Source organism: Streptomyces lasiicapitis (assembly GCF_014646335.1).
Lineage (GTDB): Bacteria > Actinomycetota > Actinomycetes > Streptomycetales > Streptomycetaceae > Streptomyces > Streptomyces lasiicapitis.
Genome location: NZ_BMNG01000016.1, coordinates 1 through 115,343 on the forward strand (window position 1 = coordinate 1; position 115,343 = coordinate 115,343).

The window sequence follows — 115,343 nt, forward strand, 5'->3', positions numbered from 1 at the left end:
GTCCGTCGCGATCGTCATCGACTCGCAGTCGGTCAAGGCCGCCGCCATCGTCGGCAAGACCACCCGCAGCTTCGACCCCGGCAAAAAAGATATAACGGGAGGAGGAGGCACATGGTGGTCTTGAACGCCCTCCGCCTGGTCCGAGACTACGAGCACCTTCCGCAGCACAGCGAGGTACTGATCACATGGGCCGCGATCATTCTTCTCTGCACCATCGTTCGACGGTGCAGAGACTCACCCTCATGGTCCGCTGCCTCACCCGCCCACCCCGGCCTCCGCGCAGCGAGCCCCACCCCACCGAACGGGATGCCGTCGTCAAGCCCAGACCGATCCGCATTCGGGCCCAGCAGCAGCCGCACACCATCCGCCTCGCCCCCACCGCCCTCACCTGACCAGCGCGGCATCGCAACACGGACTACCCCGCACCCACTGAGGAACCGAGCCCCGTGCCTGAACAGCGCTGCGATCGCTGCTGCGGCAGAAGGGGTCCGTTCGGCTGATTTCTCACTGACGTGATGATCACGCACCCGCCACGGGAAGGAAGGGCTTCGATTGTAAACACAGTCGAAAGGAGTTCGCCGTGGCACCGAACCAGCCCCAGGGCCTTCCTGAAGAGCTTGTAAATCTTTGGGAAACTGCACGAGAGCTGCCGAAGGATGCAGTCCAGAAGCTGAAGGACGAGAAATCCACAGCCAAGCTCGGAAGGGCAGTGCATGCTGCTCAGGGAGCGCCAGTAGCCCCCGATGTAATTCGTGAGAATGTGGAGGCTAGGGCGCAATACCGCATGCGGTAAATTCCTGGCAGGCTGGGATGAGGTGGCTGAAACAGCACCTTGCCCGGCCGAGGCCGCGCGAAGGACCTGATGGTCCGGCCACGTCAGACAGAGGGTCATCCGCGTGATTCTCTGCACCGTCGAACGACGGTGCAGAGAAGGGTGATGAAGGCCCTATCACCGTTGACGCAAGGTGGGTAGGCCGAGATTGACGCGGCGGGTGAAACGCTGGGTGTTGGAACGTTTCTCTCGTAGGAAGGACAGGGTGAGGTCGATTCCTTCTATCTCACCTCGCCACCCTTCTGCGTCAAGGCCGCCAATGGCAGCCACTGGCGCAGCACCTACAAGTCCAACGCCTGGCGCGGCTGGTACGCCGTCTAGAAACCCGACCAACGAAGACCCCCGCCGAGCGCGGCCGGGCCTCGCGCCGTGAGGCGGCGCATTTGCTCTCGAAGGCATCTGCGCCGCCTCTGGCCTACTGCCGGAGGTCTCGCACAGACACTCAGCCTGGTCAGCGCCCCCGTGCTTGTGGCGGCTGCGAAGCCGGGGCGACCGTCGTCGCCTGTACCGGCGCGCCGGGGCGCGATGCCGTGCTCTTGGCCTGTGCCGCACGCGCATCTGCGATGGGTGTCGGCCGTGCGCTGAGGCGTTCGATGCGCCAGGTCAGGACCCGTGCCGGGCGCAAGGCGTCGTCCAGGGCACGCTGGTCGGCAGCCTGCTGGAGGAGCCGCTGTGGATCGCGACCTGCGGCTTCGGCGTCGGTCAGGACGACGAGGAGGGCGTCGAAGGCCGGGTCATCCAGGATCTGCTGTGCGTGGTCGGGGACGCTCCGGCGTATGCGGTGAATGTGCCGGTCGATCGTCTGCTGGGGCGGTCGGCGCTGAGCGAGCGCGGCCAGGGGCGCGGCGGCGGCCTGGTCGTAGGCGGTCTGGAGATGGAGCAGGGCCTGGTGGGCTGCCGTGGCCTGTTGCTCGTGGTGGCGGAGCTGGTGCCAGCGGGCGGCGGCGATGACGACGAGGATCGCAGCATCGAGGAACATCGCCAGGACCGCGCCGTTTCCATCGGAAACGGGCTCGCGGAGCATGGCCCGCACGGCGCCGCGCAGGGTGCGCGCGTGGTGGTGCTCGGCCTGGATACGGGAGCGGGTGGCACGCTCGAACGCGTGTGCTGCCTGCCGGAGTCGGGACCGCAGCATCCGGGGTGCGAGGAGAGGGAGAGCGTCGAGGGCCTCGCCGAAGGCAGCCAGGTGCGCTTGGGCAGCCCCGTCGTCCGCCTGGTCGAAGTGGTGGGGGATGCGCTCGGCGGCGGCCGTGGCCTGGTGCCACGGGTTGGTCGTCTCGCGCCGGAGTTGAGGATCGGCGGCTTGGAGGCACTGTCGGATCTTGGGGAAGGACAGGTCGGGGGCGAGTTCGGAGCCGGAGTACCAGATGGGCTCCGTCTTGCCGTTGGTGTCGCCCTGCAGGGCGACCGTGTAGCCGCGCACGTCCCCGGAGGGAAAGTGCTTGACGTCGACGAGGACCCCGTCGGTGTGTTCCAGGAGGCGGATGAATTCCTCGGTGCTGGTGGCGGCGGCAACAGCCGTGCGGACCGTGGTGCGCAGGAGTTCGCGGGCGGTGCGGTCGTGGCCGGCGCGCTTGGCCTTTTCCTGTTCGGCGCGGGTGGGTCGCTTGGCAGCGGTGCGGTCCCCGCGTACGACTTGGTGGAGGTCGTATTCCTTCTCGATGGCGGCGAGTTCGCGGTCGGCGATGAGGTAGTCATTCCAGTGGCGCGCGGTGCGCAGGTCCGCCCGGACCTTGGTGGCGGCGATGTGAATGTGGTCCGGGGCGTGGCGCACGGCGACCCAGCGGCAGCCGTCGGGGTCGTCCGCGGTTGCGATGCCGGTGGCGGCGATGACGCGGCGGGCGATGTCGGCCCACTCCTCGTCGCTGAGGCGGCGATCGCTCTCGGCGGCGCGAATCGAGCAGTGCCATACGTGCTTCTCGGGTGCGCGGCCGAGCCGCTTGGCCTGTTTGACGTGCAGATCGAGGTCGGCGACGAGGAGTTTCTTGACGGCGGTGAAGTCGTCGGTGCGGCCAGGGTCGGGGGCAAAGCCATCCCAGGAGGCGACCAGGTGAGGGTCGGTGTGGTCCTTGGCCTTCTTGGTGTCGTACAGGTAGCGGATCAGCCCGGCGGTGCTTTTGCCGCTGCTGATCTTCGCGATCATCGGGCCGCCTTGTGGCTGACGGCCTGGTTGGCGGCTGCCGCGATGTGGCTCACGGCGGTGCCGATGGCATCCAGGGTGCGGTCGGTCTGGGCCAGCAGGGCGCTGTACCCAGGGTGGGGATAGCCGCCGGAGTTGAGCTTCTTGGCGATCTGGTTGACGTTGCGGCCGATGGCGGCGACCTGCTGGCGCAGGGCGTTGAGTTCGTCGATGTAGTCGTCCAGCGGGGTGCGCTGGCCGGGCAGGGTGAGGTAGCCGTGGACGTGGGCCAGGGTGACGACGGCGATGTAGTGGGCGCCGCTGACGTTCAGCGACTTGGCCTTGGCGAGGATGGCGGCCTTCTCCTCGCTGCTGTAACGGGCGTCGACGCGCTGCTTGCGCTGGCCGTTGGGGTCGGGCTTGCGACGGCGGGCGACGCGATGCAGGGCGGCTTCGTCGGCGGCACGCGGCAGCGGCACAGCAGCGGTGGGGGCGGCGTCGGCGGGCTGTTCCTCCTCGGGCGCCCCCTGGCGCCCGCCTGCCTCCACCACCCCCGGGGCGGAGGCTTCCCCGTGGGGCCGGCCTGTGGACGGTCCAGCGGGATACCTTGCTGCGCGTGTGACGGAGGTGGTGGTCGTCTTCTGCTGAGCTGCGAGGGGTTCGTGGTGCGGGTCGTGCATGAGGTGGATCTCCGTGGGGTGCTGGTGTTGAGGGCCCCGCGCTGCCTCCCGAGGGACGCGGGGGCGGGCTGCGAGGGGGAGGTGAACGTGGGGAATCAAGCGGCGTCGGCAGGCACGTTCGGTTCGCCCTGCTGCGGGGAGGCGGCCTCGTCGAGTCCGTCGACAGGCTCGGCCTCGAAGCTGTCGTACGTGGCGGGTTCGGCCTGGCCGGTGCGCTCGGTCTTCCGCTGGTCGCGTACGACGCGGGCGCGTTTCTGGCTGATCCGTAGTTCGTCGCGCAGGCGGTCGGCGGTCAGCCGTTTGTCGCTCCAGTTGGCGGTCAGGAGTCGGGCCTCGTCGAGGACTTCGGTGTCGGTCCGGGTACGGGGGCGGGTGCGGTCGGCGGTCGACTTGGCGGCGGGGGCCCGACTGGTCGCCCGACGCGGGTCGGCTCCGGTCGACTCCGCCACGGCGGCCGACCGGGGCGGACGGGCAGCGGGAGCGGGGGCCGACTCTTCGCCCGCGGTCGGCCCCAGCACGGGCACCTCAGCCACCACAGGGGTCGACTCGGTCAGCTGGTCGGGGGCCGATTCAGCCCCGTCAGACGTCGACCGTGCGGCCCGCTCGCCAGCCGACTCGTCAGGTTGCCGACTGACCGACTGGGCAGCGGCCGCTTCGGCGGAGTCGGCCGACTCGGGGTTGTGGTGCAGCACCTTCGCCACAAGGTCCGACCCGAAGTAGATCGATCCGACCGGGAGCGAGGTCGACAGCAGCACGAGGGCCCAGTTCGCCGGGGCCCGGTCGGTCAGTCGGCCCCACTGGATCGACGTGGTGTGCAGGGCCGGGACGAGGCCGTGGACGTAGTACAGCAGGAGGCTGGCGATCGTGTAGGCCGCCAGGACCCGCAGTGCGAACTTCCGGTCGGGACCGGTCAGCACGAGCGTGGCGACCAGGGCGAGGGCCATCAGCCCGTCGATCACGATCGGGTAGAGCAGGGCTGCGGTGGGGTCTGCGCCGATGGCGCGGGCCACGTCGGACAGAGCGTTCCATGAGACGCGGAAGGCCATAAGGACGACGGCGACGAGGCCGATGACGAGGGTGATGCGTCCGTTGCGGTTCACGCGGCGGCCCCCAGCGGGTGCGTGTGCTCCGCGGGCATCCCCAGGATCGTCACTTGGCCGAGTGCCTCGCCCTCGGCGGCTGAGGGCGAACGGGAGCAGAGCGATGCCGGCGCGGATACCGCGGCGACGGCGTATGGCTGCCGGGGCGCTCGGGGCAGGGGAGTGCAAGGCGGTGGGCTCCAGGGTGGGGAGGTGGGGCTTGTGGGGTGGGAGTGAGGGGCGTTCACGGAGGGGGCGTACACGCGGGGCCCCCTTCTAAAGGGGGCCCCGCGCGTGATCGCCTGGGCGCGTGTACGGCGTGGGCTCTCGCGTGATCGCTTGACCTGCGTTTTCGCGGTGAGCGTGTGCGCTGTGAGCGGTTCACGGCGGTGTGCACGGGCGAGGGCCGCGTGTACGGTTCCGTGATCGCTTCGCGAGGACCGTCGGGGCAGGTCAGCCGACGGCGGTGAGATGGCGGGCGGAGGCGTAGTAACGCGCCTGCTGGCCGCCTCCGGCTCCTCCGGCGATTCCCTCGGCCTTGGTCGCCAGGCCGGTGGCCACGAGGTTCTCCAGGCGGCGCCGTGCCTTTTCCAGGTCGGCGCGTTCGGGGTCGCCGCCGCCGATCAGGAGGGTCGCCAGCTCGGGGGTGCTCATCCCGTTCGGGGCGTTGCGCAGCAGGACGGCGGGGTCCTTCGTCGGGTCGAGGGTGGTGGTGCCGCGCTTGTGGTCGTGGGTGACGTCCAGCGGGCCGACCTCCCCGGTAGGGGTCTTGAGGTGGTGCAGGGTGACGGCCGGATCGCCGGCCTTCCCGGTGACGAAGAGGACGCTGCCCGCGCCTGCGGTGATCCAGGTGGAGCCGTAGACCTGGTCCAGGCTGGGGCGCTGACAGACACGCTCAGGGACTGCGTCGTCCGCGCGTCACGGTGCCGGGCAGCGGAATCGTTGAGGAGATAGCACAAGCGGGGCCAGGAGCACGCGGAATTGTCATAGGAGCGAGAGGGCGCAGCGGCCACGCTTTCAATGTCGTCAACATTGAAGGCGATGTTGTATTCCTGAACGGGCAAACGGGTCACGCGAAAAACGTAGGCTCTTGGGGGCGCTTCTTTTTCATGAGGACAAAATAATGATCGACATTCCTCAGGGTGTTCAACTGGCGGAAGAATTCCTTGCCTCGAACCCAGGGGCGGCAGAGGTTCCACTGGTTGTCGACAGGGCGAACGTGACCGTTCACGATGGATTCCTCGTAGTCCCGTGCAACAGTGAGGAGTTCCTTCGTACCGAACGGTTCGAACACATGGTGATCGGATGCACTCCAGTGCGAGTTGACCTCAAGACCGGCGAATGCAGGTTTCTGACACTCGACGAAACCATGAAGTTCGATCTCTAAGGTCCAGGCACTCACGCAAACGTAACGCCATTTGATGTGGTCGGGTAGCCGGATCACGTTGCCGTGCCCCGGCTACCCGGCCACACTCAGCAGTCGTTCACATGCCCCTTCTCGCACTGAACGTATGCAAGCCCAGAAACTTCAGCGCGCAGTGCGTGGCTCGATCCGGTGGCCGAAGGCAGCACCGCCCACACCGACCGTGGTCACCCCGCCGTCGACGGTCAGGACGGCCCCGTTGACGTAGGACGCGGCGGGCGACAGCAGCCAGTCGATCGCCCCGGCGACCTCCTCCGGATCCCCCGGCCGCCCGGCGGGAGTCAGCCGGTTCGCCTCCTCGTACGCCGCCTCGGCACCGCCCGCCAGCCCCGCCTCCGCCGCGAATCGCGCCATCCGCTGGTCGGCCATCTCCGTACGCACCCAGCCCGGGCACACCGTGTTGGCCCGCAGCCCCTGCGGCCCGTAGTCGACGGCCAGGGAGCCGCAGAGGTGGAGCAGGGCTGCCTTGGACGTCGCGTAGGCGGCGTTGCCGGCGCTGTTGCGGAGGGCTGCGACCGAGGCGACCGCGACCACCGCACCGCGGGCCTCCAGCAGATGCGGCAGCGCGGCACGCAGCAGCAGGAACGGGCCGGTGAGGTTGGTCCGCATCAGCTCTTCCCAGTCCTCGACCGCGGTGTCGCCGACCGCGCCACCGCGCCCGATTCCGGCGTTGAGCACCACGCCGTCGAGCCTCCCGTAGGCCGTCACCGTCGTCTCGACGAGCTCGCGCACGGCCTCGGGGTCAGCGGCGTCGGACGGGTGGGCCAGCGCTCCGGTCTCCTCGGCCACCTGGCGCAGTGGCTCGGGCCGCCGCCCGGAGATCACGACCTGGTGGCCTGCCGCGCGCAGCAGCCGGGCGGTGGCGGCCCCGATTCCCGTTCCCCCGCCCGTCACCAGGACAACACGCTGTTCCGACATGCTCGTTCGCCTCCGAAGGTGGTCAGCTTCCGGTTACCCGCACCGTGATCATAGGAAGCGTCGGGACCGCCCGGCCGACCGGGTGCTGCGCGGTGGACCATCAGCTCACTGACATGGCGCGTGCCACGCAGGCGCTATCGCCGGATGACCGAGCGAATCCAGGAGAGTTGCTGGGACACCTCGCCGGCCTCGGCGCCCTTCTCCCTGTCGGAGCCGTTGAAGACGCCAATGAGGGTTTCGGTGCCGCGTGGGCCAACGGTCATGACCGGGCCTCCGGAGTCGCCCCCCGCGGGAATGCCGGACACCTTCTTCATACAGAAGTCGGGGCCGCCCGGGGCGGTGAGGCCTGCGCACCGGGGGTCGTTGGGCCGTACGACCTTCAGGTCCGACTGCTTGAGGACGGGAGACTGGCAGGCGCTCTCGTCCGTGGTGCAGGTGGCGCCCCATCCGTATACCCGCACGGCCTGGCCGCGGTGGACGCCGACCTTGGACAGGCGTGCCGTGCGGACGTTCATCGGCGCGACCTTGATGAGCATCATGTCGGCGTGCGCGCTGCCCACGCGCTTGTGGGGTATCGGGCGGACCGTTTTGCCCTTGCGCATGTCGAGCTTGCCCACCCGGAACGAGATCCGCTTGTCGGCGACCGGCTTTGCCTGCTCGTAGAAGCAGTGCGAGGCGGTGAGGATCCACTGGCGGGAGACCGCTGTCCCGGTGCACGCCGGTTTGCCGTCAACGAGCATGCGTACCGCCCACGGGCCGTAGGTGCTCTTTGACCCGCCGATGACGGCGAAGGCCGGTGGGGAGGACATCACCGCGCCCGCGACCAGCGCCAGGGCGGTCAGCAGCAGGACACGAAAGCGACGCACCATGCAGAACAACTCCTCTTAGGGGTACAGCTGTACAGATAAGGAGAGGCCCTGCTGAGCAATATCGTTCCGCACAATCCCTACGACATCAGGACAGCCGAAGGCCAAGGTGGTCGCGGCCACCGTGCGACCACGCAAAGGGCCCCTCCCCCGGGAGGGGAAGGGGCCCATCAGCGTGCTGTCACGCGCGTACCGGTGGCCGTTACGCCGGCGGGTACACCAGCGTGATCTCCCGGTTCAGACCGGTCTCGTCGGCGTCCGGGTACATCGAGACCTCGCCGTCGGACCAGCGCACCAGGAAGTCGTCCGGGTGCTTGTTCTCGGTGTAGTCGCCCGCGCCGAGGACGGTGGCGTGCGTCCAGAGCCGGTTGGGCTTCTTGACCTGGACCTCGCCGTGGAAACCGTTCTGGTCGATGTCCTTGTAGAGGGTCAGCTCGCCGTCCGTCCAGCGCACCATGAGGTCGTGCTGGTCGTTGCCGGTGAAGTCTCCCGAGGTCATCGTCGAGGCGTGCGTCCACGTGCCGTTGGGCGCGGCGAGCTTCTTCTCACCGTGGAAGCCGTCGCGGTTGAGGTTGGTGTAGAGGGTGACCTCACCGTCGCTCCAGCGGACCACGAGGTCGTCGGTCCACTTGTTGTCGCTCGTGTAGCGGCCGCCGGTGATGGACGTGGCGTGCTTCCAGAGGTCGTTGGGCTTCTGGAGCTGCACCTCGCCGTGGAAGCCCGCCGCGTCGACGTCCGGGTAGAGCGTCAGCTCGCCGTCGCTCCAGCGCACGATCAGGTCGTCGGTGTCGGCCCCGGAGAAGTCGCCCGCGGCCATGGTGACGGCGTGCTTCCAGGTGCCGTTGGGGCCGGTGAGACGGATCTCCTTGTCGAAGTTGTCGCCCTCCTCACCGGCACCCCGGTACATGGAGACTTCGCCGTCCGACCAGCGCACGACCAGGTCGGAGTAGTCCCACGTGCCCGGGTTGCCGTCGGTGAAGTAGCCGCCGGCCATGACCTCGGCGTGCTTCCAGGTCTCGGCCTTGCCGAGGATGCCGCGCCCGGCCGGGGGCTTGTTGTTCACGGCGTCGTCGTACAGCGCCTTGGCGTCGCCGTCCAGGTACGAGCTGTACGAGATGTCGTCCACGTCGCCGCCGGTCTTCCAGCCGCCGATGACGCCGATGATGCCCCAGCCGCTGCCCTGCTTGATGAGGAACGGGCCGCCGGAGGCGCCGCCGGAGTACTTGTCACAGGAGATGCGCAGGAAGCTGCCCGGGATCTTGGGGTCGGTGCTGTTGTAGCGGACCGTCTTGTCCGTGCAGTCCAGCGGGCGCTTCTGGTTGGCCGGGTAGCCGATGAGGCGGACCGGGTTGTGCTCGTACCCGGCGTTGATCTTCAGCTCGGCGCCGCCGACGACGTCCTCGACGTTCTTGCCACCGCGCGGCTCGAGGACCAGGAAGTTGAAGTCCAGGTCGGCCGCGGCGTCCGGGCCCTTGGACAGGTACCGCTTGTCGACGTAGATCCGGCCCGGCTTGACGGTGAAGGCGCCGTGCGGCTTCTTGCCGTCGTCGTACTGCGGGACGAACGTCAGGTTCTTGCGCGCGTCCTGGTCGTCGAAGCAGTGCCCGGCGCTCATCACGATGTTCTTGCCGGGGCTCTTGACGACCGTGCCGCCGCAGAAGCGGCCGGTGTTGGTGCCGTCGTTCCAGAAGAAGGTGCCGACGATCGGCAGCCCCTCGAAGGGGTTGCTGGCCGCGCGCGGCCGCCTGGTCGGGGCGCTTGCCGGGGCGCCGGGCTTGCGCGTCGTGTCCTCCGCGACGGGCTCCGCGGCGCGCATGCGCGCGGGCGTCCAGTAGTCGTCGGCGTCGGCCGGCGTGAACGCGCGGGCGTCGTTGTCCCCGCCGTCCGGCACGGGCGTCGGTACGGGGGACTCGTCGCCCGGCGTGCGCGTCGGGGCCGGGGCGTTGTCACCCGGAGTACGCCCCGTCGGCGACGAGGTCTTGGCCTTCGGTACGCGGGGCTTGCTCTGCGGCACGCGGGGCGGGGCCGGAGTCTTGCCTTCCGGCGTGGCCCCGGCCGCCGGTGCGGTGTCGGTGGCCTTCGCCGTGGGCGTCGGGGCGCCGGGGTCCGCGTAGGCCGGGAGTCCCGGCAGCAGGATCAGGGCCGCGGCTCCCGCCGCGGCGCCCAGCGCTCTACGCACGTGCATTGTTGTTTCCCCCCACATAAATGAGACGCCTGTCACCCGGTGTGGCGTGACTGCGTCAAGGTCAGCCAAGATCGTATGGCCGTTGTGCATCAAAGGAAGGCAAAGTCCACATATGATCAACTTCACACGCTCGTCCGTACGGGGTGGAGTTGCCGCGATTGCCGGATCTGTCCTCCTGCTCGGGCAGCCGGGCGCGGCCCACGCCGACCAACTCCCTTTCGAGGGGCGCGGCTACGCGTCCGTCGACGGCCCGGCCGGACCGGGCCAGCTCGTGGAGCTCACGGTCAAGGAGCGCCCAGGCAATCCGCGGCCGACCTCGGTGGACGTCACCAGCCCCGCGCTGACCAGCGACACAGCCATGGGTGACACCGGCAGGGCCTGGGTCGGCGCCGGCCGGATCAAGCCGAAGACCCGGCCGGGCACGTACGAAGTGAAGTTCACCCTCCGCCATAAGAACGCCGACTGCGTCGGCGAGGGCGAACAGGACTACCTGTGCGACTACCCGGCGATCGTCCTGCGGGAGCGGCTCACGGTCACCGGGGCCGAGAGCGGCGAAGCCAAGGACGGTGCCGACGGTGACAGCGACAGCGGTTCGGGCTTCGGCCGCGGCGTGGCGGTCGGCGCCGCGTCGGCCGCTGCGGCGGGAGGGCTGCTCGGCGGGGTCCTGGTGTGGAACCGTCGGCGGCGCGAGCGTGCTGGTGGTGCGTCGTCGTGACGGGGTGCGTGGGCGTGCGAGCCGTGCGGCCACGCTCCGGAGCCCACGTGGTCGCGGACCCGATCAGGGCTCTCGAACCTAAACCTGACGGAGTCTCTGCCTGAACGCCGACCCCTATGACGGAGCAGCTTTCAGGAAGGTAGCAACATGCCCGACGCCCATCCCTCGGATCCGATCGTCGACGCCGGGCCGGGCTCGCCCGGCAGTCGCCTTCGACGAGGGCCGGGGCACGGCAGTCCGTCGGCCCACCCGTACGGGCAAGAAACTGTGGGAGTCCCCGGCGCGCACCGGCCTGACAAGGAAGCTGTGCCCGCCGCGTCGGCCTCCTGAGTGCACAGCCCGCGCTGCCGTGACGGCTACGTGAGAAGAGCGGCCTGCGGCCGCGCCGGGCAGCCGCCCGCGATCACCCGAGTCCCACGCCAGACGGCAATGGTGCGGGAAGACCGGGATGTTCGTCGCGTGCCTAACTCAGCAGCTCGCGAGCCAGCGCCTGCCCCCACCACTCCTCGATGCGACCGGGCGGCCAGCCGCGTTCGGTGGTGAGTGTGGTGTAGACGTCGATGTTGCAGATGGCCGCGTAGATGTCGACGGCAGACTGCTGGTCAAGTCCGGGTCGGAGGGTGCCGGCCGGCCAGGACGAGAAGACCTGCACCCGGGTCGCATCGCCCCGTTCGCGACCGTCACGGTAGGCCGTGGCGAGCTCGGGTTCGCTGCGGCCCGCTTCGCGCATCACCATGATGATGTCGCCCGCGCGCTCGAACAGCCGCCGGTCGTAGGCGGCCATCGCCGCGAGCTGGCCCCGGGGGTTCGCCACTGCGGCCTCCAACTCCGCGAGCATCTGCGGCGCGTCGGCGGACAGATCAGCTGAATCGGCCACGGCCCGGGTCAGCCCGGTCTTGTTCCCGTACGTCGCGTAGACCGTGGGCACGGAAACTCCCGCCTCGCGCGCCACCTCGCGCACGGTCGTGCCCGCCCAGCCCTGGGAGTCGAAGAGCCGGCGCGCGGCGCGGGCGATCTCGGCCCGGGTCTCCCGTGCCTGCGTCGTGCGACGCAGTGAGTCATAGCGACGTCGGTCCTGCTCTTCGCTCATGCCTTGCCCTCTCCAGGTTTACGCTGCTTATAATCAATATATGACACAGCAATCCAAGTTAGCCGCCGTCGGCTTCTCCCGGATCGGCGGCATGGCAGCCATCGGCTTCGCCGCCATGATCACCCTCAGCAACGTGATCATGGTGCCCGCCGGCCTGCCCCTCACGGGCGCAGAAGCAAGCAAGGTCACCGAGTTCTTCGCCACGCAGGGCACGGCCGTCGGCATCGGATCCGCACTGGCCCCCGCCGCCTGGATCCTGGCCACGGTCTTCGGCGCCGGTGCGCTCATCGCGCTGCGGCGGTCCGAGCGCGATCGCAACGAGGCGTGGTCGCTGCTCGGACTCGCCGGTCTGGCCCTTCAGAACGTCACCTTCGCCGGGGTCATCGCGACCCGCCTCGCCCTGACCTCGACAGCCCCGCACGATCCCTCCGCGACCGCGGCACTCTGGGCGCTGCACGATGCGGTGTTCACCCTCAACGGAACGTTCCTGGCGCTCGCCCTTCTCGGCCTGTCCGTCGGAGGTCTGCGCACGGGCCTGATCCGGCCCTGGCACGGCACCCTGGGACTGCTCGCCGCCGCACTGCAGTTCAGTTCCGCCACCCTCGCCCATTGGGTCATCGACGACGACGGCGCCATGGGCCTCCTGGGTCTCGTCGGCTGGCTGATGTGGGTCGTCTGGACCGTCGTGTACGGCATCACCCTGATCCGGCAGAAACCCACTACCCCGCTCCGGAGGTCCACCCATGACCACACGTGTGCCGTTCCCGCGTGACCCCGCAGGCTCTGCCTTCCCGCTGGGAGGCTCCGCGAAGAGGCGTCACATCACCACGGCCCTTGCCGCACTGTCCGGCGCCACGGTTCTGTTCTTCGGGCTCAACTTCCTGCTGAACCCTGACGGCGCACCCTCCGGATTCGGGATCACCCCCTGGCCGGAGGGAAACGCCGACGGCTACTTCGCCGTGAAGGGCGTACGCGACATCGCGGTGGCAGCCACCGTGTTCCTGCTGCTCACGATCGGCCAGCGGCGGACACTCGGCTGGGTGGTCCTCATAGACGCCATCATTCCGCTCGGCGACGCGCTCACGGTCCTCACCCATGGCGGCACGTACACCACAGCCCTGAGCATTCACGTATCGGCGGCCGCTCTCGTCGTGCTCACCGCCATCATGCTGCTGACCGAGAGCGGCCAACGCCCGCCTGAGAGGACACACCTGACACCCTCACCATGACCCTCTGGACAGTGCCTACTCGACGGTTGGCCGTATCCGCATGAAGCCGCTGTTCGGCGCCGACCCCGAGTACTGCGCTGCCCAAGCGCTTGCACGGCAGCTGGCCGACCTGGACGCGGGCGGCTTGGTGACCTTCGGAGCGTTCTCCGGCATCCCCTTCGCGATGAGCCCGTTCCGATGGTCGGCGTACATTCCACGCATGATCGCTTTCAGTGCTTCGCCCGTCGCGTGTCGGGCAAGTCGCGGCGACTTCCAGTCCGAGGTTTTCGCCGCCTCGGCTGTGTCCCGCCACAGGTCCAGGTAGGCCGCGGTCGCCCTCTTCCGGGCAGTCTCCGAGACCGGCGGTGTCCGCTCGGTTTCCCGTCCCGCCACACTCGAATGACCAGCCCCACCCGAGCCGATCGAGTCTTTCTTCCCGCCCCCTGACCGCAAGGTGCCGCAGCGGACCAACTTCAATGTCGGTACGAGTACTTGGCGTTCCCTTCCCCAGAGCAACGCGGGCAGTTCACGACAAACCCCCGCTTCACCATCCGCTCCGAGCGGTGCCGACGGTCAGTTCAGTTCCCCACGAAAGGCCATTTCTGATTCACACATAGTTACCAACGTGGAGGCGGCCCGGTGAATCTGCTCGTGGACAGCCGGACGTAGCATGCGCAGGCATGACGACGTTGCCTGACGAAAACATTCACCCGTTCCGCATCCGCATCCCGCAAGGCGAACTGGACGATCTGCACGAACGTCTGGATCGCACCCGCTGGCCGGATGAACTGCCCGGAGTGGGCTGGGCATACGGAATCCCCCGGGGCTACCTGAAGGAGCTCGTGCAGTACTGGCGGCACGAGTACGACTGGCGCGCCGCGGAAGCCAGGCTGAACGAGTGGCCGCAGTTCACCACCACGATCGACGGGGCAAACATCCACTTCGTCCATGTCCGGTCGCCGGAATCGGACGCGACCCCGTTGATCATGACGCACGGCTGGCCGGGCTCGATCGTCGAATTCGCCGAGGTCGTAGGTCCGCTCACCGACCCGCGAGCGCATGGCGGCGACCCGGCGGATGCGTTCCATGTCGTGTTGCCAAGCATCCCCGGCTTCGGACTGTCCGGACCGACGCAAGAGACGGGCTGGGAGTTCCAGCGGGTGGCCGCCGCGTTCGCCGAGCTGATGGAGCACCTCGGCTACGAACGCTACGGCGTGCAGGGCGGTGACTGGGGAGCTGCCATTTCGCGCGAGATCGGCCGAAGGTGGCCTGACCGGGTCATCGGCGTGCACCTGAACCTGCTGCCGAACTCGGCCGCTACGCAGGAACCCGATGCGCACGAGCTGGACGCCCTGACCCCGCACGAGCGCAAGCGCACACTGGCCTCCTGGGAACGCTTCCAGGAGTGGAACCGCGACCGCCAGGGATACGCGGACATTCAGTCCACCCGGCCGCAGACGCTGGCGTACGGCCTGACCGACTCACCGGTCGGCCAACTGGCCTGGATCGCAGAGAAGTTCAAGGAGTGGACCGACTCCCAGGGCCGCCCGGATGACGCCGTCGACCGGGACCAGATGCTCACCAACGTCATGCTGTACTGGCTGACCGGCACAGCCGGCTCGTCCGCCCGCATCTACTACGAACGCGCACACGCCGACTACTGGGGCACGCCACCCGGGCCGTCGAAAACACCGACCGCACTGGCCGACTTCCCACGGGACAACTTCATCCCGCTGCGGCACATCGCGGATCGGACGAACAACATCGTGCAGTGGACGGAGTACGACCGGGGCGGGCACTTCGCGGCAATGGAACAGCCGGACTTGCTGGTCGGCGACGTAAGAAGGTTCTTCCGGAAACTTCACGAGGCCGCCCCTGAGTGACTGCGGGCGGCTCCACCGAGGGTGGTCCGTGATCGTCAGCCACTGTCACCGCAGCGAGCCGCTGTTCGTGGCGTTGATCCTTCGGCAGCATCCGCAGCCCGACCAGGGCCCGTACCCCGACACCCGGGCATGCCTTGCTCGGCCACGGCGATCGGGTCAGGTTCCTCAGCCCGGTCCAGTCGTCACCGCGCCATGGCTTCCTGGGTTGGGATCGTCGTCGATTTCGGCGGCGAACTCAGCAGCGAACGTCTCTGTGCCCAGCGTCGCGAGGACCTTGGTCATGATGCGCTCGACATCGCTGCGCTCGGCCTCAGGGAGATGCGCGCCGGCGGATTCCCGGGCCCGGGTGGCTGTGCCCAGGAGGCGCGCGGCCTGCACAGGTTGGCCCGCGAGGGCGTATGTGCCCCGGCGAGGCCCTCGTGGGCGAGGGCCAGGGCCCGGGGGTCGCCGCTGTCACGGGCGACGGAGAGGCCTTGGTGGTGCGGGGTGAGGGCCGTGGGAGCGTCGTTGCGTTGTTCGGCGAGGAAGCCGAGTTCGGCGAGAAGGAGCGCGGGGCCGGGGCCGAAGTCGACTTCGCGGTGCCATGCGAGGCTTCTGCGGAGGTGCTTGTCAGCTGACCGGCCGTGGCGGAGGGTTCAGGGACTCGAAGTGGAAGGCATTGATGTAGCAGTCGCGCGGCTGCTGGATCGCGAAGGTGATGCAGTCGATCACCGACTGTGCCGCGAGCGGGTCCTGAGCTCCGCGCGGGGTGGCGTCCCACTCCGGGGACAGCGGGTCACGGCTGCTGTCGAAGTCCGGCGGGAACAGGGAGATCACCCGGACACCCTGGGGACGCAGACGGCGCGAGAGCGCTTCGGTGAAGCCCCTCTGGCCGTGCTTGGCCGCATAGTAGGCCTCGTGTGCCACGGGGTGCTGGGCTCCGGGAACACCGCATACGGAGACCATCGTGACCACGTCGGGGTGGTCGGAGGCGAGAAGCAGCGGCAGGAGGTTCTTCGTCACGAGGATGGTGCCGGTGCTGCCCGAGGCGATCGTGTCGGCCACGTCCTCGTCGGAGACCGAGAGGAGGTCCGGGCCTTCCAGCCAGCGGGCACCGTTGTTCACGAGGACGTCGACGCGGTCGGTGCGGCGGCCGACCGCCGCGGCGAACTCACGGATCGAGGCAGGGTCGGCGAGGTCACAGGCGAAGGCGTGCACGCGGTCGTGGCCACGGTCGCGAATCTCGCTGCGGGTGCGTTCGGCCGCTTCCAGGCTGCGTGCGGCGAGGAGGAGTTCGGCGCCGAGGCCGGCGAAGTGGTGGGCGAGCGCGCGGCCGAAGTCGCGGCCCGCCCCGGTGATGACCACGCGGCGGTCGGTGAGGTTCATGTTGTTCCTTCGATCGGGCGGGCGGTCGCGTGCGGCAACGGTGAGGTGAGTAGGGCCTGTCCGGCGGTCATGCGACCGCCTTGGGTCCGAGTCGCGGCACGGGCATGGGACGACGGGGAGATCAATGAACGGCGAGTGGGCCCAGCTGAAGCCACACCCACGCACGACCGGGGAGCGAAGCGGGCGTTGTACGTCTGGCACGGCACTGTCAGCGTGGCCGCGATCGGGCTCTCATCGCGCTGATCCGCCCGAAGCCCGACCTCGACCTGGTCGCGGATGAGCCAGCTGTCGGCGTACTTCTGAGACAACCTGCCTCAGTACGGACGAACGTGCTCAGGCCCAAGCGATTCAGTGGAAGGCGACGGCGTTCTCCGAAGCCCACTGCCGGAACGGCCGTGCCGGCACTCCGGTGACCTGTGAAACCGTGTCGCGCACCATCAGCAGCTCGTCGTTCACGTCTCCGCCCGTGACGTCGAGCACCGCGTCCGCGGCCTCGGCGCCGAAGACCGCGGCCATCTGTGCGTGGGCCTGCTGGCGGCTGATTTCGGCGAAGGGAACCTGCCGACCCAGTGCTGCCGCGATGGCCTCGGCCTGCTGTCGGGCGGTCACCGGCTCTGGGCCGGTCAAGGCATACGTGCGTCCCTGGTGGCCGGGCTCGGTCAGTGCCACCCGTGCCACCGCTGCGATGTCCCCGGGGTGGATGGTCGGCAGCGCGGTCTCGGCGTACGGCGCGCGGACGGTCTCGTGGCCACGGATGGAAGCCGCCCACATCAGGGCGTTCGAGGCGAACTGTGTCGGCCGCAGGATCGTCCAGGCCATGCCGCTGGCCTTGAGCAGTTGCTCCACCGCCAGGTTCTCGCCGGCGGGGCCGAGGTGCGGGTGGGTCTGAACGGTGATGGACGACACCAGCACGACGTGCTCCACACCCGCCTGCCGGGCGGCTTCGAGTATGTCGGCGTCCGAGCCCAGACGCGACACAAGAAACAGCGAGCGCACCCCATCCAGCGCGGGCTTCAACGACGCCGGCTCCGCGAAGTCGCCCTCCACAGCCTCGACCTGATCGGGGAAGACGGCCCGTGCGGCATCACGGGTCAGCCCTCTCAGCGGCCCGGCACCGCATGCGTGCAGCTCCTTCAGCAGGGCACTGCCTATGTTTCCGGTGGCTCCGGTCACGAGGATCATGGGTGTCTTCCCGTCATCAGATGATCAAGTAGGCGACACACTAGAACCTCTATCAGGCTTCAGGTCAAGAAAACGCCTGGTCATTCCCGTGGCTGGGCACGTACACCGCTCACGTACAGAGAGCTCGACGTGCTCCAACTGGCGTACACGCGACGGGTACCGGGACCGTCCGATCGGGCAGGGGCTCTGCAGATGAGCTCGTACGCGGACACCGCCGGCCGTGCGGCCTACCCCTCGCCCACGGGCATGATCCGCACCAGAGAGCTCCTCGGCCGCGGAGGCGTTGCACACGCCCCGGGGCCGCGGGTCCGCCCCGTGTGCCTGGGCTTGGACAAGACGCCGTTCGCCCATGTGATGGTGCGCCAGGCTGACCGGCATGGTCACAAATTCAGACGTCGGACCGGTCGCCACGACGAGCGAGATCCTCACCGCACTCACGGCCGTTGGATCGCAGGCATCTTTCCACGGTCAGCCCGCTGCCCGGAATCAAGTCCTCAAACGGCATTTCGGGCGGACTCAAGGTATGCCCACGCCTTCGCGCCCGACACGAGAGTCACCTCGACGCGCGCGTAGTCGTCGACCTCATAGTCGTCCGCCGCGGCCAACTCCTCATCGGTCAGCTCCAGTACGGCGCCCTCGACTGCGTCGGCGGGGTCGTCCGACGGTACGACGAGCAGGTGCCGGTCGGTGCCGCTGACCGCTATGACGTCAGGGTCCGTGATCCAGATCTCTGTCGTGCGGTATCCGGGCAGCGCGTCGCGGCGGCCCTGAAGAAGACGGCCGAAGCGTGCGAGCTGAACCTCGCGCATCTGCAGCGTCCCGTAGGTGAAAAGGGAGTGGTGGGCGGAGAGCGCCATGTCGGTGGAACCCTGTTCGAGCAAGAAGTCCGGGGACGCCGGGAGGTGCGTTCCTCCCGGCGTCCCCTGCTGCTTGCGCTGCCGCCTACGTCAGCGGCGCAGGTCCGCATCCGCGTAGTCGCCCTGGCCCGGCGCCTCGGGGGCGCCCGCGTCGGACTCCGGCCCGCGCTGCTCGTGGCGCTCGATCTCCACCCGCGGCAGCAGCTTGGCCAGCGGCGCCGGGAGCCACCAGGCACGGCGGCCGAGGAGCTGCATCACGGCGGGCACGATCAGGCACCGGATCAGCACCGCGTCCAGCAGGATCGCCACCGCCAGGCCCAGGCCGAACTGCTGCAGCATCCGCTCTGGGCTGAGGATGAAGGCCGCGAAGACCACGATCATGATGGCCGCGGCGGCCGTGATCACCTTGCCGGTGTGCGCCAGCCCCTCCCGCACGGCGTGCGAGGGGTCCTTGGTGCTCTCCCACTCCTCGTGGATGCGGGAGAGCAGGAACACCTCGTAGTCCATGGAGAGACCGAAGACGATCGCGAAGATCATCACCGGTATGAACGCCTCGACCGGCCCCTCCTGAACCCCGAACCACCCCTCCTGGAAGACCAGCGTGACCGCGCCCAACGAGGCCCCGATGCTCAACAGGTTGAGCAGTGCCGCCTTCAGCGGAATCAGCACCGAGCGGAACACGGCCATCAACAGCAATGCCGAGAGCCCCACCACAATGGCGACGAAGACCGGGATGCGGTCCTGCACCTTCATCGAGAAGTCCTCGGCCGCCGCCGTCGCACCGCCGACCAGGAACTGCGTGCCGGTCTCCTGCTCGACGCGCGGCAGGATGTCGTCCCGCAGCGAGCTGACCAGGTCGGAGGTCGCCTCGGCCTGCGGCGCGGAGGCCGGGTAGGCGATGAGCAGCGCCACCGAGGGGTCCTTCGTCGGGATGGCCGGGGAGACGGCCGCGATGCCGGTGGTGTCCTCGAGCGTCGTACGGAGCGTGCCCGCCGCGCCCTTGACCGGCTCGCCCTTCTCCTCGCCGTCCGCGTCCGAACCATCCGCGACGACGATCAGCGGGCCGTTGAAGCCGGGCCCGAAGCCGTCTGCGAGCAGGTCGTACGCCTGACGGCTGGTGGTGGACTCCGCGTCGTTCCCGGCGTCCGCGAAACCGAGACGCATGTTCAGCGCGGGTGCGGCCAGCGCGCCCAGGGCCACCACGGCGACCAGCAGCGCCGCCCACGGGTGCCGCTGCACGCCGCCGCCCCAGCGGCGCCAGGCCGTGCCCTCCTCCTTGCGGCCACGGGCCGCCTGCCTGCGGGCCCGCTTGAGCACATTGCGCCGGATACGGCCGCCGAAGGCGCTCAGCAGCGCGGGGAGCAGCGTCAGCGAGGCGATCATGGTGACCAGCACGGTCAGGGCCATCGCCAGGGCCACGCCCTGGAGCGAACCGAGACCGAGCGCATACATGCCGAGCAGCGCGATGATGACCGTGCAGCCCGCGAAGAAGACGGTACGGCCCGCCGCGTCAAGGGCGACGCGCGCGGCACGCTCCTGCCCGGGGCGGCCGGCGCGGTCGGCGGCCTTGCGGGAAGCCCGGTCCTTGCCCTCATCAGCACCGCCGCCTGCGAGGGAGCCGTCCCCGGCCGCCTCGACCAGCAGCTCCGTGCGGTACCGGGAGAAGATCAGCAGCGCGTAGTCGATGCCGACACCCAGCCCGACCAGCATCATCAGCGGCGGGGTGAAGTCCGCGAGCGTCACGAAGTGCGAGGCCATCACGATCAGTCCCATGGTGCTGCCCACCGCGAACAGCGCCGTGATCACCGGCAGTCCGGCCGCGACCACCGAGCCGAACAGGAAGACCAGGATGATCAGCGCGCCCAGCATGCCCACACCCTCGGCGGCGCCGCCCTCACCTTCCTCCGCGTTGCGGATGGCGTCGCCGCCCAGCTCGACCCGCAGCCCGTCACCCTCGAACTCCTGGGCCGTGTCGATCAGTTCGACCCGCTCCTCCTTGGGCACCTCCTCGGCCAGGCCGTCCAGGGTGACGGTCGCGTAGCCGGTGGTGCCGTCGCGGGAGACGGCGGACTTGTCGTCGTACGGGCTCACCACCGCGGTGACGCTGTCCTGTGCGGCGACCTTCTTCAGCATCGCCGCGACGCGCTTCTCGTGCGCGGCGGTCCGCAGGCCGTCCTCGTCCCGGACGACGATCTGGATGCTGTCGCCCGCCTGCGCGGCGCCCTTCTCCTCCATCGTCTGCTGCGCCTGGTGGGACTCGGTGCCCGGGAGGGAGAAGTCGTTGCGGTAGTCGTTGCCCACCACCATGGACAGCGCCTGTACGCCGATGAGCACCGCGGCCCACAGCGCCAGCGCCCGCCACTTGTGGCGGAAGGAGAAGGCGGCGATCCGCTCGAAGATCCCCGGCCCCCTCTGCCCTCCTCCGGCCGTGCCCCTGTGGGCCCGCGGCCCGGTCCGTGCGTTGCTCATGACGGTTCCTCCGTGTCTCTACGCATGTTCGTCTCGTCGTCTTCGTCGGCGAATCCGCGATCCGGATTTCCGAAGCTGTGAAGTCCTGTGCTGTGCGGGCCACCTCGTCGGCTGCCGCGGAAGGTCGAGCGGAAGGCCGGGCGGAGAGTGTCCGGGAAGGTGCGCCGGGCCGGTATCTGCGCGGCGGCCAGCAGCGCCACGACGGCCGCCAGCAGCGGCACGACCACCCACGGCAGCCATGCCAGCCACGTCGGCGACCCGCCCACCGGCCCGTCCACCACCGCGTCCCACAGCGGCAGTTGGAGGCCGCAGACCAGCGGCAGCGCCGCCATCGCCACGGAGGTCAGCGCGTACGACTCGCGTGAGCCGCCGCGTCCCGCCAGCAGCCGGGCCCGCTCGAAGGGCCTGCCGGTGAGCCGCCGCGTCCCGAAGCCCAGCCCGTGCAGGGCGAACAGCAGGGCCATAGCGAGCGCCACGACGGCCACCGACCCGGCTGCGGTCGTAGCGATCGTTCCGCCGGTGAGCAGCGCGGCCAGCAGCCAACTCCAGCCGAGCACCGTCAGCCAACACCCGTACACCGACGCCTGGTTGGGACGCAGCAGACCCGCACGGCGCACCGCCAGGCCGAGCAGCAGCACGAGGAGCGCGGGACAGCGCTCACGGAGCAACTCCCCCGCCAGCTGCGGCAGACAGGTCAGGAGCACCCCGGCCGCGGCGACCAGCCACGCGGCGCCACCGCGTGCCGAGGCGGCAAGCACCTGCCGCCGTTCGCGCGGGTCGCGGGCCAGCCAGGGCAGCAGCATGCCCAGGCCAAGACCGGCCCCCACGACGACGAAGTAACCGGCGATGAAGAAGCCGAGCAGCCCGATCGCGAGCTTTCCGAGCACCGCCTCCACCGACGTGTCCACCGCCGTCACCTCCTTCTGTGCTCCCGGCCCCTCGGCCTGGGAACACAGTGCGGTGACGGCTTGGTGCGCCGCGTCAGCCTGGGGTCACGACCCGGCGTACCCCAGGAGTTGCGTCCGCAGGGGGCGCCGTACCACCAGAGTTGCGGCCACCCCCGAGGCACCCCTGGCATGCGGATGTCACAACCCACCCGACAAGGCGCCCCGGGCATCGAAGAGCTTCCAGCGGCTCCGCAGGGCCGGACGCGGCTCAGCGGGAGAGGATGGCGAGGGCCTCGACTTCGAGAGGCCGCTCGGGGCGGACGAGTCCGGCCACCTGGAGGGCCGAACTGGCGGGCGGGCTCGCCGTGTCGACATGCGCGTCACGGGCCGCCCGTACCTCTTCCCGGCCTGCTCAGGCGGCCGGGACGGCCGGCGTCAGCGCTTCGGGCTATCCCAGCCAGCCTGGGGTGATCATGCCGGACTCGTAGGCCAGAACGACCAGTTGGGCCCGGTCCCGGACGCCCAGCTTCGTCATCACCCGACTCACATGGGTCTTCGCCGTTGCCGGGCTCAGTACGAGTCGCTGGGCGATCTCGTCGTTGGTCAGCCCCGCACCCACCAGGCCCATCACCTCGCGCTCCCGCTGGGTGAGGCTGTTGAGCCGGGTGTCCGGCTCGGGGCGCTTGACGCGGCCCGCGAACTCCGCGATCAGACGCCGCGTCACGGTCGGGGCGATCAGCGCGTCGCCGCGCGCGGCGACCCGTACGGCGTGCAGCAGTTCCATCGGTTCGGTGTCCTTGACCAGGAAGCCCGAGGCGCCGGCGCGCAGCGCCCCGTACACGTGGTCGTCGACGTCGAAGGTGGTGAGGATGACCACCCGTACGCCCTCAAGGCGCTGGTCGCCGACGATCTCGCCGGTGGCCTCGAGGCCGTCCTTCTCCGGCATCCGGATGTCCATGAGGACGACGTCCGGCCGCAGTTCGCGGGCGAGGCGTACGGCCTCCACGCCGTTCGCGGCCTCGCCGACGACCTCCATGTCGTCCTCGTCGTCGAGGATCGAGCGGAACCCGGCCCGCACGAGTGTCTGGTCATCGGCCAGCACAACCCTGATCATCTTCTGTCCTCCACCGGAATCCGTGCCTCCACCCGGAAGCCGGAGATGCCTCCGGTGCGGCCCGGGATGTTCTCCGCCATCAGTTCGCCGCCGAGGGCCCGTGCCCGTTCGGCCATGCCGCCAAGTCCGCTGCCGCCGAGGCCGGTGGCACTGTGCCGGCCCGCGCCGTCGAGCACGCCGGGCATGCCCTTGCCGTTGTCCTCGATGCGTACGCGCACGCTCGTGTCACCGCCGTCGCCGGCGTCGGCGCCGTCGTGCTCCAGCCGTACCGTGACCACCGCCTCCGTCGCCTCCGCGTGCCGCACGATGTTCGTCAGCGACTCCTGCACGATCCGGTACGCCGCCAGCCCCACCTGGGGCGGCAGCCGCGGCACCTCCTCCGGTACCTCCATCACCGTACGCACCGAGAGTCCGGCCGTGGACGCCCGGTCCGCCAGCCCGGCGATCTCCGTCAGTCCGGCGTCGGCGGGGACGGTCGGCACCGCCTCGTCCACCTGCCGGAGCACGCCGAGCGTCGCCCGCAGTTCGCGCAGCGCCTCGCGGCTGGTGTCCCGGATGGCCTCCATCGCGGGCGCCATCTCGGCCGCGCCGGTCCTGCCCTTGGCGTGCCGGTGCATGGCGGCGCTCGACTGCACGTTGATCAGCGAGATGTTGTGGCCGAGCACGTCGTGCAGCTCGCGCGCGATCCGCAGCCGCTCCTCGATCGCCGACTGCCGTGCCCGTACGTCGCGTTCCCGCTCCGCCGCCAGTGCGCGCTGCTCGACCTCGCGCAGATAGGCCAGCCTGGTGCTGTACGCGTGGCCCGCCGCGACCAGGCCGACGAACCAGCCGAGCAGCAGGAAGATCGAGGTGTCGTCCACGTGGCGGCCGTCCGAGGAGCTGATCTGCTCCGGGATGGCGATCATCAGCATGGTCGACACCGCGAGGGTGACGGCGGCGAGCAGATAGCCCTCGGCCGCGACGGTGAACAGCGCGAAGGCGAAGGCGATCAGCAGCACCGGCACATCGCGTTCCGAGACCGGGAAGTAGGCCATGCTGCAGGCCAGCACGAACACCGCGACCCACACCGGCCGGCGCCGCCGCCAGCGGAGCGCGACGAAGCCCGCCAGCGTCAGCGCCGCGGACAGGACGGTGACGGGTGCGGAATCGCCGGACGAGCTTTCGAGCGCGAGATCCGCGATCGCGAGGACCGCGGCCACCACGCCGACGAGCACGGCTCGTGGAGACAGGGACATGCGGGGAAGCGTACGTAAGTTGATCGCGACCAGCACCCCTCTCGTATCTCGTACGAGAGGACGGACCGCGCGATGTCCAACTGCCCGCAGCCCGCGACCCGACAGACGGTTTGGGTGTGGCAGGGTCCGCCGCGGGCGCCATGCGCTGCGGACGCTGCACCGGATCTGGATGCACGAGCGGACGCGTCAACGCGGGAGGCCGGGCGCGGACGATCTGCGTCGCGCGCCGGGGTGCGCGCGGGTTGCCGCTGATGGTGCGCGGGCGGACGCTGTGTACACCTTCCGATCGGCCCGCTCCAACGAGGGGGTGTCTATGCCGTGCGGCGTGGTGAAGTGGTTCGATCCGGTCCGCGGCGTGGGTGCCATCGCGCTGGACGACGGAGGAGCCGACGCGGTGGCTCACCGCTCGGCAGTCCACGGCGTGGCCGAACCCCTGCTGGTCGAGGGCGACCGGGTGCGCTGCGACGTCACGCAGGATGGCTGGGCGGTACGGGCCGACAACATCCGCCCGGTGACCCCGGAGGGCTGTCCGCCGACCGAGAGCCCGGGACGTGGCACGGCTGCGCACCAAGAAGCCGGCCGACTCGTTGAGTTGCAAGGGAGCATCAGGCTCCCCTGCCGAGGGCCCGGCAGCGTGCGCCGGGCCCTCGGTGCCGTCATCGAGTGGCTGCTGCGTGCGCCAGCGTGGAGCAGTGCGCTTCTTGGACGCGCGCCGCGGCGAGTGGGTGGCAATGCATCTGCCGCGCCAGGGACTCCCGTTGCCGGGGCACGGCGGAGTCGTTCGCCGGATGTGGAAGCATTCGGTACTGGCCAGAGCCCGGCCCTCGACGTCGTACGTGCCGACGCCGGGGGCACGACACCTCGAGTCGACGACGTGGGCGATTGCCCATGGTGCGCGCAGTTGCAGGAAGCCGATGCCGCGGGCCGGCAGGTGCCAGAAACGGTAGTTGGTGCGCCGGCGCCGTGGATGGTTCCCCCGGGCCTGCCGCCCCGTCGCACAGAGTCGGACCTCTGACGACGAAAACCCCGGACCGCCCTATCGACGCGGCGTTCGCGACGCCGGGCGGCGAGGTCCTCGGCTGCGGCATCCCCACTGACCTCCCGGAGACAGACTGCAGGGCCGCCGGCGACCATCTGCCGGTGCCGGCGGCCCTGCGGGTCCCGGCCGCGGGACAGCGGCCTACGGGCGCTGCTTCACCCGGTCGACGATCCCCCAGTCCACTACGTGCGACAGCTGGACGTACTTCTTCTTCCCGGAAGCCGAGATCCGCTCGTCGCGGAAGCCCAGGAATTCATACGACGCCGGGTCGAAGATCAGGTACTTGCCTTCGTAGGGCTCGCGCCCGGTATGGGCGATCCCCACCCCGGTCCGCCCGGCGGAGTCCTTCACTCCCGGAATCGTCTTGACGCCGGGCACAAGGGCCAGCGCCTCGTACGCCGCGGGGCGCAGTCCCTGGGGCAGCACCGGGTTCTTCAGGAGCTCGCCGAGCAGCCAGTAGGCCTCGTACCGATCGAGCTTGTCGAGGTCGCTGATCGACCGGCCGTCGGACCCGCCCCGGGAGCCGAGGGAGAGGATGGCCCAGATGAGCTTCTCCGGGTCTTGGGGCAGCTTCTTCAGCTCGCTCCACTTCCGGGGTGGCCACACCCCGCCGCCCTTCCCCGCGGGCTCCTCCCACATCTCGCGGCCCAGTTCCATGGTCAAGGAGGGCTTGGAGACGTCCACCGAGTCCCACATCTCGTCGGTGTAGGTCTTGACCTTGCCGGTCTTCTGCTCGGTCTCCTTGATGATCCGCTTCGAGTAGATGAACTGGTCGTCGCGCGGCGCCACCGGCCCCTTCTCTTGCTTGCGCTCCCACGCCGCCGCCCCGTTCAGCACCGCGGCGGCGTTCTCCACCCGCGGGGTGCTCGTGCGCGGTGCGCCGCCCTCGCCGGAGCCTTCCGTGCCGATGAGCACCGCCGTCCCCGTAACCGCCGTGGCGACCACCGCGGCCGCCGCGAGGCGCAGTGCATGGCGGCGACCGGGGCCGGTGCGGGTGCCGGTGTGCTGGTCCGCGTGGGCCATCGCGTTGAGCAGCCGGTGCCGGGCCCGGTCCCGGGCCGGGCCGGTGAGCGGGGCCGCGTCCGCGTCCCACTCCCTCAAGAGTTCGAGTTCGTCATGCATGGTCGGATACCTCTCGCAGTGCCGTCGGATTGGATCCGCCCCATGCTTCGCGCAGCTTGCTGCGAGCCCGGTGCAGCCGTGATCTGACCGTGCCCACGGGGATACCAAGGGCCTGGGCCGCCTCCTCGTAGCTGAGATCCCCCCAGGCCACCAGCAGCAGCACGTCCCGGTGCCGAGCGGGCAGCGCGGCCAGCGCCGCCGCCAGCTCGCGGCCCACGGCCCGCGCCACCACTCGGTCCGCGGCCCGGTCGGCCAGCGGCTCGTCGTGGTCGGCGAGGGCCGGGACCCGGGCCATGGCCTTGAACCGGCGGGCCTCAGCCCGCCGATGCCGGCTGACCAAGTTGGTCGCGATGCCAAACAGCCAGGGCCGGGCGTCGGCGCCCGCGCCGCGGGCCGGGTCGTAACGATGCCGCTGCTGGAATGCGGTGGTGAAGGTCTCCGCCACGAGGTCATCGGCGACCTCGCCGCCGAGGCGGCGGGCCGCATAGCGGTGCACGGCGTCGGCGTGCCGGTCGAAGAGCGCGGCGAACACCTCGGGCTCATCCCGGGACCGCGCGATCACTGAGGCGTCGCTCTCCGCATCGGCACGCGCGGTGCCGATACCGACGCCTGGTACGACGGTCATCGGGGCTCCTCTCGTCCAACGGACGATGCTCGAATACTTGGGCTTTCACCTGTCCTTCGCCCCTCGCGCCGAAGCGGTTCCCTCAGACCCCCTCGGCGACACCGTGGTCTGCGGCCACACCCACATGCCGTTCGCCCGCCTCGCCCACGGCCGGCTCGTGATCAGCCCCGGCGGCATCGGCCTGCCTACGGACGGACCGGAGCGCACTGTGCCCTGCTGGGCCAGGGTGTCGAACTCCGCACCACGCACTTCGATATCGAGGCCGCAGCCACCCAACTCGGCCAGGACTCGTCCTATCCCGACATCACCGAAGGGGCCGACTACTTCCTGCACGCTCGCGCGACCGACGCCGACGCCCTCGCAGCCTTCGCTCCACGGCACAGACGCGACCACAGTCCGTGACACTCACGCCCCATCCACGACAGCGGGCAGCCGAACACCGACTACACGATCAACGACGCCTACCAATATCAGACCCCAATTCGGTTACGCGGTGAGGGAGGGGTCGAGTCGGGCAAGGTGGCTGACGGGGGGCGGTCGAGCGGGTGGCCGTTCCACCAGGCATCGATGCGTATGAGGTTGAGCGCGACGGCGGAGAAGACGTGCTCCAGGTGGGTCTTCTGGAGACCGAGGTAGCGGCACGTCTCATCCCGGTGACCGCGACGGCCTGGTGGATGGTTCCCTCGATGCCCGCGCGGGTTCCGTACTTGGCTCGCCACTGCTCGTCGCCCTGCTGGAGGCGGGCATGGTCGAGGACTTCTTGAACCTCGCGGGGTTGCAGGGAGAGGGTCCGGCCGCCGGTCTTCGAGCTGGTGCACTGGTCGCGCACCGGGCAGGGGCGGCATGTCTCCTTGTTGAACTTGATGACGATGGCCTTGGTGCCGCGCAGGGTGGCGGGGCTCCACCAGGTGCTGGTGTCCCCGCGCAGGCCAGCGCCTCCAGCGTGGTCCGCAGTGTCTCCCCCGCGAGCTCCAGCCTGTTCAGGTAGCGTACCGCCGCCAGCACGCGGCTGGAGTCGGTGCGCTGCTTGCCTCCGGCCTTCACCAGGCCCCGGCCCTTGAGCGCGGTCAGCAGCAGGTCGACCACCTTCTCCTCCATCCCGTGCTCGACCAGAACTCGGCGTCCGCGAACAACTCGCCCAGTTCGTCACGGACCCGCATCACCAACGGGTACGGGCCCCGTGCCGCCACCACCCGCGCCACCTGCGCGGTCAGTTCGGGCACCTTCGGCCACGGCCTCGGCGGCATCGACATTCCACACCCCACCCGCGACCGGAACGCCAAGACGGCCGCTGCCGTCCCAACCGACGAGCCACCAGCCCCGCCGGGCACGGAATAGGCCAGCAGGATCAACGACGGCCGCAAGCGGCGATTTTCGCGCTGCCCGCTGTCACGATCGCGCTGCCGCCCTCTCTGTCGTTCTGGTGGGTTGAGTTGAGGGGCAGGCTCACCGGCTCAGTAGCCGGCCGGCCATCGCGTCGGCGGTGAAGCCCAGCAGGACGCCAGCGCATCAGGCCCGGCAGGACGAGTACGTGTTGAGGTCCTTCGGATCCGGCTTGAACCGGTTCTCCCAGTCCCCGGGGTAGGTTTCGAGGAGGGAGGGAAGCTGTGCCTTGATATCGCTGGACCACTCCTTGACGAGGTACTTCCGCAGGGTATTGAGGATCCTTCGGCAGTCGCCCGGGTAGCCCTTGGGGATCCCGACGCCATAGCGGTTGATGAGCCCCATGCTGACGTTCGGGACGACCTTCAGTGGCACCTTGCTGTTCTTTCGCTGTTCCACGTACCCGTGGAGTAGCGCTTCGTCGCTGAACACCGCGTCGACACTGCCCTGTTGGAGCTTGGACACGCAGGTCGAGGTATCGGGCGCTTCGTTCATGACGGTGTGGCGCGGCATCTTGACCCGAGAGGGTGTCGTGCCCTCGACGGTGCACAGTGTCTTGCCGCCGATGTCCTTCTCCTTCTTGATGCCGTCGTAGTCCTTGCGCACGAGGAAGCCCTGCGAGGTCATGAGATACGGGCCGACGAAGTCGATCTTCTTCTTCCGCTCCGGCGTGATCGAGTACGTGGAGATGACCATGTCGGCAGACTCTTCCTGGAGTTCACGCTCGCGCTCCGCGTGCGTCACGTCCTGGAATTTCGGGGTGAAGTGCAGTTCCTCGCCCAGGTAGAAGGCGATGTCCATGTCGAAGCCGCGATTGTGGTGGTGGGCGAACAGGTTGAAGCCGGGCTGGTCGAACGCGGTGGCGATGTGGACGGTCTTGGGGAGGATGGTCTTCGCGTCGTCCTTGTCGTCGCCGCTGCAGCCCGACGCCGCGACGAGGGCCACGGCAGCCGCCAGCGCTAGCCCGGCACGGGTCGTGTGTGTCTGCGCCATAGTTTTCCTCAGTCGTCAGTCGTCCACGCGTGCCGAATCGACGGTCAGGTCGAGCGCGCAGTTGGGTTCCGCCGTCATCCGGACGGCGAGGCTGATGTCCTTGTGGTTGCGGCCAAGGTCGAAAGTGAGCTCCTGGCCGGGGCGCACGGACTGTGCGCTGTCGCGCTTCGCGCCGGAACGAAGCGTCACGCTGAGCCTGCTGGAGGGGACACAGACAGGGGTGGCCGGGTCGTACTCGGACGCGGCGAACGTGATGAAGAGACGGGGCTTGGGGCGGTCGGTGTGCGCGGACGCGGTCACCGTCATGCCCTGCTCGAACGGGCCCGAGGGCTCGAGTTCGAACTCATGTGTCAGGTCCACTGGGCGCGCGGCCCGCACTTCCGTCACGATCCAGGCGGGCAGCGCGACGGCGAGCACCGCCACCGGCACCACCAGCAGCATCAGCGGCGGCCACAGCGGCTTCTCCACGCCGTCCTGGCCACGGCCCCTGATGAGCGGCAGCATGGCGCCGCCCAGGAGCAGGAGCGCTCCGACGACCCCGCCGACCAGGGTGATGTCGCCGCCCTCGGCGTACCAGACGGTGCCGGTGCCGAAGATGACGATCAGATTGGCCAGGAAAGTCAGCGCAAGGAGCTTCGTGTTGTCCGCCAGGTGCCGCCTCACGTACGTCGCGGCACGCACCAGCCAGCGCGGGACCCGTCGGCGGTCGGGAGGCGGATCCGGGGGCGGATCAAGGGGCGGATCAGGGGGCGGGTTGTCCGCAGTGCCCGTGCCCGGCGGCGGTTCCGAAGAGCCTAATGGCTCCGGGGAGTTGTCATTCACGCGGCGTAGCGTATGAGTCACCACTCCGCCCAACAGGCCTTCATTCAAAGAGCTTTGGCTCGCCACCGTTACGCCATGCCCTGCGCCACCCCTCGAACGACCCCACCGTGAACCGGAGCAGTCGCCGCAACTGCGTCGCGCAGGATCACCATGGCCGCATCGATCCCGGAGGCGTACGGCCCCCTCCCCTTCCGCTGGCGTCAGGAGTTTTCGGGGGGGCCGTTTCCCGCAGCCGGGAGGAACCTTCGTCACCGTGGGGAAGCCGTCTCCGCGCAGTGACTGTCCCGCCAGTCCAGGAACGGCCATGGGCGGTTGGTGATCACGCCGTCGACGCCCCAGGACGTGGCGGTCCGCCAGTCGTTGTCGCGGTCGACCGTCCAGACGAACACCTCGACACCGGCGGCCTTGAGCTGGTCCACCACCGCGGGGCGAGCCGAGAGCCCCTTGAAGTTGACCGAGTACGCGCTGAGGGAGAACTCGCGGGCCGTGGCCACGGGGTCCGGGTCGAGTTTGGACCGCAACAGCGCGACCCTGATCTCGGGGGTGAAGGCAACCGCGTCCCGCACCACGTCCTCGTCGAAGGACTGGATCATCGTGCGTTCAGCCATCCCGGCATCGGAGACGAGTCTGAGGACTTGACGTACGGCCGCAGACGTCTGTGGCCCCTTGATCTCCAGAAGGAGCCGGGTGGGCCTGGTCCTGAGCGAGGTCAGCACCTGTTCCAGGGTGGGAACTCGACCGCCGCCGTCCACTGTCAACTTCGCGATCTCGTCGGCGGTGAGACGATCGATGCGGCCCGTGCCGTCGGTCATCCTGTCCACGGTCGCGTCGTGCATGATGACCGGCCGCCCGTCCTTGGTGAACTGCACATCGGTCTCGACCCACTCGGCGCCGCCGTCAGCCGCCGCTTCCAGCGAGACGATCGTGTTCTCCGGGGCGACGTCCGGTGCGCCGCGATGTCCAACGGTGTACGGGGGAATGCAGCTGCCGGCCGAACTCTGCTCCGAGAGCCGGATGTTGTCGATGGTTCCGGCGAAGTGCTCCTGCCAGGTGCCCTTGTAGAAGAGCCGGCCGATCTGCAACGCGCTCTTTGCCCGCCACGGGGAAGCGAAGTCGGTGGCCTTCTCGGGCTTACCGTTGACGAAGAGCTGGATCTTCTTGGCCGACGCGTCGTACACACCGGTCAGCTGGGTCCAGGTACCGGCCTGCGCCGCACTCGAACTCATCGACCTGGCAATCGGGGTGTCATCGGTGTCCTTCACATGCCGGTTGAACACCCACTTGTCGTAATACTTGGAGTAGTACAGCTGAAAGCCACTGGCACGGTTGCCCGCCTGCGACAGGAAGGTGTAGTTACGGTCCTTATTGTCGAGCTTGACCCACGCCGACACCGAGAACGACTGCGTCGTATCCACCACCGGCCCCGACGTCGCCGCATACGCAGACGACCCGTTCAGCTTCAACGCCGTACCTTGCCTACCCTCCACGCCCAGTTGCGCCCCGCTGCCGGCGAGAGTCGCGACCGGCCCTGCACCCTTGCCACCACTCACCCGCGCACTGCCCGAAGACTCATCCAACGAGAACGAAGCCAGCTCCTGCACGCGCGCCGGAAGCCGACCGCCACTCATCGCCGCAGCATCGGATGCTGTCACCGCCGACTGCACGGTCCGCACATCGTCGATAAGACCACGTGCATTCTCGTGCCATCCGCTCTTGTAGCGCAGTCGGCCGAGTTGCAGACCGCCACCGGCGCGCCATGGCGTGGTGAACGCCACCGACTGCTGCAACTGGCCGTTCACGAACAACGACAAAGACTTCTTCTCGGCGTCGTACGAACCCGCCAGATGAGTCCACACATCCGACTGCGCGGCACTCTTACTCATCACGCGAATGATGCCCGTGTCATCGGTATCCTTGGAATGACGGTTGAACAGCCACTTGTCGTAGTACTTGGAGTAGTACAGCTGAAAGCCACTGGCACGGTTGCCCGCCTGCGACAACAACGTGTAATTACGATCCTTGTCATCAAGCTTGACCCACGCCGACACCGAAAACGACTTCGTCGTATCCACCACCGGCCCCGACGTCGCCGCATACGCAGACGACCCATTCAGCTTCAACGCCGTACCGTCCTTGCCCGCGACGCCCAGCTCAGCGCCACCCGCCAACCGCGCGGCGAACTCCTCGGCCACACCCCCCGACAACCGCCGCGCTCCAGCACCCTCATCCAGCGCGAAATGGGCCTTCTCCGTCAAGGAACTGTTCACGGCAGTCACGGCCCGCGCATCAGGCAATGCCGCAACAGGGCCGCCCGATACCGTCGTCCACACCATTGCCGTCAGTACTGATATCAGCAGCGAAAACGGCAGCGTCGATCTGATCTGCAATTTCATTACGAGACCTCGCTAGTCGAGCGATCAGGCGCGGCGAGCGCAGGGCTCACGCGCCCGCAAAGAACGGGGGGTTGGCCCGACAGGAACGCTGTCGGGCCAACCCCCGTTACGAATACGGCCTACTGGCCGCTATTTCTTGACGCGGATTCCGTCGTTGAGGATCTCGGCGGCATCGACGGGCCGGTCCCAGACGCGGACGTTGTCGATGGTTCCGACGAAGTGCTCCTGCCAGGTGCCCTTGTAGAAGAGCCGGCCGATCTGCAAGGCGCTGCCGGCCCGCCACGGGGTGGTGAAGGCGGCTGCTGCCTGCGGTTTGCCGTTGACGAAGAGCTGGACCTTCTTGGCCGAGGCGTCGTACACGCCGGTCAGCTGGGTCCAGGTACCGGTCTGCGCGGCACTCGAACTCATCGACCGGGCAATCGTGGTGTCATCGGTGTCCTTCACATGCCGGTTGAACACCCACTTGTCGTAGTACTTGGAGTAGTACAGCTGAAAGCCACTGGCGCGGTTGCCCGCCTGCGACAGGAAGGTGTAGTTACGGTCCTTGTTGTCGAGCTTGACCCACGCCGACACCGAGAACGACTTCGTCGTATCCACCACCGGCCCCGACGTCGCCGCGTACGCGGTCGACCCGTTCAGCTTCAACGCGGTGTCGATCTTTCCCTCGACACCCAGTTGCGCCCCACCGCCGGCGAGTGTCGCGACCGGGCCCGCGCCCTTGCCACCACTCACCCGCGCACTGCCCGAGGACTCATCCAACGAGAACGAGGCCAGCTCCTGCACGCGCGCCGGAAGCCGACCGTCACTCATCGCCGCAGCATCGGATGCTGTCACCGCCGACTGCACGGTCCGCACGTCGTCGATGAGACCGCGCGTGTTCTCCTGCCAAACACCCTGGTAAAGGAGTCGGCCGAGCTGGAGACCGCCACCGGCGCGCCATGGCGTGGTGAACGCCACTGACTGCTGCAACTGGCCGTTCACGAACAGCGACAAGGACTTCTTCTCGGCGTCGTACGAACCCGTCAGGTGAGTCCACACATCCGACTGCGCAGCGCTTTTGCTCATCACGCGAATGATGCCGGTGTCGTCGGTGTCCTTGGAGTGACGGTTGAACAGCCACTTGTCGTAGTACTTGGAGTAGTACAGCTGGAAGCCGCTGGCGCGGTTGCCCGCCTGCGACAACAACGTGTAATTACGGTCCTTGTTGTCGAGCTTGACCCACGCCGACACCGAGAACGACTTCGTCGTATCCACCACCGGCCCCGACGTCGCCGCGTACGCGGACGACCCGTTCAGCTTCAACGCCGTACCGTCCTTGCCCGCGACGCCCAGCTCGGCGCCACCGGCCACCCGCGCGGTGAACTCCTCGGCCACACCCCCCGACGACCGTCGCGACCCGGCGTCCTCGTCCAGGCCGAACCGTGCCTTGCCGCTGAAGGTGCTGCCGTCGAGCCACGAGCCGATGTTGTCGGTGCGGGCGGCGACCCCGTTGGCCTGGCCGGACTGGCCCAGGCAGTCGGCCTGATCGGCACGGCTCTGTACGGCCGTTACGCGTCCCTTGCCATCGAGCACCGGGCCTCCGGCATCACCCTTGCAGATCCGGCCGCCCGCCAGCTCCAGGGTGGTGGCCGTCGCGGTGGCGCCGGTCACGTCGCTGTGATGGGGGCTGGTGGGCACCCATTCGGTGGCGGTGCGGCCGTATCCCGCGGCGACCAGTGACGCCTCGTCAGCGGAGGGGCTCCCGGAGAGCGTGGCGGGGGTGACGCCGGTGACGGGAGTGGCCAGCCGGGCGAGCATCACGTCCCTGTCGCCGCGGGGTATCAGGTAGTTGATCTCCACCGGGGCCCGCCCGGCGAAGGCGGCCGTCGCGTCGAGCTTCGGCGCGGCCGCGGCCCGCATCGGCTTGGCTGGATTTTCGGCGAAGCAGCTCGCCGCGGTCAGCACCCAAGTCCGGTCGATGAGGGTACCGGTGCAGCTTCGTCCTCCCTCGTATCCCGGCTTCTTCACGGTGATGCGGGCCAGCCAGGGACGGGCAGGATCGCCGGACAGCTTCGGTGCGGGCTTGCCCTGCCCGATGCTGATTTCGACCAAGGTGTGCTCGCGGGACTGCGGGTCGGTGGACTCGCCGACCGGCGTCCACTCGTTCTTGCCGACCTCGACTTCCTGCTTCTTGCTGTCCGGTGCGGTGAGCGTGATGTCGGCGGCGTGGTCGGCGCTCCCCTTGACCGCGAACACGGCCGGGACCTCCAGCGTGAGGTAGCCCGAGTCGCCGGTGACGCGGAAGCAGGTCTTGCCGAGCTTCCGCGACCACACCTCCATCAGGTCCGGCGAACTGCCGCACTCGGCGAGGACGATGTGGCCGTCGCCGCGCTTGAGGCTGATCCCCTTCTCTTCCTTGATCTTGTCCGCGCCTGGATAGGCGAAGTCCTCGATCGCGTAATCGGGCTGGCTGTCCGCGACCGTCACCGTCGGCACCCGGGGTGCCTGGTCAGGGGCGGCGAGGGCACTGAGCGCGGTCGCGCAGGCCGCTGCCGCCGCACCCGTGACGACGATCCGCCGTGCGAGCTTCATACAAGGTTCCTTGCTGAATGGCGAGTTGAGCCGCGCCGGCCTGTCCTGGACAGGCCCGCCGAGTGCGGTGCGGCGCGGCACAGATTTCCAAGATCCAAACATGGGGTCGCGCCCCCAGGCCATTCAGCGAGTCATACCAAAATCAACCAAACCGGCTCATAGAGGTTTTGTATCTCTTGTCACGTCTTTACTTCATGTGCACGTGTGGCCCATCTGGTGCTTACGTGTATATGGTCACGACTTGTGTCCCGCCGTGTCCCCGAAGAACTCCCGTACGACAGCACGGGACATGTGCGCGATGAGAACGACACGACCATGTCTGGCGGCTTGCTTCGTCAGCGTGCCGCCGCCAGGCGCCATCAGATAGGACCACCTTGGACACCACCTCTTGGAGCAGACGGCGCTTCCTCACGGCCGTAGCGGTCACCACCGCCGCCGCTGCCACTTCAAGCCTCGTCCTCAACCCGATAGCGGCTGCGGCAGCCCCCGCGGACGGCGACGACGCCGACGGAGACCCGTTCGCCCTGCCCGACACCGACCGGGCCAAGACCGTCAAGGCATGGCTGACGGGCGGCAAGGCCACCCGCGCCGCCGCCGAGTTCGCCCTCCTCGGCTCCGACGCCGACGTCCGGACCTTCCTCGGCCAGGAGCTGCCCAGGGCAACGGTGGAGGACAACCGGGTCGCCGTCATCACCTCCCTGGTCGGCGCCGGAAAGGGCACGCGCCGCGAGGCCGTCCAAGCGATCGACGGCGACGACGCGACCATCGCCGCCTTCCTCAAGGGCGGCTACAAGCCCGCCATCATGGAAGACCTCCGGGTCGCCACCACGACCGTGATGGCCACCGGTGACAAGGCCGTACGCCGCGAGGCAGGCGCCGCCCTCGATGCAGACACCCAGCAGGCCCTGGAAGCCTTCCTGACTGACGGTCAGTACTCCGCGCAGGTGGAGGACATGCGGGTGCAGGTGTCGAAGATGCTCACGGACGCGGGACCGGAGGTGAAGAAGTACGCATCCCGCGCCCTCTCCGGCACCGCCCAGGACATCGAATGGTTCCTCGACAGCGGCCAGCACATCGCCCGGGCCCGTGACCAGGAGTCCGCGACGATCGAGGAACTCGTCGCGGTCGTCGAACGAGAGGGCAAGAAAGCCGACGCACAGACCAAGCTCGCCGAGGAGGCCTCCGCCCGCGCCGTGAAGGCGGCCGAGAAGGCGAAGGAGGCTGCACAGAAGGCGGCCGCCGAGGCGGAGGCGGCAAAGGAGGACGTGGTCAAGTCCGGCAAGGCCGCGCGGAAAGCGGCCGGCGCCGCGAAGGGTGCGGCGGACGCCGCCCGCACCGCCATCCGCGCCTCCCACGCCGCAGTCGCCGCCTCCCGCCGCGCCGCCTACGCGGCGACGGCCGCGAGCCAGGCCGCCGCCACCGCCGGGAACGCCGCCGCCCGCGCCTACAACGCGGCCATCGCCGCCTCCAAGAACGCCGGACAGGCGGGAGCCGCGAAGAACGCGGCGATCGCCGCGCGCAACGCCGCAGCCCGGGCCCGCACCGCCGCGAAGGCCGCCGACTTCGCCGCCTCCGCCTCCGCGCAGGCAGCCTCCGCCGGTTCCGCCTCCGCCTCCGCCGCCCGCAACGCCGCCTCCGCCGCCAACAGCGCCGCCGCGGCGGCCTCGGCAGCGGGCAAGGCCCGGGCCGAGGCAGCCGAGGCCAGACGGCAGGCGAACATCGCCAGCAACAACGCCGCCATCGCCACCAACGCCGCCGGAAACGCCCAGGCACTGGCCAACACCGCGGCGAAGGCGGCCCGAGCCGCGCGCGACGCCGCCAACTCCGCCGCCGGCCACGCGGAAAAGTCCGCCGACGCCGCCGAGTGGGCTGCCAAGTACGCAGGGAAGGCGGTCGAGTACGCCAAGAAGTCCCGCGAGTTCGCCGATGAGGCGACCAAGGCCGCGAACAACGCCACCGCGGCCGTCACCGCGGCGGTCAAGGTGGAGAAGGAGGCGCGGGAGGCCGAATGGCAGCGCCTCGACGAGGACATGAAGCAGGCCATGGAAGAGGCTCGGCTGCTCGCGCAGATAGAGCAACAGGAGCGGAGCGAACTCGCCGACAAGCGCACCCAGGCACAGCAGTCCGACAAGGCCACCAAGGACCTCGTCGCCAAGGCCGAGGCGGCCCTGAAAGCCGGTGACACAAGCCTTGCCGGCACCCTCGGCCGCAAGGCGGCCATCGCGTTGATGAACTCACGGGGCACCTGGTCACGTGAGGCCGCGCGGTTCGCCCTGTCCGGCGCGGACGCCGACATCCACGCCTGGATCGACACCGACCGGCAGCTCGCCCAGGGGCAGGACGACCGGGAGACCCTCCTCTATCTGGCCCAGGTCTCCACACCGGATGTCGGCGAAGCCGTGACCAAGGCTCTGGAGAGCGCCGCCCCGGACGCCGCCACCGCTTTCCTCGGCACCGGCATCGTCGAGGCCGCCGCGATGGACAACCGCGTCGCGGTCAGCCGCGTCCTGGCCGGCGACCCCGGCAAGGCGGTGAAGAAGGCCGCCAACGAAGCGCTCGACGCGGGCACCGCCGAGGCCCTGTACGACTTCCTCAGCGACGCGTACGAGACGGCACAGCGGGATGACGACGCGGTCGCCACTGCCGCGATCATCGCCAAGGCGGGTCCCTACACCAAGGCCCACGCCCAGGCGGCGATGGAAGGCCCGGCGTGGATGCGCCGCAACTTCCTTGCCTCGGTCCAGTACAAAACCGCGCAGCTCGACCACGACTCCGCCACCCACATCGCCGCCATTCAGGGCGCGATCGCCGCCGCCGCGAAGATCGCGCACAAGGCGCAGGAAGTCGCCGCCCGTGCGCAGGAGGCCGCGGCCAAGGCTCGCGACGCCGCCACCGAGGCACTGAAGTGGGCGGACAAGGCAAAGAAGTCGGCTGCGCAGGCCAACACCTACGCGCGGCAGGCGGACGCGAACGCGGACACGGCCGAGAAGTCGGCCCGGGAGGCACAGGCCTCGGCCGACAGGGCCAAGCAGGCAGCCGCCACCGCACGCACAGCCGCACGCTCGGCCAACTATTCCGCCAACCGCGCTGTCGACGCCGCCCGCTCCGCGACGACCTCCGCCAACTCGGCCCAGGCATCGGCGACTTCGGCCCGCGCCTCCGCCGTCCAGGCGGGCAAGGACGCGAACACGGCGGCGGCAGCCGCGACCCAGGCCCACCAGATCGTCAGGGACAAGCGGAGGGCCGAAATCGCGGCAGCGGCCAAGAAGGCGGCCGCAGCGGCGCGCAAGGCCAAGCAAGCCGGGAAGAACCCGGCCGACACACCCGAGAACGACAAGGTCAAGGACGGCCTTCCCTGGTGGAAGGAAGGGTCGAGATGGCTGGCGAACGCCACCAACTGGGCCAGCATCGGCACCGGGTTCATCTCCGCCGCCCTCGGCATCGGCGGCCTGGCGGTCGGCATGATCTTCCCGCCCGCCGTACCGTTCGTGGAAGGTGCCGCCGTCGGTTTCGGCTACGCCTCTCTCGGATTCGCCGGACTCAACGTCCTGTTCACCGGAATCGGCTACGGCTGGTCGAGCGGCGAGTTCAAGCAATCCATCGGAAGCGCGGCCCTGGGCGTCCTCACCTTCGGACAGTCCAAATGGATCGGTGCTCTCGGCGGCGGTAAAGTCGTCACCAAGGTCACGGAGTTCGGGCACGATCTCATTTCGCCGGTGACCGGCCTGCTGGGATCCCTCGGCTGAATAATCGTCATAGGCATCAAGGATGGCGGCGAACGGGCCGCCATCCTTGATGCGCCGTCATTCCTCCACTTGCACTTGCTGCTGAAAGGACCCCCGTGCTCGCCCGGCTCCCTCTCGTCTGGCTGCTTCTCATGGCAGCCCTTGCCACCTTCGCCTTCTGCTTCGCCATCGATAGATGGATGAAGGAGCGCAAGCTGACAGTGGTTTTTCTCGTCATTTCGGTCGGCTGCTGCCTCGGCATGATCGCCGTCGGCGGCGCCCAGGTCCAGAACTGGAACGCTCGGCAGATGCTGGTTCTGTACTCGTTCGCGTGGACCGGTCTCACCATCGGCATGTTCCCGACCAGAAAGCTACTTATCACATACGGTGACGAATATCGTCACGGCATACAGAGAGAGAAGTACGAGTACCCCAAGCGATACTTCGCCGCCCTCCTTTTCTCAGTCATCCTCATGTGTTTCCTGGCCTTCGTACTCGCGACCTAGAGAATCCAGCACACCGCGCCAACAGCAAGAAGTGAACCCGCCGTCGCCGCTGTGCGGCCGGACTCGCCACTCACCGGCGGCGTCCACAGGGTTCGGCCACCGCACGGAGGCGGCCATGTACACCGCGAAGGACCCACAGTGAAGATCGCGTTCCTGATCAACAACGCGTACGGCATCGGCGGCACGATCCGCTCGACCCTGAACTTGTCCGCGGCATTCGCCGTCCGGCACGACGTAGAGGTCGTCAGTGTGCACCGGGTCCAGGACGAGCCCGCCCTGCCCGTCGACCCGCGCGTGCGGCTGACTTCACTGATCGACATGCGGGAGAACAGCCCGACGTACGAGGGACATCACGAGCTCACTCGGCAGCCGTGCACGATGTTCCCCGACACTGGGGCTGCAGCCGCCTCCAAGCGGCTTCCCTACTCCGCGCTCCAGGACCAGCGCATCGGCGAGTACCTCGCTCATACAGATGCGCAGGTGGTCATCGGGACCCGGCCCGACCTCAACGGCTATCTCGCGCGCGACGGACAGGCGCGCTATCTGCGCATCGGGCAGGAGCACCTCAGCCTCGACGCCCACGCCGCGCGTCTGCGCGGGCACCAGAATGCGGCCATCGGGCACCTCGACGCGTTCGTCACCGTCTCCGAGGCGGACGCGGCCCAGTACCGGGCAGCCCTGCCCGAAACGGCAACGTCCATCCTGTGCATACCCAACAGCGTGCCCACACCGGACGTCACCCCCTCGTCCTTGGACACCAAGACCATCGTCGCCGCAGGGCGACTCGTGGCAGTGAAGCGCTACGACCGGCTGATCGCCGCCTTCGCCAAGCTCGCCACCGAACACCCCGACTGGACCCTGCGCCTCTATGGACGCGGCCCTGAAACGGCCCGCCTGCGCGCGCAGATCGAGAGCCTCGGACTCTACAACCAGGCCTTCCTGATGGGGCCCGTGTCTCCCATCGACACCGAGTGGGCCAAGGGCTCCATCGCCGCGGTCTCCTCCGACATGGAGTCCTTCGGCATGACCATCGTCGAAGCCATGCACTGCGGCGTACCAGTCATCTCCACCGACTGCCCGCACGGCCCCGGCGAGATCATCGACCACGGACAGGACGGGCTCCTCGTCCCCCTCACAGATGACGCCGACGCCTTCGCCCAGACGCTCAAGCAACTGATCGAGGACACCGATCTACGTCATCGGCTCGGAGCCGCGGCGCGCGCCAAGGCAGCAACGTACGCCCCTGCCGCCATCGCCCACCGCTACGAAGCCCTCATCCACGACCTGACCCCGCGCCCCTCCCTGCTCACCCGCTTGCGCCGCACCCTGCACCCCAGCACCCCGCACACCGCTCCGCCCAGGCCCGACACGTCCCCAGCGCCGGCAGGGGATCCCGCAACGCGGATCACTACTCACGCCCGGGCCACGCCTCAGGGCGGAATGACCGTGGCCTTCGACGCGGCCACGCTGCCACCGGGCGCCCTTGACCTCGTCCTGCGCCTGCGCCGCGACCCGGCCAAGACCGAGATACGCCTGCCCGTACCAACGCCCGCACCCGGCACCGAACTGGACATCCAGGTCACCTTGGACGGCGCCACCCACTGCATGCCGGAGGGACGCTGGGACTGCTATCTCGCTCCGCGCGGCACCAACCAGCGCACCCGCCTGACCGCCCGCCTCGTCGAACAGGCCCCGCTCCATGGCCTCCCGCCCTTCACCGGCCCCGAGGGCGTGCGCTCCTGGATTCCCTACACCACCGCGGACGGGTTCCTGGCCATACGCACCTGGCTTCGCCCCGCCCACGCCGAAGTGCAACACGTCCACATCGGCGGGCAGTCGGCCTGCGTCACCGCCACGCTCCACGGAAGTCTCACGCCCGACATGCCCGGACCACAGGCAGTCATCACGGCGACCTCACGCACCGACGCGGCTCACGACATTGCCATCCCCCTGGACGACACCGACGGACGCACCTTCCAATTCGCCCTCCCCTACCCCCAGTTCCTGGGACACCGCAGCACGGAGCACGACCTGTGGGACCTACGACTGCTGCCTCGCCCCACGGCCCGGCCCGTCCCTCTCGGCCGTATCGGCGGAGACCTCGCCGACCGCAAGAAGACCGATGTCGTTCCCGCCGTCACCCTCGAACACCCCGCACGCGGAACCACGCGGGCCAAGCCCTTCTTCACCATCAACAACGACCTCGCCGTGAGCCTTCGCGACGCCACCACCGCATGACCTCGTGCATTCTGTTGCCGACAGGGCTTGATCCTCGCGGTACGCCGTTGTCATGAGGTACGCGCAAGGGTGGGGGCTGTCGGACGGGAGTCGGCAGTTCCGCGAGACGATCCGCATGATGGCCGCCGAACTGTTCGCCTCTGGTGAGCCGAGTTCGGTGATCGCGACGGAGTTACGGGGGGGGGCCGACCGCCTCGGCCACCGCCAGCCCTCAATAGTCCGTCTCAGCCGCCGGGGTGCTCACCCACCGCGAAGCGATACGAGGAGTTCTTGAAGATGCTCCGCGACGGCACCTGCTACGAATCCCGGCTGACGGCCGCGGTCACCTGACCCGCGGCTCCGCGAGGAGGACTACCTGATCAGCATCGACATCGAACCCGAGCACCGGATGGCCGTAACTGCCCTCCGGATCCATCAGCACCGGCTTGCCCAAGCGCCGCCCGGTCTCACCGAGGAAGCCACAGAACACATCCAGTCGCTCCTGCCCCTGCAACTCCCGCAGATCGACGTCGAAGTCGATCTCGTCATCGGCATGGAAGCGGAAGATCGCCAGCACATCGACAGCCGGCCACACCCGCAGGCCCGGGCACTCGGCATCCGCAGAGCGGGCCAGCACGTCCGCCGCCCGCGGCACCGCAAGCACCATCTCGCCTTCGGAGTACTGGCACTTCCAGCCCCGCTCAACGACAAGATCGAGAACCGACTGCCAGTCCTCCACCGAAGCATCCGGGACACGCACATCCGGCAGCGACCCCATCAGATCCGGATCGAAGAAACAGCTCACGTCGTCCCACAACAGATCAGCCACACCGCCATGCTGCCCGGCTCTCCGACTCAACGCAGCCCCATTTCCCTTGGCCAAAAAGATAGGGGCACCCCCCGGCAGGCAGTGAGCAATCCGGTCCGAGGATGCGCGCTTGAGCTACCGGACCGTCCCTCGTCTCGTGGGTGATGGGCGCACAACACGCTGCGGCAACCTCGTCGGTGGTGGTGCTGTGGCTCAAACAGCCGATCCGCCGCCGGCCTCGGATCTCCACTGCAGGCCTTGAACTCCGGGACACACGACGAACGGCGCCCGCAGCCAGTAGCGCTGGCTGCGGGCGCCACACCAACCTCCTCCTGGATGAACCCAGTCAACCTGGGTGCGCAGAGTGATCCGTTGAGGTGGAGAGGGCGGAGGTGCCCGCTCCCTCGCGGCCGTGCTCACCCGGGGCCGAGCCACCTACTTCAGCGCCTCGGCCTGCTGAGCACCGACCGTCCGGCCGTCCCAACTTCAGCGCCCTGCTGAAAACTCCGGCTCTGCCTCGCCGAACGGGGCGGGAGCCGGTACCTTGGCCTTCGCCGCATTTCAGCTCATGAGGAACTGGGCCGGCAATTCCCGCCGCTGGATCAGTCGGAACTCGGCAAGCTGCCTGCCCCCACGCATCGCGCGCGGGCACGCTCGGCACTCCAGGAGGCGTTGCGTCTGCTGGAGATGCTGGCGGATCCGCGCGCCGCCGAAGTGCGGGCGCTGCTGGACACCTTCGATGATTGACGGGGCCCGCAGTGGACGGAGCGCCGAGGGCTGCGCCTGACGACTTGAGACCCATATCCCGCAGCCGGCTTGGGAGTTCCAGGGAACCCCGCACGGCTGGAGGCCGTGATGTCCACAGAGAGCAGCATCCAGACGGGGAGCCCTACTGGAGGGCGTGCACCATGAGCCGACGACCCGCACGCCTTCGGCGGCAGCGGCACCTACGGCGCATCCAAGGCCGCCCCCGTCCACGCGGCGCGCAGCGCCTTCTTGTCCACCTTGCCGACCTTGGTCGTCGGCAGCCGGTCCAGCAGGATCGTCCTCCGGGGTGTGTACAGGTCTCCCAACTCGGCCGTCACTGCCGCGCCGACGGCGTCCGGGTCGATGTGGGCGTCCTCGGCCGTGGCGAGGAAGATCTGTACGGCTTCCCCGTAGTCCTCGTCCGGCACGCCAAGGGCCGCTGCGTTGCGTACACCGGGCAGCGTGAGCAGGAAGTCCTCAAGGACGCGCGAGTAGACGTTGTCGCTGGTGCTGCCGGTGACGATGATGTCCTTGACCCGGTCGACGAGATAGAGGTACCCCTCGGCGTCGAGGTAGCCCACGTCCCCGGTGCGCAGCCAGCCGTCGTGCAGCGCGGCCGCCGTACGTTCCGGGTCCTCGTAGTAGCCGAGCATCACCGTCTCGCCCCTGACACACACCTCGCCGACCTGCCTGACGGGCAGTGCCGCCGCGCCGTCCTCGCCACGGATCTCGATCTCGGTGTCGGATATCGCGCGACCGCAGCTGCCCCAGAGTTCGGGCCGCCGGGCCGCCTGCGAGGCGAGGTCCTCCGCGCCGAACGCGGCGATGCCCAGTGCCTCCGACTGCCCGTAGCCCTGGCTGAGCACGGGCCCGAAGACCTCGACCGCCTGCTGCAGCCTGCTGGGCGACGAGGCCGCGCCGCCGACGACGATCCGCCGCAGCGCGGGCAGGGTGCCCGGCTCGCACTCCGGGTGGTCGAGAAGCGCGTACAGCATGGGCGGTACGAACATGGTGGCGGTGATCCGCTCCTCGCGCAGCACCGTCAGTGCCGCGCCCGCCTCGAACTCGGGCAGCACGACGAGGGCGGAACCTGTCACCAGCGCCTGAATCGACGTGAGGTGGCCGCTGGCGTGAGTGAGCAGTGTGGCGGCGAGCACCCGGTCCGCGCCCGGGGTCATGGTCGGGAAGAACCCGGTGCGGGAGTGTTCCGGGTCGTCCTGCGCCAGGTCCACAAAGGCGTCGTAGAGGCGGTGGCTGTGCGCGGCGAGCTTGGGGCGGCCCAGGGTGCCGCCGGTGTAGAGGACGGTGACGGCCTCGTCGGCTCCCGGGGCGGGCACGTCGTCGGGGCGCTCCTCGGGGCACTCGGCCGCCAGGGCCAGCAGGTCCGTACCCCCCTGTGCGCAGGGCCCGAGGCTGAGCAGCACCGGTGCGTGGACGCTGCGGCCGGCGGCGTCGGCGGCCCGCGCCGCGAAGAGCGGGTCGGTGACCACGGCGCGCGCCCTGGACTGCTCGACCAGCGCGGCGAGCTCGCCGGGCCCCGGCTCGGGCGGCAGGAACACGACGCGGCAGCCGATGAGATGGACCGCGAGCTGCACCAGGACGGAGTCCACACGGTTGGCCAGGAACAACCCCACTCCGTCGCCGGGTACGAGCCCGATGCGGCGCAGCGCGTGCCCCAGACTGAACAGCCTCCGCCGAGCCTCCCCCCGGGTCAGCCGCTGCGCACCCTGGACGAGCGCTTCGGCGTCCTCGTCCTTGTGCCAGTGCTCCAGGATGTGGTCCACGTACGTCCGCGGCTCGGCAGTCTCCTGCGCATTAACGATCATGGGCACATGCAAACATGCCGTTCAGGGGCCACTACCTCACAGGGGACGGATTCGGCCATCAGCCAGCGGAGTATCATGCCCCACCCCCGGCGCGGCGCTGCTAGTGGTGCTGTTCCGTGTAGTGCGCGCGGAGCAAATCAGCGCCCCAGTCGTGGCGGACGTGCCGCCAGACGGAGTGGGCGTGGTTGCCATCGTCCTGAGTGTTGTCGTACTCGATGAGGAAGTCCGGAGCCCGGACACAGTAGTAGTGCCGGTCCCCGGGAACGAGGCCGCCGGCCCAGGCGAAGGAGAGCGTCTCCAGTCCCCGCGCCACGGCATCGGACCAGCATTCCTGCGCGTACGCCGCGGGCGCGCGGTCGAGATAGCGGCGTACCAGCCCTTCAAGCAGCCGCCGCTGACGAGGCGTCATGTCCTCGTGCGGCAGGCCGGCCGGCAGCAGGGCCGGATCGGCGAACGGGTCGGCGCGGATCAGGATGTCCTCCGGCGGCGCGGCGGCGAACACCGCCTTCGCGCGCCGGCCGGCGCCCAGGTCCGTGACGAGCTCCCGGGCCAGGTCCTCCTCCGGCCCCAGCAGCCGGCGGCCGGCCTGCGGGCCATCGGCGATGCGCGCCGGCTCCGCCCCGATGAAGTGCGGCGTCACCCGCATCCCCACCGCCGTGATCAATACGTGTACGGCGAGGTGGTGGCCGTTCATCCGCGAAGTGCGGCGTCACCCGCATCCCCACCGCCGTGATCAATACGTGTACGGCGAGGTGGTGGCCGTTCATCCGCAAGGCCCAAGGACCATCGCCGTCCGGGTCGCCAAGGAGCCGCACCCAGTAGCGGTCTGCGCCCGTGGCGCCGACCATGGCGCGGCGGTGCCGCTCCACCTCGACCGCTCCGCGCGCCAGCTCCGCCCCCGGTGCGCTGTGCGCCGCGACCAGCAGCGCGTCGACGGCCTCACGCTGCTCGCCGCCGAGACCCTCGGTGGCCAGCCCGGGGCGTGATCCCGGCAGATACGTCCACTCCCGCAGTTCGGGCGCGTCCAACCGGGCGGGGCCCGCACGCAGTTCGCGCACCTGCTCAGGCTCCAGCACGGCCAGCAACGCGTGCACGGCCTCCCGCATCTCCGCGGCCGTCGCCTTCACTTGATACCCGCACATCGCTCGTCCTCCTCCCCGTCGGCGCCCGGTGCGGCGCCCCTGTGATCCATGAAGCCCCGCCATCTTGAAGTCGCAGGTCATCGGGGTGGCATGGCGTCGTGCTGGGGTGCTCGTGCTGGTCGCGAGCGGCAGTCTGTGTCCTTGATCGTCAGGCAGCGGTCAACGCCGGTCTGCTCGTTTCCAGGTCGTCGTTTCCAGGTCGCGGAGGCGTACGGATTCGTAGGCTCGCGGGATGACGGAGATCAACGAGGTCGCCGAACGCGTCGCAGCCCGCCGGGCGGAGCTCGACGAGGAGGAGAAACTCCTGGCCGAACGGCTCGATGCGGTCCGCGCCGAGCGGGAGGAACTCGCGGTGGCGATGCGCGTGTGGGAACGAATGCACGCCCAGCTCGACGCGGAGAAGCCGTCGACGCAGGCGGAAACGGCTCAAGTGGGCGGGCGCGGTGTGCTGTTGGTCCCGCACCGGAAGGCCGACGCGGGCGAGGACATCCTGCCGCCGGACTACCAGCGGCTGATGAAGATCGCGCGAGATGCCGGTGGTCCGGTCCGGGTGAAGGACGTCGGCGTCGAGCTGGACCTCGAGGTCGAGGTGAAGGGCCGGCTGGAGCCGCTGCGCGGCAAGCTGAGCAAGCTCGCCGGGCGGGGATGGCTGCGCAAACTGCCTGACGGACGCTTCCAGACCGCACCGTAGGTACGGCGTCGTACCCGTAACCGGCGTGTCCCCGGCGGCCGTTGGCTCGACGTGTGCATGAAGAGGATCAACGAGCCTGCCGGGGACACCGGCTTCCCTGTCTACCAGTGCCGCCTGCCGGTGTCCCGGAAGACCAACGAATACTGCACCGATCTGCTGAGCCGCCACCTGAAGAAGATCGGCTCCCGCTGGCGCCGTCTGGCACCCGGACGGATCGTCGTCATCGTGCTCGCCGTGCTCCGCCGCGACCAGCGCATCGCCGACATGGCCGGCGGCAACCAGGTCGGCGACACCACCGTGCGCCGCTGGCGCGACGAACTGATATCCCTGCTCGCGGCCCACGCACCCCGTCTGGACCGCGCGTGCAAGAGGATCGCCAAGCGGGGCGGCGAAGCCGTCCTGATCGACGGCACCCTGATCCCCACCGTCCGCCGCACCGGCAGAGCGAACCGGCCCAACTACTCCGGAAAACACCGCCGACACGGCCTGCACTTCCTCGCCCTGACCGACGGGAAGGGCCGCCTGGTCTGGATATCCGCCGCCCGCCCCGGCCGCACCCACGACATCACCGCCGCCCGCCGCGACCACATCCTCACCCACCTGCGCACACCGCCGGGCTCGGCGCCTTGGCCGACCTCGGCTTCCTCGGTCTGGACGACAATCCGGACCACCCGGTGATCGTCACGGGCTACAAGGCCACCCGCGCCCGCAAGCTCACGCCCGGCGATAGGGAAGCCAACCGCGTCCTGGCCGCCGCACGCGCCCCCGTCGAGCACGGCTTCGGACACTTGAAGACCTGGCGCATCCTCACCAAGCTCCGCACCGACCCCACCCGCGCCACCGATCTCCTGCGCGCCCTGCTCGTGCTCACCAACCTCGAAGTGAACCGCTGACAGATGGGCTTGGCCCAAGACTGCCGCCCGCGACCAGCACGAGCATCCCGACAGGAGATCACGCCACCCCGATGACCTGCGACTTCAAAATGGCGGGGCTTCTCTATATCGAGAGGCGGGATGGCTGAGGGCGGGCGAGGCCCTCGACGATCTCCTCGGCGACCGCGGCAGGAAGGTGCTCCTCGGCGAAGGCGACGGCGTCGGCGACCGCCTTGTCCGCGGCAGGGAGGTGAGCGGCGAGCAGATGCCACACGTGTCCCATCCCCGGCGCGACATCCAGGCGCAGGGGTACGGAGTCCTCGGCCAGCTTGGCGGCCAGCCTGACCGCGTCGCTGAGCATGACCTCGTGAGCGCCGGTCTGGATCAGAACCGGAGGCAGTCCGCGGGTGTCGGCGAAGACCGGCGAGGCCAGCGGGTTGTTCCGCGGGGCGCCGCCCAGGACGATGTCGGCGGCGCGGCTCAGCCCCGAACGGTTGACGGACGGGTCCACGCCGTCCAGCGTGAACATCGTGGCCCCGGTGTGTTCGAGGTTCGCCCAGGGGGAGATGGCGATCGAGGCGGCCGGCATCGGAAGTCCCTGGTCACGGGCGGCGACCAGGGCGCTGACTGCCATCGCGCCACCGGCGGAGTCGCCGGCGAGCACCACGTTGTGCGGTTCGGCGCCTTCTTCCAGCAGCCAGCGGTAAGCGGTGACGGCGTCCTCGATGGGGGCGGGGAAGACCGCCTCGGGCGCGAGCCGGTAGTGCGGGACCAGAACGCGGGCGCGCAGGCGTCGGGCGAGATCGCCGACCAGGCCACGGTAGCCCTGCGGGTCTCCCGCCAGGTAGGCGCCACCGTGGAGATAGACCAGGTGCCGGCCGGGGACGGCGTCCGCGGGAGTCGCGCACTCGGCGGCCACCCCGTCCGCGTCCACGGAGTCGAAGGTGACCCCGTCCGGTGCCGGAAAGCTGTCCTGGAAGAACGTCCGGTAGGCGAGCCGGGCGTCCTCCAGAGTGTCGGGGCCTACCCCGGCGGCAGCGTCGATGACACCGCCGCTGCGAGTGGCCCATTCCTGGTAGAAGACGGGAACATCGATCGAGACCATGGCAGGTCCTCCTTGTCGCAGATGCACAGCGGCCGCGTCCTGGCCGCCCTGCGAGTCTCAGGCCCTCACATTTATGTGAAGGTCAAACGGAGGCCCGAAGGCGACGCCGTACGCTCGGCGGCATGAGGATCGGAGAACTACTGGAAACGAGCAGACCGGCGTTGGCCGCTGCCTGACGATCAAGGACACAGACTGTCGCTCGCGACCAGCACGAGCACCCCAGCACGACGCCATGCCACCCCGATGACCTGCGACTTCAAGATGGCGGGGCTTCAGTGACACGGAGGCCGCGAACAGCACCCTCCACCTGCGCCATGCCGAGGACGCCGTGAGAGCCCTGGAAGCGAGCCTGACCCGGCCGCGGCTCCACTCGCGCTGCCGAACGCACCTATGCGTTGCGCCAGGCTTCAAGAAATCGTTGGCGACCTTCCTCGCCTTCCTGCGACACGCCACTGGCAAGTAGGACGTGCCAGGCGGTGGTCTCGGCATCCTGCAACCACAGCTTCCCGAGGTATCGAGCGCCACCGACGAACACGCGATGATCCAGAGCGTCGCCGATCACCTTGGCGACCGCATCCCGCTGCTTGTCGTCGAGTTCATCCAGGAAGCCGAGAACTCGGCCGGCAATGCCACCCTCATTCCCGTTGAGCAGGTAGTCGAAGAAGGGACCACCCGCGTTGCCAGGCACGATGTTCCACACGGCCTGACCTCCAGCCAGCGTCAGCGCGTCCCAGAACTCTCGCCCTTCCGGTGTGCCTGGCAACGGAAGCGCTGCGAAGAGGTCTACGAGGTGACCGTTCGCCGCTTGGTTGTACGAGACATCGCAGGCTGCGGCAGCAGCAATGTGCGCAATGAGCCCCGCATTCAGATCGCTCTCCGCTGGCCGGTCCAGAGAGATGTTGTGCACGCGGGCGAGGTGCTTGCCCAGCTCGTCATCCGCGTCTACGTATCGCCGGACGATCACAGGTTCCCCCAGTTCAGCGTCAGTTGGCGTTCTCTATCTGCCACACTGTCGAACGCGCGAATGCCCTGCTCGGGAGGCGTGGAACAACGTCCGGAACGCACATGCTGCTGACCTGATCGAGTCACCCCAGCCGGACGAAAGCGGCCGACTAAAGGTCCAGTACGGCACGCAAGGCCGCGTCGACGCGCGCCATCGCTTCAGAGTCCACTGTCCCGACGTGCGTGGCCCCGTCGAACCGGGTCGCCCGAAGCTGCTGAAGATTCACAGCGACTGCAGTGCACGGCAGCGGGTCCCCGATGACCACGGACATGGCGGTGTCCGGATACCGGCCCGAGGGATGCAGCACGATCGCGAGGACCGCCCCGAACGCCTCCTCAAGGCCATCGAGCGAGACGACCAAAACACTTCGGCCATCGGCGAGCGTCCAAATCTCGCCCCGCCTCACAGGGTGTCGCTCTCGCCCGCCAGGTCGTCACTGAGGCCGAGCGCGGCAAGCCGCTGCGCGCCGTCGAGTACCGCCTGTCGGCGAGCAGCGCGCACGATGTAGGCGTTGAGCGAGAGGCCGGCCGCTTCGGCTTCCGCGCGGATCGAGGGATCAAGGTCATCGGGGATGCGCAGTGTCATCACAGTCATGCAACCACAGTAGCCACCATAATTCGGTGGCGTCAGATGGTGGCGAAGATTCCCGCTTCGGAGCGCGGAATGAGTGGTCCCGCAGAACAACGTAGGGAAGTCCGACCTTCGGAGCGGCGTCCGCTCAACGGTTGGACACCAGAGCCCAGAGGCTCAGGACCAGCCCGCCAGATGAGATCCCCAGGTGGATCCCGACCCAGAGCACCCAGATCTTCACCCTCGAAATGCGCGGGAACTCAGCCCAGTGCTCGTGTCGGTTGTCTGCGATGAGGTCAGACAGGTTCAGCCCTGGATGGCGAAGCCCGACCTCACGCCGCAAACTGTCAGCCAGTCCGGAGTGGACAGCCCAACGCTCTCCGTACTTGGCACAAGCCACAGCGCCGAAGGCTCCCAGGACGAACATCGGCAACGTCACCCCGAGCGAGGACGTGCGCAGGCCCCCATGCTGTGCCAGGAAACCGAATCCGGCCGCAGCGACCACGATCACGACGCTGGTGAGCGCCGCACGTTGATTCTCCATCTGGCGAGCCTCGTCACGCTGGCCCCTCCACAGCTCAAGCAAGACATCTGTGTCGTCTGCCATCCCGTCCCCTATGCCGACCTTCAGCAAAGCGCAGAATCGACCGTGCCCCAAGAGCAAACCGAGCCTACGGGCGGCCGAAGCCGCCAGCACCACAGTGGCTCGACTTTCGCTGGCACAGGACAGTGGCACCGAACACCTGTGACTGAGTGCTTCAGTTGGCCCCATCGGCCATGTAGAGCGCTCAGGTCGCGAGGCTCTGCCCGGGGAAAGCGTCCAGCGGCGCACCCGTATCCGGAAGGTGGGTCTTTGCGAAGACTGTGGCCTGGGAGGGTGTACGTGGGCCGACCTGTGACGGCTCGGGACCAGGTGGGCCGGGCGTCCTGGCGTTGGCCGTTCGCCCCCTGCCAGGGTCTTGCTCCGCGTCCGCCGGCGCCGGCCTGGCGGGCGTCCAGACCGGCGGACGGGCCGTCGTCACGCAGGGACGCCGAGCGGCGGGTGCTCGAGCACGCGGGGCTTGTACTCGACCAGTTGGATGCGGCCGTCGAAGGTGCGGTGCTCGGTCATCTCGAGGGCAACGTCCGGATAGCCGTCGTAGATGCGTTCTTCGCCCGTGGCCCCGGTGATCACCGGGAACATTACGACCCGGAAGCGGTCGACGAGCCCGGCTCGCAGCAGGGACCGGCACAGGCTGAGGCTGCCGATCGTGCTGAGGAGCCCCGAGCCGCTCGACTTCATGGCGCGGACCGCCTCGACGGCGTCGTCGCGGACGAGCGTGGAGTTAGCCCACGTCAGTGGCTCCTCGAGTGAGGAGGAGAACACCACCTTGGACGCTTGCGTGAGCTCGTCCACGGACGCCTCTTCTTCGGGCCTGAACTCGTCTTGGCCCATTGGGACCTCGCCCGCGGCAAAGCCCGACATCAGACGGTAGGTGTTCGCTCCCATCAGGTAGGTGACCTCGGGCTGCTCGCCGAGCCAGGCGAGGTACTCCGGGCCCTCCAGGCCCCAGAATCCGGGCCATCCCTCTCCCGAGGCGTGGCCGTCGAGGGAGGTGATGAAGTCGACGAGAAGCTCCGACATGGCGGTGTCCTTTCCTGGGGTGTCACGAGCTTGGACCGGCCGGGAGCCACAAACTCATCGGCTGCGCTGTGGAGTAACGAGAAAACGGGCCGGACCCACCGTCACGCTCAGCCGGGCCAGGTACAACGCTCAGGGGCCAACTGAAACGCTCAGTCACACACAGGTGTCCGGTGCCCTGGTGCTCCCCTTGTCTAACAAATCGAACATGTGATCTAGTCGAATGCATGGAACCTTCGATTCCCGACGACCTAGTACGCATGCAGCGGGAGTGGAGCGCGACCTACGCGCAGCTTGCCCAGCAGCCGGGTCACACTGCGCTGCGCCGCCGATTGCTGAAGCTCTCCATGGCTCTGGCGCGGCATCCGCTGAGCCCTGCCAAGCGGGCCGAGCTGCGGCAGCGTGCTCGCTCGGGTGGGACCGGGCAGTGAGTCTCACTGAGCGCCAGGTCCAGATCCTTCGCTGCGTCAGAGATGCGATAGCCGAAACGGGAGAGTGCCCCACCCTCGAAGAGATCGGGGCCAGGGTGGGGCTGAAGAGCAAGTCGGCCGTGCACTACCAGTTGAAGCGCCTCGAAGCGCTCGGGGCCATTGCTCGTGTTGGCGTCGACGCCCGGGCGTACCGGCTCGCCTGAGCGTCGACTCCGTTCCGCGGGGCCGCCCAGGTGGGCTCAGTTGCAGCCCGGAATGACGCCCTCCGGTGAATACGCGGTGACGTTGATCAGAGCGACTACCGAGCCCAGCACTCCGCCTCAGGTCACAGCGTTGATCACTCAAAACAAGAGCAGTCTCTTCTAAGGACTTGGCCGCAGGTTCGAGTCCTGCCCGGGGCGCGTTCACGAGTGAGAGGCGTATGCCGCCTCCGGCAAACACCACCGGCATGCCCGCGGCATCGCCGAATTCATCGCGCGCACGCCCACCCGTCGATACGCTTTCAGGGCCAGGCAGTGTGCCACCAACACCTGCTGTGCGGGCGAGACTTGTCGTGCGGCGGGCGGCGGCGTGCGGTTGGCGCGCCGGCTCCACGAGGGAAGCGGGAAGAGCTATGAGCCACGTCCGAGTGGAGACCGTCGCCCTCGACGCGGGCGGGAGCAGGCAGATTGCCACCAGGACGCGGACGACGTCGCCGCTCAATGGCCGCGCCGCCGAGCTCGAGGAAGCCATTGTGCAAGCGTCGGCCATCGCGCAGGGGTCACTGGCCCAGGTGCCCGCGCGCCAGGGCTGGCAGATCTCCAGCATGGAGGTCACCTTCGGTCTCACCCTCGCCGCCGAAGCCGGAGTCATCCTCTCCAAAGCCTCCGCCGAGGCGTCCTTCGAGGTCACCCTGACCGTGGAGCGGACGTAGGACGCCCGTGACCTGCGGACCGTACTGGGTGGATCTGCACCGGGCCGAACAGCGGCTCGGCGGCGGCTTCCTGCTGACCAACTGGCTCGTGCTCACAGCACTGCACTGTCTGCGCGGTCTCGCGCAGATCGATGAGCGGGTCGATGTCGTCCTCGCCGACGGCCGCCGCCTCGCGGCCCACGTCAGCAGGCTTGACGCGGAGGCGGACCTGGCACTCGTCAGCATCACGTCGCCACAGCGTGCGGCCCCTCAGATCCCGAACTCGGGGCCCGCCAGGATCGGCGGCCGCTGGCGGGGCCCGTACCGCCCCGCGGCCAACGACGTGGAGCTCAGCGGACGCATCGACACCAGGGCAGCCGCGTACCTGTGCGAGGGCGGCGGCATCATCGAGGCGCTGCAGCTGTCGGCGGACCAGCTCCTGGGTGACTACTCGGGCTACTCCGGCGGCCCGGTCGAGGACACGACGTCCTGCGACGGCCCCGCCCCCGAGCACAACGGGAGCAAGCAGGACGCGGTGGTCGTCGGCATCCTCCTGGAGCAGGCACCGGACCGGACCGTGGCCGACCGCGCGGCCAACGTCCTCTTCGCGGCCACCATCGCGGAGGCGATGCGTCGCTTCAACTACCTGGACGTCGCCCACCTCGTCGACGTGCTGCGGCCGCCCCTCGACGCGGAGTCCGCCGTCGCGAGCGCCGTATCGCCCCAGGCTGCCCGAGGCACTACGGTCAACCCCTTGGTCAACTCCATGGCCGCCAAGGCCGACGAACTCTTCGAAACCATCCAGGAGTGGTCCGCGCAGGGCGTCATGGACCCGGCCCAGATCTCGGAGCTCACCTTCATGGTGGCAAAGCGGAAGATCCAGGCCGAGCTCGGCGAGGGCGGTGCCCCGTGACGGGTGAACTCCGGCTCGCGCGAGGGCGGCACCGCCCGCAGCGGCTCTGGCGCCGCGCGCTGTCCCATGCGCGAGCCGCCCTCAGCGGCGACCTCGAAGCCCAGGCCCGCCTCTTCGACGATCTGTCCCAGCTGCGCCACTCCGCCTCCGCCCTCCGTCCGGCCACGGCGGCGCGCGACCTCACGATCCTCATCTCGTTCCTGGATGCGCTCGGCCACCACGACGCCGTCCAGTCCCTCCTCGACGACCTGGCCGCAGGGATCCTCCAGGACTCTGTGCGGGTCGATCACGACGCCGCGTGCCGCAACCAACTGGCCGTCGTTCTGGCATGCCGTGGACAACTCACCGCGGCGGCCCACCTGCTGGACGACGTACCGTCATCGGACACCGGCGCCGAGACCACGGCGCTCAGGGCGCACACCCTGGCCAATACCGCCGCTGTCGCCCTGCGGCTCGGCGACATCCCGGCGGCGGCGGATCAAGCTCGCCAGGCACTCGACATCCTCACCGCGGGAACCGCCCCCGAGTCCCACCACGACGTACAACTGCTCGCGCTGGCCGTCAGCACGGCCGCAGCCCGCGCGATGGGCGAGGACACCAGGGCTGACACCCTTCTGGCTGAACTTGACGCCTCCGTCCGGGACTTGGTGCGCAAACGCGGCAGCGACCACCCCACATCCCTTTCCGCGCTCGTCACACTGGCCTCCGCTGAATCCTCATCGGCACGCGCGGCCGGCGACTGCGAGCGTCTGGAACGGGCCACGGACGTCCTTGCCATCGCGGCCCAAAAGGCGTCGGCCCTGATGGGTCCCGAACACCCGCAGGCGATCTCAGCGACGCTCGCCCTCGCAGCAGCGGAGTACGAGGCCGCCAGCGGCTCCGGGTCCCGGCAGCGCGTCGACGACGCCAAGGAACTGATGGCGGCGGCCGCCGAGCGGGCGGGGGCCCTGCTCCCGGACGCCAGTGCAGCGGGGAACCCCCGGGCCCCCCGGGACAGCGAAAGCACCAGAAGCTCCGAGGCCGCCGCCCGAGACTTGGCCCAACTCGCCATCGGCGAGTTGGGCGATGTTGCAGCCGTGAATACTGAAGTCGCCGCCGCGCAGGAGGAAGTGCACTCACAGCAGGCCGATCCTCCTCCCGTTACGGAACAGCTGAGTGCACCTGAGTACGCGAGCCCCGCCGTCGCCAAGGCATCCCGGCCCCACCAGTCCTCTGCAACAACGGAGGCACCAGCCCCGACGTCCGCCACCGCGCTCAACCGGCGCCTGGCTGCCTTCATCACGGAGGCCGAATTCACTCATGCCGGACTGGCCCGCCGGATCGACCAACTCGGCCAGGAGCACGGCCTTGATCTGAGGTACGACGAGACGTCGGTCACCCGATGGCTGCGTGGTCAGCAACCACGCGGCAGCACCCCGGCCCTGATCGCCGAGGTCTTCGCCCGCCGACTCGGACGCAGAGTGTCAGCGACAGATCTCGGCCTTGATCCGATCACGGTGTATGCGGGCTTGGAGTACGCGACCACCCAACAGGAGGCCGTCGACATCGTCAGTTGTCTGTGGCGAAGAGACTCCGGCGATCTCGTCGAGCTCCGCAAAGTGGCCTTCACCCCGTCGGGACTAGTGGTGCCTGCCCGCGACTGGATTATCGGGCGGGCCGATGAACGAGTCGCGCAAGATCCCCACACGCAGCCGCGAGCTTGGTATGGCGGAAAGGGGCCAACTCAAGTCCTTCCGGGCGACATCTCTGCCTTGCGCTCGGTGAGCGACCTCTTTCGCACGCTGGACGAGGCTTATGGCGGCGGCCACGCGCGGCAGGCACTGATCACTTACCTCGCGCACCAGCTGGAGCCATTGCTGCGTGGCACGTATGACGAGGAGACAGGTCGCCGCCTCTTTGCGGCGGCCTCCGACCTCACCAGGCTCGCGGGCTGGACGTCCTACGACATCGCCGCGCACGGAATCGCCCAGCGCTACTTCGTGCAGGCCTTGCGCCTCGCACAGGCGGCCGGGGACCGGGCATACGGTGCCTACGTCCTCGTCACCATGAGCCAACAGGCCGTCTACCTCGGGCACGGGCGGGAAGCGGTACAGCTCGCGCGCGTGGCGCAGCAGGGGGTCGGTACCAACGTCCCGCCCATCGTCCAAACGCTGCTTTACGCAGCGGAGGCGCGCGGGCACGCGTTGCTGGGCGAGGTTCGAGCCTGCACCGCTTCCCTCACGCACGCCGACCGGGCGTTTGCGACCGCCCGGCCCGGCGATGAGATCCCCCGCTGGGCACGCTTCTTCGACGAGGCGCAGCTCTTGGACGACTTCGCTCACTGCCACCGCGACCTCCTGCAGTTCCGGGCTGCCGCCGGGCACGCCGAACGGTCCCTGCAACTGCGCGCCCCCGCTTACGCTCGCAGCAGCCTGCTCTGCAAGGTCGTCCTTGCCACTGCCCGCCTCGGCCTCGGTGAACTCGACCAAGCCTGCCAGCTGGCTGCCGAGGCAGCCGGACAGACGGCAGGGATGAGGTCGATCCGGGTGATTGAGTACATCAAGGACTTCGAACGGCGCCTCGAGCCGTTCCGTGGCACAGCGGATGTACGTGCGTATTACAGGCGCGCGTCGGCTGGATGATCCCGGGTAGAGGGGAGCAGACGCTTGGCGCTGCTCACGTTCGTGCGGCTGCGGCTGGGATTGCCGCAAGTGACCGCCCTCCGGGTCCGAAACAGACGTATCCTGCCACGCCCACATCACGGCTCAGCACCCACGTCGAGCATCCGCACCGCCCCGCTACCAGCGCATTTGCCCGCTCAAACGGGCGCGCAGCGCTAGGACCTGTCTGACAAATGATCACCTGGTTGGTTCGCGAAGCCAGAGGATCAGCGAGGCCAGGACGACTCCGGCACGGTAACGGGTGGCGAGCTTGTCGAACCTGGTGGCGATCGCACGGAACTGCTTGAGACGGGCGAAGCATCGTTCGACCGCGTTGCGGTCGCGGTAGATCTCCTTGTCGAAGGCGGGTGGGCGGCCGCCGAGGTTGCCGCGTCGGCGGCGGTTGGCAACCTGGTCGCGGCGTTCGGGAATCGTGGCAGCGATGCCCCGGCGCCGCAGCAGGTGGCGGATCGCTCGGCTGGAATAGGCCTTGTCGCCCAGCACCCGCGTCGGCGTCGTGCGCGGGCGGCCCGTGGCGATGCGTGGGATGCGGATCTCGTCGAGGGTCTGGGCGAACGCGGTGGCGTCGTTGGCATTGCCGGGCGTGAGCACGATCGACAATGGCAGGCCCCGGCCATCGACGGCGAGGTGGACCTTGGTGGTCAGTCCGCCGCGGGAGCGGCCGAGGGCCTGACGTGTCTGCGAATGGCCCGGATCTTCCAGTTCGTCCCTGCCTGCGGCCCCCTTTTGCGTGCGCCGACAGCGTGCTGATGGGCCCGGTTGATCGTGGAGTCGACGGCGACGGTCCACTCGACCCGGCCCACCGCGTCGTCACGGACCTGGACCTGCTCCAACAGCCTTGCCCAGGTGCCGTCCGCCTCCCAGCGGGCGAACCGCTCGTAGACGGTCTGCCACGGCCCGTACCGCTCGGGCAGGTCGCGCCAAGGAGCCCCGGTCCGCAGCCGCCACAGCACACCATTAACCATCTGCCGATGATCACGCCATGGACGGCCACGCCCGTCCGCCTGGGGCAACAGGGGCTCAATCCGCTCCCACGCCACGTCCGTCACCTCACCTCGACCTGCCACAAGGTCAATTATCAGACCGGCTATAGAGTCCTGCCTGTGGCGAATCATCAGGACGAGACCAGGGCGGCCTACGACGGAGTCGTCGAGCTGTACGCATCGCTGTTCGCAGACCGGCTGGAGACACAACCGTTTGCCCGAGCCATGATCGGCACCTTCGCCGAACTGGTGCGCGCGACGGGCAACCTGCGGGCAGCTGACGTCGGGTGCGGGCCCGGACATCTGACGGCCATGCTGCACGAACTGGGCCTGGACGCCTTCGGACTCGACCTCTCCCCCGGCATGGTCGACCACGCCCAGCGGGCCCATCCGGCGCTGCGCTTCCAGGAGGCGCGGATGGAGTCCCTGCCGATCGAGGACGGCGTGCTCGGCGGCGTACTGGCCCACTACTCGATGATCCACACCCCTCCGGGGGAACTGCCGGAGCTGCTCGCCGAGCAGGTACGCGTCCTGGCGCCGGGTGGCCTGCTCCTGGTCTCCTTCTTCGGGACCGACGGACCGGAGCCGGTCCGGTTCGACCACAAGGTGGCGCCTGCCTACAGCTGGCCGGCGGACCGCCTCGCCGAACTGCTGGCCGATGCCGGGCTCGTTCCCTTCGCCCGACTGCTCCACGATCCGGCCTCCGAACGGGGCTTCCTCGACGCCCACCTGCTGGCCCGCCGTTCGTAGGTCCTGCCTGGCAATACCCGCCGGACGGTCGGAGCGCCTCCGGACTGCCGGCTCGGCGGACGCTCGCTGATCCGACGGGAAGTGTCAGACAGGCCCTAGACCGCTCGCAGGACTCTGTCCCATTTTCCGTCTGCTGACCAGCGGCGATGCCTGTTGTATGCCGTCTGCCACTTTCCGAACCGTGCCGGTAGATCCCGCCATGGGATACCGGTCCGTTGACGGAACAGGATCCCGTTGATCACCTGACGGTGGTTCTTCCAGCGCCCTCCGCGTCCCACGTTCTTCGGCAGGTGAGGCCGCAGCCGGGCCCATTCCTTGTCCGTCAAGTCACCGCGCCCCACCTCGACCGGAACGATCAGGATCCAGGCCGGTCACGCGACCCATCGGACAGGCCCTAGCCCTCGGCCCGCGGAACTCGTACCGAAGTAAGCCAGTCCGCCGACGGCGTGTTCTTCCCGGCCACCGCGTCCCGGTACGCCTCGCGCAACGCGGTGGTGACCGGTCCGGGCGCGGGCAGTGCGGTGGGGCGGTCGTCCAGGGACTCGACGGGGACGATGCCGATCGCGGTGCCCGTGAGGAACAGCTCGTCGCAGGTGTACGCCTCGGCGTGGGACAGGGGGCGCTCCTGGACGGGGATGCCCGCCGCGCGGGCGAGTTCGAGCACCGTGGCGCGCGTGATGCCGGGCAGGATGCCCTCGTGCACCGGAGGCGTGTGCAGCACGCCGGATCGTACGAGGAAGACGTTCGCGGCGGAGCTCTCGGAGAGGTGACCGGCGTCCGTCAGCAGGAGCGCGTCGTCGTAGCCCGCCCGTACGGCGGCCAGCTTGGCGAGCGAGGAGTTGAGATAGGCGCCCGTGGCCTTCGCCAGGGGCGGGATCGTGTCCTGGTGGGTGCGGCGCCAACTGCTCGTCATCAGGCGCCAGTTGCGGGCAGCCTGCTCCTCCCACTCCCAGGACGCGAGGGCCACGCGCACGGCGGACAGGTCGAGGGCCACGCCCATGCTGCCGTAGCCGAGGTAGACCAGGGGGCGGACGTAGCGGGGGCCGTGTCCGCCCGCGGCGATCAGGTCGGTCGTCGCGGCGGCCAACTCGTCCTCGGTGTAGGGGATGTCCATGCGGTAGACGCGGGCGGAGCGGGTGAGCCGCGCGAGGTGGTCGCGCAGCCGGAACACGGCGAGGGTGCCGTCCGCCGTCTCGTGCGCGCGGATTCCCTCGTACACCGCCCAGCCGTAGTGCAGGGACTGGGTCAGGACGTGCACTTGGGCGTCCTGCCAGGCGACGAGGCGGCCGTCCATCCAGATGTACTCGGCCGGGGTCAGCACGGTCATGGGGTGCTCCTCGTGGTGGGCCGCAGGGTGGGGGCGTCGATGCCATGGCGGCGGGCGAGCGCGTACAGCGCCCGTGCCGTGTCGGTGTCCAGCCGGATGCCGAGCCGGGCGGCCTCGCGTGCGCTGCGGCACTCCGGGTCGCCGGGGCACAGCACGGCGGACGCCTCCGCCGCCGGGGCCGCCCGGGTCGTCTCGACGAGGTCGTGCAGCCGCCCGTCGAAGGCGCCGCGGCCGCCGAAGAAGGCGGGGTCCAGGCAGAGGAGGAAGTGCGCCACCCGGCGGCCGCCGGTTCGCGCGCGTTCCATGTGGTCGAGCTCCCAGTCGAGCGGCGCGTCGGCGAGCGCGGCGGTCAGCAGTGTCACGGCCATCCCCAGGCCCTGCCCCTTGTACCCGGGGCCGACCGGCGACAGCGCCGCGACCTCGGCGGCGTCCAGGACGCCGCGGCCCTGACCGTCCGCCGCCCAGCCCGCTTCGAGCGGCAGGCCGCGGCGCCCCCGCTCCCGGACCTGGCCCAGGCACACCTGGCTGGTGGCCATGTCGAGGACGAACTCGTGGTCGCCCGTGCCCGCCGCGACACTGAGCGGATTCGTGCCGAACAGCGGATCACGGCCGTTGTACGGCGCCACGCGCGAGGAAGCGGACGTCATCGCCCAGCCGGCCATCCCGGCCCGGGACATGGCACGGCTGTGGATCGAAGCGGCCGCGAAGTGGTTGGAGTTGCGCACCACGACGACCCCGACCCCGAACTCCGCGGCCCGCCGCACCGCCTCCCGGGCTCCCACCGCGCCGGCGACCACCCCCAGCGCCGCGTCGGCGTCGAGCAGAGCCGTCGGACCGCTCTCCCTGACCACCTCGATCCGCGGCGCGGCGTTGGCGATCCCGCGCGCGAGGTCGTCCAGATAGCCGGGCAGCAGCCGCAGCCCGTGCGTGTCGATCCCGCGCATCGACGTCTCCACGAGCGCGTCGGCAACGATCGCGCACGCCTCGTCGTCCACTCCGCGCTCGCCAAGGGCGCATACCGCGATCCCGCGCGCCGTGTCCGCGTCGACGCGGTACGTGCGCGCGCCCGGGCCCTCCGTCCTGGGCCCCGAATTCGACACTGACTTCGGCGCTGGCTTCGGCATTGGCACAGGGCTCCCCCTCCTCCATGGACGCACGGCAGGACGTGCGACAGGACCCGCGGACTGGACGGGCGGATTACAGGCCGACTACAGGACGTACGGCAGCTCGCCCGACACCTTCACGCTGGACCAGTCGAAGTCGATCCGGTCCAGGACATCGAGCTCGGCAAGCACCTGATGCAACCCGCTGTAGTCCCGCAACAGTGCCGTGCGCCCCGCCGACCGGCAGTCCTGGAGCATCTCCGCTCCGCCCTCGACCCCGACCAGGCGCATGATCGCCTCCCATGCGCGGTAGTCGTTCGCGGAGTAGGCCCCCAGCGCCTGGCACAGCGCGTCGAGCAGGAACCGCTGCTGTTCGTCGGTGAGTTGGGGGTAGAGCACCTTGAGCAGTTCACCGCTGATCGAGCCGTGGCACACCTCGTCGTGGCGGTGCAGCCGCGACAGCGCCACGTTCATCGGCTGCACCCCTTCGGCGCCCGCGACCAGTTCGAGATAGGCGCCGATGGACAGTTCGGTGGTGGTGGAGAACGCGAGCGTGAGCAGGCTGCGCTGCCAGCGCTCCGAGGCCCGGTCAGTGAGTTGACGGTGCGTCACAGGGACGTAGGGCAGCGGGAGTTCCTTTTCTCGGTACTGCGCGCCGCGCCGTGCGCGGGTCACGTCGCTGGCCATCCGGTGCATGAGGATGTGGTACTGCTCGTCCACCATGGCCTGCATCAGTGAGACCTCCAGCGCCTCCCCCCACAGCCCGGGGAACTCACCGCGCAGGATCAGCCCGAAGGCCGGGTTGACGACATGGGTCTCGGAGTACTCGGTGTTCCGGTTCAGGGCGATCATCGCCCAGGTGAGGATGGACTCGCGCTGCTGCGGCAGCAGTTGGCAATAGACCGGGTGGTCGGCGAAGGGGACGATCTCCTCGGGGTAGTCCGGCAGTGCGGGGTCGAACAGGTCGAGCAGGGCGGAGTCGTCGCGCTTGACGGTGGCCCTGCGCCTCCAGTTGGCGGCCAGGCGGTGGATGACCGGGTTGTCGACGGCACCGAACACCTCGGAGCCGAAGGCGTCTTCCTCGAAGTTGCTGACGAACCGTTCGTCCATCGTTCAGGTTCCTCTCGGGCTCCGTTGGGGTTCCCCCGCCGTGCGGCTCGGCTTGCCGTGCGGGACGTCCACAGGCCGTGCCCCGGACGCCCGCGGGCGAGGAGACGTACGCATGGACCGCTGGGCGAGCCCCACACCGGTCAGGACGGTGGCGACGCCCACGCACTGCACGGGCGTCAGCGTCTCGCGCAGGAAGAGGTACGCGGCCCCCGCCCCGGCCACCACCTCCAGCGTCGCGAACAGGCTCGCCGCCGACGGCGCCAGGAACTGCTGCGCCGCGATACCGCTGAGATACGCCACCAACGTCGCCACGAACGCGGCCCACAGCACGACCGCCCAGACGGGGGCGGACACCGTCTCGTAGCGGACCGTGTCCCCGAGGGTGCCGTAGGGGAACGCGGTGACGGGAGAGACGACGTTCAGCGCGAGCGCGCCGATCGCGATACCGAGGGCGGCCACGGTCACCGGATCGTGGCGGGCCAGTGCCCGCCCGGCGACCAGGAAGCGCACCGACAGCGCGGCCGCGGTGCCCAGGGCGGCGAGCACCCCGATCACGTCGAGGCGCAGCCGCGACCACACCTCACCCACGAGCAGCAGCCCCACGAGCACCACGGCGGTGCCCGTCCAGACCTGCCGGGGCTGCGGGACGCGCCGCACGCAGCGCAGCCACGCAACGACGATGACTGGGGACAGGAACTGCAGCACCACGAAGACGCCGACGGGAATGCGGGCGACAGCCACCCCGCACAGCGTCTGCAGGGTGGCGAAGGAGAAGATCCCGAGCACCGCGATGACGCCGTAGGCCTCCCGGGCCGCCGCGACCAGCGCGCGGGGCCGGGTGAGCGCGACGAACGCCAGGAGCAGCACCGCCGCGATCGTCAGCCGGGCCTGGGCGATCTCCATCGCCGAGAGGCCCGCCGAGTCCAGGACCTTGGTGGCAGGACCGACGGTGCCGAAGGTGCAGGCGGACACCACCGCGAGCGCGACACCCGTGGCCGGGGCCGTGCTCGGCCCGAGGTCGGTCTTCAGCGCGGGCCCCCTTGCCGTACGGGCACGCCCGGGGCGGCCCCCGCGAGGAACGGCCGGTCGTGGTCGGCGAACGGCGCCAGTTCGGACCACCACTGCGCCTGCGGGTCCCACCGGGCGTGGAACGGCCGCCCGACCAGATCCGCGTCCCGGGCCTGGAGGAAGCGCAGTGCGAACGCCCACTCGCCGCCGGGCAGCCGGGTCGGCCCGTCCACCGTCACCTTGCCCTCGGTCGTGGACATCACCGGGCCGCGCGCGGTGCGCCCCAGACCCGAGAGACGCGTCGTCGCGCTGCGGTGGATCTCGTACGCACGCTGGATCGGCAGCCCGAAGTAGCGGCGCGCACCCGTGTCCCGCTCCATGAACAGGTAGTAGGGGTGGATGCCGAGGGCGATCTGGGCGCGCCAGGAGTCCGCCCACACGGCCGGGTCGTCGTTGACGTGCCGTACGACCGGCGCCTGCGAACGCAGTTCGGCGCCCGTCGAGCGCAGCGCGGAGACGGCGAGCCGGGTCAGGTCCGGCTCCAGCTCCCGCGGGTGCGAGACGTGCACCATGACGGCGACGTGCCGCCCCGCCCGCGCAAGGCGCTCCAGCAACCGCAGTAGCGGCCCGGCGTCGGGGTCGGTGACCAGGCGCGCGGGATGGAAGGAGAGCGCCTTGGTGCCGATCCGTACCGTCGTGATGTGTTCGAGTCCCGGCCGCAGCAGGGCCTCGACGTACGGTTGCAGGAGTTCGGTGCGCATCACCAGCGGGTCGCCGCCGGTGAACAGGACGTCGCTGACCTCGGGGTGGCGCCGCAGATAGTCGGTGACGCGCCGCGGCCCGTCGTCGGCGATGCGCAGGCCCGGATCGCCGACGAACTGCGCCCAACGGAAGCAGTACGAGCAGTAGGCGTGGCAGGTCTGGCCGTGCCGGGGGAAGACAAGGGCGGTCTGGGCGTACTTGTGCTGCACTCCCTCGACCTGGTCGCCGTCGTCGTGGCGCGGGATGTTGCGGGTGAGCTGTTCGCCGGGGTGCGGATTGAGGGCGTCGCGTACGGCGGCGACGGCGCCGCGCAGCGCGACCGGGTCCCCCAGCGCGCGCTCCACGGCCCGGAAGTGCGCCGGGTCGATCATGTCGCGGTGTGGGAAGAGCAGCCGGTACAGCGGGTCGTCGGGGGCGCTCTTCCAGTCCACCAGGTGGTCGATGACATGGCCGCTGACCTTGAACGGCAGCACCTGGCTGACCACTTCGACGTCGCGGGCGAGGCCGGGGTCCGCGCACCGCTCGCGCACCAGGGCCGCGAGCCTGCGGCCGGTCACCGTGCGGGTCCCGGAGCCGTTCACGCGGCGATCCAGTAGCGCGTCAGGTGGCGGCCCTCGTCGCGGTACTCCGAACGGGCGTGCAGCATCCGCTGGTTGTCCCAGACGAGCAGGTGGCCGTCGGGGATCAGGATCAGCGTGCGGTATTGGTCGAACAGCTCGCCCACATGCCGGGCGAGGTCCGCGCCCGCCTGCCCGAGCGGCAGGTGCTCGGGCGCCGGTGCCGCGTCCAGGGCCGCGTCGTAGTCGGCGGCGGTCAGCAGGTTGTAGCTGAACCTGAGCACCGGCCGGCCGTCGTCCTCCTCGTACAGCATCGGCACGGTCACGGGCGCGCCGGTGCGCGCGCCGCCTCCCGGTCCGGGGAAGGCGAGCGGGGGGCCGGTCAGCAGGGTGTGCTCGGCGGGGCTGAGCAGTTTCTCCAGGACCTTGAGGTCGAGCAGGTCGGTGTGGCCGCCGCCGCAGCGCGCCTGCCGGTGGCAGTACAGGGCGAGATGGCGCGGGCTCGGGTCCCAGCCCGGGGCCTCGGTGTGGGCGCGGATGGTGTTGCGGCTCTGGGAGTAGGCGCGGTCGTCGTTGCCGGGGCGGTAGACGACCTCGTGTTCCACCGTGCCGGTGTACTGCGGTACGAACCGGCCGATGTCCTGCATGAGTTCGATGGCCTGCCGCTGTCCGGCCAGGCGGTCCACGACGGCGTAGCCGTCGGCCTCCAGCACGGCCCGCACGCCCTCGGCGCGTGGCATGGGCATGAGTGTTCCCCCGTTGGTCCTGTGCCGGTCCGTTCCCGGCGGCGTCCCGTGCCGCCTGTCCGACTGTTTCCGTCTGTCCGTACCGGCCGTGCGAGGCAGCCTCGCAAAGGGGTCCGGGAGCGTATTGAAGAAATCCGACCTCGCTGCGGGATGGCTCAAATCCGATATCCCGCAGTGGTTGTCCGGCAATCGCACACGCCGCTCCCGGCCCGGCGCGACGACTCACGCCGACGTGCCCGCCGGTGTCAGTCCTCGGGCAGGACCAGGCTCGTGGGCCGCCGTTCGCCGCGGTCCACCTCGGCGGGACCGGAATGCTCCAGGGCACGCGTGCGGGCGAAGCGGGAGAGGGTCCAGCCCGTCATGTTCTTGAACTCCCGGCTCAGATGGCCCTGGTCGGAGTAGCCGGACAGGGAGGCGGCCGAGGCGCCGTTGTGCCCCTGCGCCAACAGCCCGACGGCGCCGCGCAGGCGCAGGACCCGCCCGGCGGTCTTGGGCAGCAGGCCGAGCTGCTGCTCGAAGCGCCGCTCCAGGTGCCGTTCGCTCCAGCCGCATTCGCGGGCCAGGGCATGGACAGGGATCCTCCCGGCGGTGTTGTTGAGCCGCTGCCACGCCCACAGCACGCGCGCCGAGCCGCGCGGCCCGTCGAGGTGCCACTGGGTGAGCGTGGAGTCCAGCAGCGCGAACCGCGTGGCCCAGTCGGGGCAGGCCTCCAGGCGTTCGTCGAGGCACTGGAACCGGGGGCCCAGCAGGTCGGCGGGCTCCACCAGTTGGTTGGCCAGCGCGTTCATGGGCGTACGGAAGAGCGTGTACGCCGCCCAGGGGGCGATCACGATCTCCACCCCGCTCAGCCGGCCGTCGTGTTCGCCGAGCCGGGCGCGCGACTGCATCCCGGCGAACACGGACGTGTACGTGGACTTGGCGGCCTGACGCGCGCCCACGGGGTCGTACACCTTCAGCTTCTGCCCGAACAGGATCACCAACGTCGTCATGAAGTCCGGCAGTTCGAGCCGCCGCCGGGGCCGCCTCAGGTCGAACCGGAATCCGCGGTAGCCAAGGACACCGGGCCTGAGGGCGGGCGCCGGCCGAGCTGCGGCCCGCTCCCACGTTCCGTCAGGGCAGCACGTGTACCTCATCGGACCCCCCAGTCAGCGTCCCCGTGTCCGACTGCCGCCATTGTCGGCCGCGGGCATGGGGGACGGGGCGGGGGATTTGCGTCAGTATCCGGGCCCCGGCGCGAGCGGCGCCCTCGAAACGGGCCCTCCAACTCCCGTGCGGTCGGGGGCATGTCGACGGGCCAGTGATCGAAGAAGCGTGGATTTTCGAACACCGTACGGGGCATGCTGCTCCGAAGGCCGAAGTCACTCGCGCTCGTCGAGCGGACCGTGAGGACTCACGCGCGGCGACGCGCCGACGGCGGACCAACAGGCCTCGGCAACGTACCCATGATGCGCCGACGACGTACCGACGACCGGTCCACACATGGCAACCACCCGCGAGGGGCGCACGCAGAACGCACTCATCCACGCAAGGATCGGAGACGAAGACCGCATGAGCACAACCGCACAGGGATCGCAGTGGCTCGCCCAGCAGGTTCGCTGGACTCTCGGGCACGCCCTGCCCCGTATCGCCATCGCCGGAGCGGCACGAAGAGACGAGCTCCACAGTCAATTCGTGGCCCAGTCCAGCACCCCCGACCCCACGGGTGCGGGCGACAGGCGGCTCCACCACCTGATGGACCGCATCCGCGACCAAGGCCCCGTGCCTCAGGGCCGGTACGGCTACGTCACGGCCTCCCACGCCGTCGTCAGGCAAGTGCTCAGCAGCAACGACTTCCGCACGAGAATCATCCGCGACCGAACGAGCCCGCTCGCGCGCCTCGCCGCCTGGTCCGCCGCGAACGCGCCGATGGGACCGCTGAGACCGCCGTCCCTGCTGGTCACCGAGCCACCCGAACACACCCGCTACCGCAAGCTCGTGACCCGCGTCTTCTCCGCTCAGGCCGTGCAGCAACTACGCACCCGCACCGAGAAGATCGCCGATGGGCTGCTGGGCGACCTCCAGCGCGGCGAGCCCGGTGCAGCACCAGTGGACCTGGTCGCCTCGTACTGCAGCCTGCTGCCCGTCACCGTGATCGCCGAGATCCTCGGTGTCCCGAACTCCGAGCGGCAGCGGCTGCGGGCCTTCGGCACGTCCCTCGCTCCCAGCCTCGACTACGGGCTGCCCCGGCGCCGGTTCCGTGCTGTCGAACGCTCACTGATCGGCTTCGACCGCTGGCTGGCCCACCACATTGAGCGGGTCCGCCGCGAGCCCGGTGACAACCTCCTCAGTCAGCTGGTCGCCGCCCGTGACGACGACGGCAGCGGCCTGACGGACATCGAACTCCGGTCCACCGCGGGGCTGGTGCTCGGCGCGGGCTTCGAGACCACGGTGAATCTGCTCGGCAACGGCATCGGGCTGCTGCACCGTCATCCCGACCAGCGTGCCGCGCTCGGCGACGACCCCACTCTGTGGCCGAACGCCGTGGACGAGATGCTGCGGTTCGACCCGCCGCTGTTCCGCACGGGACGGACCGCCGCCCGCGACACCACCGTCGCCGGACGCGCCATCCCCCAAGGAACTACCGTCGCCCTGCTGCTCGCCGGAGCGAACCGCGACGCCTCGGTGTTCGCCGAGCCGCACCGCTTCGACATCACCAGGACCAACGCCAAGGACCATCTGTCCTTCTCCACCGGCCGCCACTACTGCCTCGGCGCGGCCCTCGCCCGCATGGAAGGGGAGGTCGGGCTGCGCACTCTGTACGAGCGCTTTCCCCGGCTCGACCTCACGGCAGGAGCCCGTCGCCGCGGCACCCGCATACTTCGCGGCTATGAGCGTCTACCCGCCCGTCTGAAGCCGACGTCGGCCTAGCCGCTTCGCATTCCTTTCACAGTCCCGACCCTGGCAAATCTCTGCACATTTCTGTCAAGTGAAAGGGGAGGTTCATGTTCCGTCACGCCTTTGAGCTGCACACCTTCCCTTTCACCTGAATCACACAAGGAGATCCATTGGATCTCTGGACGCATGAACGAGCCCTGTGTCAGACTCGCCGCGTTGCACGTGAATCCTGCACGCAGTTTGACCGAACGCCCGTGCATCCCACCGTGAACAGCATGGATACGGCGGGATGCGGTAGCGGCCACCGGGACTTCGCGCCGTCGAGGCCGTTGCGGTGACCGTCGCGAAAGGAATTGAACGCGGCATGACCAAGCAGGCACATTCTTTGCATGACGCTGTGCACGATGATCTCATTGATGAGTTGCGAGATCACCTCGAGTCGCTCACTGGCTCCACCATCGAACCAGGCGACGACTTCTTCGACCGCGGCCTCATCAACTCGCTGAGGGCGCTGGAAATCGTGGTCCACGTCGAACAGGCCTATGGCGTTTCCGTCGAAGTCGAGGACCTCGATCTCGACAACTTCCGCACCATTCGCCGCATCGCCGAGTACGTACGGCGCAAGCGTGGGGAGCAGCCGTCGCCCGTCACCGAAGCGGTGTCGAAGTGACGGTGATCGACAGCGGACCCGACCTCTCGCCCGACCTCTCGACACTGCTCGCGAGAGCGACAGCCGAGGCGTCCGCGTGGGATGCCGGAACTGGCCTGCCCCGGGACGTCATCGGCGAAGCCGCGAAGGCCGGGCTTCTCGGTCTGGACGTTCCCGTCGCGTACGGAGGTGGCGGTGCCGGCGCCCGTGCAGTGGGGCAGGCGACCGCTCAACTCGGCGCGGTCTGCTCCTCGTTACGCGCCCTGCTCACCGTCAGCGGCATGGTCAACGCGGCCGTGCACCGATGGGGTACCGCCGCACAGCGGCAGAGCTGGCTGCCACGCCTCGCCTCGGGAGACGTGCTCGCGGGCTTCGCCGCCACCGAACCCGGCGCGGGGACCGAACTCGCGGCCGTCGCCACCCGCATCGAACCCCGCGACGGTGAGGTCCGGGTCAGCGGCCACAAGGTGTGGGTCACCTTCGGCCAGGACGCCGACGTCCTGCTGGTCCTCGGCCGCGCGCCGGGCGGGCTGACCACGGTCCTCGTACCGGCCGATGCCCCCGGGGTGCGCCGGGAACCGGTGACGGACGCGCTCGGACTGCGCGGCGCCCGCCTCGCCCACATCGGCTTCGACGACGTCCGCGTCCCGGCGGACCATGTCATCGGCCCGCCCGGATTCGGGCTCACCCACACCGTCGGCACCGCCCTCGACCACGGGCGCCACACGGTCGCCTGGGGGTGTGTCGGCATGGCCGAGGGCTGTCTGGCCGAGGCCGCCGGACACGTCGCCCGGCGCAGGCAGGGCGACACCCCGCTGTCCGGGCATGCCACCGTACGCGCCGCCCTCGGCCGTGCCCACGTACGCGCCGAAGGAGCCCGCTCCCTGTGCGAACGGGCCGCCGCCCTGCGGGAGTCGAAGGACCGACAGGCCATCACCGCGACCATCATGGCCAAATACGCGGCCGCCACCGCCGCCGCCGCGGTCAGCCGCGACACCGTCCAGCTCCTCGGCGCGGCGGGCTGCACCACCAACGGCCGGGCCGGACGCTTCTTCCGGGATGCCAAGATCATGCAGATCATCGAGGGCGCGGACGAGGTCGCGGAGCTCGCGATCGGCGATCGGGTCATCTCGCAGTACGCCCCGCATGTCAGGGACGGGCAGCGGTGACCGCCACCCCGCCGGTGTCCGTCGGCCACGTCGGCACCTGGTTCCCCGACACCGTCAAGTCCCTCGACCGCCTGACGGACGGGCTCCCTGCCGCCCAGCGCGGGCACGCCCGCGCCCTCGGCATCGACGAGGTGCGCGCCGCCGACGGCCTCACCGAGTCCGACCTCGCGATACGGGCCGCCGAGGCGACTCTGCGCACGACCGACACCGAGGCCGCCGAGTTGGACGCACTGCTGCTCGTCCAGGGCCGCGCACCGCAGTACTTGATGGCCTCGGAGGCGACCCGCGTCCAGCACGCCATCGGCGCCCACCGGGCGCTGGTCTCCGGCGTCGGCGACCTGGGGTGCGTCTCGGTGTCGGCGGCGTTCAGCCTCGGCACCGCGCTCCTGCGCGGCATGCCCGGCTTCCGCCGCGTCCTGGTCGTCGCCACCTCCAAGGCCGCCGCGCCCACCCGCTACCGCCCGCCGATGACCATCGTCGGAGACGGCGCCGCCGCCGTGCTCCTGACCACCTCTGAAGCGCCGGGCCCCTTCGAACTGGTCGACCAGTCCTTGCGTACGGACGGGGCCTTCGCCGACCTGTTCCGCATCGACTACCGCGACGTGCCGGAACGCGACTGGACGGAGCGGTGCGCCAACGAGCCGGACTACACCTTCCGTCTCGCAGTGCGCAGCCGCAAGGAGTTCCTTGCCCTCAACGAAGACCTGCTCCGCCGCAACGGCCTGACCGGCGACGACATCACGACCCACCTGATGCAGAACCTGTCCGGCGGCGCCTTCGGCTTCTGGCAGGAGGCCCTCGACGTCCCCATCGACCCGGTCTGTGGGCGCAACCTCGCCCGCTACGGGCACCTGGGCCCCGTGGACGTCCTGCTCAACATGGCCGACGCCGCGCCCGCCCTCGCCCGCGGCGCCCACGCCCTCGTGATGAACAGCAGCCCCGTGGCCGCCTGGAGCAGCTGGCTGGTACGCCGCACCGCGCACGCCGCGACCCCGACACCGGGAACGGAGAGACCCTGATGACCTCACCGGTGAAGTGCCTGGTGTGGGACCTGGACGACACCATGTGGGACGGCGTGATCCTGGAGAACGACACCGTCACCCCGCGCCCCGAAGCCCTGCGCGCCCTGACCGAACTGGACCGGCGCGGCATCCTGCACGCCGTCGCCAGCCGCGGCGACCACGCAACAGCCGCGACCCACCTGCGGGCCCACGGCCTCCTCGACCGGTTCGCCGCGGTGTGCGTGGGCTGGGGCGACAAGTCCGAGTCCGTACGGCGGATCGCGCGGGAGCTGAACATCGGCGTCGACTCGCTCGCCTTCATCGACAACGACCCCCTGGAGCGGGCCGAGGTCCAGCACGCCCTGCCGCAGGTCCGCGTCTACACCCCCGAGGACATGGCTGGGCTGCCGGAGCGGCCCGAGTTCACCCCCGCCGTCACCACCGCGGAATCCGCGGACCGTGCCGCCCTCTACCGCACGGAACGCGCACGGAAGGAGAGCGAGGACACGTTCGACGGCACCCGCGAGGAGTTCCTGACCTGGCTCGGCCTGGAGATGCGCGTCTGGAGGGCCACCCCTGAGGACCTGGCGCGGGCCCACGAACTGACCGTACGCACCCACCAGTTGAACAGCACCGGCCTAGTGTACGGGATGGAGGAACTGCGCGAGCTGATCGCCTCCCCCGACCACGAGATCCTCGTGGCCTCGCTGCGGGACCGCTTCGGCGACTACGGCACCATCGGGCTCTCCGTCTCCCACCGGCGCGGCGGCGACAGCGTGCTGAGGCTGCTGCTCATGTCCTGCCGGGTGATGTCCCGGGGCGTGGGCACCCTGTTCATCCAGCACGTCAACGCCCGGGCACGGGCTGCGGGGCTGCGCCCGCTCGCCGAGTTCGTGGCCACTCCGGTCAATCGCGTCATGCTCGTGACGCTGCGTTTCTCCGGCTTCCAGGTACTCGATGCGGGGCCGGAGCCCGTGGTCCTCGTCGCGCCCGATGAGCAGGGACCGTCCGCGCGGCACGTCACGCTCATCGACGACTCGGCGGCACCCGCCGGGGCGGACGCGCCGCCCGACGTCCTTGACCTGATCTCGCGGCAGTTCCAGCGGGTGCCCGAGCGGACCGCCGCGGCTGTCGGCGCGGAGTCCGTGACATACCGTCAACTCGACCTGGAGAGCGCAGCATTGGCTCGCCGACTGCGGGTCTCTGGAGTGCGTCCCGGGGATGTCGTGGTGCTCCACGCCCGGCAACGGCTCTCGCTCGTCGTCGGCATGGTCGCGGCCCTGCGCACGGGGGCGGCCTGGTGCGTCGCCGACCCGGGGCATCCCGTCGCGCACTTGCGTGCGGTCGTCGGCGACACCGGCTGTGCGGCGGTCGTCTTCCACGGCGGGGACGCCGCGACCCCGCCTGGGAAGGTACGCGCGGCGGTGGCCGTCGACGGGGCGGCACCGCGGCTCATCGACCTGGACGTGGCACCCGATGCGCGGACGGCGACCGATGCCGCCGGTGCGGCAATACCCGCCCAGTCGCCCGACGCCCCGTCGTACGCCATTCCGTCCCCCCACTCCCCCGCGTACCTCATCTCCACCTCCGGCACGACCGGCCCGCCCAAGAACGTGATGATCAGCCGCGGAGGGCTCGCCTCCCTGATCGCCTCGCGCCCCTACGAACCGGGGCTCACGGCCTTCTCCGCGCTGCGGCTGGCCTTCGACGGGTCGCTGATGTTCACGTTCCACGCGCTGTGCACGGGCGGCACCGCCGTGCTCCCCGACGCGGACGAACTCCCCTCCGCGGAGCGGGTGGCGGCACTGCTGCGTGCCCACGAGGCCCAGCAGTGCCTGACCACACCGTCCTTCTACCGGCAGCTGCTCGAGCACCTCGACGGCGCCGACCGCCATCTGCGGCTCCTCGTCCTGGCCGGTGAGGCCACCGCGCCCGCGCTGGTCCAGCGTCACCGCGCCGCGCTGCCGCGCACGCGACTCGGCAACGAGTACGGGCCGACGGAGGCGACGGTGGCGGTCACCGCCCACGACGTCAGCGGCACCCCGGAAGGTGTGGTGCCCATGGGAGCGATCACGGCGGGCTCCACCGCGTACCTCTTGGACGACCGGCTCCAACCCGTGCCGACGGGCGATGTCGGCGAGCTGTACCTGGGCGGCGCACAGCTCGCCCTCGGCTACGCCGCGCGCCCGACGACGACCGCGCTGCGGTTCGTCGCCAACCCCTTCACGCCCGGGCAGCGGCTGTACCGCACCGGTGACCTGGCGCGGCTCAACACCCAGGGGCACTACGAGTTCCTCGGCCGCACCGACGGCCAGGTCAAGATCGGCGGGGTCCGCGTCGAGCGGCTTGCCGCCGCGGCCGTCCTGGAGAGCCACCCAGGGGTCGGGCAGGCCGTCGTCGTCGACACCAGGGAGGCACTCCCAGGTGTGGATGACGCGGAAGTCACCACGCTGACCGCCTACTGGGTGCAGGCTGCCCCGGCCCCCGACGGTGGGCGGCAATCATCGCTCGGCACACGGGAGTTGCGGGAATTCTGCGCGCGCCGGCTCGTCCCCCAGGCCGTACCCGGACGGTTCGTGGCGGTGGACTCCATTCCGCTCACCCCCAACGGCAAGGCGGACGAGGAGGCACTGCGCCGACTCCGCGCGCCGACGGCCGAAGCCGTGGCGCTCGACACCGACCGGTGGACGACCGACGCGCAACGCGAGGTCGCGACGTGCTGGGCAGCCGTCCTCGGCCACGGCGACTTCGACGCGCGGGACAGCTTCTTCGACCTCGGCGCCACGTCGCTCCAAGTGCTCGCGCTGCACGCGTCGTACCAAGTGCGCTGGCCCGGCGCCGTCCAGCTGGGCCAGCTCTTCGACAGCCGGACGGTCGCGGCGCACGCCGAGCTCATCGCCAGCACTGCCGCGCCGGACGACGCCGCCACGCGGGCGCCGGGCCCGGCCGTGCCCACGGGGAGGGACGTATGAGCGGAGCGGAACGAACGAACCGCAGACGAAGCAGACGAAACGGAGGGGCCGCATGAGCGGGGGAGCACAGATGCGCACCGCGACCCGGCAGGGCGAGGCGCACAGGTCCCGGGAGCCGGCCGCGGGGGTCGGCCCCCGGGACACCGACATCGCCATCGTGGGCATGGCCGTACGTTTCCCGGGCGCCGACGACCTCAACGCCTTCCGCGCCAACCTCCGTGCAGGCCACGACGGCGTGCGCACCATGCCCGCGGCGCGGGCGGCGGCCACCGGACTCGACCCGGCGGCGGACTACCTGCCCATGGGCTACCTGGACGACATCCACACCTTCGACCACGCGTTCTTCGGACTCACCCGGCACGAGGCCGCGCTGATCGACCCCCAGCACCGGATCGCCCTCACTCTCGCTCACCAGGCGATCGAAGACGCCGGCCACAGCCCCGGGAAGCTGCGCGGCCGGTCCACCGCCGTGATCTTCAGCGCCACGTCGTCCGGATACGGGGCGCGCCTGGACCTGTCCGACGTCCTGGGCGCACTGGGCAACGCACCCTTCGGCCTGACCTCGCGGATCGCGCACACCCTGTGCCTGGACGGGCCGTGCTACTCCCTGGACAGCGGCTGCAACGGATCGCTGCTCGCCGTCCGGCTCGCCTGCCGTGAACTGGCCGCCGGAGACGCCGAGTACGCACTGGCCGGAGGCGTCAGCGTGCGCCCCGACGGCGTCACGCGGGCGCAGGTCGGCGGGTTCGCCGAGATCGCGTCGAGCAGTGACCGCTGCCGATCCTTCGACGCGTCGGCCGACGGCACCGTCGCGGGCGAAGGCGGTGCGGCTCTGCTCCTGACCACGCTGGCGCGGGCCCGCGCCGAGCACCTGCCCGTGCACGCGGTGATCCGCGGGATCGCGGCCCGCCACAACGGCGGCGCGGCCGCCACGATCAGCGCGCCGAGCGCCGCCGCCCATGCCCAGGTCATCCGACAGGCATGGCGTGCGGCAGGGATGGAGCCGGAGAAGGCCGGGTTCGTGGAGGCGCACGGTTCCGGCACCACACTGGGTGACGCGGTGGAACTGGAAGGTCTTGGCACGGTCTTCCGAGGCCGCTCGCAACCACTGCCCGTCGGCGCGGTGAAGTCGGCCATCGGACACCTGGACAACGCGGCCGGGGTGGCGGCCCTGGTGAAGGCCGTGCTGAGCGTGCGCGACGCCGAGCTCTACCCCTCACTGCACTTCACCGAACCTGCTCCCGGCGTCGATCTGCGGGGTGCCGACCTGGAGATGATCACTGAAGCCCGGTCGTGGGACGCGGAGGAGCGGCTGGCCGGAGTGAGCTCCTTCAGCCTCGGCGGCGCCAACGCGCACTGCGTCGTGCAGCAGCCGCCGGCGGCAGCCGTAGAAACCCCGGAGCGGTCCGACCCTCAGCGGCGCGCCCGGCTCGTGGGGGTTTCGGCCCGCAGCCGCAGTGCCCTGGCGCGGCTCTGCGCCGACCTCGCGGTCGCGCTGCGCGGCGAGACCCGACCCTTCGACGATGTGGTGTACACCCTCAACAACGGCCGCACGCACTACGAGCACCGAGTCAGCGTGTCCGCGGACTCGACCGACTCGCTCGCTTTCCAGCTCGCGGCACAAGCCACCTGGCTCGCGGGCGAACCGGACACGAACAGCCCGGACCGCGGCGCCAGGACCCGAAAGGTCCGCCCGCAACTGGTTCTCCTGCTGTCCCCCGAGTCTCCCGGGCCGGTGGCCGACCCGGCCGGGCTCCCGCCCGAACTCCCGGCCACCGGCGCCGCCTCCGGGATCCTGTCCACCCAACTGGCCGCCGTCACGGAGCTGCGCCGCCGTGGCATCCGCCCCGACGCGGTCGTCGGCGCGGGTGCCTCCCGGTACCTGGCCAGGTATCTGCGCGAGGAACTCACGTCGGCGGACACCGCGGACCTGGCCGCCGGAAAGGATCCCGGACCGCCGGACCCCGACCGGCTCGCTGAGGTGATCGGTCAACTCCTTGACGCAGGACCGGCCGTCGCCGTCGACCTCACCCCGGAGGGCAGCCTGGGAGCTCTGCTGCGCGAACGGTTCGCGTCCGACGCCCGCGTGCGGAGCCACACCATCGCCGCCGACGACAGCGACCTCCTTGGCGTGCTCGGGGCGCTGTACGAGGGCGGGGCCGACCTGGACTGGTCCGCGATCGGTCCAACCGCGCCCCGGATCACCCGTGTCCGGCTGCCCGGCCACCCCATGGAGGCTGTTCCCTGCTGGATCCCCGGGTCCGACACAGTGGACGCCACGCAGCCGGTGCCAGAGACCGCCGTACCGGACAAGCGGCCGCCGGAAAGCTCCGTGGAACCGGCCAGCGCGGATCACGCCCCGTCGGCGTCCTCCGCGTCGGACACGACCCGCTGGCTCTGCGACATGCTCAGCGAGCTGCTGGGAACACCGGCGCCGACACCGGACAGCGACTTCTTCGAGCTTGGCGGCAACTCGCTGCTCGCCCTGCAGGTGATCAACCGGGTCGAGGAACGCTTCGGAGTCCGGCACCGGCTCCTCGACCTGTACGAGTACCCGCGGATCGAGGACTTCGCCGGGTTCGTCCAGTCATCCGCGGGGCCGCACACCGCCGCAGCCGGATCCCCTGCACCGGGGCCCAGCGGCCCGGCGGCACGGCCGGAGCTGGTTCCCGGCGACGACATGGTGATGTCCTTCGGCCAGGACCGCATGTGGTTCCACCATGAGATCGACAAGAACACCACGCTCTACAACTGGCCGATGGTGCGTCAGCTCGACGGCCCACTGGATGTCGAGGCGTTCAGGGGGATGTGGCACGACTTCGTGATGCGGCACGAGACGCTGCGCTCCAATTTCGTCGAGGTCGACAGCGCCCCCGAACTGTGCGTCCGCCCTGATCCCGGCGACTTCTTCACCTTCACCGACGTCTCGGACGCCCCCGACCCGCAGGCTGCCGCGCGGGAACTCGTCGCGCGGGCCGCGCAGCAGCGCTTCGATCTCGCAGCCGACCCGCTCCTTCGGGTCCTGCTGGTCCGGCTCGCGCACGAGCGGCACGTTCTGCAACTCACCACGCACCACGCCGTGAACGATGGAGCGTCTCCGCGCATTCTGTGCCAGGAGTTGCCCGAGTTGTACGTCGCACGGCGCGAGGGGCGGCCCGCGCAACTGCCCGCCTTGCCCATCCGATACCGCGACTACGCGCTGTGGCAGCGCCGGCTGCTCGCCGACTCGTTCCTCGACCACGAGATCGCCTACTGGCGGAAGGTGCTGCACAACGCCACCCGGCTCGACCTGCCCACCGACCACCCGCGTCCGACCCGCAGGTCGTTCAAGGGTGACATGGTCCCGTTCACCATCGAGGCACCCGTGGTCGCACGGCTGCGGAAACTGGCGGCCGAGGAGTCGGTCACGCTCTTCGTCGTCCTGCTGTCGGCTTTCAACCTGCTGCTCGCCCGCCTCAGCGGGCAGCGGGACCTGATCGTCGCCACCCCGGCCTCCGGACGCAATCACTCCGCGATCCAGGACATGATCGGCTACGTCAACAGCACGCTCGCACTGCGCTGCGCGGTGCCGCCGCAGGCGGGTCTAGGCGACTACCTGCGCCAGACGCGCGCGACGGTGCTCGATGCCATGGACCACCAGGAGATCCCCTTCGACCGGGTGGTCCATGCGCTGCGCGTCAAGCGCGAGCCCGGCCGGGATCCCCTCATCGATGTCTCGTACGTCCACCAGGACGTGCCCCACTACACGCTGCCCGGCATCGCCCGCACCAGCTTCTTCGACGAACAGGAAACCACCATCAACCTCTTCGAGGGGATGCCCGTCGGCACGGCCAAGTACGACCTGACGCTGCTCACCAGCGACCGGGAGGGCAGATCCGACCTGACCGGCGGCCTGGAATACAGCACCGAGCTGTTCACGGCCGACACCGCCACAGGATTCGTCAGCGCCTACCAAGAGCTCCTGCGGGCCTTGGCACAGGCACAGGACGCCGAGCAGCCGATCGCCCCTCTCCTGGAGACCCAGGCGCCGCTCAAAAGCACGGAGGTCACGCGATGACCGAGACCCACAGCTACCGGCAACTCCCGGAGTCCATCGGCGTGGTCGGCGCCGGCACCATGGGAAGCGGGGTGTCCCAGTCCCTCGCACAGGCCGGCTACCGCGTGGTGGTCGTGGAACCGGACGCCGCCACCGCCGAGCGGGCGCGCGGTGCCATCAAGGACGGCATCCGGCTCGCCGCCCTGCTCGGCCGCGGCGAGCGGGCCGTGAGCGCGGGAGCTCAGGACCGGATCCGCTGGGCGGACCGGCTGGAGGCGCTGGGCGAGGTCGGATTCGTCATCGAGTGCGCCACCGAGCGGCAGGAGCTCAAGGAACAGATCTTCGCCGAACTCGACCGCTGCACCCCGCCCGACGCCATTCTCGCGTCCTGCACCTCCGCCATCCCGATCGCGGGGCTCGCCGCCCGCACCGGCCGCCCCGGTCAGGTCCTCGGGCTGCACTTCATGAACCCGGCACCGCTGAAGGACACCGTCGAGGTGGTGCGCGCACCGGGGACCAGCGACGAGACGCTCGACATCGCCGCCCGCCTGCTCGACAGCCTCGGCAAACAGCAGCTGGTCGTACAGGACGGACCGGGCTTCGTCATCAACCGGGTCATGATGCTGACGATCGTCGAAGCGGCTGCGGCGGTGAGCGACGGCAAGGCCGACGCCGCGACGACGGACGCGCTGTTCGAGCGCTGCCTGGGCCAGCGGATGGGCCCGCTGCGCACGGCGGACCTGATCGGCCTGGACAACGTGGACGACACCCTGACCGTGCTGCGCGAACACACAGGCGACAGCCGCTACACGCCCCCGCCCGCCCTGCGCGATCTGGTGGCCGCGGGCCACTTCGGCCGCAAGACGGGGAGGGGCTTCCATGACTACTCCTGACCTCGAAGAAGTACTGGTGGAGTGGAATGACACGGGCCGCAGCGGGCTGTCGATGACGTTTCCGCAGCTGTTCGAGGCGCAGGGTCTCCGCACCCCCGAGAGCACCGCAGTCGTGCACAACACCACGGTACTGACCTATAGGGAGTTGAACGAACGCGCCAATAGGCTGGCGCGGCTGTTGATCGGCCACGGCGCGGGTCCCGAGGAACTGGTGGCGCTCGCGCTGCCGCGCTCAGCGGAGATGCTGACTGCGATTCTGGCAGTAACGAAAGCCGGTGCCGCCTGGGTTCCGGTCGATCCGGAGTATCCGGCCTCCCGGATCGCCGGCCTGCTGGCCTCCGCCGGGCCGCTGCTGGCGCTGACCACCCACGCGATCGCGCCCGGCCTCCCCGCGGACGTCGAAACCATCATTCTGGACAGCCCCGGCACCGCCGAGTTGCTCACCCGCAACCCCGCCCATGACGTGGACGACGCAGAGCGCAGCACCCCACTGATGCCGGATCACGCGGCGTATGTCATTCACACCTCCGGATCGACTGGCGCGCCCAAGGGCGTCGTCGTGTCGCACCGGGGCCTGGCCAGCCTGGCGGCCGACCACATCGAGCGGTTCGCCATCACGGAGGGGGACGGCGTACTCCAGTTTGCCTCCTTCCAGTTCGACTGCTCGGTCGGAGACATAGTGATGGCTCTGGTGTCGGGATCGGCTCTCATCATCCGCCCGCAGAACTGCCTGTCCGGGCATCAGCTGGGCGAGCTCATCGAGCGCACAGGTGCCACCCACGTCACGATTCCGCCCCAGGTCCTCGCCGCGCTGCCACCAGCCAGGTACCCGTCTTTGAAGACGATCGCCACGGCAGGTGACGTGCTCACAGCCGAACTGGTCTCGCAATGGGCGCCCGGGCGCCGGATGTTCAACGCCTACGGCCCCACTGAAGCCACTGTGGACGCTGTGGCCACCGAGGTCACCGCCGGAACGGCCACCCCGCCGATCGGCCGTCCCATGCTGAACACGCGTGTGTATGTCCTGGCCAGTGGCATGCGCCCGGTGCCAGTCGGCGAAGAAGGTGAGCTCTTCATTGCCGGTGCCGGACTTGCCCGGGGCTACCTGGGACAGCCGGCTCAGACCGCCGAACGGTTCGTTCCCTGTCCCTACGGCGAGCCGGGCGAACGCATGTACCGCACGGGCGACATCGTCCGCTGGCGGCCAGATGGGAATCTGGAGTTCCTGGGCCGGGCGGACGAGCAGGTCAAGATCCGCGGATTCCGGGTCGAGCCGCGCGAAGTCGAGACCGTACTGAACCGGCACGTCACTGTCGCGGCCAGCGTGGTGACGGCCCGGGAGGATCAGCCCGGCAACAAGCGCCTCGTCGCCTATGCCGTGGCGGCAGACGGAGCTGACCCGGATCCGGCCGAACTGCGGCGGCATGTGGCCGGGGAACTCCCCGACTACCTGGTGCCCACGGCGGTTGTCGTTCTCGACGCGTTCCCGCTGACCCCGAACGGAAAGCTGGACCGCGACCGGCTGCCGGAACCCCTCGGCGAACGGACGGCCTCCGGGCCGGAATTCGCGGCCCCGCGCAACCGGGCAGAGGAGGTCCTCGCCGAGGTGTGGTCCGACGTCCTGGGCGTGGACCAGGTGGGCATCGACGACAACTACTTCACTCTCGGCGGCGACTCGATCCTCGCCATCAGGATGCTGGCACGGGCGCGGAAGGCCGGTGTGGTGGCGGAGTTCCAGGACCTGCTGGAGCATCAGACGATCCGCGCCCTCGCCACGATCGCCTCCCCGGGCGGGAACCCGTCGGAGACGGCACCCGAGCACGCACGACACCCCCTGGTCCACGAGCAGGGAACTGCTTCGGTGGCTGCCGTGCGTGATTGGGCCCGGCGTTGGGGGGAACCAACGGCGGTGTGGCCACTGACGCCGACGCAGGAGGGAATGCTCTTCCGTAGTCTGGCCGAGGGCGGTGCGGCAGGCAGCGGCGTCTACGTGGAGCAACTCGTGTGTGTGCTCGAAGGAGAGCTGGACCGGGACGCCTTCGTACGGGCCTGGCAGGCGGCGGTCGACCGGCACGGCGTGCTCCGGGGCGCGTGCGTGTGGCGGGATGTGCCCCGCCCGTTGTTCGTGGTGCCCGCCGCGCGGGACCTGCCCGTCACGCGGCTGGATTTCACGGACGCCGAAGACGCCGACGCCCGACTCGACGCCTTCGTGTCCCAGGACCGGCAGCAGGGTTTCGACCTGAGTGAAGGGCCGCTGATGCGGCTCGCCGTGGCCCGCCTTGCTCCCGGCCGGTGGGCCTTCGTCTGGACGAACCACCACCTCCTGCTTGACGGCTGGTCCCTGCCCATCCTCCTCGGTGAGGTGCTGGACGACTACGTCTCGCCGTCACAGGGCCGCAGCAGACAGCCGGCACCGGACTTCGGGACCTTCGCGCGGTGGATCGCCCAGCAGGACCCGGACGCCTCCCGGGAGTTCTGGACGCGGAGTCTTGCCGACTTCGCCGCGGTGCCGTTCGCCCCGCAAACGAACGGGCCGGCGCGGCACCAGGATCACATGGCCCAGGTGTCGGCCGCGGAGACCACACGGCTGCGGGAGACGGCGCAACGCCTTGGCGTGACGCTCGGTGGCATGGTCCACACGGCTTGGGCGATCACTCTCGCAGCGGAGACGGACACGGAGGATGTGGCGTTCGGCAGCGTGGGGTCCGGTCGCCCCGTGGAGCTCGACGACGTGGACCGCATGGTCGGCATGTTCATCAACACCGTGCCGCTGCGTATCCGGTTGCCCGCCACCCTGCCGGTGGGCACGTTCTGCAGGGATGTGCAGCAGTCGCTGCACCAGGTCCAGGGACACATCCATACGCCGCTCGCCCGGATCGCCAGGTGGAGCGGACGGGCCAGCTCGTCCGAGCTCTTCGACACATCCGTCATCGTGTCGAACTTCCCCTTCGCCGACCTGGCCACCAAACTGCCGGGGCTCTACGTGGCCCGCGCGGAGATGCTGGAGCAGACCGAGCTTCCCGTCACCCTCTCGGTCGCCCCGGAGGAGGACCGGCTTGACATCGCACTCAACCACGACACCGTCCGCGTCAGCCCGGAGCGCGCCGCGGACCTCGTCGACCTGTTCTGTCACGCCCTGACGGCACTGGCCGACGACACGGCGACCGTCGGCCAGGTCCGCGCGGCGCTGCGGGAGCGCAGGCGCGATGAACGCGCCGCGAGCCGTGCCCGCCGTGCCGCGCGCCTCACCCCCGCTGTCCGCGGTCGCGGCTGACGCCGTGCTGCTGGCGGCCTGTTCCACAACACGCTGCCCGTGCGCGGCGGGCTGACCGGGGGCAGTTGGCAGGGCTTCAACTACACGCACTTACAGGAGATATGAGACATGGTGACAGCGGGCCGACACTCATTGGGGCCGCCTGAGCGTGCTCGGGAGTCGGGAGTCTTCTCCCTGGCCGATCTGGAGGACAAAGATCTTGATCAACTAGTGCGCCGGTCCTGCGAATTCTTCGCCGACCGGACGGTCCACGACGATCCGTTGCGCGGAAAGATCGCCGGAATCCTGTTCACCAGGACGTCCACCCGCACTCGTACGGCCTTCACCACCGCGGCGCTGCGCCTCGGCGGTCAAGTCATCAGCTACGGTCCGGACGACCTCCAGCTCAAAACGGGCGAGTCTCTGGAGGACACAGGGCGTGTCCTCGGGCGCATGCTCGACGTCCTCGTCGCACGCACCTCAGGTCCCGTGGCCCAGCTGAAGACCCTCTCCCAGTACGGCTGCATCCCCGTGGTCAATGCCATGGGCCAGGAGGAGCACCCCACCCAGGGCATCTGCGACCTCGCCACCATGACTCTTCACTTCGGCACCCTGGACAACATCAAGGTGTTGTACGTCGGCGAGGGCAACAACAGTGCCGTCGCCTTGGCACACGGCCTTGCTCACTATGCCGGCATCGAGTTGACCCTGCTCACCCCGCCTGGCTACGGCGTGCCCGAGGCCGAACTCGCAGGCGCCCGCGCCCGGGCCGCCGAGCACAGCTCCTCCATCCGGCAAATCCACTCGCTCGACGAGGCACCCGACGCCGTCGACGTGGTGTACACAACGCGCTGGCAGACCACTGGAACGTCGAAGCCCAACGTGAACTGGCGTGAGGAATTCCGCTACCTGTACATCGACACGACGTTCATGAGCCGCTGGCCGGATGCCGTCCTCATGCACGACCTGCCGGCCCATCGCGGTGACGAGATCTCCTCCGAGGTGCTGGAGGGCGACCGGTCGCTTGCCTGGACCCAGGCGGAGATGAAACTCACCAGCGCCATGGCGGTTCTGGAGGCTCTGGCGCAGCCGCGCCGGGGAAGCCAGTGATCAGGGACTCCGTGTACGACCTGGTTACCGACGACATATTCCTGAGATTCTCTGACGTGCTGCCGGGAAGCGAGCTGTATCTGAAGATCGAGGGACTGAACCCGGCCGGTTCCGTGAAGCTCAAGCCGGCGGTCGAGCTGATCGAAGACGCCGAGCGGCGCGGGCTTCTGTCCCCGGGCGGATGCGTCGTCGAGTCCTCATCGGGCAACCTTGGCGTCGCCCTGGCCACGGTTTGCGCCGCGAAGGGCTACGCCTTCACCTGCGTGACCGACGTCAACGCCGCACCGCACAATGTGGCGTTGATGCGTGCTCTCGGCGCGCGTGTAGCGGTGGTGGACCAACAGGACGCCAACGGGGGCTTCCTGGGCACACGGATCGCCCACATACAACACATGCTGGCGAATGACCCCCTGCTGGTCTGGCCGAACCAGTACGCCAACCCAGCCAACGCCAAGGCCCACGAGAGGCGTACGGCAGCGTCGATCCTCGCCGAGATACCGACCGTGGACTTCCTGTTCGTGGGCGCGGGCTCGACCGGCACCCTCACCGGCTGCGCCACCTACTTCCGCGAGGTCTCGCCCCGCACGAGGATCTTCGCCGTCGACACGCTCGGCTCGGTCACATTCGGCACCGCCGCCGGCCCTCGCCACATTCCCGGACTCGGCACCAGCAGGACTCCCGAGATCTGCCGCCCCGACCTGGTCGATGAGGTGGTGCTGGTGCAGGAGACCGATGCGGTGCGCACCTGCCGGCTGCTCGCCCTGCGGCACGGGCTGCTGGTCGGCGGCTCGACCGGCTCGGTGTTCACGGCGGTTCAGCGCGCTGCGCCCGACATCCCGCCCGGCTCGCGGGTGGTGGCCCTCGCGCCGGACATGGGCGAGCGCTATCTCTCCAGCGTGTACGACGACGACTGGGTCGCCGCTCGTTTCGGCATCGATCCCACACACGTTTTCGAGGCGCTCACGCACCCACAGCACCCCGAGAAGGAATCCCCTTGTTCACATTCGATGTAGTCAGCGGCACGGTGGCCCGCTCGGTCATCTCCGAGTCACGCCATGACATCTTCCAGGTCGTCAAAGAGGCCTACCTGACACACGATTCGGGGCAGTCAGTCAACCCCAACAGCTACTTCCTACGGTTTCCAGAGAAACCCTCGGCGCGGATCATCGCGCTGCCTGCGTATCTCGGCGGCGACCAAGACGTGGCAGGCATCAAGTGGATAGCGAGCTACCCGGACAACGTCGCCCGCAACATCCCCCGGGCCTCAGCCGTCCTCCTGCTGAACGACTACGCCACCGGCTACCCGGTCGCCTGCCTGGAGGCGTCCCAGATCAGTGCCGCCCGCACCGCGGCCTCTTGCGTGCTGGGCGCCGCGACCCTGCACGGAACCACCCGGGCGTCCCGCATCGCAGTCGTCGGGGCCGGTGTGATCGCGCGCAACATCCTGGAATTCTTCGCCGCCGAGCAGTGGCAGATCGGCGAGTTCACGGTGCACGACCGAGTGTCCGGCTACGCGGACGCGCTGGCGTCGTACTCCCGCGAGACGCTGGGGATTCCCGCGACGCGGATGGACAGCCTCGAGTCCGCAGTGCGCGGTGCCGACCTGGTCGTCCTGGCAACGACGGCCGCCGCTCCCTACATCACCGGCAATGACGTCTTCTCCGCCGGGCAGACGGTGCTCAACATCTCGCTGCGCGACATCGCTCCCGAGATCATCCTGGCCTCGCACAATGTGGTCGACGACATCGACCACTGCCTGACCGCACAGACCTCCCCGCACCTGGCCGAACAGGCCTGCGGCCACCGCGACTTCATCACCGGAACCCTGGCCCAGGCCATGCTCGGCAAACTGCAATTCGCCCCCGACAAGCCACGCATCTTCTCCCCCTTCGGCCTGGGCATCCTCGACCTGGCCGTCGGCTCCTTCGTCTACCGGCGCGCGGTGGAGTCGGGGCGTACGACCCCGATCGGCGATTTCTTCGCAGAGACCGAGCGCTGGCAGTAGTGAACCCGGGCCGACAGCGGGACCGGTGGAAGGAAGGGACCACGGCCGCTTGCCGGTGGTGAAGAGGGCGGGTGATCCGGACGCGCCGGGCCACCCGCCCTCCCCTAGTCAGTGACGGGTCAGGCCGCGGCCCCGCTGTCCACGGCGGCGGAGCGGCCGAGCTTGTCGACGGCCTGGTAGTACGTCCAGGCCAGGGCGTCGCATGAGACCTTCTTGGCCCCGCTGTAGGCGGAGCACACGCGCTTCAGGTCTGCGTAGAAGGCGCTGTCGATCCGGGCCTTGTTGGCGTCGAAGGTGCCCATCTCCTTGTAGTTGCGGTACCCGAAGTCATGGCGGGCACAGGACTTCTCGAAGGGGAAGCCGAACGGGTTGTCGGGGGACGAGGAGCAGTAGTCCGTGCTCCAGTTGAACTTGTACGCGCTCCAGGCGCCCTGGTTGGCGCGGGCCGAGGACCAGGTGTTGTAGCTGCCGGCGTCGGTCTGGGTCCAGCGGCTGAGCACCTGCGCCTTGTCCGCCGGAACGGCGGACGCCGGGGCGGCAGCGACTCCTATGCCCAGGGTGAGAGAAGCGGCGCTCACGGCGAGGGCGGTAAGTCGACGACGCATGAAGTTTCCTCCTGTGGGGGTGGCATTGACCGTCATGAGAGGTGGTGCGGGCGAGCCGTGCTGGATGCACGGCGCGACGCCGAGGGCATCCCCCGGCTTTCAGTGATCTCCACTGATCTGTCGACCAGTGGCCGTGCGCCGCGCGGAGCGTGCGTGCCGGTGGCCGACGCGGCCGATCCGACTCCGGACAGCGTCTTGGTCATCGGCCCGGGTTGGTCCCGGACTCCGCGCGGACATCGAGGAGAGCGACGAACCAGCCGCAGACGCGGGCGAGTTCGGACCGCTCAGGGGCGGTGGCGTTCCTGCCACACGACGGACACGACGCGCACCTGCTCCTGGGGCACGTCGACGTACTCAACAGCTCGTGCCACGGCGGCTGTTCGTGGCGCGGCGCACGAACCGCGGGCGACAGCCCCCGCGCCCGCCGCCAGCCGGGCCGGCTTGCGGGCCCGCAGCATCGCCTCACGGGCAGGCCCGTCAGGCACCGCCAGGCCGAGGCCGACCGGGGTGTCCGCGAGTGCGTGCACGGCGAGTCCGCGATGTATGAGGGACGCGAAGTGCACGGGGGCGGGACCGGCGCCCGGTGCGGCGGCCGTGCAGTCATGGACGACGCCGCAGTGCGGGCACGCCTCGTCGTCGATCACGACGTCTTCGGGGTCGGCCCCCAGCGCGCCGGACAGCAGCATTCGCAGCCCGTAGCGCGCGACGCCTCGACGGTCCCGCTCCATCGAGGGTTCCGCCGGGTGCCCTGCCGCAGGCGGGGCGAGCAGTTGGGTGCGCAGCTCGACTGTGGCGATGGGACGAGCGATGACGGTCGGCGGGGCCGTGAGGTCGAGCGCGGGTGCGGGCAACGGTTCACGCACCCGCGCCCAGCCGCCATCGGGGTTGGTCGGCGGCAGCCGGAATTCGCTCTCCCCCATGGCTTCGCTCCTCCGAGTGTGTGGGGCACGGCCACGCACGTGGGGTATGCCCGTGCGCGGTGCAGAATACGGTTTGTGTGTCCCCAACTAGGGCCGTGCGGCGGCGATTTGCTCCACCAGCGCGACGAACTCCCCCGTCTTGGCGTCGAAGCGCGGTGACGCCATGAAGCCCTGGGTGTCGGAGACGCTGTTCAGGCCGCCGATGTAGCCGGTGCCGGTGTCGTAGTTGTAGTCCAGCAGCCAGGGGGAACCACTGGACCCCGGCGTCATGTTGGAGCACTCGACCTGCCACATGTTCAGGGGCGGCACGGTGGGCTCGATCAAGTCCTGGCAGAACTCCTGGCGTTCACCGCTGTACGGCGGCCCGGAGTACCCCATGATCGACACCTCTTCGCCGGTGCGGGCGTCGGGCACGATCTGGTAGCCGCCCGCGGCGTCGACCACCGTCTGCCCCTTGGCGTTGTCGTTGGTGATGACCATGCCGTAGTCGTGCTCCCAGTCCGGCTTGGAACCGCTGCTCCAAAGCGACGACGTGGCGACGTTCCAGGCCGGGAACCTGCCGAACGGCTCGTTGCCGTCGTGGCGGGCCGGGATGAAGACGACGTTCTTCGTCCAGGTGCCGCCCGGCCCCTCGTGGAGGCAGTGCGCGGCCGTCAGGACGAGGATCTCGGAGTCGCTGTCGACAGCGGTCGCGCTGCAGTGGTCCAGCTTCCCGTTGGCGTGCTGGAAGACGAGCTTGCCGACGGCGGTGGAGTACGGCCCGTCCACCGCGGCGGCGATGCGCGGGTCGGTGCCCTTGACGGCGGGTGCCTTCGGTCCTGCCTTCTTCTCGCCGGTGGCGCGGCGCACCCGCTCCGGCGTCCAGTAGTCGAGCAGCGCCTGCTCTTTCTGCGCGGCGGTGCCGCCTTCCGCTCCTGGTACGTCAATCACGGCGGAGCGGCTGACGACTCCCGGGTCGTCGGCGGCCGATGCCTGGGCGGGTGTGGCGGCCACGAGCCCGGAGGCCGCCACGGCCAGGGCGGCCAGGATCGTTCCCAGGCGGGCTCTTCGCCGAGGGCGAGGGCTCCGTCGGGGCACGGATTCTCTCCGGTCATCAGACACAGTTGAGTTCCTTTCGTGGCGCGTTGTGGGCGAACCGCTCGGCGGACAGGGCCGAGACGTCGACGAACGGCCGCCGCCCCAGGTAGAGGTCGCGGACGACCTCACCCACCGCGGGTCCCTGCAGGAAGCCGTGGCCGGAGAAGCCGGTCGCGTACAGGAAGCGGCCGTCTCCCGGTGCTTCTCCGATGAGCGCGTTGTGGTCCGGGGTGACTTCGTAGAGCCCGGCCCATCCCGTGGCGATGTCCGCTTCGAGGAGCCGCGGGGCCCGCACGGACATGGCTTCGGAGAGCCGGGGCAGCCAGGCGTCCGTGCGGGACAGGTCGAAGCCCGGGGTCTCGTCGGGGTCCGACATGCCGAGCAGTACGCCCTGGCCCTCTCCGTGGAAGTAGAAGCTGGTCGAGAAGTCGATCGTCATGGGGGATGCGTGAGGGCGCGTCCCGCAGCGGACCGGTGACGAGGATCTGGCGCCGGTACGGCCTAACGGGAAGGTCGATCCCCGCCATCGCCCCGATGGCCGCCGACCAGGCCCCGGCGGCGCAGATCACGGTGTTCGCCGTGACCGTGCCGCGGTCGGTGACCACTGTGCCGGCGCCGGATGCGGTCGCCGCACGCTCCATGCCCGTGACGTGACATCCCGTCACCAGGCGGGCGCCGTGCCGGCGCGCGGCCGCCGCGTACCCGAGGACCACCGATTCCGGCGAGCAGTAGCCGTCCTCGGGCGAGTACGCCGCGGCCAGCACGCCGTCCGTCGAGATCAGCGGGGACAGCTCGCGGGCCTCGGCGGCGTCCAGCAGGCGGCTGGGGACGCCCAGGGCGTTCTGCACGGCCACGTTGCGTTCGAACGCCGCCACGTCCTCCGGTCGCGTGAGCAAGAAGAGATAGCCCTCCCGGTGCAGGTCGATCTCCTGGCCCGGCCGGTCGCGGAAGTCCTGGAACAGCTCCAGGCTGCGGACCCCGAGCTGGATGTTGACGGCGTCCGAGAACTGTCCACGGACACCTCCCGCCGCCTTGCTCGTGGACCCCGAACCCAGCGCGCCGCGCTCGAGCAGCAGCACGTCCCGGACGCCGGCCTCGGCGAGGTGGAAGGCGATGCTGGTGCCCACGACACCGCCCCCCACGATCACCACCTCCGCGGCGGGCGGGAGCTCCCGCGCCGAGGCCCTCGTCCCCATCAGCTGGCCAGCCCTGCCGCGCCGTCGGCGGCGAACGTGGGCATGTGGCGGGGCAGCGCGCCCCAGACCCGCGGGGTGAAGAAGTGCCCGCCCGGCAGGAGCTCCTGCGAGTACGGCCCGTCCGTCAGCTCCGCCCAGCCCTCATGCGCGGGCGTCAGTTCCTGCTCGCCCACCATGAGGTGGATGCCCGCGCGCAGCCGGGGGCCCGGCCGGAACTCGTACTCGGCGTAGGCGGCCATGTCCATGCGCAACAGGTCGACCGCCATCAACAGCAGATCGGGGTCGTCGAGCACGGACCGCGGTACGCCGCCGCCGGCCTCCAGCGAGGCCGCCAACTCCTCGTCGGAGGCGGTGGCGAGCTTCGCCGTCCGGACCCCGGTCCAGTGCTGCGGCGCGATGTGCCCGGACAGCACCAGGCTCTCCGGACCCTCGGCGCCCCGCTCCTGGAGAAGCCGCGCCGTCTCGTACGCGAGCAGCGCGCCCATGCTGTGCCCGTACAGCACATACGGGGAGCGCACTTCGGTGGCGACGGCGTCCGCGCAGTCGGCGACGAAGCCCTCCCAGCCGCCGGTGATCTCGTCGCCGAAGCGGAACTCGCGGCCCGGATAGCACAGGGTGCGCAGCTCCACGTCGATCGGCAGCAGCCGCGCCCACGGCCGGAAGGAAACCGTTCCGCCGCCGGCGAAGCTCAGGCACACGAGCCGCCGGGCAGCCCAGGGGCGGGCTTGTGGTCGGGCGACGCGGCTCACTTCCGGCCCTCCGCCGCCACGTCCTTCAGGACGGCGCGCAACGCGCTCACGCCCAGGGCGAGTTCGGTCTCGGTCACCGACAGCGGCGGACGCCAGCGCAGCTCCCGCTCGCCCGAGCCGAGGAAGATCACACTGTGGCTGCTGAGCGCCCGCTGGAGGACCTCGTCGCGCAGCGCGCCGTCGGCGAGCGTGATGGCGCACATCAGTCCGCGGCCGCGCGGGTCGGTCACCAGGTCCGGGTACTCGTCGGCGATCTCGCGGAGCTGGCCGAGCAGGTAGGCGCCGGTCTGCTTGACGTTCTCGAACAGGTTCTCCTCGCGCACGACTTGGAGGATCCGCGTGGCCCGGACCATGTCGACCAGGTTGCCGCCCCAGGTGGAGCTGAGCCTGCTCGACGTACGGAACGCGCTGTTCTCCACCTCGAGCACCCTGCGGCCGCCAAGGACTCCGCACACCTGCGTCTTCTTGCCGAAGGCGATCACGTCGGGGCGCACGCCGAGGGCGTCGCTCGCCCAGGCCTCACCGGTGATGCCGAAGCCGCTCTGCACCTCGTCGGCGACGAGCAGCGCGTCGTTCTCGCGGCACAGCTCCGCCATCGCCTTGAGGAACTGCGGACGCAGGTGGCGGTCGCCGCCCTCGCCCTGGATCGGCTCGAAGACGAAGCAGGCGATCTCATCCGCGTACCGGTAGAAGGCGGCAGCGGCGGCCTCCAGAGCGGCCTGCTCCTCGGCGAGGAGCTCGGGCTCGTCCCACCGGCTCATGTCGTTGACGGCGGGGCTCGGGATACGCGGCCAGTCGAAGACGGGGAAGTCCCGGATCTTGGACGGGTCGGTGTTGGTCAGCGACATCGTGTAGCCGCTGCGCCCGTGGAAGGCCTTCTCCAGGTGCAGGGCGCGCGAGCCGCGCACGGCGATGCCGCGGGCCGCGTTGTGCTGCGTCTTCCAGTCGAAGGCGACCTTCAGCGCGTTCTCCACGGCGAGTGCGCCGCCGTCGATGAAGAAGAGGTAGGGCATGTCGTCGGAGCCGAGCAGGCCCAGGAACTCCGCGACGAACTGGGCCTGTTCCCGCGTGCCGTAGTCGGGGTTGGCGGGCTTCATCCGGGCCGCGGCGAGGAACGCCTCGTCGAGTGCGTCGTCGCCGTGCAGCGCGGGATGGTTGTGGCCGAGCGGCGCGGATGCGTAGAACATCGACATGTCCAGGTAGCGGGAGCCGTCCCGCTCGTCCACCAGCCAGCAACCCTGGCTGGCGCGGACGTCCAGGATGATGTCTCCGAAGTCCCCGCTGACGTGGTCGCGCAGCAGATCGATCCCGGCCTCGCTCATGACTGTCCCCTTGTCCTGTGATCGGTGGGTGTGCAGGTGTCGTGCGCTGGGCGTGCTGTCAGGTCGTGTGGCGGGCATGCGGTCAGGTCCGCGCCGCTTGCTGGCGCTCGCGCACGCTGCGCGGCCGGATGTCCGTCCAGACGCTGTCGATGTGCGCGACGCACTCCTCGCGGGTGCCGCGGGTGCCCTCGCGGTGCCAGCCCAGGGGCAGGTCACGGTCGGCCTGCCAGAGGGAGTACTGCTCTTCGTCGTTGCGGACGACGTCGTAGAGGGGCGCTTCGGACATGGGTGTCTTTCTCCTTCAGGCGTGTGCGGGGCGTGGAGTGTGGGGAGCGTTCAGAGCACGGCGGGCTCGGCCGCCGGTTCGGCGACCCGGCCGCGTTCGAGCTTGAGGATCTGGTCGGCGATGCCGAAGTAGCGGTCGTCGTGGGTGATGGCGATGACGGTCTTGCCGCGCTTGCGGAGCGCGGGCAGGACCTCGGTGTAGAAGAACTCCCGGAACTCGGGGTCCTGGTCGGCGGCCCACTCGTCGAACAGCAGGACCGGCCGCTCGGAGAGCAGCGCCGACACCAGAGCAAGGCGTTTGCGCTGTCCGGTGGACAGGGAGATCGTGGAGAACTCCCCGTCGCGTACGGTGACTTTGCTGTCCATGGCGAGCTGGGCAAGGAGCCGGTTGGCCTCGTCGTCGGTGTCCGGACGGCCGGGCAGGGTGCGGAAGAGGTGAACGTCGGAGAAGACCCCGGCGACGCTCTGCCGCAGCTCCTCGACCCGGTCACCGGTCACCGGCGTGCCGTTGAGGCTGATCTCGCCGCCGCCGGGCAGATAGAGCCCACTGATCATCTTGGCCAGCGTGGTCTTGCCGCTGCCGTTGCCGCCGATCAGGCAGGTGATCGTGCCCGGTGCGAACTCGGCGTCGATCGGGCCAACCTGGAAGCCGCTGTCGTCCGTGTCGGAGTCGTAGCGGAATTCCACGCCGTGCAGCCGCAGCGCCGCGCCGTCGCTCCGCCCGCCGCCCTGCGGCTTGGTGGCCGACAGACCGCTCTCGTCACCCAGGTCGAGCGCGTTGAGCGAACGCAGCGCGGTTCCGGCCCGGCCGAGCGCGGGGATCAGGTTGAGCACGGTCACCAGCGGCGTGTTGATGTAGATGACGGCGAGCGTGAAGCCGGTCAAGTCGTCGGCGGGGATGCCGAAGTGTGGCCCGGCGAACAGCATGATGCCGATGGTGGCGAGGAAGAGGAGCTGTCCCCAGGAGCCGGCGATGGTGTACAGGGACACACCTCGGGTGGTGTCCCGTACGAGCAGCTCGCCGGTGGCACCGACCCCGCCCTCCAGGACCGCGTCACGCCGCTCACGGTCCAGCTTCAGCTCCTTGGCACCGCGGGTGACGCTCTCCAAGTGCGCGTGCATGGCGTCCTGGTGCTCACGGGCCCGCCGCAGATGGGCGCCCGCCCGGCGCACCGGGAGCTGATAGAGCACCAGGCCGACGGCGAACACGCCCACCATGCCCAGGAGCATCTTGAGGGAGAGCATCCCGATGTAGACGAACGCCCCGACGACGATCGCGCCGTTCATGGACAGCAGCGGCACGCTGCTGACCGCGCTGGTGATCACCTGTACGTCGTCGGTGAGCGCGGACTGCAGCCGGGCGGGCCCGATGCTTTCGATCCGCCGCATCCCGCTGTCCAGGATCCGGCGGCACAGTTCCATCCGCAGTCCCTGGATGGAGCGCTGGGCAAGACGGATCAGCAGGACGGAGGACACCGCCCCGGCGAGCAGGACGGTGACCGCCGCCGCGATGAAGGCCGCAAGGAGTCGGGTGCCCGGGTCGTCGAGTCGCTCAAGAACCCGTTGCAGCACCGCGATCAGAACCACGGTGGCCGCGCCGGACAGCAGGCCCGCGACCAGTGCCGCGATCACTGTCCCCCGCGACCGGGTCGCGAGGAGTGAGACGAACTTCATCGTCGTCCCTTCTTCTTCGCGCCGGCGGACGGCTTCTTCTTCGCGGTGGCGTCCGGTGCGGCCGTGTCCCGCGCCGCCCGGATCAGCTCGGCGAGACCGGCGACGGTGAAGTCCGCCATGGCCTGCTGCACCCGCAGTCGCACCCCGTACTGCCGTCGGACACGCAGCAGCAGCCTGGTGGCGAGCAGCGAGTGGCCACCGGCCTCGTAGAAGTGGTCGCGGATCCCGAGCCCCTCAAGACCGAGCAGCTCCTGCCAGAGCACGAGCAGTTCCCGCTCGACGTCGTCCCTGGCCGGCTGCGCGCTGCCCGCCGTTCCCAGGAAGTCGTCGGCGGTGGGGGCGGGCAGGCGGCGTCGGTCCAGCTTGCCGCTGGCGGTCTGCGGAATCTGCTCGACCAGGCGGATGGCGGCGGGCAGCGCGTACCGCGGGAGCCGTCCGGCCGCCTGGGTGCGCAGCTCGCTGCGGTCCAGGCCTGCGCCGTCGGGCACCACGTAGGCGACCAGGCGGGGCGAGGCCCCGCCGGCGCCGTGCACCACGACGGTGCAGTCGCTGACGCGCGGGTGTTCCAGGAGTACGGACTCGACCTCGCCGAGTTCGATGCGGTGGCCGCGGAGCTTGATCTGGTTGTCGAAGCGGCCGAGGAACTCCAGCTGGCCGTCGGCCCGGTGGCGGGCCCGGTCGCCGGTCCGGTAGAGGCGCGCCCCCGGCACTCCGGAGAACGGGTCCGGTATGAAGCGCTCACCGGTAAGTCCCGGCCGCCGCCAGTAGCCCTGCGCCACCTGCACGCCGCCGATGTACAGCTCTCCGGCGGAGCCGGGCGGCACCGGCTGCAGGTCTTCGTCCAGGACCCAGATCGTGGAGCCGGGCACCGGGCCGCCGATGGGCGCGCGCTGCCTGCGCGTGACCTCGGCGGTGAGTTCCGAGACGGTCATCAGGACGGTGGCCTCGGTCGGCCCGTACCAGTTGAAGACCTTGCAGTCGCGCGCGGAGGGCCCCTCGAACCAGTCGGCGAACCGGGCCGGTACCACCTCCTCGCCGGCCAGGAGCAGGGCCCGCAGCCCCAGCGGCGCGCCGCCGGTGTCGGGTGTGCCGTCCACAGCGGCGAGTTCCTGGGCGATCGTCGGCGTGGTGGCGAGCATGGTGACGCCCTCGTCGCGCAGGTGGGCGTGCAGCTGCTGCGCGTCCGGCGCCACGTCTCCCGGCACCAGGTGGATGCGGGCGCCGGCCACCAGTCCCGCGAACAGCTCCCACACCGACAGGTCGAAGGTGAAGGTGGAGCGGACCGCGACCACGTCCTGCGCCGTCGGCTCCACCACGGTGGCGGAGGCCTTCAGGTAGGCGAGCAGGTTGTGGTGGCTGACGCCGACGCCCTTGGGGGTGCCGGTGGACCCGGAGGTGTAGATCAGGTACGCGAGGTCGTCGCCGTTGGCCCGCTGGGGGACCGCGCCGGTGGCCGATGCCGCGTCGTCGACGGTGCACACGGTGATGTCCTCCTCGGCGAGGAGGTCGAGCACCGGGGCGTCGTCGTCGGTGAGGTGCGCGGTCAGCGCGTTCCAGCAGCCCGAGTCGCGAATCAGGTGGGCGATGCGGTCCAGCGGCAGCTCCGGGTCGACGGGCACGTAGGCGGCACCCGCCGCCATCGCGCCGAGCAGGCCGGTGACGAGGTCGACACCGCGCCGGGCGACCACGGCGACCAGGTCGCCGCGGCGCACGCCGGCGGCTGCGAGACCGCCGGCGACGGCTCGGGCTCGCTCCGTCAGCTCCCGGTAGCTCAGCGCACCGCCGGGTCCCGTCACGGCGACGGCGTCGGGGCAGGCGGCCGCGACAGCGGCGATGGCCTGGTCCAGGGTCCCGGCGGGTACGTCGAGCGAACCACCGTCGGCACGGCGGGCCACGGTCTCGGCGTCGTACGGCAGCAGGCTCCCCGCGTCGTGCGGGGCGTCGGGGTCGGCGGCGAACTGGCGCAGCGCCTGTGCGTACATCGTGGCCAGGTCGGCGGCCCGCTCGTCGGAGACCCGGTCGCTGTCGTAGGCGAGGATCAGGCCCAGCTCGTGGGCGGGCGGGTGCACCGAATAGGTCGCCATCACCGCGTAGTTGGTGTCCTCCGCGGACGCCGGATGGTGGTCGAGGAGCTCGACGATGCCGGCGTCCAGGACCTCGTCGAGCGCGTGGAAGCGCACGAAGTTCACGCCCACGTCGAACAGCGGGTCGTTGCCGAAGGCCTGCTGCACGTTGATCAGCGGGGTGTGCCGGTGTTCCAGGAGCGTGCGCTCCTCGTCGAACGTTCGCCGCGCCAACTCGCGCCAGCTCCCACCCGGCACGCTCACCGAGGTCGGCAGCATGTTGATGAACAGGCCGCGCAGGTCCTTGGCGCCGGGCAGGTCCGGGCGGCCGTGCAGCACCATGCCGGTGACCGGATCGGTCACCGCGAGCGCCTCGGCGAGCACCTTGAAGTGCACGCCCACGGCGAGGCTCTTGAACGGCAGGCCCTCCTCCTTGGCGAGCTGGGCAAGGCGCTGGGAGGTGGCCGGGTCGATGTCGACCTCGACGCGGCGCACCTGCGGCAGGCCCGCCGGGCGCAGGTCGGCGACGGAACGGGGCTCGGCGTCGGCGAGCCGTTCCCGCCACACCTCGCCGGTGTCCGCCGCCTCGGTGGCCGCCCGCTCCGTCTTGACGAAGTCGGCGTAGCGCAGCGGGATTTCGGGCCAGCGCTCGCCGTAGTCGGGGGCGCCGTCCAGGAGTGCGGCCTGGCGGCTGAGGATCTCCGTCACCGTGGAGGTCCAGCTCCAGCCGTCGAGGATGGCGTGGTTCTCACTGACCGTGAGCTGGAACTCGTCGTCGCCGAGGATGTGGACGGCGAACCGCTGCAGCGGAGCGGATTCCAGGTCGAGGTGCTCGACGCGCTCGCGGGCGACGAAGGCGTCGATCTCGGCGTGCTGTGCTTCCGCGTCCAGGCCGGACAGGTCCCGCACGGTCAGGCTCGGCGCCACGTCCCGGTGCACGATCTGCAGCGGCTCGGAGTAGCCGTCCATGGAGATGCTGGTGCGCAGGACGGAGTGGCGGGTCATGGTGTCGGCGAGGGCCTGGCGCAGCAGGTCCGCGTCGAGACGGCCGCGCATCCGCACGCTGACGGTGTTGTGGTAGATGCCCGCTTCGGGGTGCAGATGCAGGTGATACAGCATGCCCGCCTGGGTGGCGGTCAGCGGGTAGGCGTCCTCCGCGTCCTGCGGCAGCGCGACGCGGTCGTCCTCGCTGATCATCTCGAAGGGCTCGGCCCGGTCCAGGGTTTCGGCCCGGCTCTCCGCGAGGTGGGCGGCGAACTCGGCCACGGTCTGGTGCTTGAACACCGCGTGCACACGGGTCTCGTGACGGTGGGCGCGCAGCGTGCCGGTGATCTCCACGGCGCGGATCGAGTCGCCGCCCAGCGCGAAGAAGTTGTCGTGCACGCCGACCCGCGCGACGCCGAGGACGTCGGACCAGACCTCCGCGACGATCTCCTCAAGAGGAGTGCGGGGCGCGGTGTACGTGGCCCCGGCGTCCAGTCGCGCCCGCTCCGGGTCGGGCAGCGCGCGCCGGTCCGCCTTGCCGTTGACGGTCAGCGGCACCTCGCGCAGGGCGGTGAAGACCGCGGGCACCATGTACGAGGGCAGCAGTCCGGCGGCGTGCTCGCGCAGTTCGGGCACCGCGGGAAGTTCCCGTCCCGCCGCGGGCACCAGCCACACCACGAGCTGTTCGCCGCGTACGTCGGCCACCGCGGCCGCGACGCCGGGGTGGGTGGCGAGGGCGACCTCCACCTCCCCCAGTTCGATCCGGAAGCCCCGGATCTTCACCTGGGCGTCGGCGCGGCCCCAATACTCGAACTCGCCGTCCTCAGTAATGCGGGCCAGATCCCCGCTGCGGTACAGACGGGCGCCCGGGGTGCCGGAGAACGGGTCGGGCACGAACCGCTCGGCGGTGAGCGCGCCGCGGCCGCTGTAGCCGAGGGTGACGCCCGCGCCGCCGACGTGGAGTTCGCCGACCAGGCCGGCCGGCACCGGGTTCAGGCCCTCGTCGAGCACGTACAGCGACAAGTCGTCGATCGGTGCGCCGATGGGGCTGCCGGTGCGGTCGCCCAGGTCCGCGGCGGTGATGACACGGAAGGTGGAGTGCACGGTGGTCTCGGTGATGCCGTACATGTTCACAAGGAGCGGGGCCCGGTCGCCGCGCGCCTCGATCCAGGGCCGCAACGTGTTCACGTCGAGCCGCTCGCCGGCGAAGACGACGTGGCGCAGGGCCAGTTCGCGGGTGGAGCCCTCGGCGGTGTCGGCGGCGACCACGCCCTTGAAGGCCGACGGTGTCTGGCTGAACACGGTGACGCCGAGCTGTTCCACGAAGGCGAGCAGGTCCTGCGGCGACTTGGCGGTGTCGTCCGGCACCAGGGCCAGCTCGCCGCCGTGCAGCAACGCGCCCCACAGCTCCCAGACGGATACGTCGAAGGCGTACGAGTGGAAGAAGGTCCACACGTCGTCGGGCCCGAAGCCGAAGTGCCGCGCGGTCGCCGTGAAGAGGCGCTGCACCTGGGCGTCGGCCACCTCCACGCCCTTGGGGCGGCCGGTGGATCCCGAGGTGTAGATGACGTAGGCGACGTCGCCGGTGTGCCGGGCGGGCAGCTCCTCGGTCCCCGCGGTGTCGACGTCGCCGAGCGGGCGGCCCTGCTCGTCGACGGACACCGTCCGCAGGCCCTCGCCGAGCCCGTCCATGCCGTGCGCGCCGCACACCACGAGACGGCCACCGCTGTCGTCCAGGACGTGCCGGATACGGTCCGTGGGGTTGCGCAGGTCGAGCGGCACGTAGGCGGCGCCCGCCCGCAGGACCGCGAGGATCGCCACCACCTGGGCGGGGCCGCGTTCCAGGTACAGCGGCACCCGCTCGCCGGGCACCACGCCGCCGGCCACCAAGTGCCGGGCCAGGGTGTCGACGCGGGCGGCCAGTTCCGCGTAGGAGATGTCCTCGCCCTGCCAGCTCACGGCGGTGCGTTCGGGGTGCAGGCCGGCCGAGCGCAGGAACGCCTGGTCCAGGGCGCGCTCGACCACGGGCTGCGCCGACGGGCCGGACGGTGTGCCGGACTCGACGAGGCTGAGCAGCCGCACGTCGCGGTCCGGGGTGGCGAGCCCCTCGGTGAGCAGTCGGAGGTAGGAACCGAGCAGGGCGGCCGCGGTGGACTCGCGCAGGAGCTCGGTGTCGTACTCCAGCATCAGCTCGAAGTCGTCGCCGCGGCTGACCACGCTGAGCGTGACGTCGGTCTTGGAGGCATCGGTCTCGACGGGCAGCGGCGTCATGACGGCGTCGCCCAGGCGCATCTGGGAGCGGTCCTCACCGAGGTAGGTGAACATCGACCCGAAGAGCGGTGATCCGGTGCTGCCGCCGACGGTCGCCGCCACCGCCGCGGTGGGCACGTGCTGGTGGTCCAGGGAGCGGGCGACGGTCGCGGCCGACTCCTGGGCCAGGTCGCGCAGCGTCGCGCCGTCCTGCAGGCGGCTGCGCAGCGGCAGCGTATTGATGAACGGTCCGACGGTGCGGCGCAGTTCGGGACGGACCCGGTTGGCCACCGGCACACCGATCACCAGGTCGTCGGTAAGGGCGGCCCGGTGCAGCGCCGCCCGCCAGGTGCCGTACAGGACGGCGAAGACGGACACGCCGCAGCCGGCGGCGAACTTCTCCACGCGGTCGCGCAGGGCGGGCCCGGTGTGGCGCACCAGGTGGTGCCCCTGGTGGCCGTGGGTGTCCGGGCGCGGGTGGTCGTAGGGCAGGCTCAGGCCGCGCGGCGCGTACTCCAGTTCGGACCGCCAGTGGTCCAGCGATGCCTGCCGCGACGGGGCGTTCTCGCTGTTCCGCTCCCACCAGGCGTAGTCGGTGTACGAGGGTCCCTCGGGCGGGGGCGGCGGAGTGCCGTCGGCACGGAACGCCTCGTAGGCGGCGGTCAGTTCCTGGATCAGGACGCTGACGGACAGGCCGTCGACGACCAGGTGGTGGAAGGCGACGACGAGTCGGTGACGGTCGGGTGCCAGAGCGATCAGCAGGCCGCGTGCCAGCGGTCCGCCGCTGTCCAGGGCGAAGGGGGCGCGCAGCTCGGCCTCGGTCAGTTCGTCCCGGCTCCGCTCCGCCGCGGGACCGTCAAGGCGGCTCAGGTCGGCGCGGCGCAGCGGGGGAAGGCGGGGCAGCAGTCTGGCGTGCGCCTTGCCGCGTACGTCCTCGGTGACCAGGCGCAGCCCTTCGTGCCGGGCGAGCAGCCAGTCGAAGGCCCGCGTCAGCGCGTCGGGGTCCAGCGGCCCTTCGATGTCCAGGGCGGCCGGGACGGTGTAGGCGCTGCCGGTGGGGTCGAGGACGTGTGCCGTCCAGAGCTGGAGCTGGCTCTCCGAGAGGACGACTTGCGCGGGGTCCTGCCGTCGGTCCACACGCGAGGTGTCGGACTGCCGCTGGGGGCGGCGGGCGGCGACGGCGCGCCGGGCCCGTTCGAGACGTTCGGAATCGGTCATGACTGTTCCTTGGGGGCGTCGTCGGTGGAGCCGGCGATGGGGGGAGGGGTGGATGCGTCGGCCGGGTCGGCCACGTCAGCCGTAGCGGGCGTGTCGTCCGTGTCGTCTGCGTCTGCCGCGTCGTCGAGGACGGCGAACACCTCGGCGAAGTCGCGGACGGAGCCGTCCTGGTCGTGCGCGAGCAGCAGGTTCGCCTGGTCCGCGACAGTGGGCGCGGTGAGCAGTTCCTGCAGGGGGAGTTCGGTGCCCATCAGTTCGCGGACGCGGGCCACGGTGTGCATGGCGCGGATCGAGTCGCCGCCGAGCGCGAAGAAGCTGTCGTGGGCCCCGACCCGGGTGACGCCGAGGACGGTGCGCCAGATCTCCGCGACGACCATCTCCACCGGGGTGCGCGGGGCGGTGAACTCGCCGCCCTGCTCCAGGTGTCCGTCCGCCGGGTCCGGCAGCGCGCGCCGGTCGGTCTTGCCCTGGGCGGTCGCCGGAATCCGGTCCAGGGAGACGAAGACCGCCGGGACCAGGTACGCGGGCAGGGCCGTCGCGCAGTGCGCACGCAGCTGTGCCACGGTGGGCGGCCCGTCCGGTCCCGGCACCACCCAGGCGACCAGGCGGTCGTCGCGCGCGTCGGCGACCGCGGCGGTCACGGCGGGGTGCCGCAGCAGGACGGCCTCGATCTCACCGGGCTCGACGCGGTAGCCGCGCACCTTCAGCTGGCCGTCGGCGCGGCCGCAGAACTCCGGCTGTCCGTCGGCGCCAAGGCGTACGAGGTCGCCGGTGCGGTAGAGGCGGGCGCCCGCCGCGCCGGAGAACGGGTCGGGCAGGAACCGCTCGGCGGTCGTCCCGCTCCGGCCTGCGTACCCACGTGCGACCCCGGCGCCGCCGATGTACAGCTCGCCGATCACCCCGCGCGGTACGGGTGCCATCGCCTCGTCGAGTACGTGGAGGGTGGTGCCGCCGACGGGGCCGCCGAGGCTGACCCGATCGCCGCCGGTGACGATCCCGGCGCTGGCGTTGGCGGTGGTCTCGGAGGGCCCGTACAGGTTCCACAGCCGTGCACCCGGCAGGAGCCGACGGGTGCGCTCCACCAGGTCGGCGGTGAGGGCCTCGCCACCGAGCAGCACATCCAGCGTCCGCTCGCGCGGGCCGCTCGCACCGTCGGCGGCCTCCAGGGACCGCAGCGTCTCGTCCCACAGCCGAGGGACCGTGTTGACGGTCGTGACACCGGCCCGGGGTGCGAGGTCGTCACCGGTCTCGATGCCGGTTTCGACACCGGAGAGTGCCGCCGCCAGCGTCTCGGCGGGCTGCTCCCCGACCGGTGGCAGCACCACCGTGCCGCCGAGCGCCAGTGGCCCCCACAGCTGCTTGAGGGAGGCGTCGAAGACCGGCGCCGCGGTCGCCGGCAGCACCGTGTCCGGCCCGATCAGGCCGGTGTCGGCGAGCCAGCCGAGGTAGTTGACCACGTTGCGGTGGGTGACCGCGACGGGCTTGGGCCGTCCGGTGGAGCCAGAGGTGAACAGCAAGTAGGCAAGCTGGTCGGGGTCAACGGGCGTGCCGCGCAGGGGCGTTGTCGCGTCCGCCGTCTCACCGGCCCCGGCGTCCTCCTGCCCGACGTGAACCAGGGTGTGGCCGCTGTCGCTCAGCAACGGCTCCGTATCGGCCGTCACCAGGCACACATCGGCGGACGCGTCGGCGAGGAGAGCGGACATCCGGTCCGCGGGGTCGTCCGGGTCGATCACCAAGTAGGCGCCCCCGGCGCGCAGCACGGCAAGCTGAGCCACCAGGCGGGTCACCGGGTCCGGCACCAGAACCGCGACGACGCCCTCAGGGCTCACGTTCAGCCGTGCCGCCACATGGTCGGCTCTGTGCAGGAGCCGGCTGTACGTCAGCGTCCGGCTGCCACAGCGCACGGCAGTGGCTTCCGGCGCACGCGCAGCGGCTCGGACGACCAGGTCGGGCAGGGTGGCGTCCCGCCAGCCGACGGCCGTGGGCGTCGCGGCAGCGGCCAGGGGCACGGCGGGGGCACCCAGAGCTGCCCGGACGACCCGCGTCCAGGGCTCCCGCATCCCCTGTTCCAGGACCGCGACGAGGGCGTCCAGAAGCCGGCCCGCCACGTCCGCGCCGAGCCCGGCGGCCTGGGCTCCGTCGAGACGCAGCTCGGCCGAGTCACCGCGGCACACCGTGTCGAGGCGGAGTCCGGGGCCGGTGCCCCGTGCCGAGAGCGACACGACGGACCAGCCGTCCACCTGCTCCGGCAGCCGCGTGTACGAGAAGCCGAGCGGTCCGTTCACCGCGGACAGGTCGCTGATCAACTCGACGTTCTCGCGCTGCGCGGCCCGCGCCGCCCGCACCACGGACACCACGTCCGCGAGTGTCTGCCCCGCGTCGAACCCGTGCCGGAGCGCGGGCCAGACGCTCAGCGGCCCCAGGGCCGACTCGAGCTGGGGCACTTCGCGCAGCCCGGTGCGCACCCGCACGGCGAGCGCCTGCGCGCCACCAAACCGGTGCAGGACCACCAGCCAGGCGGCGAGGAAGAGGGCTTCGGTCTCCTCACCGGAGTACTGACCGGCAAGCTTGACCGTGCGCACCACCTCCGACGCACCCCCGGAGGGGGCCTCGACGGTGCCGGTGACCTCGGTGTCCGCCGCCGACTGCCCGGGCGAGAGCGACCGCAGCCGCGCCACCGTCTCGCCCGCCTCGTCGAAGCCGGCGTGCGCCGACTCCTGGCTCGCGCGGGCGGCAGCCGCCTCCGGGTCGGTGAGCACGTCGTGCAGCCACTCGGCGATGTCGGCGTATTGGAGGGGCCCGTCCTCACCGGGTCCGCTGCCCGGATCGCCCGCACCGCCTTCCGGCTCGGGTGTCAGTTCGCGTGCCAGCTCGCCTGCGAGCAACAGCAGCCCTTCGGCGTCCAGGACATGGGCCGACGCGGTGAGTTCGACGCGGCCGCCGACGGCCGGGGCAGCGCTCCAGGGCCGCGCTTCGCCCTCGAGAGCCTCGGGTCCGGCGTAGACGCGCTGCGTGGGCGGCCCGCCCACCGGAGAGGCCACGAGCGCGGAGCGCAGCACCTCGTACCGCCGGGTGACCGTCTCGATCGCCTCGGCGAGCCGTGCCTCGGACACCGCGGCGGGAGCTTCGAGCACGAGCGCCGTCACCGTGTCGTCCTGGGTGGCGTCGTGTTGGTGAGGTCCCGCGCGGAAGGTCTCCGCGGCGGATGCGGCCGCTGTGGAGGTGGCCGCTGTGGAGGTGGCCGTGTTCATCGTCTTTCCCCCTTGATATGCGTGGTGGTGCCGGCCTGGGCGCCGTCGAGCGCGGGACGCGCCTCCACGTCCTCCCAATTCGCCGCGGCCGCCATCGCCACCCGGATCTGCCGTTTTCCGGTGAAGGGCGCGCGGCCGTGCGAGGCCAGCAGGTTGTCGACGACCAGTACGTCGCCGAGCTGCCAGTCGAACGCCGTGGACTCGGCCGCGAACGCGGCCCGGATGGCGTCCAGTTCGGCGCGGCTGAACTCACTGCCGTCGCCGGCCCGGCTGGTCTTCGGCACCCGTTCGGAGCCGACCTGGCCGAGCAGCTCGGCGGCCAGCTCATCCCCGATGGTGCTCAAGTGGAAGCTGGTGGCCTGGTTGAACCACACCCACTCGCCGGTGTCCGGGTGCCGGGCGACGGCGGGCCGCAGGGCCTCGGTGCGCAGGTGGTCGTCGGCGACGCGCTCCACCCGCACCCGCGTCTGTTCGGCGTAGGCGTCAAGACCGCTCTCGTCGCAGCCCAACGCCTCCTGCCAGGGGATGCCGACACCTGGCGTGTAGTTGCGTACGTAGCGCACCCCCTGCCGCTCGAGGCGGGCGACCAGATCGGCGGGCAGGCGCCGCAGCACCTTGCGGGAGTCGGCCAGCGGGGTCTGGCCGCCGGTCTCCGAGGGCAGCGCGCAGGCGAAGCCCAGGACGCGCGGCCAACTCCAGCTGTAGCACGCCTCGTTGTGCATCTCGATGGTCTGGTCCGCGGGGTACTCGGTCGAGGAGTAGATGCCCTCGCCCAGCTCGCTGCGTGGCGTGGCGCCGTCCTGGTAGGCCAGGGCGCCGTCGCCGCCGACAGCCTCCACGACCGGGCGCAGGGCGTCGGCGCCCTCCTCGAAACCCCTGAAGAGCACCGCACCGTGCTGGTGCAGCCGCTCGCGCACGAGCTCCGCGTTGGCCCGGACCCACATGGTCAGCGGAACACCTGGCCGCTGCGGCACGGCGAGCACGGGCAGCGCCACGGGCTCCAGCGGGCCGAAGGCGACGACTGAGGCATCCGTCAGAGACCGGCGCCTGAGCGGCTCTTGAGGCATGCGGGACGTACGAAGGGACATGTGCTTCTCCGAAAGGTGTCGAGGGCCCGCGGGACTCGTGCGTCACCGGGCAGGTGAGGTCGGACCGGCGATGTCGAGGCGGCGAGCCCCGAGGCGGCGCGAAGCGTGGGTGGGAGGAGTCAGTACGAGGTGCCCGGGGCCTACCCGCCCGTGCGGACGGGTTCGGCCGTCCGGGCGGACGGGCCCAGGCGCGCGGCACGGCGGGCGCGTCCCGCGACACGCTCGTCCCGCGTCCGCTCCCGGAGTCCGGCGCGGACTTCGCCGACGGTCGCGGTGTCGTCGGCGAGCGCCCTCAGAGCGAGACAGAGCCGGTCGGCGAGGGCGGCGGCCCGGCCGGTCGGGACGCGAGCGGTGTCGTGGTTGAGTGCGATGACGAGTTGGTCGCCCTCCGGGGCGGCCGAGACGGTGAGGGGAAGTTCGGTCTGCTCGCGCGCCTCGGCACGTACCACGGACAGGCCCGGCAAGCCCGTGCCCAGGTCGGCGAAGGGGAAGTTGGCCACGATCACCGAGGTGTCGAAGAGACCGGAAGAGCTGGTCCGCCCGTTCCACACGGCGATCCGGGCGAGGGGCGTGTGAATGTGTTCGTGGGCCTGATGCAGGGCCTGCTGCACATCCCTTGCCCAGGTCCCGACCGAGAGGACGTCGGGAAGGCGGGTACGCAGCGGAACGGTGTTGATGAACATGCCGACCGTGTGGTCGACGTCCTCCAGATCCGCGGGCCGTCCGGAGCCCACGCTGCCGAACACCACGTCGTCCGTGCCGGTCTCTGCCGCGAGGGTGAGCGCCCACGCCGCGTGGACCATGCCGCCGAGCGTGACGCCGAGGCGACCGGCGGTCTCCCGCAGCCGTGCGGTGTCCGCTGCCGGCAGTCTCACCTCGTGGTCCCGGTGGACCGCGGACCCGCCCGCCGGCGGCGCGAGCGCGGCCGGGGTGAATCCGGCCAGGCTTCGCGTCCAGAACTCCCGGGAGGCCTCAGGATCCCGTCGTGCGATCCACCGGGTGAAAGCCCCGAAGTCCGCCGCGGGCGCGGGCCTCACGGACTCGCCACGACGGCTCGCGGCGTAGTGGTCCAGGACCTCGCCCAGCAGGATGGGCAACGACCAGCCGTCGAACAGTACATGGTGGTTCGTCCAGACGAAGGCCCAGCGCTCGGCCGCCAGTCGGGCCACGGCGAGCCGCGCGAGCGGTCCTTCGCGCAGGTCGAAGCCGGTGCGCCGATCCTGCTGCACAAAGGTGTCGAGCCGCGCCGATGGGGAACCCACGGAGCCGTCCGTGAAGTCCAGGAACGCGACCGGGAGTTCACGCCGTGCGGGCACCACGAACAGCGGGCGCGGCACGTCCTGCCATACGCACACGCCACGCAGGACGGCGTGCCGGTCGACGGCCGCCTGCCAGGCCCGCGCGAACGCCTCCTGGTCCAGGTCTCCTTCGAGTTCGCAGACGAGCTGCTCCACGTAGACGCCGCTGCCCGCCGCGCCGTCCTCGGCCAGGCTGCGGAAGAGCATGCCTTCCTGCGTCGGGGTGAGCTGCCACACCGCCGTGAGATCGCTCCAGCGCTTGGCCCAGTCGCGCACGGCGGCAACGGGGGCGGTGCCGTGCCGCAACCCGGCGGTGAGAGCGGGTACGTCCGTCTCGTCGGTGAGCGAGCTCAACTCGCCGAGCAGCGCGTCCACGAGTTCGTCGGCGGCGGCTTGGCCGGTGTGCTCCACTTCCACGGCGAGGCGGCCGTCGCTGACGAGGCTCTCCACCACGATCGCGGCAGGGCGCGTTCCGTGCGGGTCACGTACCTGGCCGAAGCCGGGCACGAGGAGTTCGAGCACGGTGTCGGGATCGGAGCTGCCGCTGACCCGGCCCAGGTAGTTGAAGTTGAGGTGGGGCGAGGGCAGTTCATCGAGTCGTCGGGTCAGTTCCTCGTCACGGGTCAGGTGCCGGACCACGCCGTGGTCGATGCCGCGGTGCACCAGCTCCCGCAGCCGGGCGCGGACGTCCCACAGGGTGCCGAGCTGGCTGTCGTCCCCGGTGGCCACCGGGAAGGGAGCGAGTGTGGTGAACCAGCCGACCGTGCGCGACAGGTCGATGTCCGGGTCCAGGTCCTCGCGACCGTGGCCCTCCAGTTCCACGACGACGGTGGCAAGGTCGGCGATCCGGGCCTGGGCGCGGGCCGCCGCGGTGATCAGTCCTTCCTCGAGGGTGCCGCCGAGGCGGTGCACGAGGGCGTGTTGCAGCCGCTCGGTCTGCTCGGTGGTCAGCTCCCGGCGGGCCCGGCGTGCGGTGCCCTCGGTTCCGGGGGTGGCCGGTGCGGGCGCGGCACCGGCGGTGAGTGCGGCGAGCTCGTCGAGGTCCGTGCGGACCCGGTCGAGGATCTGCGGGTCCAGGGCCCTCCGGCGCAGTTCGGCGGTCCACTGCCGGTGTGTGGTGCCCTCGGCCTGGAGGTCGGGGGACAGGCCTTCGCGTGCGGCGGCGAGGGCGAGCTCCAGGTCCTCCAGGACGATGCGCCAGGACACCGCGTCCATGACCAGGTGGTGGGCGGTGAGCACCAGCCGCTGCGGTGCCTGGGGGCCCACATCGGCCAGGAGCGCCCGCAGGAGCGGACCGTTGGCGTGGTCGATCCCGCGGTTCAGCTCGTCGGCCAGCTCCCGCAACCGCTGCTCGACCTGATCCTGGGGGACGTCGGACAAGTCGCGGTACTCCACGGTGACGTCGACCGTCGCGTCGACCACGGCCCGCGGCCCGTCTTCGCCACTGTCCACGAAGCGGGTGCGCAGTGCCTCGTGGGCGCCGGCCACCGCGTTCAGCGCCGCGGTCAGATCGCCGATGGCGACCTGGGTCCGCAGGCCCAGGAGCAGGCCCATGTTCCAGTGCGTGGGCGCGGTCAGGTCCAGTTCGTGGAACCACTGCTGGATCGGGCTGAGTTCATCGGTGCCGCCGTCCTGCGGACGAGTGCCCGCCACCGCACCGGTGATGACGTGCTGGGCGAGGTGGGCGATGGTGGGGTGCTCGAACATCTGCCCAGGAGTGATGCGGATGCCGAGCCTGCGGGCCTTGGCCACCACCTGGATCGACAGGATGGAGTCCCCGCCAAGAGCCAGATAGTCGTCGTGCACACCGACCCGCTCCAGGCCAAGGACCTGGCACCACACCTCGGCGAGGCGGCGCTCCACCTCGGTGCGGGGTGCGACGAACCCCTCGTCGGCCCCCTCCCAACTGGGCGCGGGCAGTACACGGCGGTCCACCTTGCCGTTGGCCGACAGGGGCAGCTCGTCGAGGACCACGATCGCGGCGGGCACCATGTGCGCGGGCAGGTGCTCTCCCACCCACGTCCGGACGGCCTCCGGCTCGCAGACGGCTCCGGCACGCGCGACGACGTACGCCACCAGCCGGGGCTCGCCACTGCCGGGCGGCACCACGGCGGCCACAGCGGCGTCGGCAACGCCGACCGCACCCCGGATCACCGCCTCGATCTCGCCCAACTCCACGCGGAAGCCGCGGATCTTGACCTGCTCGTCGACGCGGCCACAGAACTCCAGGACGCCGGTGGCGTCGAAACGTACGAGATCTCCTGTGCGGTACAGACGCGCACCGGGCACCGGCGAGAACGGATCCGGCACGAACCGCTCGGCGGTCAGCCCTCCCCGCCCCACATATCCGCGCGCCACGCCGGCACCGCCCAGGTACAGCTCGCCCACGCCGCCCGCGGCCACCGGCCGCAGCGCCCCGTCCAGCACGAACACGGTGCGACCGGGCAGCGGCCGCCCCAGCGGCACAGTGCCGGCCTGCGCCGTCCCGTCGGCGGTGACGTCGTGGACGGTGGCGGTGATCACGGTCTCGGTGGGTCCGTAGGCGTTGAGGACGCGTCCGCCCACCGTGCGCCGCCAGATGCCGGTCTCGTCGGCGGGCATGGCGTCGCCTCCGACGATGGTGAGGCGGATGTCCAGTTCGGCGGGTACGGCGGTGCCATCGGCGAGGGTGGTGGCCATCTGCCGCCACAGTCCGGTCGGCGGGTTGAAGACGGTGACCTGGTTGCCCGCGAGGAAGGCGATCAGCTCTTCGCTGCTGAGCAGTCCGTCGGGCCGGATCACGGCCGCGCCGCCCAAGGTCAGTGGAGCAAACAGTTGCTCGGTGCTGACGTCGAAGGAGAAGGAGCCGAAGACCAGGACCCGGTCGCGCGCGGTGAGCTCGAAGGTGCTGCTCGCCTGCGCGAGGTGCGCGGCCAGCTGACCGTGTGTCACGCCCACGCCCTTGGGCCGGCCGGTGGATCCGGAGGTGAAGACCAGATACGCCAGGTCGTCCTCGCTCGCCGCGTCCAGACCCGACCGGTCGACGTCCGCGGTCAGGTCGAGGCCGTCGGCCTCCAGGACCGGCGTGCCGGCGGGCAGCACACCGTCGAGCGTCTCCCGCTGCGCCGCGCCGCGTACGACGACGGCGCAGCCCGCCTCGTCCGTCATCAGCCGCAGTCGTTCGGCCGGATACGAGGGGTCCAGTGCCAGCCAGGCACCACCGGCCCGCAGGACGCCGAGCATGGCTGCCGCCATCAGGGTGCCGCGCGGCAGGCAGAGGCCCACCACGGAATCCGGGCCCACACCCAGCTCCCGCAGCCGTGCGGCCACCACGGCCGAGGCGCTCTCCAACTGCCCGTACGTCCAACTGCGTTCAGCGTCGACCAAGGCGACGTCGCCGGGCGCCGACCGCGCGTGGGCCACGATCGCCGCGGGAATCGGCCGGTCGCTGTCCGCCGCCGGAACCCGGGCACCCGACCAGGCAAGGACGGTCTCGGTGTCACTGGTGACCAGCTCGCCCAGGGTGGCCCCCGGGTCGCCGGTGAGCGCGTCCAGAGCCCGGTCGAGGTCGTCGAGCAGCCACCGCGCGGCGTCCGCGTCGAACACCGAGGCGTCGACACACAGCCGCAGCTCCAGGACTTCGCCCGGCATGACCTGCACGCTCACCGGGTACGTGGTGCGTTCCCGGAGGCGGACGCCCGCCAGCGTGAAGCCGTCCGTGTCGATGCTCTCGAAGGGGTAGTTCTCGACGACGACGATGGAGTCGAAGAGCTGGGCACCGGCCGGGACGCCCGCCCAGGACGTGACCTCGGTCAGCGGGGCGTGCTGATGGTCGGTGAGTTCCTGCAGTCCCTGGTGCACGGATCCGAGCCACTCGTTGGCGGGCATCTCCTCGGAGATGCGGACCCGCAGCGGCAGGGTGTTGATGAAGAGGCCGACCGTGCTCTCAATGCCGTCGATCTCGGCGGGCCGTCCGGACAGTACGCTGCCGACCGTCAGGTCCCGCGCTCCGGTACGCCGGGCGACCACCAGGGCCCATGCGGCGTGGACGAGCCCGGCGAGGGTCACGCCTCGCTCGCGGGCCGTCCCGCGGAGAGCGTGGGACCTCTCGTCGGACAGCCGCAGCGTGGGCTCGTGCGGATCGGCGGCACGGCTGCCGCCCAGGACACGGGCCGGGGCGAGCAGTGCCGGGGCGGCGAATCCGGTGAGCTGCTTGCGCCAGAAGGCCTCGTCCTCGGCGCGGTCGCGGCGCTCGTTCCAGCGCACGAAGGTTCCGTAGTCGGGAGCGGGCGCGAGGTCCGCTTCGCCTCCGGTGCGCAGCGCGGCGTACAGCGCGAAGGCATCGGCCGCGACGACCGGCAGCGACCAGCCGTCGATCAGGATGTGGTGGTTGGTCCAGACGAAGGTCCACTGGTCGGCGGCGGTGCGAAGCAGCGCCAGACGCACCAGTGGCCCGCCGCTCAGGTCGAACCCCGCGCTCCGGTCACCGGCCAGGAACTCCTCCAGCCGCTCTTCCGCTGCTCCCCCGCCGCTGTCGGCGGCCGTCCAGTCTTCGTACACGGTGGGTACGTCGATTTCCCGGGGGACGACGAGCAGCGGGCTCGACACGTCCTGCCAGGCGCAGTGGGCGCGCAGGGCGGAGTGCCGGGCCGTGGCGCCGCGCCATGCTTCGAGGAAGGCCCGCGGGTCGAGGTCGCCGGTCAGGGTGCACACCAACTGCTCGGTGTAGGCGTCCGACTGCGGCTCGGCCAGGGCGTGGTACAGCATGCCCTGCTGGAGGGCGGACATGGGCCACACGGCGTGCACGGGGCCATAGGCACGTTCCCAGGAGGCAAGCAGTCCGTCGGGCAGCCCGGCGATGCCGAGGGCATCCGGCGCGGTGCCCGCGTCGCCCGTGTCCTGCGCGACGTCGGCCCCGGGCAGGAGAATCTCGGCCTGTGGGGCGAGGCCCGCGAGAGTGGGATGCTCGAACATCTGGCGTGGTGTGATGCGGATTCCGGCCCTGCGGGCCTTGGCCACCACCTGGATCGAGAGAATGGAGTCCCCGCCGAGCGCCACGAAGTCGTCGTGCACGCCGATGCGCTCCAGGCCGAGGACCTGGCGCCACACCTCGGCCAGGCGGTTCTCCATCTCGGTGCGCGGCGCGACGAACTCCTCGTTGGCGGCCTCCCAGCGGGGCGTCGGTAGCGCGCGCCGGTCCACCTTGCCGTTCACCGACAAGGGCAGCGCGTCGAGCACCGTTACCGCCGCGGGCACCATGTGTGCGGGCAACCGCTCCCCCGCCCACTGCCGGAGGCGTTCGACGTCCAGGGACGCGTCGTCGCGGGCCACCACATAGGCGGCGAGGCGCAGTTCGCGGCCGTTCGGCGCCTCGACGGCGGCCACCACGGCGTCGGTGACATCAGTGGCGGACCGGAGCACCGCCTCGATCTCACCGAGTTCCACCCGGAAGCCGCGGATCTTGACCTGCTCGTCGACGCGGCCGCAGAACTCCAGGGCGCCGGTGGCGTCGAAGCGTACGAGGTCGCCCGTGCGGTACAGACGCGCACCGGGCACCGGCGAGAACGGATCCGGCACGAACCGCTCGGCGGTGAGACCGCCGCGGTTGGCGTATCCGCGCGCGACTCCCGCGCCGCCGACGTACAACTCGCCCTGGCTGCCGGGGGTGACGGGCCGCAGGCCTCCGTCCAGCACATACACGGTGGTCCCGGCGATCGCCGTGCCGATGGGCACGGTGCCGCGCGTGCCGTCCGCGCAGAAGTGGCCGGTGGCCCAGACCGTCGCCTCGCTCGGCCCGTACTCGTTGACCAGGGCGCACTCCGGCAGCGCGGCACGGTGCTCGGCGACCAGGTCGGCGGGGCAGGCTTCGCCCGCGACCACGACGGTGCGCAGCGAACGGCCGGGGCCGCCGGGCCGGTTGAGGAGGGCACGGTAGAAGGAGGGCACGGTCAGGGTGTGCGTCAGCTCGTGCCGCTCGACCAGGGCGGCCAGTTCGTCGGCGTCCTTGACCTGGTCGGCGTCGGGCACCACCAGCGTGCCGCCGAGTGTGAGCGTCCAGAAGACACCCGCGTAGGAGCTGTCGAAGGAGAAGGAGGACAGCAGCAGGAAGCGCGGCGGGCGCGGTCCGTAGAAGGTGGCACGCGCGGCGGTGGAGCGGGCCAGGGTCCGGTGGGTCACGGCCACGCCTTTGGGGCGGCCCGTGGAACCGGAGGTGAAGACCAGGTAGGCGAGGTCGTCCTGGTGTGCCGCGTCCAGACCCGTCCGGTCGACGTCCGCGGTCAGGTCGAGGCCGTCGATCTCCAGACCCGGCGTGCCCGCGGGCACCGCGCCGCCGACCAACTCCCGCTGTGCGGCAGCGTGTACGACGACGGCGCAGCCCGCCTCCGCGGCCATCAGCCGCAGGCGTCCCTCCGGGTACGAGGGGTCGAGCGCCAGCCACGCTCCCCCGGCCCGCAGCACGCCGAGCATCGCCACGGCGGTCGACGCGCCGCGGGGCAGGCAGAGGCCCACCACCGATTCCGGGCCGACGCCCAACTCCCGCAACCGCGTGGCCACTACGGCCGACGCTTTCTCCAACTGCCCGTATGTCCGGGTCCGCTCGGCATCCACCAGGGCGACGGCGTCGGGCGCCGACCGCGCGTGGGCCACGATGGCCTCCGACACCGGCCGCCCCGAACCCGCAGCCGGCACCCCGGCACCCGACCAGCGCAGGACGGCGCTCGCGTCGGCGCCGAGGCCGGAGACGGTCGCGGCCGGGTCGGCGACGCCCTCGCTCACCAGCGTCTCGAAGAGCCGGGCGTAGCCGGCGACGGTGTCCGCGTCGAGCCGCGCCGGGTCGAAGTGCAGTACACCGTGCACGTCGTCGTCGACCTCGCCCGCCTGCAGGCGCAGCGGGAACTGGGCCACCTGCTGGCGCACCGGCACCGGCTCGGTGTCGTAGCCCGAGAAGTGGACGGTTCCCAGGCCTCCGAGGATCGCCCTGGTGCCGTAGGAGAGCCGGTCGGACTCGAACTGGAAGCTCACTTGGTAGAGCGACTGCCCGGACAGCTCCGACCCCGGGGCGAGCCGCCCCAGGATCGTGGGCGTGGGCAGGGCCCGGTGGCGTGCGGCGCCGATGTGCGCGGTGCGGGTGGCGTCCAGGACATCGGCGAAGGTGTCGCCGGCGGTGACCGGTGTGCGCAGCAGCAGTGAGTTGGTGAAGTGTCCGACGGTCCGCTTGAAGGGCTTCTTGCGGCCCTCGACGGGGAAGCCGACGACGATGTCGTCGCAGCCGGTGAGCTTGTGCAGCAGCACGTTGAAGGCGGCGAGCAGGACGGTGGCCGTGGTGCTGCGGGTGGTTTCGGCCAACCCCCTTATTCCGGCGACGACTTGGGAGTCGAGGTGGAACGGGACGTGGGCCGGGGCGTCGGGGGCGGCGACCGGGCGGGGCGCGGTCATGCCGGGCAGGTCGAGGGCGAACCGGCAGCCGTCGAGCTGTTGCGTCCAGTAGTCGCGTATCGGCTCCGACCGGGGGCCCTCCAGGAAGGCGCGCTCGGCGGCCACGTGTCGCGCGTAGGAGTCGTCGGGCTCGGTGGGCAGGCCCGGGGTCCCCTCCGCCTCTGACCGGTAGGCCGTGAGCAGGTCCTCGAGGGTGATGAAGAGGGAGCTCATGTCGCCGGCGACATGGTGCAGCACGAGGTGCAGGGTGGTGGCGTCGGTGTCCTGGTAGACGAAGAGCCGGGCAGGCGCCTCGCGGTCCAGGGCGAAGGGGCGCTCGTAGTCGCCGGCGGCGAGCAGCCGCAGCTCCTCGGCCTCGACGCCCGGCACCTCACGCACGGCGAAGGGGGCCTCGACCGCGTGCCAGCGCTGCACATACCCCGCGGCTCGCGCGGCGACGATGCCGGTGAGCACCGGGTGGCGGGCGCAGACGGCATCCCAGGAGCGGCGCAGCCGCCCGGGGTCGAGCCGCTCGGTGACCGTCACGCATCCGGCTACGTGGTACGCGGGCGACTCGGGAGCCAGCTCCTGAAGGAAGAACAGGGAGGCCTGGCCCACGGAGAGCGGTACCTCCGGCCATTCTTCCGGCCATCTTTCTGCCCGGTTGTGCTTTCTGGCATGCCTGACACCCATTGCGACGCCCTCCCCGTAAGTTGTCACAAATATGACAGCCCTCGTCACATGAGTCACAACAGTAGACACGACCCAGTCACACTTCAAGCCACATTTTGCAAATGCTTGCCGGGCCGCCTTGACGCACGGCATCCGGAACCACTCGGTCCTCCTGCCCGGCCTGCCCTGGACACGGTTCGACAGCTCCCCCCCGCGCGCCCTACGCTGCGGGCATAAGAGGCGGTTACGGTGTCGCAAACTTCAGTCGGCGCGTGACCAAGAACAGTCGCTGCTCGGCGGGCCCCACAGGCAGCCGTTTGCCGCCTCCCGGCAAACGGGGGCGATTCCGGAGGACGATGATGATCGAACAGCCCGCCTTTGGACGCAGACTGCGGCAACTGCGGGTGCAGCGTGGCCTGTCCCAGAGCGAACTGGCAGGCGACGAGGTCTCGGCCAGCTATGTCTCCCGGGTGGAGAGCGGGCGACGGTCCCCCAACGAATTGATCGCCGCCTTCTTCGCTCGTCGACTCGACGTGCCCTTGGAAGCCCTGACCAGCCCCGACTCCCAGGGGGACGTGGGTCAGCGCAGCCGGCGCCTCGACATCGCCGGCAGGCTGCTCGAGGCCCGTGCCCTGCGCAAGGACGGCGAGTTCGCCGATGCCGCCGAGCTGCTGCGCGGCATCGGCGCGGCGGCCACCGGGCAGACCGACGAGGACGTGCTGTGGGAGGCCACCTGGGAGCTCGCCGACGTCCTGCGGGAGCTGGGCGACACCGCTGAGGAGCACACCGTCCTCACCGGCCTCGCCGAGACCGCCCTGTCACAGGAGACGCCCCGCCTCGCCGCTCGCGTGGGCACCGCTCTCGCCGAGAACCTCCGCCGCCAGGGACGCCTGGGTGAGGCCGTCCGCACCGCCGAACATGCGGTGTCGGTCACCGTCACGCTGCCGCTCACCGCCCATGAGCGGGTGCGGGCGATGCTGACGTTGATCAACTCCTACGGCGACAGCGGCGAGCTGGCGAACATGGCGAGCCTCGCCGCCACGCTCCAGGAGATCGCCGAGGACATCCCGTCCCGGCAGTTGCGCGGCCAGGTCTACTGGGCGGTGGGCAGCGCCCGGTTCCTGTGCAACCGGCCGCAGGAAGCGGTGCAGCTGCATGAACGGGCCTTCGACAGTCTGCGCCCGGAGGCGAATCTGGCGGCCTGGGCCCGGCTGTGCCGGGCATCGGCGGCGCTCCGTCTGGAGCACGACGCCTCGGACGATGCCACCGGGGCCGCGGCGGCGCTGCTCGTCCGCGCCCGCCAGGCCCTCGAACTCGTCGGCCGAGCCGACGATCTGGCCGAGCTCATGCTGGCCGAGGCCCAGTTGGAGCTGCGCCGGGGCCGGCCGAAGGAGGTCCTCCGGCTGACCGCCGCGGTGCGCGACGGCGCGGGCGAACTCCCGCTGGCCGCGCTGGGGCAGTGCCACCTGCTCTCGGCCCGGGCGCACGCCCTCGCCGGGGACACGGCGGCGGCCGGGGACAGCTACAGGCACGCTGCCGAGGTCCTGGACCGTGCCGGCGCGTACCGCAAGTCTTCTGAAGCCTGGCGGCAGTTGAGCGAACTGCTCGCCGCCGGCCCCGAGTAGGGGCCGGCGGCGGCGACCGGCTGACCGAACCGGACCGCCGGGGGAAGTCGGCCGGTCCGGTCAGCCGGAGCTCAGCGGCAGTACGCCGGATCGAAGGACGGAGTGAACGCCCAGGTGTGCAGGACGCTCACGGGACCGGCGGCCGCGGCGGCCGCCACCGTCCCGCGAGCGCCCGGCAGGTCGCGCACCTGCACCTCGGTGACCCCGGCGCCGTCCGGCAGCGGCACGGCCACCGTGCCGGCGCCGTCCTCGACGAGCACGTCCACCTCGTCCGGCGGGACGCGCAGTCCGTAGCCGGCCGCCCGCAGCACCGCCTCCTTGCGGGTCCACAGGCCGAGAAAGAACATGTGCCGGGCGGAGGGGGACAGCCTGCGCAGCAGCCGCTGTTCCCATTCCGTCAGGGCCAGGTGGAGGTTCTCCGCGTAGACCACGTCGTCGTCCTGGACGTCGACGCCGACCTCGCTGTCCAGTGACACGGCCACGAGCTGCTGTCCCCGTACGTACGCGACGCTGAAGCACACCTCGCGGTCCACGAGGGCGAGCCGCCCGTGCTCCGAGCGGCAGAACTCGACACTGGTG

General features: G+C 70.2%; 79 protein-coding genes and 7 pseudogenes (1 of these 86 running past the window's edge). 31 read left to right on the top strand and 55 right to left on the bottom strand.

Going from position 1 to position 115,343, the window contains the following annotated elements; translation table 11 throughout:
* Positions 1-224: 224 nt before the first annotated feature.
* Entirely contained in the window at positions 225-392 is a 168-nt protein-coding gene (locus IEY91_RS31745) for a hypothetical protein (RefSeq protein WP_189176633.1), read from the top strand.
* Between the two features lie 891 nt (positions 393-1,283).
* On the opposite strand, the gene IEY91_RS31750 is transcribed toward IEY91_RS31745, so the two are convergent.
* The 4 genes and pseudogenes from IEY91_RS31750 to IEY91_RS31765 form a co-directional block, all read right to left on the bottom strand.
* A complete protein-coding gene (locus IEY91_RS31750; protein WP_189176634.1) occupies positions 1,284-2,975 on the bottom strand; it encodes a relaxase/mobilization nuclease domain-containing protein in 1,692 nt (563 codons plus the stop codon).
* Positions 2,972-3,631 carry a MobC domain-containing protein gene (locus tag IEY91_RS31755; protein ID WP_189176635.1) on the bottom strand — a complete coding sequence of 220 codons (660 nt, stop codon included), beginning with the start codon at positions 3,629-3,631 and terminating at the stop codon, positions 2,972-2,974. The genes IEY91_RS31750 and IEY91_RS31755 overlap by 4 nt, the downstream gene beginning before the upstream one ends.
* A 95-nt stretch (positions 3,632-3,726) precedes the next feature.
* Complete coding sequence (locus tag IEY91_RS31760) at positions 3,727-4,731, bottom strand: DUF2637 domain-containing protein (protein WP_189176636.1); 1,005 nt, start codon at positions 4,729-4,731, stop codon at positions 3,727-3,729.
* A gap of 432 nt (positions 4,732-5,163) precedes the next feature.
* Positions 5,164-5,595, bottom strand: a pseudogene (locus tag IEY91_RS31765) (helicase DnaB); the annotation flags it as partial.
* A 38-nt stretch (positions 5,596-5,633) separates the two neighbouring features.
* On the opposite strand from IEY91_RS31765, the gene IEY91_RS42700 reads away from it, so the two are divergent.
* Positions 5,634-5,834 (top strand): toxin glutamine deamidase domain-containing protein, encoded by a 201-nt coding sequence (locus tag IEY91_RS42700; protein ID WP_373288065.1) that lies wholly within the window; start codon positions 5,634-5,636, stop codon positions 5,832-5,834.
* On the opposite strand, the gene IEY91_RS31775 is transcribed toward IEY91_RS42700, so the two are convergent.
* The 4 genes from IEY91_RS31775 to IEY91_RS31790 all read right to left on the bottom strand — a co-directional run bounded on the left by IEY91_RS31775 (position 5,780) and on the right by IEY91_RS31790 (position 10,102).
* Positions 5,780-6,112 carry a hypothetical protein gene (locus IEY91_RS31775; protein ID WP_189176637.1) on the bottom strand — a complete coding sequence of 111 codons (333 nt, stop codon included), beginning with the start codon at positions 6,110-6,112 and terminating at the stop codon, positions 5,780-5,782. The genes IEY91_RS42700 and IEY91_RS31775 overlap by 55 nt on opposite strands.
* A 126-nt stretch (positions 6,113-6,238) precedes the next feature.
* Positions 6,239-7,051 carry an SDR family NAD(P)-dependent oxidoreductase gene (locus IEY91_RS31780; RefSeq protein ID WP_189176638.1) on the bottom strand — a complete coding sequence of 271 codons (813 nt, stop codon included), beginning with the start codon at positions 7,049-7,051 and terminating at the stop codon, positions 6,239-6,241.
* A gap of 134 nt (positions 7,052-7,185) precedes the next feature.
* A complete protein-coding gene (locus IEY91_RS31785; protein WP_164327262.1) occupies positions 7,186-7,920 on the bottom strand; it encodes a S1 family peptidase in 735 nt (244 codons plus the stop codon).
* 199 nt (positions 7,921-8,119) lie between these two features.
* Complete coding sequence (locus IEY91_RS31790) at positions 8,120-10,102, bottom strand: trypsin-like serine peptidase (RefSeq protein WP_189176639.1); 1,983 nt, start codon at positions 10,100-10,102, stop codon at positions 8,120-8,122.
* 112 nt (positions 10,103-10,214) lie between these two features.
* On the opposite strand from IEY91_RS31790, the gene IEY91_RS31795 reads away from it, so the two are divergent.
* Positions 10,215-10,817, top strand: coding sequence for a hypothetical protein (locus IEY91_RS31795; RefSeq protein WP_189176640.1), 603 nt, complete (start codon positions 10,215-10,217; stop codon positions 10,815-10,817).
* A gap of 463 nt (positions 10,818-11,280) precedes the next feature.
* Here IEY91_RS31795 and IEY91_RS31800 read toward each other — a convergent pair whose 3' ends face one another.
* The gene (locus IEY91_RS31800) at positions 11,281-11,907 is read right to left on the bottom strand and encodes a TetR/AcrR family transcriptional regulator (protein WP_189176641.1); all 627 of its coding nucleotides are present in this window, start codon (positions 11,905-11,907) and stop codon (positions 11,281-11,283) included.
* A gap of 40 nt (positions 11,908-11,947) precedes the next feature.
* Between IEY91_RS31800 and IEY91_RS31805 the strand changes: the two genes are divergently transcribed.
* The 3 genes from IEY91_RS31805 (at position 11,948) to IEY91_RS31815 (ending at position 14,998) form a co-directional block, all read left to right on the top strand.
* On the top strand, positions 11,948-12,679 hold the full coding sequence (locus tag IEY91_RS31805) for a 2-oxoglutarate/malate transporter (protein ID WP_229697353.1): 732 nt from the start codon (positions 11,948-11,950) through the stop codon (positions 12,677-12,679).
* A complete protein-coding gene (locus IEY91_RS31810) occupies positions 12,651-13,136 on the top strand; it encodes a DUF4267 domain-containing protein (protein WP_164327258.1) in 486 nt (161 codons plus the stop codon). The genes IEY91_RS31805 and IEY91_RS31810 overlap by 29 nt, the downstream gene beginning before the upstream one ends.
* A gap of 659 nt (positions 13,137-13,795) precedes the next feature.
* Entirely contained in the window at positions 13,796-14,998 is a 1,203-nt protein-coding gene (locus IEY91_RS31815) for an epoxide hydrolase family protein (RefSeq protein WP_189176642.1), read from the top strand.
* Between the two features lie 609 nt (positions 14,999-15,607).
* Here the strand turns inward: IEY91_RS31815 and IEY91_RS31825 are convergent.
* The 7 genes from IEY91_RS31825 to IEY91_RS31855 all read right to left on the bottom strand — a co-directional run bounded on the left by IEY91_RS31825 (position 15,608) and on the right by IEY91_RS31855 (position 24,107).
* Complete coding sequence (locus tag IEY91_RS31825; protein ID WP_189176643.1) at positions 15,608-16,363, bottom strand: SDR family oxidoreductase; 756 nt, start codon at positions 16,361-16,363, stop codon at positions 15,608-15,610.
* Positions 16,364-16,711: 348 nt separating this feature from the next.
* Positions 16,712-17,545, bottom strand: a complete 834-nt coding sequence (locus IEY91_RS31830) for an NAD(P)H-binding protein (protein WP_189176644.1) — start codon at positions 17,543-17,545, stop codon at positions 16,712-16,714.
* A 494-nt stretch (positions 17,546-18,039) separates the two neighbouring features.
* The gene (locus IEY91_RS31835; RefSeq protein WP_189176645.1) at positions 18,040-18,402 is read right to left on the bottom strand and encodes a gamma-glutamylcyclotransferase family protein; all 363 of its coding nucleotides are present in this window, start codon (positions 18,400-18,402) and stop codon (positions 18,040-18,042) included.
* 90 nt (positions 18,403-18,492) lie between these two features.
* Positions 18,493-20,871, bottom strand: coding sequence for an MMPL family transporter (locus tag IEY91_RS31840; RefSeq protein ID WP_189176646.1), 2,379 nt, complete (start codon positions 20,869-20,871; stop codon positions 18,493-18,495).
* Positions 20,868-21,779: a cytochrome d ubiquinol oxidase subunit II gene (locus tag IEY91_RS31845; protein ID WP_229697354.1), complete on the bottom strand. Its 912-nt coding sequence runs from the start codon at positions 21,777-21,779 to the stop codon at positions 20,868-20,870. The genes IEY91_RS31840 and IEY91_RS31845 overlap by 4 nt, the downstream gene beginning before the upstream one ends.
* Positions 21,780-22,206: 427 nt before the next feature.
* Positions 22,207-22,872 (bottom strand): response regulator, encoded by a 666-nt coding sequence (locus tag IEY91_RS31850; RefSeq protein ID WP_189176647.1) that lies wholly within the window; start codon positions 22,870-22,872, stop codon positions 22,207-22,209.
* Complete coding sequence (locus tag IEY91_RS31855; protein ID WP_189176648.1) at positions 22,869-24,107, bottom strand: sensor histidine kinase; 1,239 nt, start codon at positions 24,105-24,107, stop codon at positions 22,869-22,871. The genes IEY91_RS31850 and IEY91_RS31855 overlap by 4 nt, the downstream gene beginning before the upstream one ends.
* Positions 24,108-25,124: 1,017 nt before the next feature.
* Between IEY91_RS31855 and IEY91_RS42070 the strand changes: the two are divergent.
* Positions 25,125-25,274 (top strand): annotated as a pseudogene (locus tag IEY91_RS42070) (endonuclease/exonuclease/phosphatase family protein); the annotation flags it as partial.
* 13 nt (positions 25,275-25,287) lie between these two features.
* On the opposite strand, the gene IEY91_RS31865 reads toward IEY91_RS42070, so the two are convergent.
* The 3 genes from IEY91_RS31865 to IEY91_RS31880 form a co-directional block, all read right to left on the bottom strand.
* The gene (locus IEY91_RS31865) at positions 25,288-26,268 is read right to left on the bottom strand and encodes a CU044_5270 family protein (protein ID WP_189176650.1); all 981 of its coding nucleotides are present in this window, start codon (positions 26,266-26,268) and stop codon (positions 25,288-25,290) included.
* Positions 26,261-26,893 carry an RNA polymerase sigma factor gene (locus IEY91_RS31870; protein WP_189176651.1) on the bottom strand — a complete coding sequence of 211 codons (633 nt, stop codon included), beginning with the start codon at positions 26,891-26,893 and terminating at the stop codon, positions 26,261-26,263. Before IEY91_RS31870 ends, IEY91_RS31865 begins: the two co-directional genes overlap by 8 nt.
* A 451-nt stretch (positions 26,894-27,344) precedes the next feature.
* Entirely contained in the window at positions 27,345-27,821 is a 477-nt protein-coding gene (locus IEY91_RS31880) for a transposase (RefSeq protein ID WP_373288067.1), read from the bottom strand.
* A gap of 173 nt (positions 27,822-27,994) precedes the next feature.
* Between IEY91_RS31880 and IEY91_RS42075 the strand changes: the two genes are divergently transcribed.
* The gene (locus IEY91_RS42075) at positions 27,995-28,231 is read left to right on the top strand and encodes a hypothetical protein (RefSeq protein WP_229697382.1); all 237 of its coding nucleotides are present in this window, start codon (positions 27,995-27,997) and stop codon (positions 28,229-28,231) included.
* A gap of 171 nt (positions 28,232-28,402) precedes the next feature.
* Here the strand turns inward: IEY91_RS42075 and IEY91_RS31885 are convergent, their stop codons facing one another.
* From IEY91_RS31885 to IEY91_RS31900, 4 genes are all read right to left on the bottom strand, one after another.
* The gene (locus IEY91_RS31885; RefSeq protein ID WP_189176652.1) at positions 28,403-29,269 is read right to left on the bottom strand and encodes a transporter substrate-binding domain-containing protein; all 867 of its coding nucleotides are present in this window, start codon (positions 29,267-29,269) and stop codon (positions 28,403-28,405) included.
* A 15-nt stretch (positions 29,270-29,284) separates the two neighbouring features.
* Complete coding sequence (locus tag IEY91_RS31890) at positions 29,285-29,932, bottom strand: hypothetical protein (protein WP_189176653.1); 648 nt, start codon at positions 29,930-29,932, stop codon at positions 29,285-29,287.
* Positions 29,933-30,339: 407 nt separating this feature from the next.
* Positions 30,340-32,484, bottom strand: a complete 2,145-nt coding sequence (locus tag IEY91_RS31895; protein WP_189176654.1) for a glycerophosphodiester phosphodiesterase family protein — start codon at positions 32,482-32,484, stop codon at positions 30,340-30,342.
* Between the two features lie 129 nt (positions 32,485-32,613).
* Positions 32,614-35,055 carry a LamG-like jellyroll fold domain-containing protein gene (locus IEY91_RS31900; RefSeq protein WP_189176655.1) on the bottom strand — a complete coding sequence of 814 codons (2,442 nt, stop codon included), beginning with the start codon at positions 35,053-35,055 and terminating at the stop codon, positions 32,614-32,616.
* Between the two features lie 374 nt (positions 35,056-35,429).
* Between IEY91_RS31900 and IEY91_RS31905 the strand changes: the two genes are divergently transcribed.
* From IEY91_RS31905 to IEY91_RS31915, 3 genes are all read left to right on the top strand, one after another.
* Positions 35,430-38,801: a hypothetical protein gene (locus IEY91_RS31905; RefSeq protein WP_189176656.1), complete on the top strand. Its 3,372-nt coding sequence runs from the start codon at positions 35,430-35,432 to the stop codon at positions 38,799-38,801.
* Between the two features lie 95 nt (positions 38,802-38,896).
* Positions 38,897-39,286 (top strand): hypothetical protein, encoded by a 390-nt coding sequence (locus IEY91_RS31910; RefSeq protein ID WP_189176657.1) that lies wholly within the window; start codon positions 38,897-38,899, stop codon positions 39,284-39,286.
* A 138-nt stretch (positions 39,287-39,424) separates the two neighbouring features.
* On the top strand, positions 39,425-41,524 hold the full coding sequence (locus tag IEY91_RS31915; RefSeq protein ID WP_189176658.1) for a glycosyltransferase: 2,100 nt from the start codon (positions 39,425-39,427) through the stop codon (positions 41,522-41,524).
* Positions 41,525-41,846: 322 nt separating this feature from the next.
* On the opposite strand, the gene IEY91_RS31920 is transcribed toward IEY91_RS31915, so the two are convergent.
* The 4 genes and pseudogenes from IEY91_RS31920 to IEY91_RS42085 form a co-directional block, all read right to left on the bottom strand.
* Entirely contained in the window at positions 41,847-42,332 is a 486-nt protein-coding gene (locus tag IEY91_RS31920; RefSeq protein ID WP_189176659.1) for a hypothetical protein, read from the bottom strand.
* Positions 42,333-43,258: 926 nt separating this feature from the next.
* Complete coding sequence (locus IEY91_RS31925; protein ID WP_229697356.1) at positions 43,259-44,884, bottom strand: class I adenylate-forming enzyme family protein; 1,626 nt, start codon at positions 44,882-44,884, stop codon at positions 43,259-43,261.
* Positions 44,885-44,984: 100 nt separating this feature from the next.
* Complete coding sequence (locus IEY91_RS42080; protein WP_229697357.1) at positions 44,985-45,578, bottom strand: DUF3500 domain-containing protein; 594 nt, start codon at positions 45,576-45,578, stop codon at positions 44,985-44,987.
* A 49-nt stretch (positions 45,579-45,627) separates the two neighbouring features.
* Positions 45,628-46,107: pseudogene (locus IEY91_RS42085) on the bottom strand (DUF3500 domain-containing protein); the annotation flags it as partial.
* 151 nt (positions 46,108-46,258) lie between these two features.
* Here IEY91_RS42085 and IEY91_RS31935 point away from each other — a divergent pair.
* Both IEY91_RS31935 and IEY91_RS42705 read left to right on the top strand, forming a co-directional pair.
* A complete protein-coding gene (locus tag IEY91_RS31935) occupies positions 46,259-46,717 on the top strand; it encodes a hypothetical protein (RefSeq protein ID WP_189176661.1) in 459 nt (152 codons plus the stop codon).
* A gap of 264 nt (positions 46,718-46,981) precedes the next feature.
* A pseudogene (locus IEY91_RS42705) lies at positions 46,982-47,610 on the top strand (transposase family protein).
* A 103-nt stretch (positions 47,611-47,713) separates the two neighbouring features.
* Here the strand turns inward: IEY91_RS42705 and IEY91_RS31945 are convergent.
* The 6 genes from IEY91_RS31945 to IEY91_RS31970 all read right to left on the bottom strand — a co-directional run bounded on the left by IEY91_RS31945 (position 47,714) and on the right by IEY91_RS31970 (position 51,891).
* Complete coding sequence (locus IEY91_RS31945; protein WP_189176662.1) at positions 47,714-48,694, bottom strand: alpha/beta hydrolase; 981 nt, start codon at positions 48,692-48,694, stop codon at positions 47,714-47,716.
* Positions 48,695-49,082: 388 nt separating this feature from the next.
* Positions 49,083-49,658 carry a hypothetical protein gene (locus IEY91_RS31950; RefSeq protein ID WP_189176663.1) on the bottom strand — a complete coding sequence of 192 codons (576 nt, stop codon included), beginning with the start codon at positions 49,656-49,658 and terminating at the stop codon, positions 49,083-49,085.
* Between the two features lie 148 nt (positions 49,659-49,806).
* Entirely contained in the window at positions 49,807-50,103 is a 297-nt protein-coding gene (locus tag IEY91_RS31955) for a type II toxin-antitoxin system PemK/MazF family toxin (RefSeq protein WP_164327235.1), read from the bottom strand.
* Positions 50,100-50,291, bottom strand: a complete 192-nt coding sequence (locus IEY91_RS31960; protein WP_229697358.1) for a toxin-antitoxin system HicB family antitoxin — start codon at positions 50,289-50,291, stop codon at positions 50,100-50,102. Before IEY91_RS31960 ends, IEY91_RS31955 begins: the two co-directional genes overlap by 4 nt.
* Positions 50,292-50,415: 124 nt before the next feature.
* Positions 50,416-50,874, bottom strand: coding sequence for a hypothetical protein (locus tag IEY91_RS31965; RefSeq protein ID WP_164327233.1), 459 nt, complete (start codon positions 50,872-50,874; stop codon positions 50,416-50,418).
* A 411-nt stretch (positions 50,875-51,285) separates the two neighbouring features.
* Positions 51,286-51,891, bottom strand: a complete 606-nt coding sequence (locus tag IEY91_RS31970; RefSeq protein WP_164329010.1) for a dihydrofolate reductase family protein — start codon at positions 51,889-51,891, stop codon at positions 51,286-51,288.
* 224 nt (positions 51,892-52,115) lie between these two features.
* Here IEY91_RS31970 and IEY91_RS42090 point away from each other — a divergent pair, with 224 nt between their 5' ends.
* From IEY91_RS42090 to IEY91_RS31990, 5 genes are all read left to right on the top strand, one after another.
* Complete coding sequence (locus tag IEY91_RS42090; protein WP_229697359.1) at positions 52,116-52,319, top strand: hypothetical protein; 204 nt, start codon at positions 52,116-52,118, stop codon at positions 52,317-52,319.
* The gene (locus IEY91_RS42095) at positions 52,316-52,522 is read left to right on the top strand and encodes a LexA family protein (RefSeq protein WP_229697360.1); all 207 of its coding nucleotides are present in this window, start codon (positions 52,316-52,318) and stop codon (positions 52,520-52,522) included. Before IEY91_RS42090 ends, IEY91_RS42095 begins: the two co-directional genes overlap by 4 nt.
* Before the next feature lie 410 nt (positions 52,523-52,932).
* A complete protein-coding gene (locus IEY91_RS31980) occupies positions 52,933-53,232 on the top strand; it encodes a CU044_2847 family protein (protein WP_189176665.1) in 300 nt (99 codons plus the stop codon).
* A gap of 7 nt (positions 53,233-53,239) precedes the next feature.
* Positions 53,240-54,124: a S1 family peptidase gene (locus IEY91_RS31985; RefSeq protein ID WP_189176666.1), complete on the top strand. Its 885-nt coding sequence runs from the start codon at positions 53,240-53,242 to the stop codon at positions 54,122-54,124.
* 1,265 nt (positions 54,125-55,389) lie between these two features.
* A complete protein-coding gene (locus tag IEY91_RS31990; protein ID WP_189176773.1) occupies positions 55,390-56,745 on the top strand; it encodes an NsdA family TPR-like regulatory protein in 1,356 nt (451 codons plus the stop codon).
* 194 nt (positions 56,746-56,939) lie between these two features.
* Here IEY91_RS31990 and IEY91_RS31995 read toward each other — a convergent pair.
* A pseudogene (locus IEY91_RS31995) lies at positions 56,940-57,851 on the bottom strand (IS5 family transposase).
* 36 nt (positions 57,852-57,887) lie between these two features.
* Here IEY91_RS31995 and IEY91_RS32000 point away from each other — a divergent pair.
* A complete protein-coding gene (locus tag IEY91_RS32000; RefSeq protein WP_189176668.1) occupies positions 57,888-58,517 on the top strand; it encodes a class I SAM-dependent methyltransferase in 630 nt (209 codons plus the stop codon).
* A 98-nt stretch (positions 58,518-58,615) separates the two neighbouring features.
* On the opposite strand, the pseudogene IEY91_RS32005 reads toward IEY91_RS32000, so the two are convergent.
* The 8 genes and pseudogenes from IEY91_RS32005 to IEY91_RS32040 form a co-directional block, all read right to left on the bottom strand.
* Positions 58,616-58,858: pseudogene (locus tag IEY91_RS32005) on the bottom strand (transposase); the annotation flags it as partial.
* Positions 58,859-58,911: 53 nt separating this feature from the next.
* Positions 58,912-59,844: a branched-chain amino acid transaminase gene (locus tag IEY91_RS32010; protein WP_189176669.1), complete on the bottom strand. Its 933-nt coding sequence runs from the start codon at positions 59,842-59,844 to the stop codon at positions 58,912-58,914.
* Positions 59,841-60,968 carry an Ldh family oxidoreductase gene (locus IEY91_RS32015; RefSeq protein ID WP_189176670.1) on the bottom strand — a complete coding sequence of 376 codons (1,128 nt, stop codon included), beginning with the start codon at positions 60,966-60,968 and terminating at the stop codon, positions 59,841-59,843. Before IEY91_RS32015 ends, IEY91_RS32010 begins: the two co-directional genes overlap by 4 nt.
* An 84-nt stretch (positions 60,969-61,052) precedes the next feature.
* Positions 61,053-62,057, bottom strand: coding sequence for a diiron oxygenase (locus IEY91_RS32020; RefSeq protein WP_189176671.1), 1,005 nt, complete (start codon positions 62,055-62,057; stop codon positions 61,053-61,055).
* A gap of 3 nt (positions 62,058-62,060) precedes the next feature.
* The gene (locus IEY91_RS32025; RefSeq protein WP_306309934.1) at positions 62,061-63,197 is read right to left on the bottom strand and encodes an EamA family transporter; all 1,137 of its coding nucleotides are present in this window, start codon (positions 63,195-63,197) and stop codon (positions 62,061-62,063) included.
* Positions 63,083-64,408, bottom strand: coding sequence for a KamA family radical SAM protein (locus IEY91_RS32030; RefSeq protein WP_229697361.1), 1,326 nt, complete (start codon positions 64,406-64,408; stop codon positions 63,083-63,085). The genes IEY91_RS32025 and IEY91_RS32030 overlap by 115 nt, the downstream gene beginning before the upstream one ends.
* Positions 64,405-65,124: a TauD/TfdA family dioxygenase gene (locus IEY91_RS32035; protein WP_229697362.1), complete on the bottom strand. Its 720-nt coding sequence runs from the start codon at positions 65,122-65,124 to the stop codon at positions 64,405-64,407. The genes IEY91_RS32030 and IEY91_RS32035 overlap by 4 nt, the downstream gene beginning before the upstream one ends.
* A gap of 251 nt (positions 65,125-65,375) precedes the next feature.
* Positions 65,376-66,119 (bottom strand): helix-turn-helix transcriptional regulator, encoded by a 744-nt coding sequence (locus IEY91_RS32040; protein WP_189176674.1) that lies wholly within the window; start codon positions 66,117-66,119, stop codon positions 65,376-65,378.
* Between the two features lie 559 nt (positions 66,120-66,678).
* Between IEY91_RS32040 and IEY91_RS32045 the strand changes: the two genes are divergently transcribed.
* The 11 genes from IEY91_RS32045 (at position 66,679) to sbnB (ending at position 85,092) form a co-directional block, all read left to right on the top strand.
* Positions 66,679-68,037, top strand: coding sequence for a cytochrome P450 (locus tag IEY91_RS32045; protein ID WP_164327223.1), 1,359 nt, complete (start codon positions 66,679-66,681; stop codon positions 68,035-68,037).
* Between the two features lie 331 nt (positions 68,038-68,368).
* Complete coding sequence (locus IEY91_RS32050; protein WP_189176675.1) at positions 68,369-68,674, top strand: acyl carrier protein; 306 nt, start codon at positions 68,369-68,371, stop codon at positions 68,672-68,674.
* A complete protein-coding gene (locus IEY91_RS32055) occupies positions 68,671-69,822 on the top strand; it encodes an acyl-CoA dehydrogenase family protein (protein ID WP_229697363.1) in 1,152 nt (383 codons plus the stop codon). The genes IEY91_RS32050 and IEY91_RS32055 overlap by 4 nt, the downstream gene beginning before the upstream one ends.
* Positions 69,819-70,841 (top strand): 3-oxoacyl-ACP synthase, encoded by a 1,023-nt coding sequence (locus IEY91_RS32060; RefSeq protein WP_189176676.1) that lies wholly within the window; start codon positions 69,819-69,821, stop codon positions 70,839-70,841. Before IEY91_RS32055 ends, IEY91_RS32060 begins: the two co-directional genes overlap by 4 nt.
* Positions 70,841-73,795 carry an amino acid adenylation domain-containing protein gene (locus tag IEY91_RS32070; RefSeq protein ID WP_229697364.1) on the top strand — a complete coding sequence of 985 codons (2,955 nt, stop codon included), beginning with the start codon at positions 70,841-70,843 and terminating at the stop codon, positions 73,793-73,795. The genes IEY91_RS32060 and IEY91_RS32070 overlap by 1 nt, the downstream gene beginning before the upstream one ends.
* A gap of 52 nt (positions 73,796-73,847) precedes the next feature.
* Positions 73,848-77,852, top strand: coding sequence for a condensation domain-containing protein (locus tag IEY91_RS32075; RefSeq protein WP_189176677.1), 4,005 nt, complete (start codon positions 73,848-73,850; stop codon positions 77,850-77,852).
* Complete coding sequence (locus tag IEY91_RS32080) at positions 77,849-78,724, top strand: 3-hydroxyacyl-CoA dehydrogenase family protein (protein WP_164327218.1); 876 nt, start codon at positions 77,849-77,851, stop codon at positions 78,722-78,724. The genes IEY91_RS32075 and IEY91_RS32080 overlap by 4 nt, the downstream gene beginning before the upstream one ends.
* Positions 78,711-81,998, top strand: coding sequence for a non-ribosomal peptide synthetase (locus tag IEY91_RS32085; RefSeq protein WP_189176678.1), 3,288 nt, complete (start codon positions 78,711-78,713; stop codon positions 81,996-81,998). Before IEY91_RS32080 ends, IEY91_RS32085 begins: the two co-directional genes overlap by 14 nt.
* A gap of 108 nt (positions 81,999-82,106) precedes the next feature.
* A complete protein-coding gene (locus IEY91_RS32090) occupies positions 82,107-83,087 on the top strand; it encodes an ornithine carbamoyltransferase (protein ID WP_189176679.1) in 981 nt (326 codons plus the stop codon).
* Between the two features lie 11 nt (positions 83,088-83,098).
* Complete coding sequence (gene sbnA / locus IEY91_RS32095; RefSeq protein ID WP_229697365.1) at positions 83,099-84,100, top strand: 2,3-diaminopropionate biosynthesis protein SbnA; 1,002 nt, start codon at positions 83,099-83,101, stop codon at positions 84,098-84,100.
* Positions 84,082-85,092 (top strand): 2,3-diaminopropionate biosynthesis protein SbnB, encoded by a 1,011-nt coding sequence (gene sbnB, locus IEY91_RS32100; protein ID WP_189176681.1) that lies wholly within the window; start codon positions 84,082-84,084, stop codon positions 85,090-85,092. Before sbnA ends, sbnB begins: the two co-directional genes overlap by 19 nt.
* Positions 85,093-85,211: 119 nt before the next feature.
* Here sbnB and IEY91_RS32105 read toward each other — a convergent pair whose 3' ends face one another.
* The 12 genes and pseudogenes from IEY91_RS32105 to IEY91_RS32160 all read right to left on the bottom strand — a co-directional run bounded on the left by IEY91_RS32105 (position 85,212) and on the right by IEY91_RS32160 (position 113,292).
* On the bottom strand, positions 85,212-85,697 hold the full coding sequence (locus IEY91_RS32105) for a phospholipase (protein WP_164327213.1): 486 nt from the start codon (positions 85,695-85,697) through the stop codon (positions 85,212-85,214).
* A 284-nt stretch (positions 85,698-85,981) separates the two neighbouring features.
* Positions 85,982-86,617, bottom strand: coding sequence for a hypothetical protein (locus tag IEY91_RS32110; protein ID WP_189176682.1), 636 nt, complete (start codon positions 86,615-86,617; stop codon positions 85,982-85,984).
* 87 nt (positions 86,618-86,704) lie between these two features.
* The gene (locus tag IEY91_RS32115) at positions 86,705-87,610 is read right to left on the bottom strand and encodes a trypsin-like serine peptidase (RefSeq protein ID WP_189176683.1); all 906 of its coding nucleotides are present in this window, start codon (positions 87,608-87,610) and stop codon (positions 86,705-86,707) included.
* A 100-nt stretch (positions 87,611-87,710) separates the two neighbouring features.
* Positions 87,711-88,890: pseudogene (locus IEY91_RS32120) on the bottom strand (NAD(P)/FAD-dependent oxidoreductase).
* Positions 88,890-89,639, bottom strand: coding sequence for a thioesterase II family protein (locus IEY91_RS32125; RefSeq protein ID WP_164327209.1), 750 nt, complete (start codon positions 89,637-89,639; stop codon positions 88,890-88,892). The pseudogene IEY91_RS32120 and the gene IEY91_RS32125 overlap by 1 nt, the downstream one beginning before the upstream one ends.
* The gene (lat, locus tag IEY91_RS32130) at positions 89,636-90,961 is read right to left on the bottom strand and encodes an L-lysine 6-transaminase (RefSeq protein ID WP_164327208.1); all 1,326 of its coding nucleotides are present in this window, start codon (positions 90,959-90,961) and stop codon (positions 89,636-89,638) included. Before lat ends, IEY91_RS32125 begins: the two co-directional genes overlap by 4 nt.
* 82 nt (positions 90,962-91,043) lie before the next feature.
* Positions 91,044-91,247 carry an MbtH family protein gene (locus tag IEY91_RS32135; RefSeq protein WP_164327207.1) on the bottom strand — a complete coding sequence of 68 codons (204 nt, stop codon included), beginning with the start codon at positions 91,245-91,247 and terminating at the stop codon, positions 91,044-91,046.
* Between the two features lie 50 nt (positions 91,248-91,297).
* A complete protein-coding gene (locus IEY91_RS32140) occupies positions 91,298-92,920 on the bottom strand; it encodes a cyclic peptide export ABC transporter (protein WP_189176684.1) in 1,623 nt (540 codons plus the stop codon).
* Positions 92,917-99,435, bottom strand: a complete 6,519-nt coding sequence (locus tag IEY91_RS32145) for a non-ribosomal peptide synthetase (RefSeq protein ID WP_189176685.1) — start codon at positions 99,433-99,435, stop codon at positions 92,917-92,919. Before IEY91_RS32145 ends, IEY91_RS32140 begins: the two co-directional genes overlap by 4 nt.
* Entirely contained in the window at positions 99,432-102,686 is a 3,255-nt protein-coding gene (locus IEY91_RS32150) for a non-ribosomal peptide synthetase (protein ID WP_189176686.1), read from the bottom strand. The genes IEY91_RS32145 and IEY91_RS32150 overlap by 4 nt, the downstream gene beginning before the upstream one ends.
* Entirely contained in the window at positions 102,683-103,774 is a 1,092-nt protein-coding gene (locus tag IEY91_RS32155; RefSeq protein ID WP_189176687.1) for a TauD/TfdA family dioxygenase, read from the bottom strand. The genes IEY91_RS32150 and IEY91_RS32155 overlap by 4 nt, the downstream gene beginning before the upstream one ends.
* Positions 103,775-103,914: 140 nt before the next feature.
* Positions 103,915-113,292: a non-ribosomal peptide synthetase gene (locus IEY91_RS32160; protein WP_306309935.1), complete on the bottom strand. Its 9,378-nt coding sequence runs from the start codon at positions 113,290-113,292 to the stop codon at positions 103,915-103,917.
* A gap of 203 nt (positions 113,293-113,495) precedes the next feature.
* Between IEY91_RS32160 and IEY91_RS32165 the strand changes: the two genes are divergently transcribed.
* Positions 113,496-114,764, top strand: coding sequence for a helix-turn-helix domain-containing protein (locus IEY91_RS32165; protein WP_189176689.1), 1,269 nt, complete (start codon positions 113,496-113,498; stop codon positions 114,762-114,764).
* 71 nt (positions 114,765-114,835) lie between these two features.
* Here IEY91_RS32165 and IEY91_RS32170 read toward each other — a convergent pair whose 3' ends face one another.
* Positions 114,836-115,343, bottom strand: partial view of a 4'-phosphopantetheinyl transferase family protein gene (locus IEY91_RS32170; RefSeq protein WP_164327200.1) — the 3' portion only. Its footprint extends 152 nt past the window's final position; the window shows 508 of its 660 coding nt (coding positions 153-660); the start codon falls outside the window, past its right edge — the gene reads right to left on this strand; its stop codon occupies positions 114,836-114,838.

What these genes read in the sequence shown, in the direction of transcription:
- IEY91_RS32110 (WP_189176682.1), bottom strand. Translation starts at nt 86,617, where the DNA reads ATGGGGGAGAGCGAATTCCGGCTGCCGCCGACCAACCCCGATGGCGGC.
- IEY91_RS32020 (WP_189176671.1), bottom strand. Translation starts at nt 62,057, where the DNA reads ATGGACGAACGGTTCGTCAGCAACTTCGAGGAAGACGCCTTCGGCTCC.
- IEY91_RS32135 (WP_164327207.1), bottom strand. Translation starts at nt 91,247, where the DNA reads ATGTCCGAAGCGCCCCTCTACGACGTCGTCCGCAACGACGAAGAGCAG.
- IEY91_RS32070 (WP_229697364.1), top strand. Translation starts at nt 70,841, where the DNA reads ATGACCTCACCGGTGAAGTGCCTGGTGTGGGACCTGGACGACACCATG.
- IEY91_RS31965 (WP_164327233.1), bottom strand. Translation starts at nt 50,874, where the DNA reads ATGGCAGACGACACAGATGTCTTGCTTGAGCTGTGGAGGGGCCAGCGT.
- IEY91_RS31785 (WP_164327262.1), bottom strand. Translation starts at nt 7,920, where the DNA reads ATGGTGCGTCGCTTTCGTGTCCTGCTGCTGACCGCCCTGGCGCTGGTC.
- IEY91_RS32165 (WP_189176689.1), top strand. Translation starts at nt 113,496, where the DNA reads ATGATGATCGAACAGCCCGCCTTTGGACGCAGACTGCGGCAACTGCGG.
- IEY91_RS32160 (WP_306309935.1), bottom strand. Translation starts at nt 113,292, where the DNA reads ATGCCGTGCGTCAAGGCGGCCCGGCAAGCATTTGCAAAATGTGGCTTG.
- IEY91_RS31980 (WP_189176665.1), top strand. Translation starts at nt 52,933, where the DNA reads ATGAGCCACGTCCGAGTGGAGACCGTCGCCCTCGACGCGGGCGGGAGC.
- IEY91_RS31925 (WP_229697356.1), bottom strand. Translation starts at nt 44,884, where the DNA reads ATGATCGTTAATGCGCAGGAGACTGCCGAGCCGCGGACGTACGTGGAC.
- IEY91_RS31900 (WP_189176655.1), bottom strand. Translation starts at nt 35,055, where the DNA reads ATGAAGCTCGCACGGCGGATCGTCGTCACGGGTGCGGCGGCAGCGGCC.
- IEY91_RS32050 (WP_189176675.1), top strand. Translation starts at nt 68,369, where the DNA reads ATGACCAAGCAGGCACATTCTTTGCATGACGCTGTGCACGATGATCTC.
- IEY91_RS31960 (WP_229697358.1), bottom strand. Translation starts at nt 50,291, where the DNA reads ATGACTGTGATGACACTGCGCATCCCCGATGACCTTGATCCCTCGATC.
- IEY91_RS31835 (WP_189176645.1), bottom strand. Translation starts at nt 18,402, where the DNA reads ATGGCGCTCTCCGCCCACCACTCCCTTTTCACCTACGGGACGCTGCAG.
- IEY91_RS32085 (WP_189176678.1), top strand. Translation starts at nt 78,711, where the DNA reads ATGACTACTCCTGACCTCGAAGAAGTACTGGTGGAGTGGAATGACACG.
- IEY91_RS32035 (WP_229697362.1), bottom strand. Translation starts at nt 65,124, where the DNA reads ATGCCACGCGCCGAGGGCGTGCGGGCCGTGCTGGAGGCCGACGGCTAC.
- IEY91_RS31850 (WP_189176647.1), bottom strand. Translation starts at nt 22,872, where the DNA reads ATGATCAGGGTTGTGCTGGCCGATGACCAGACACTCGTGCGGGCCGGG.
- IEY91_RS32155 (WP_189176687.1), bottom strand. Translation starts at nt 103,774, where the DNA reads ATGTCCCTTCGTACGTCCCGCATGCCTCAAGAGCCGCTCAGGCGCCGG.
- IEY91_RS32090 (WP_189176679.1), top strand. Translation starts at nt 82,107, where the DNA reads ATGGTGACAGCGGGCCGACACTCATTGGGGCCGCCTGAGCGTGCTCGG.
- IEY91_RS32140 (WP_189176684.1), bottom strand. Translation starts at nt 92,920, where the DNA reads ATGAAGTTCGTCTCACTCCTCGCGACCCGGTCGCGGGGGACAGTGATC.
- IEY91_RS32015 (WP_189176670.1), bottom strand. Translation starts at nt 60,968, where the DNA reads ATGCCGAAGCCAGCGCCGAAGTCAGTGTCGAATTCGGGGCCCAGGACG.
- IEY91_RS31895 (WP_189176654.1), bottom strand. Translation starts at nt 32,484, where the DNA reads ATGAAATTGCAGATCAGATCGACGCTGCCGTTTTCGCTGCTGATATCA.
- IEY91_RS31830 (WP_189176644.1), bottom strand. Translation starts at nt 17,545, where the DNA reads ATGATCCTCGTGACCGGAGCCACCGGAAACATAGGCAGTGCCCTGCTG.
- IEY91_RS31790 (WP_189176639.1), bottom strand. Translation starts at nt 10,102, where the DNA reads ATGCACGTGCGTAGAGCGCTGGGCGCCGCGGCGGGAGCCGCGGCCCTG.
- IEY91_RS31865 (WP_189176650.1), bottom strand. Translation starts at nt 26,268, where the DNA reads ATGCATGACGAACTCGAACTCTTGAGGGAGTGGGACGCGGACGCGGCC.
- IEY91_RS31815 (WP_189176642.1), top strand. Translation starts at nt 13,796, where the DNA reads ATGACGACGTTGCCTGACGAAAACATTCACCCGTTCCGCATCCGCATC.
- IEY91_RS31825 (WP_189176643.1), bottom strand. Translation starts at nt 16,363, where the DNA reads ATGAACCTCACCGACCGCCGCGTGGTCATCACCGGGGCGGGCCGCGAC.
- IEY91_RS42090 (WP_229697359.1), top strand. Translation starts at nt 52,116, where the DNA reads ATGGAACCTTCGATTCCCGACGACCTAGTACGCATGCAGCGGGAGTGG.
- IEY91_RS31870 (WP_189176651.1), bottom strand. Translation starts at nt 26,893, where the DNA reads ATGACCGTCGTACCAGGCGTCGGTATCGGCACCGCGCGTGCCGATGCG.
- IEY91_RS32010 (WP_189176669.1), bottom strand. Translation starts at nt 59,844, where the DNA reads ATGACCGTGCTGACCCCGGCCGAGTACATCTGGATGGACGGCCGCCTC.
- lat (WP_164327208.1), bottom strand. Translation starts at nt 90,961, where the DNA reads ATGAGCGAGGCCGGGATCGATCTGCTGCGCGACCACGTCAGCGGGGAC.
- IEY91_RS32105 (WP_164327213.1), bottom strand. Translation starts at nt 85,697, where the DNA reads ATGCGTCGTCGACTTACCGCCCTCGCCGTGAGCGCCGCTTCTCTCACC.
- IEY91_RS31885 (WP_189176652.1), bottom strand. Translation starts at nt 29,269, where the DNA reads ATGGCGCAGACACACACGACCCGTGCCGGGCTAGCGCTGGCGGCTGCC.
- IEY91_RS31750 (WP_189176634.1), bottom strand. Translation starts at nt 2,975, where the DNA reads ATGATCGCGAAGATCAGCAGCGGCAAAAGCACCGCCGGGCTGATCCGC.
- IEY91_RS31970 (WP_164329010.1), bottom strand. Translation starts at nt 51,891, where the DNA reads ATGTCGGAGCTTCTCGTCGACTTCATCACCTCCCTCGACGGCCACGCC.
- IEY91_RS31810 (WP_164327258.1), top strand. Translation starts at nt 12,651, where the DNA reads ATGACCACACGTGTGCCGTTCCCGCGTGACCCCGCAGGCTCTGCCTTC.
- IEY91_RS32075 (WP_189176677.1), top strand. Translation starts at nt 73,848, where the DNA reads ATGAGCGGGGGAGCACAGATGCGCACCGCGACCCGGCAGGGCGAGGCG.
- IEY91_RS32080 (WP_164327218.1), top strand. Translation starts at nt 77,849, where the DNA reads ATGACCGAGACCCACAGCTACCGGCAACTCCCGGAGTCCATCGGCGTG.
- IEY91_RS31855 (WP_189176648.1), bottom strand. Translation starts at nt 24,107, where the DNA reads ATGTCCCTGTCTCCACGAGCCGTGCTCGTCGGCGTGGTGGCCGCGGTC.
- IEY91_RS32040 (WP_189176674.1), bottom strand. Translation starts at nt 66,119, where the DNA reads ATGACGACGTTGGTGATCCTGTTCGGGCAGAAGCTGAAGGTGTACGAC.
- IEY91_RS32145 (WP_189176685.1), bottom strand. Translation starts at nt 99,435, where the DNA reads ATGACCGATTCCGAACGTCTCGAACGGGCCCGGCGCGCCGTCGCCGCC.
- IEY91_RS31840 (WP_189176646.1), bottom strand. Translation starts at nt 20,871, where the DNA reads ATGAGCAACGCACGGACCGGGCCGCGGGCCCACAGGGGCACGGCCGGA.
- IEY91_RS32045 (WP_164327223.1), top strand. Translation starts at nt 66,679, where the DNA reads ATGAGCACAACCGCACAGGGATCGCAGTGGCTCGCCCAGCAGGTTCGC.
- IEY91_RS31795 (WP_189176640.1), top strand. Translation starts at nt 10,215, where the DNA reads ATGATCAACTTCACACGCTCGTCCGTACGGGGTGGAGTTGCCGCGATT.
- IEY91_RS31755 (WP_189176635.1), bottom strand. Translation starts at nt 3,631, where the DNA reads ATGCACGACCCGCACCACGAACCCCTCGCAGCTCAGCAGAAGACGACC.
- IEY91_RS31805 (WP_229697353.1), top strand. Translation starts at nt 11,948, where the DNA reads ATGACACAGCAATCCAAGTTAGCCGCCGTCGGCTTCTCCCGGATCGGC.
- IEY91_RS42080 (WP_229697357.1), bottom strand. Translation starts at nt 45,578, where the DNA reads ATGAACGGCCACCACCTCGCCGTACACGTATTGATCACGGCGGTGGGG.
- IEY91_RS31945 (WP_189176662.1), bottom strand. Translation starts at nt 48,694, where the DNA reads ATGGTCTCGATCGATGTTCCCGTCTTCTACCAGGAATGGGCCACTCGC.
- IEY91_RS32150 (WP_189176686.1), bottom strand. Translation starts at nt 102,686, where the DNA reads ATGAACACGGCCACCTCCACAGCGGCCACCTCCACAGCGGCCGCATCC.
- IEY91_RS31800 (WP_189176641.1), bottom strand. Translation starts at nt 11,907, where the DNA reads ATGAGCGAAGAGCAGGACCGACGTCGCTATGACTCACTGCGTCGCACG.
- IEY91_RS31780 (WP_189176638.1), bottom strand. Translation starts at nt 7,051, where the DNA reads ATGTCGGAACAGCGTGTTGTCCTGGTGACGGGCGGGGGAACGGGAATC.
- IEY91_RS31935 (WP_189176661.1), top strand. Translation starts at nt 46,259, where the DNA reads ATGACGGAGATCAACGAGGTCGCCGAACGCGTCGCAGCCCGCCGGGCG.